The organism is Acidimicrobiia bacterium (assembly GCA_035651955.1).
Lineage (GTDB): Bacteria > Actinomycetota > Acidimicrobiia > IMCC26256 > JAMXLJ01 > JAMXLJ01.
The window spans coordinates 1-115,343 of sequence record DASRES010000001.1 but is presented as its reverse complement, the minus strand read 5'-3'; the positions used below and the strand labels follow the sequence as shown (position 1 = coordinate 115,343).

At 71.5% G+C, this 115,343-nt stretch carries 109 protein-coding genes and 5 tRNA genes (1 of these 114 running past the window's edge); 27 read left to right on the top strand and 87 right to left on the bottom strand.

Annotated elements, in window-relative coordinates:
* A protein-coding gene (locus VFC33_00570; protein HZR11716.1) for an adenylate/guanylate cyclase domain-containing protein crosses the window boundary here: on the top strand, positions 1 to 2,887 show its 3' portion. Its footprint begins 599 nt before the window's first position; 2,887 of the gene's 3,486 nt are visible here — the last part of the coding sequence; its start codon lies off the left edge, out of view; it ends in the stop codon at positions 2,885 to 2,887.
* Between the two features lie 33 nt (positions 2,888 to 2,920).
* Here VFC33_00570 and VFC33_00565 read toward each other — a convergent pair whose 3' ends face one another.
* The 12 genes from VFC33_00565 to VFC33_00510 form a co-directional block, all read right to left on the bottom strand.
* Positions 2,921 to 3,889, bottom strand: a complete 969-nt coding sequence (locus tag VFC33_00565) for a Gfo/Idh/MocA family oxidoreductase (GenBank protein ID HZR11715.1) — start codon at positions 3,887 to 3,889, stop codon at positions 2,921 to 2,923.
* Positions 3,890 to 3,891: 2 nt separating this feature from the next.
* On the bottom strand, positions 3,892 to 4,584 hold the full coding sequence (locus VFC33_00560; GenBank protein HZR11714.1) for a hypothetical protein: 693 nt from the start codon (positions 4,582 to 4,584) through the stop codon (positions 3,892 to 3,894).
* Complete coding sequence (locus tag VFC33_00555) at positions 4,581 to 5,354, bottom strand: glucosamine-6-phosphate deaminase (protein ID HZR11713.1); 774 nt, start codon at positions 5,352 to 5,354, stop codon at positions 4,581 to 4,583. Before VFC33_00555 ends, VFC33_00560 begins: the two co-directional genes overlap by 4 nt.
* 13 nt (positions 5,355 to 5,367) lie before the next feature.
* Positions 5,368 to 6,735, bottom strand: a complete 1,368-nt coding sequence (locus tag VFC33_00550; protein ID HZR11712.1) for a hypothetical protein — start codon at positions 6,733 to 6,735, stop codon at positions 5,368 to 5,370.
* A 52-nt stretch (positions 6,736 to 6,787) separates the two neighbouring features.
* Positions 6,788 to 7,273: a RidA family protein gene (locus tag VFC33_00545; protein HZR11711.1), complete on the bottom strand. Its 486-nt coding sequence runs from the start codon at positions 7,271 to 7,273 to the stop codon at positions 6,788 to 6,790.
* Positions 7,274 to 7,284: 11 nt separating this feature from the next.
* On the bottom strand, positions 7,285 to 8,322 hold the full coding sequence (locus VFC33_00540; protein HZR11710.1) for a dienelactone hydrolase family protein: 1,038 nt from the start codon (positions 8,320 to 8,322) through the stop codon (positions 7,285 to 7,287).
* On the bottom strand, positions 8,319 to 9,023 hold the full coding sequence (locus tag VFC33_00535; protein ID HZR11709.1) for a ThuA domain-containing protein: 705 nt from the start codon (positions 9,021 to 9,023) through the stop codon (positions 8,319 to 8,321). Before VFC33_00535 ends, VFC33_00540 begins: the two co-directional genes overlap by 4 nt.
* A gap of 46 nt (positions 9,024 to 9,069) precedes the next feature.
* Positions 9,070 to 10,029, bottom strand: a complete 960-nt coding sequence (locus VFC33_00530) for a hypothetical protein (GenBank protein ID HZR11708.1) — start codon at positions 10,027 to 10,029, stop codon at positions 9,070 to 9,072.
* A 73-nt stretch (positions 10,030 to 10,102) separates the two neighbouring features.
* A complete protein-coding gene (locus tag VFC33_00525; protein HZR11707.1) occupies positions 10,103 to 12,961 on the bottom strand; it encodes a branched-chain amino acid ABC transporter permease/ATP-binding protein in 2,859 nt (952 codons plus the stop codon).
* On the bottom strand, positions 12,961 to 15,210 hold the full coding sequence (locus VFC33_00520) for an ATP-binding protein (protein ID HZR11706.1): 2,250 nt from the start codon (positions 15,208 to 15,210) through the stop codon (positions 12,961 to 12,963). The genes VFC33_00525 and VFC33_00520 overlap by 1 nt, the downstream gene beginning before the upstream one ends.
* Complete coding sequence (locus VFC33_00515; protein ID HZR11705.1) at positions 15,210 to 16,580, bottom strand: ABC transporter substrate-binding protein; 1,371 nt, start codon at positions 16,578 to 16,580, stop codon at positions 15,210 to 15,212. The genes VFC33_00520 and VFC33_00515 overlap by 1 nt, the downstream gene beginning before the upstream one ends.
* 2 nt (positions 16,581 to 16,582) lie before the next feature.
* Positions 16,583 to 17,923, bottom strand: a complete 1,341-nt coding sequence (locus VFC33_00510) for an ABC transporter substrate-binding protein (GenBank protein ID HZR11704.1) — start codon at positions 17,921 to 17,923, stop codon at positions 16,583 to 16,585.
* A 200-nt stretch (positions 17,924 to 18,123) separates the two neighbouring features.
* Between VFC33_00510 and VFC33_00505 the strand changes: the two genes are divergently transcribed.
* A complete protein-coding gene (locus VFC33_00505) occupies positions 18,124 to 19,011 on the top strand; it encodes an NAD(P)-dependent oxidoreductase (protein HZR11703.1) in 888 nt (295 codons plus the stop codon).
* Positions 19,012 to 19,015: 4 nt separating this feature from the next.
* Complete coding sequence (locus tag VFC33_00500; GenBank protein HZR11702.1) at positions 19,016 to 20,437, top strand: FGGY family carbohydrate kinase; 1,422 nt, start codon at positions 19,016 to 19,018, stop codon at positions 20,435 to 20,437.
* Positions 20,438 to 20,440: 3 nt separating this feature from the next.
* Here VFC33_00500 and VFC33_00495 read toward each other — a convergent pair whose 3' ends face one another.
* On the bottom strand, positions 20,441 to 21,121 hold the full coding sequence (locus VFC33_00495) for a rhodanese-like domain-containing protein (GenBank protein ID HZR11701.1): 681 nt from the start codon (positions 21,119 to 21,121) through the stop codon (positions 20,441 to 20,443).
* A 163-nt stretch (positions 21,122 to 21,284) separates the two neighbouring features.
* On the opposite strand from VFC33_00495, the gene VFC33_00490 reads away from it, so the two are divergent.
* Entirely contained in the window at positions 21,285 to 21,704 is a 420-nt protein-coding gene (locus VFC33_00490) for a CBS domain-containing protein (protein ID HZR11700.1), read from the top strand.
* Positions 21,705 to 21,750: 46 nt separating this feature from the next.
* Here the strand turns inward: VFC33_00490 and VFC33_00485 are convergent, their stop codons facing one another.
* Positions 21,751 to 22,698 carry a Ku protein gene (locus tag VFC33_00485; protein ID HZR11699.1) on the bottom strand — a complete coding sequence of 316 codons (948 nt, stop codon included), beginning with the start codon at positions 22,696 to 22,698 and terminating at the stop codon, positions 21,751 to 21,753.
* 71 nt (positions 22,699 to 22,769) lie between these two features.
* On the opposite strand from VFC33_00485, the gene VFC33_00480 reads away from it, so the two are divergent.
* Entirely contained in the window at positions 22,770 to 23,654 is an 885-nt protein-coding gene (locus VFC33_00480) for a hypothetical protein (protein ID HZR11698.1), read from the top strand.
* 7 nt (positions 23,655 to 23,661) lie between these two features.
* Here VFC33_00480 and VFC33_00475 read toward each other — a convergent pair whose 3' ends face one another.
* A complete protein-coding gene (locus VFC33_00475) occupies positions 23,662 to 24,591 on the bottom strand; it encodes an aldose 1-epimerase family protein (GenBank protein ID HZR11697.1) in 930 nt (309 codons plus the stop codon).
* A 75-nt stretch (positions 24,592 to 24,666) separates the two neighbouring features.
* Between VFC33_00475 and VFC33_00470 the strand changes: the two genes are divergently transcribed.
* Positions 24,667 to 24,739: transfer RNA gene (locus tag VFC33_00470), tRNA-Ile, on the top strand.
* 2 nt (positions 24,740 to 24,741) lie between these two features.
* Positions 24,742 to 25,986: a hypothetical protein gene (locus tag VFC33_00465; GenBank protein ID HZR11696.1), complete on the top strand. Its 1,245-nt coding sequence runs from the start codon at positions 24,742 to 24,744 to the stop codon at positions 25,984 to 25,986.
* Positions 25,987 to 25,991: 5 nt separating this feature from the next.
* Here the strand turns inward: VFC33_00465 and VFC33_00460 are convergent.
* A tRNA-Asn gene (locus tag VFC33_00460) sits at positions 25,992 to 26,064 on the bottom strand.
* Between the two features lie 149 nt (positions 26,065 to 26,213).
* On the opposite strand from VFC33_00460, the gene VFC33_00455 reads away from it, so the two are divergent.
* Positions 26,214 to 26,444: a hypothetical protein gene (locus VFC33_00455; protein ID HZR11695.1), complete on the top strand. Its 231-nt coding sequence runs from the start codon at positions 26,214 to 26,216 to the stop codon at positions 26,442 to 26,444.
* Between the two features lie 63 nt (positions 26,445 to 26,507).
* On the opposite strand, the gene rpoD is transcribed toward VFC33_00455, so the two are convergent.
* The 8 genes from rpoD to VFC33_00415 all read right to left on the bottom strand — a co-directional run bounded on the left by rpoD (position 26,508) and on the right by VFC33_00415 (position 37,575).
* Positions 26,508 to 27,866 carry an RNA polymerase sigma factor RpoD gene (gene rpoD, locus VFC33_00450; GenBank protein ID HZR11694.1) on the bottom strand — a complete coding sequence of 453 codons (1,359 nt, stop codon included), beginning with the start codon at positions 27,864 to 27,866 and terminating at the stop codon, positions 26,508 to 26,510.
* On the bottom strand, positions 27,863 to 29,656 hold the full coding sequence (dnaG, locus tag VFC33_00445; GenBank protein ID HZR11693.1) for a DNA primase: 1,794 nt from the start codon (positions 29,654 to 29,656) through the stop codon (positions 27,863 to 27,865). Before dnaG ends, rpoD begins: the two co-directional genes overlap by 4 nt.
* Before the next feature lie 28 nt (positions 29,657 to 29,684).
* A complete protein-coding gene (locus VFC33_00440; GenBank protein ID HZR11692.1) occupies positions 29,685 to 30,764 on the bottom strand; it encodes an HD domain-containing protein in 1,080 nt (359 codons plus the stop codon).
* Between the two features lie 94 nt (positions 30,765 to 30,858).
* Positions 30,859 to 33,492 (bottom strand): pyruvate, phosphate dikinase, encoded by a 2,634-nt coding sequence (gene ppdK / locus VFC33_00435; GenBank protein HZR11691.1) that lies wholly within the window; start codon positions 33,490 to 33,492, stop codon positions 30,859 to 30,861.
* Between the two features lie 94 nt (positions 33,493 to 33,586).
* Positions 33,587 to 34,441, bottom strand: coding sequence for an RDD family protein (locus VFC33_00430; protein ID HZR11690.1), 855 nt, complete (start codon positions 34,439 to 34,441; stop codon positions 33,587 to 33,589).
* A gap of 52 nt (positions 34,442 to 34,493) precedes the next feature.
* Entirely contained in the window at positions 34,494 to 35,807 is a 1,314-nt protein-coding gene (locus VFC33_00425; protein HZR11689.1) for a glycine--tRNA ligase, read from the bottom strand.
* A gap of 208 nt (positions 35,808 to 36,015) precedes the next feature.
* On the bottom strand, positions 36,016 to 36,735 hold the full coding sequence (gene recO / locus VFC33_00420) for a DNA repair protein RecO (GenBank protein ID HZR11688.1): 720 nt from the start codon (positions 36,733 to 36,735) through the stop codon (positions 36,016 to 36,018).
* 108 nt (positions 36,736 to 36,843) lie between these two features.
* Positions 36,844 to 37,575 (bottom strand): isoprenyl transferase, encoded by a 732-nt coding sequence (locus VFC33_00415; GenBank protein ID HZR11687.1) that lies wholly within the window; start codon positions 37,573 to 37,575, stop codon positions 36,844 to 36,846.
* A 36-nt stretch (positions 37,576 to 37,611) separates the two neighbouring features.
* Here VFC33_00415 and VFC33_00410 point away from each other — a divergent pair, with 36 nt between their 5' ends.
* A complete protein-coding gene (locus VFC33_00410) occupies positions 37,612 to 38,505 on the top strand; it encodes a diacylglycerol kinase family protein (protein HZR11686.1) in 894 nt (297 codons plus the stop codon).
* Here VFC33_00410 and VFC33_00405 read toward each other — a convergent pair.
* The 17 genes from VFC33_00405 to hemW form a co-directional block, all read right to left on the bottom strand.
* Positions 38,498 to 38,887: a plastocyanin/azurin family copper-binding protein gene (locus tag VFC33_00405; GenBank protein HZR11685.1), complete on the bottom strand. Its 390-nt coding sequence runs from the start codon at positions 38,885 to 38,887 to the stop codon at positions 38,498 to 38,500. The genes VFC33_00410 and VFC33_00405 overlap by 8 nt on opposite strands.
* A gap of 1 nt (position 38,888) precedes the next feature.
* A complete protein-coding gene (locus VFC33_00400; protein HZR11684.1) occupies positions 38,889 to 39,728 on the bottom strand; it encodes a hypothetical protein in 840 nt (279 codons plus the stop codon).
* The gene (locus tag VFC33_00395) at positions 39,728 to 40,597 is read right to left on the bottom strand and encodes a cytochrome c oxidase assembly protein (protein ID HZR11683.1); all 870 of its coding nucleotides are present in this window, start codon (positions 40,595 to 40,597) and stop codon (positions 39,728 to 39,730) included. Before VFC33_00395 ends, VFC33_00400 begins: the two co-directional genes overlap by 1 nt.
* 10 nt (positions 40,598 to 40,607) lie before the next feature.
* Positions 40,608 to 41,030 carry a cytochrome C oxidase subunit IV family protein gene (locus tag VFC33_00390; protein HZR11682.1) on the bottom strand — a complete coding sequence of 141 codons (423 nt, stop codon included), beginning with the start codon at positions 41,028 to 41,030 and terminating at the stop codon, positions 40,608 to 40,610.
* Between the two features lie 16 nt (positions 41,031 to 41,046).
* Positions 41,047 to 41,658, bottom strand: a complete 612-nt coding sequence (locus VFC33_00385) for a heme-copper oxidase subunit III (protein HZR11681.1) — start codon at positions 41,656 to 41,658, stop codon at positions 41,047 to 41,049.
* Positions 41,659 to 41,661: 3 nt separating this feature from the next.
* Positions 41,662 to 43,647 carry a cytochrome c oxidase subunit I gene (ctaD, locus tag VFC33_00380; GenBank protein HZR11680.1) on the bottom strand — a complete coding sequence of 662 codons (1,986 nt, stop codon included), beginning with the start codon at positions 43,645 to 43,647 and terminating at the stop codon, positions 41,662 to 41,664.
* A gap of 64 nt (positions 43,648 to 43,711) precedes the next feature.
* Entirely contained in the window at positions 43,712 to 44,851 is a 1,140-nt protein-coding gene (gene coxB / locus VFC33_00375; GenBank protein ID HZR11679.1) for a cytochrome c oxidase subunit II, read from the bottom strand.
* Between the two features lie 295 nt (positions 44,852 to 45,146).
* A complete protein-coding gene (gene era / locus VFC33_00370; GenBank protein ID HZR11678.1) occupies positions 45,147 to 46,049 on the bottom strand; it encodes a GTPase Era in 903 nt (300 codons plus the stop codon).
* Complete coding sequence (locus VFC33_00365) at positions 46,046 to 47,380, bottom strand: hemolysin family protein (GenBank protein ID HZR11677.1); 1,335 nt, start codon at positions 47,378 to 47,380, stop codon at positions 46,046 to 46,048. Before VFC33_00365 ends, era begins: the two co-directional genes overlap by 4 nt.
* 38 nt (positions 47,381 to 47,418) lie before the next feature.
* Positions 47,419 to 47,931, bottom strand: coding sequence for an rRNA maturation RNase YbeY (ybeY, locus tag VFC33_00360; GenBank protein ID HZR11676.1), 513 nt, complete (start codon positions 47,929 to 47,931; stop codon positions 47,419 to 47,421).
* A gap of 130 nt (positions 47,932 to 48,061) precedes the next feature.
* Positions 48,062 to 48,979: a PhoH family protein gene (locus VFC33_00355; GenBank protein ID HZR11675.1), complete on the bottom strand. Its 918-nt coding sequence runs from the start codon at positions 48,977 to 48,979 to the stop codon at positions 48,062 to 48,064.
* A 104-nt stretch (positions 48,980 to 49,083) separates the two neighbouring features.
* Entirely contained in the window at positions 49,084 to 49,425 is a 342-nt protein-coding gene (locus VFC33_00350) for a histidine triad nucleotide-binding protein (protein ID HZR11674.1), read from the bottom strand.
* A gap of 37 nt (positions 49,426 to 49,462) precedes the next feature.
* Positions 49,463 to 49,945, bottom strand: coding sequence for a transcriptional regulator (locus tag VFC33_00345; protein HZR11673.1), 483 nt, complete (start codon positions 49,943 to 49,945; stop codon positions 49,463 to 49,465).
* A gap of 53 nt (positions 49,946 to 49,998) precedes the next feature.
* Complete coding sequence (locus tag VFC33_00340) at positions 49,999 to 50,799, bottom strand: RsmE family RNA methyltransferase (GenBank protein ID HZR11672.1); 801 nt, start codon at positions 50,797 to 50,799, stop codon at positions 49,999 to 50,001.
* A 5-nt stretch (positions 50,800 to 50,804) separates the two neighbouring features.
* Positions 50,805 to 51,923 (bottom strand): molecular chaperone DnaJ, encoded by a 1,119-nt coding sequence (gene dnaJ, locus VFC33_00335; GenBank protein HZR11671.1) that lies wholly within the window; start codon positions 51,921 to 51,923, stop codon positions 50,805 to 50,807.
* 14 nt (positions 51,924 to 51,937) lie between these two features.
* The gene (gene hrcA, locus VFC33_00330; GenBank protein ID HZR11670.1) at positions 51,938 to 52,945 is read right to left on the bottom strand and encodes a heat-inducible transcriptional repressor HrcA; all 1,008 of its coding nucleotides are present in this window, start codon (positions 52,943 to 52,945) and stop codon (positions 51,938 to 51,940) included.
* A gap of 12 nt (positions 52,946 to 52,957) precedes the next feature.
* Positions 52,958 to 54,097, bottom strand: a complete 1,140-nt coding sequence (hemW, locus tag VFC33_00325; protein ID HZR11669.1) for a radical SAM family heme chaperone HemW — start codon at positions 54,095 to 54,097, stop codon at positions 52,958 to 52,960.
* 43 nt (positions 54,098 to 54,140) lie between these two features.
* On the opposite strand from hemW, the gene VFC33_00320 reads away from it, so the two are divergent.
* Positions 54,141 to 55,277 (top strand): acyl-CoA dehydrogenase family protein, encoded by a 1,137-nt coding sequence (locus tag VFC33_00320; GenBank protein ID HZR11668.1) that lies wholly within the window; start codon positions 54,141 to 54,143, stop codon positions 55,275 to 55,277.
* 14 nt (positions 55,278 to 55,291) lie between these two features.
* On the opposite strand, the gene VFC33_00315 is transcribed toward VFC33_00320, so the two are convergent.
* Positions 55,292 to 55,648 (bottom strand): hypothetical protein, encoded by a 357-nt coding sequence (locus VFC33_00315; GenBank protein ID HZR11667.1) that lies wholly within the window; start codon positions 55,646 to 55,648, stop codon positions 55,292 to 55,294.
* Positions 55,648 to 57,432, bottom strand: a complete 1,785-nt coding sequence (lepA, locus tag VFC33_00310) for a translation elongation factor 4 (protein HZR11666.1) — start codon at positions 57,430 to 57,432, stop codon at positions 55,648 to 55,650. Before lepA ends, VFC33_00315 begins: the two co-directional genes overlap by 1 nt.
* A gap of 123 nt (positions 57,433 to 57,555) precedes the next feature.
* Here lepA and rpsT point away from each other — a divergent pair, with 123 nt between their 5' ends.
* Positions 57,556 to 57,825: a 30S ribosomal protein S20 gene (gene rpsT, locus VFC33_00305; GenBank protein HZR11665.1), complete on the top strand. Its 270-nt coding sequence runs from the start codon at positions 57,556 to 57,558 to the stop codon at positions 57,823 to 57,825.
* Here the strand turns inward: rpsT and VFC33_00300 are convergent, their stop codons facing one another.
* The 6 genes from VFC33_00300 to VFC33_00275 form a co-directional block, all read right to left on the bottom strand.
* Entirely contained in the window at positions 57,826 to 58,899 is a 1,074-nt protein-coding gene (locus VFC33_00300) for a hypothetical protein (GenBank protein ID HZR11664.1), read from the bottom strand.
* The gene (gene folP / locus VFC33_00295; protein HZR11663.1) at positions 58,896 to 59,753 is read right to left on the bottom strand and encodes a dihydropteroate synthase; all 858 of its coding nucleotides are present in this window, start codon (positions 59,751 to 59,753) and stop codon (positions 58,896 to 58,898) included. The genes VFC33_00300 and folP overlap by 4 nt, the downstream gene beginning before the upstream one ends.
* Positions 59,650 to 61,227, bottom strand: a complete 1,578-nt coding sequence (locus tag VFC33_00290; GenBank protein ID HZR11662.1) for a ComEC/Rec2 family competence protein — start codon at positions 61,225 to 61,227, stop codon at positions 59,650 to 59,652. Before VFC33_00290 ends, folP begins: the two co-directional genes overlap by 104 nt.
* On the bottom strand, positions 61,224 to 61,982 hold the full coding sequence (locus VFC33_00285) for a ComEA family DNA-binding protein (GenBank protein ID HZR11661.1): 759 nt from the start codon (positions 61,980 to 61,982) through the stop codon (positions 61,224 to 61,226). The genes VFC33_00290 and VFC33_00285 overlap by 4 nt, the downstream gene beginning before the upstream one ends.
* A 106-nt stretch (positions 61,983 to 62,088) precedes the next feature.
* On the bottom strand, positions 62,089 to 62,433 hold the full coding sequence (locus VFC33_00280) for a DUF4157 domain-containing protein (GenBank protein HZR11660.1): 345 nt from the start codon (positions 62,431 to 62,433) through the stop codon (positions 62,089 to 62,091).
* A gap of 7 nt (positions 62,434 to 62,440) precedes the next feature.
* Positions 62,441 to 65,416, bottom strand: coding sequence for a class I tRNA ligase family protein (locus VFC33_00275; GenBank protein ID HZR11659.1), 2,976 nt, complete (start codon positions 65,414 to 65,416; stop codon positions 62,441 to 62,443).
* Positions 65,417 to 65,553: 137 nt separating this feature from the next.
* Here VFC33_00275 and VFC33_00270 point away from each other — a divergent pair.
* A tRNA-Ala gene (locus VFC33_00270) sits at positions 65,554 to 65,626 on the top strand.
* 462 nt (positions 65,627 to 66,088) lie between these two features.
* Positions 66,089 to 66,535, top strand: a complete 447-nt coding sequence (locus VFC33_00265; GenBank protein ID HZR11658.1) for an LAGLIDADG family homing endonuclease — start codon at positions 66,089 to 66,091, stop codon at positions 66,533 to 66,535.
* A gap of 13 nt (positions 66,536 to 66,548) precedes the next feature.
* Here the strand turns inward: VFC33_00265 and VFC33_00260 are convergent, their stop codons facing one another.
* A complete protein-coding gene (locus tag VFC33_00260; protein ID HZR11657.1) occupies positions 66,549 to 66,953 on the bottom strand; it encodes a hypothetical protein in 405 nt (134 codons plus the stop codon).
* Between the two features lie 78 nt (positions 66,954 to 67,031).
* Between VFC33_00260 and hisH the strand changes: the two genes are divergently transcribed.
* Positions 67,032 to 67,646: an imidazole glycerol phosphate synthase subunit HisH gene (gene hisH / locus VFC33_00255; protein ID HZR11656.1), complete on the top strand. Its 615-nt coding sequence runs from the start codon at positions 67,032 to 67,034 to the stop codon at positions 67,644 to 67,646.
* Positions 67,640 to 68,440, top strand: coding sequence for a HisA/HisF-related TIM barrel protein (locus VFC33_00250; protein HZR11655.1), 801 nt, complete (start codon positions 67,640 to 67,642; stop codon positions 68,438 to 68,440). The genes hisH and VFC33_00250 overlap by 7 nt, the downstream gene beginning before the upstream one ends.
* An 11-nt stretch (positions 68,441 to 68,451) precedes the next feature.
* Here the strand turns inward: VFC33_00250 and rsfS are convergent, their stop codons facing one another.
* The 3 genes from rsfS to nadD all read right to left on the bottom strand — a co-directional run bounded on the left by rsfS (position 68,452) and on the right by nadD (position 70,718).
* On the bottom strand, positions 68,452 to 68,817 hold the full coding sequence (rsfS, locus tag VFC33_00245) for a ribosome silencing factor (GenBank protein ID HZR11654.1): 366 nt from the start codon (positions 68,815 to 68,817) through the stop codon (positions 68,452 to 68,454).
* Positions 68,818 to 68,893: 76 nt separating this feature from the next.
* The gene (locus VFC33_00240; GenBank protein ID HZR11653.1) at positions 68,894 to 70,129 is read right to left on the bottom strand and encodes an LCP family protein; all 1,236 of its coding nucleotides are present in this window, start codon (positions 70,127 to 70,129) and stop codon (positions 68,894 to 68,896) included.
* Entirely contained in the window at positions 70,110 to 70,718 is a 609-nt protein-coding gene (gene nadD / locus VFC33_00235; GenBank protein ID HZR11652.1) for a nicotinate-nucleotide adenylyltransferase, read from the bottom strand. Before nadD ends, VFC33_00240 begins: the two co-directional genes overlap by 20 nt.
* Positions 70,719 to 70,801: 83 nt before the next feature.
* Here nadD and VFC33_00230 point away from each other — a divergent pair, with 83 nt between their 5' ends.
* Entirely contained in the window at positions 70,802 to 71,458 is a 657-nt protein-coding gene (locus VFC33_00230) for a hypothetical protein (protein HZR11651.1), read from the top strand.
* 72 nt (positions 71,459 to 71,530) lie between these two features.
* Positions 71,531 to 71,914, top strand: coding sequence for a ChaB family protein (locus VFC33_00225; GenBank protein HZR11650.1), 384 nt, complete (start codon positions 71,531 to 71,533; stop codon positions 71,912 to 71,914).
* Between the two features lie 69 nt (positions 71,915 to 71,983).
* Here VFC33_00225 and VFC33_00220 read toward each other — a convergent pair whose 3' ends face one another.
* The 7 genes from VFC33_00220 to rplU all read right to left on the bottom strand — a co-directional run bounded on the left by VFC33_00220 (position 71,984) and on the right by rplU (position 78,980).
* Complete coding sequence (locus tag VFC33_00220; GenBank protein HZR11649.1) at positions 71,984 to 73,477, bottom strand: VWA domain-containing protein; 1,494 nt, start codon at positions 73,475 to 73,477, stop codon at positions 71,984 to 71,986.
* An 8-nt stretch (positions 73,478 to 73,485) separates the two neighbouring features.
* Positions 73,486 to 74,403: a MoxR family ATPase gene (locus tag VFC33_00215; protein ID HZR11648.1), complete on the bottom strand. Its 918-nt coding sequence runs from the start codon at positions 74,401 to 74,403 to the stop codon at positions 73,486 to 73,488.
* Positions 74,400 to 75,647 (bottom strand): glutamate-5-semialdehyde dehydrogenase, encoded by a 1,248-nt coding sequence (locus VFC33_00210; protein HZR11647.1) that lies wholly within the window; start codon positions 75,645 to 75,647, stop codon positions 74,400 to 74,402. The genes VFC33_00215 and VFC33_00210 overlap by 4 nt, the downstream gene beginning before the upstream one ends.
* Positions 75,648 to 75,918: 271 nt before the next feature.
* Complete coding sequence (gene proB / locus VFC33_00205; protein ID HZR11646.1) at positions 75,919 to 77,007, bottom strand: glutamate 5-kinase; 1,089 nt, start codon at positions 77,005 to 77,007, stop codon at positions 75,919 to 75,921.
* A 130-nt stretch (positions 77,008 to 77,137) separates the two neighbouring features.
* On the bottom strand, positions 77,138 to 78,364 hold the full coding sequence (gene obgE, locus VFC33_00200) for a GTPase ObgE (GenBank protein ID HZR11645.1): 1,227 nt from the start codon (positions 78,362 to 78,364) through the stop codon (positions 77,138 to 77,140).
* 56 nt (positions 78,365 to 78,420) lie between these two features.
* Positions 78,421 to 78,672, bottom strand: a complete 252-nt coding sequence (gene rpmA, locus VFC33_00195; GenBank protein ID HZR11644.1) for a 50S ribosomal protein L27 — start codon at positions 78,670 to 78,672, stop codon at positions 78,421 to 78,423.
* A gap of 2 nt (positions 78,673 to 78,674) precedes the next feature.
* Positions 78,675 to 78,980: a 50S ribosomal protein L21 gene (gene rplU, locus VFC33_00190; protein ID HZR11643.1), complete on the bottom strand. Its 306-nt coding sequence runs from the start codon at positions 78,978 to 78,980 to the stop codon at positions 78,675 to 78,677.
* Between the two features lie 82 nt (positions 78,981 to 79,062).
* Here rplU and VFC33_00185 point away from each other — a divergent pair, with 82 nt between their 5' ends.
* Positions 79,063 to 79,431, top strand: a complete 369-nt coding sequence (locus VFC33_00185) for a VOC family protein (protein ID HZR11642.1) — start codon at positions 79,063 to 79,065, stop codon at positions 79,429 to 79,431.
* On the opposite strand, the gene VFC33_00180 is transcribed toward VFC33_00185, so the two are convergent.
* The 14 genes from VFC33_00180 to tig form a co-directional block, all read right to left on the bottom strand.
* Positions 79,424 to 81,484, bottom strand: coding sequence for an Rne/Rng family ribonuclease (locus VFC33_00180; protein ID HZR11641.1), 2,061 nt, complete (start codon positions 81,482 to 81,484; stop codon positions 79,424 to 79,426). The two genes, VFC33_00185 and VFC33_00180, sit on opposite strands and share 8 nt — an antisense overlap.
* 12 nt (positions 81,485 to 81,496) lie before the next feature.
* Positions 81,497 to 82,228 carry a TIGR03936 family radical SAM-associated protein gene (locus VFC33_00175; protein HZR11640.1) on the bottom strand — a complete coding sequence of 244 codons (732 nt, stop codon included), beginning with the start codon at positions 82,226 to 82,228 and terminating at the stop codon, positions 81,497 to 81,499.
* Positions 82,218 to 84,170: a TIGR03960 family B12-binding radical SAM protein gene (locus VFC33_00170; GenBank protein ID HZR11639.1), complete on the bottom strand. Its 1,953-nt coding sequence runs from the start codon at positions 84,168 to 84,170 to the stop codon at positions 82,218 to 82,220. The genes VFC33_00175 and VFC33_00170 overlap by 11 nt, the downstream gene beginning before the upstream one ends.
* Positions 84,171 to 84,273: 103 nt before the next feature.
* Positions 84,274 to 85,446, bottom strand: coding sequence for a rod shape-determining protein RodA (gene rodA / locus VFC33_00165; protein HZR11638.1), 1,173 nt, complete (start codon positions 85,444 to 85,446; stop codon positions 84,274 to 84,276).
* Between the two features lie 2 nt (positions 85,447 to 85,448).
* Entirely contained in the window at positions 85,449 to 87,395 is a 1,947-nt protein-coding gene (gene mrdA / locus VFC33_00160; GenBank protein HZR11637.1) for a penicillin-binding protein 2, read from the bottom strand.
* A 13-nt stretch (positions 87,396 to 87,408) separates the two neighbouring features.
* A complete protein-coding gene (gene mreD / locus VFC33_00155; GenBank protein ID HZR11636.1) occupies positions 87,409 to 87,933 on the bottom strand; it encodes a rod shape-determining protein MreD in 525 nt (174 codons plus the stop codon).
* Positions 87,930 to 88,736 carry a rod shape-determining protein MreC gene (mreC, locus tag VFC33_00150; protein HZR11635.1) on the bottom strand — a complete coding sequence of 269 codons (807 nt, stop codon included), beginning with the start codon at positions 88,734 to 88,736 and terminating at the stop codon, positions 87,930 to 87,932. Before mreC ends, mreD begins: the two co-directional genes overlap by 4 nt.
* 59 nt (positions 88,737 to 88,795) lie before the next feature.
* On the bottom strand, positions 88,796 to 89,833 hold the full coding sequence (locus tag VFC33_00145; GenBank protein HZR11634.1) for a rod shape-determining protein: 1,038 nt from the start codon (positions 89,831 to 89,833) through the stop codon (positions 88,796 to 88,798).
* A gap of 130 nt (positions 89,834 to 89,963) precedes the next feature.
* Positions 89,964 to 90,374, bottom strand: coding sequence for a nucleoside-diphosphate kinase (gene ndk / locus VFC33_00140; protein HZR11633.1), 411 nt, complete (start codon positions 90,372 to 90,374; stop codon positions 89,964 to 89,966).
* Positions 90,375 to 90,454: 80 nt separating this feature from the next.
* Positions 90,455 to 91,780, bottom strand: coding sequence for a Mur ligase family protein (locus VFC33_00135; GenBank protein HZR11632.1), 1,326 nt, complete (start codon positions 91,778 to 91,780; stop codon positions 90,455 to 90,457).
* A complete protein-coding gene (gene valS, locus VFC33_00130; GenBank protein HZR11631.1) occupies positions 91,777 to 94,356 on the bottom strand; it encodes a valine--tRNA ligase in 2,580 nt (859 codons plus the stop codon). Before valS ends, VFC33_00135 begins: the two co-directional genes overlap by 4 nt.
* A 192-nt stretch (positions 94,357 to 94,548) precedes the next feature.
* Positions 94,549 to 95,811: an ATP-dependent Clp protease ATP-binding subunit ClpX gene (clpX, locus tag VFC33_00125; protein HZR11630.1), complete on the bottom strand. Its 1,263-nt coding sequence runs from the start codon at positions 95,809 to 95,811 to the stop codon at positions 94,549 to 94,551.
* Positions 95,812 to 95,843: 32 nt separating this feature from the next.
* On the bottom strand, positions 95,844 to 96,452 hold the full coding sequence (locus VFC33_00120) for an ATP-dependent Clp protease proteolytic subunit (protein HZR11629.1): 609 nt from the start codon (positions 96,450 to 96,452) through the stop codon (positions 95,844 to 95,846).
* A 20-nt stretch (positions 96,453 to 96,472) separates the two neighbouring features.
* The gene (tig, locus tag VFC33_00115; GenBank protein ID HZR11628.1) at positions 96,473 to 97,867 is read right to left on the bottom strand and encodes a trigger factor; all 1,395 of its coding nucleotides are present in this window, start codon (positions 97,865 to 97,867) and stop codon (positions 96,473 to 96,475) included.
* Positions 97,868 to 97,915: 48 nt separating this feature from the next.
* Between tig and VFC33_00110 the strand changes: the two genes are divergently transcribed.
* The gene (locus VFC33_00110) at positions 97,916 to 98,332 is read left to right on the top strand and encodes a VOC family protein (GenBank protein HZR11627.1); all 417 of its coding nucleotides are present in this window, start codon (positions 97,916 to 97,918) and stop codon (positions 98,330 to 98,332) included.
* On the opposite strand, the gene VFC33_00105 is transcribed toward VFC33_00110, so the two are convergent.
* A complete protein-coding gene (locus tag VFC33_00105) occupies positions 98,318 to 99,058 on the bottom strand; it encodes a winged helix-turn-helix domain-containing protein (protein ID HZR11626.1) in 741 nt (246 codons plus the stop codon). The genes VFC33_00110 and VFC33_00105 overlap by 15 nt on opposite strands.
* 64 nt (positions 99,059 to 99,122) lie before the next feature.
* On the opposite strand from VFC33_00105, the gene VFC33_00100 reads away from it, so the two are divergent.
* Positions 99,123 to 100,529 (top strand): MFS transporter, encoded by a 1,407-nt coding sequence (locus tag VFC33_00100; GenBank protein HZR11625.1) that lies wholly within the window; start codon positions 99,123 to 99,125, stop codon positions 100,527 to 100,529.
* On the opposite strand, the gene VFC33_00095 is transcribed toward VFC33_00100, so the two are convergent.
* Complete coding sequence (locus VFC33_00095; protein HZR11624.1) at positions 100,465 to 101,799, bottom strand: alpha-L-fucosidase; 1,335 nt, start codon at positions 101,797 to 101,799, stop codon at positions 100,465 to 100,467. The two genes, VFC33_00100 and VFC33_00095, sit on opposite strands and share 65 nt — an antisense overlap.
* Positions 101,800 to 101,908: 109 nt before the next feature.
* Between VFC33_00095 and VFC33_00090 the strand changes: the two genes are divergently transcribed.
* Positions 101,909 to 103,081 carry a glycosyltransferase family 4 protein gene (locus VFC33_00090; GenBank protein ID HZR11623.1) on the top strand — a complete coding sequence of 391 codons (1,173 nt, stop codon included), beginning with the start codon at positions 101,909 to 101,911 and terminating at the stop codon, positions 103,079 to 103,081.
* A gap of 49 nt (positions 103,082 to 103,130) precedes the next feature.
* Complete coding sequence (locus VFC33_00085; GenBank protein HZR11622.1) at positions 103,131 to 103,985, top strand: SDR family oxidoreductase; 855 nt, start codon at positions 103,131 to 103,133, stop codon at positions 103,983 to 103,985.
* A 25-nt stretch (positions 103,986 to 104,010) separates the two neighbouring features.
* Here the strand turns inward: VFC33_00085 and VFC33_00080 are convergent, their stop codons facing one another.
* A complete protein-coding gene (locus VFC33_00080) occupies positions 104,011 to 104,229 on the bottom strand; it encodes a hypothetical protein (protein ID HZR11621.1) in 219 nt (72 codons plus the stop codon).
* Positions 104,230 to 104,477: 248 nt separating this feature from the next.
* On the opposite strand from VFC33_00080, the gene VFC33_00075 reads away from it, so the two are divergent.
* Positions 104,478 to 104,549 (top strand) — tRNA-Pro (locus VFC33_00075).
* Positions 104,550 to 104,588: 39 nt separating this feature from the next.
* Here the strand turns inward: VFC33_00075 and VFC33_00070 are convergent.
* On the bottom strand, positions 104,589 to 105,440 hold the full coding sequence (locus tag VFC33_00070; GenBank protein HZR11620.1) for a class I SAM-dependent methyltransferase: 852 nt from the start codon (positions 105,438 to 105,440) through the stop codon (positions 104,589 to 104,591).
* 53 nt (positions 105,441 to 105,493) lie between these two features.
* Between VFC33_00070 and VFC33_00065 the strand changes: the two genes are divergently transcribed.
* Positions 105,494 to 105,564 (top strand) — tRNA-Gly (locus tag VFC33_00065).
* A gap of 26 nt (positions 105,565 to 105,590) precedes the next feature.
* Here the strand turns inward: VFC33_00065 and VFC33_00060 are convergent.
* Complete coding sequence (locus tag VFC33_00060; GenBank protein ID HZR11619.1) at positions 105,591 to 105,956, bottom strand: metalloregulator ArsR/SmtB family transcription factor; 366 nt, start codon at positions 105,954 to 105,956, stop codon at positions 105,591 to 105,593.
* A gap of 98 nt (positions 105,957 to 106,054) precedes the next feature.
* Here VFC33_00060 and VFC33_00055 point away from each other — a divergent pair, with 98 nt between their 5' ends.
* On the top strand, positions 106,055 to 106,525 hold the full coding sequence (locus tag VFC33_00055; GenBank protein HZR11618.1) for an ArsI/CadI family heavy metal resistance metalloenzyme: 471 nt from the start codon (positions 106,055 to 106,057) through the stop codon (positions 106,523 to 106,525).
* A gap of 80 nt (positions 106,526 to 106,605) precedes the next feature.
* Entirely contained in the window at positions 106,606 to 107,739 is a 1,134-nt protein-coding gene (locus VFC33_00050) for a nucleotidyltransferase family protein (GenBank protein ID HZR11617.1), read from the top strand.
* On the opposite strand, the gene VFC33_00045 is transcribed toward VFC33_00050, so the two are convergent.
* The 8 genes from VFC33_00045 to VFC33_00010 form a co-directional block, all read right to left on the bottom strand.
* Positions 107,716 to 108,012, bottom strand: a complete 297-nt coding sequence (locus VFC33_00045; protein ID HZR11616.1) for a PqqD family protein — start codon at positions 108,010 to 108,012, stop codon at positions 107,716 to 107,718. The genes VFC33_00050 and VFC33_00045 overlap by 24 nt on opposite strands.
* Positions 108,009 to 109,277: a hypothetical protein gene (locus tag VFC33_00040; protein ID HZR11615.1), complete on the bottom strand. Its 1,269-nt coding sequence runs from the start codon at positions 109,275 to 109,277 to the stop codon at positions 108,009 to 108,011. The genes VFC33_00045 and VFC33_00040 overlap by 4 nt, the downstream gene beginning before the upstream one ends.
* 181 nt (positions 109,278 to 109,458) lie before the next feature.
* Entirely contained in the window at positions 109,459 to 110,793 is a 1,335-nt protein-coding gene (locus VFC33_00035; protein ID HZR11614.1) for an ABC transporter substrate-binding protein, read from the bottom strand.
* A 100-nt stretch (positions 110,794 to 110,893) separates the two neighbouring features.
* On the bottom strand, positions 110,894 to 111,271 hold the full coding sequence (locus tag VFC33_00030) for a hypothetical protein (protein ID HZR11613.1): 378 nt from the start codon (positions 111,269 to 111,271) through the stop codon (positions 110,894 to 110,896).
* Positions 111,268 to 112,329, bottom strand: coding sequence for a YihY/virulence factor BrkB family protein (locus VFC33_00025; protein HZR11612.1), 1,062 nt, complete (start codon positions 112,327 to 112,329; stop codon positions 111,268 to 111,270). The genes VFC33_00030 and VFC33_00025 overlap by 4 nt, the downstream gene beginning before the upstream one ends.
* Positions 112,326 to 113,018, bottom strand: coding sequence for a DsbA family protein (locus tag VFC33_00020; protein ID HZR11611.1), 693 nt, complete (start codon positions 113,016 to 113,018; stop codon positions 112,326 to 112,328). Before VFC33_00020 ends, VFC33_00025 begins: the two co-directional genes overlap by 4 nt.
* Positions 113,019 to 113,047: 29 nt before the next feature.
* Positions 113,048 to 113,914, bottom strand: a complete 867-nt coding sequence (locus VFC33_00015) for a formate/nitrite transporter family protein (GenBank protein ID HZR11610.1) — start codon at positions 113,912 to 113,914, stop codon at positions 113,048 to 113,050.
* Positions 113,911 to 114,045: a hypothetical protein gene (locus VFC33_00010; GenBank protein HZR11609.1), complete on the bottom strand. Its 135-nt coding sequence runs from the start codon at positions 114,043 to 114,045 to the stop codon at positions 113,911 to 113,913. Before VFC33_00010 ends, VFC33_00015 begins: the two co-directional genes overlap by 4 nt.
* Before the next feature lie 133 nt (positions 114,046 to 114,178).
* Here VFC33_00010 and VFC33_00005 point away from each other — a divergent pair, with 133 nt between their 5' ends.
* Positions 114,179 to 115,207, top strand: coding sequence for a radical SAM protein (locus tag VFC33_00005; GenBank protein ID HZR11608.1), 1,029 nt, complete (start codon positions 114,179 to 114,181; stop codon positions 115,205 to 115,207).
* Positions 115,208 to 115,343: the final 136 nt, after the last annotated feature.

Sequence of the window (115,343 nt, the reverse complement as noted above, 5' to 3'; positions counted from 1 at the left end):
TGTGTGGCGCGCGCTCGAACAGTCCCAGCCGCCCGGTCAGCGGCGCGCACGACCGCCCACGCCGCTCATCGGGCGCGACGTCGAGCTCGACCTCCTCACGAGCGGCATCCGCAAAGCGGTGGCGCGCCGGCGCGCGCAGCTCGTCGTGCTGTCCGGTGAGCCGGGTGTCGGCAAGACGCGCCTCGCGCTCGAGCTGCGCGACGTCGTGACGGAGCACCACCACGCGTGCGTGCTGCTCGGGCACTGCGTGCCGTACGGCGAGGCGAACGTCTGGTTCCCGTTCGCCGAGGCGCTGCGCGAGCTGTTCGGCCTCGACGGCGGCGAGCCGGCGGATGTCGCGACCGCGCAGGTCCGTCGCTGCGTGACCGAGACGACGGGCCTCGACGACGCCGACCCCGAGGTCGTCCGCCTCGTCGAAGGGCTGCGCACGCTGCTCGGCCACGTCGACGACGCCGTCGAACCGGCTCGCGCGCGCGACGAAGCCGTACGTTCGCTGCTCGCATGTCTCGACGAGATGTGCGAACGGCAGCCCGTCGTCCTCGCGCTCGCCGATCTCCACTGGGCCGACGACGCGGTGCTCGAGGTGCTCGAGCAGCTGCTGCGCCGTCTCCGGGGCCGTCCGTTCGTGCTGTTCGCGACGACGCGTCCCGAGCTGACCGAGCGCTGGACACCGAGGCCCACGGGCTACGACGCGCTGCTCCTCGAGCTCGAGCCGCTCGACACCGACGCGAGCACCGCGCTCGGGCGCACGCTGCTCGGCCCCGACGCGACCGACGACGTGGTCCGCCTGCTCGTCGAGCGCAGCGGCGGCAACCCGTTCTTCATGGAGGAGCTCGCGGCCGTCCTCGCCGCGAGCAACGGGGGGCCGCGGACGGGTCCGCGCCCCGGCATCGCGGTGCCCGCCACGCTGCGCGGCCTGGTCGCGTCACGCCTCGATGCCCTCGATCTCGGTGACCGCGCGGTGCTCGACGACTGCGCGGTGGTCGGGGCCAGCGGTCGCGTGGACGTGGTCGACGCGCTCGCGCGCGAGCACGGCATCGCAGACGCACGCGCGCGGCTGGCGCGGCTCGGCGAGGACAACTTCGTGACCGTCGACGGCGACATGTTCGTGTTCCGCAGCCAGCTCGTGCGCGACGTCGCGTACGACATGCTGACGAAGGGCGAGCGCGCCCGCCGTCACCTCGCGGTCGCGCACCACCTCGCGAAGTGGGCCGGCGACACCGATCGGCTCGAGCAGGTGCTCGACGGGCTCGCGCGCCACTACGGCATCGCCGCGAACCTCACCGCGGAGCTCGGCGACGTCGAGGGCGTGCCCGCGAACCTCGAGTCGTCCGCGGTGGAGTTCCTCGAGCGAGCGGCGACGAAGGCGGAGCGGCAGGAGCGGTGGCGGGTCGCCGCGGACCTGCTCGCGATGGCCCTGAAGCTCACGCCCGTCGGCAGCGAGCGTCGGTGCCGGCTGCTCCTCGCCCGCGCGAGAGCGCGCGCCGAGCTGCGCCAGCTCGCGGCCGCGCGCGAGGACGCGCTCGCGGTCTCGCGCGAGGCGCAGGAACGGGCTGACGCCGAGACGCGCGCGGCCGCGCTCGTGGTGCTCGGCGACGTGGAGCACAAGGAAGGTGACCTCGTCGCCGCGGAGAGGACGCTCGACGAAGCGGTGAGCTGCTGGCGGGGTCTCGCACCGCGCGGCGAGCAGGCCGGCCTTGCCGACGCGCTGCGCGCGCAGGGCATGAATCGCATGTTCCTCGGGCGCAACGAGGCGGCCGCGGAGTCGATCGAGGAGGCGTTGGCCGCGTACCGCACCGCCGGCGACGAGCGCGGCGAGGCCTGGGCGCTGCAGAACCTCGCGTGGATCGCGTTCAACACGGGCGACATGGAGGTCGCCGAGCAACGCCTGCACGAGTCGGCGGACACCTTCGCGGCGATCGGCGACTGGGGTGGGCTGGCATGGGCGTTCGGGCTCCTGGCCTGGGTGCGTTGGGGCGAGGGCCGTCTCGACGAGGCCGAGGCGCTCGCGGTCCAGGCGTTCGGCCGCGGTGGCGAGTCGGGAGACCCGTGGGCGTCGTCGATGATGCTGGTGCTGCTCGCGCACGTCGCGGTGTGGCGCGGGAACGTGACGCTCGCGCTGGAGCGGGCGACGAGCGCGCGCGACCGCTTCGTCGAGATCGGCAACGTCTGGGGCGAGATGCAGGCGACCATGCCGCTGTCGCTCGCGCAGCTCGCCGCCGGCCGGATCACCGAGGCCCGTGCACTCGCGGCGCACAGCTCGGAGCTCGCGCAGGGCCTCTCGGACTCCATGCGGGAGGCGCCGGTCGGGCTCGAGGCCGCGATCTCGGTCCGCATCGGCGATGCGGCCGCGGCCCTCGAGTGCGTCGAGCCCGACAGCCCGGGGCCCGGGCACGACGACGCCCGCCTCGCCCACGGCCTCGCGCTCCTGCAGGACGGTCAGGTCGACGCCGCGCTGCGGACGTTGCACGTCGCGCTCGACACCGCGATCCACTCAGGTGTCAGCTCGGCGCTCACCGCCGCGGTCGCGATCGCCGAGACCGCGGCGGGCCGCCCGGCCGACGCGCTCGCCCGCTGCGACCACGCCACCGAACCCGTGACGTTCCTCGACGGCATCCACCTCGCGTTCGCACGTGCGTTCGCGTCGGCGCGCCTCGGTGACGAGGAGCGTGCACGCGCTCAGTGCGATCGCGCCGTGGCGATCGCGGACGGGACGGAGTCACGGCTCGAGCAGGCGGTCACGCGGCTGGCGCGCGCGCACGTCCTCGCGGTCGTCGCGCCCGACGAGGCCGCGAGCGCGGCCGCGGAGGCCGACGCCTACCTCGGGACGCTCGGGATCGCGGCGCGCGGGTGGCGGCGACTGTTCGCGCTCGCGGCGGGCGCCTGACCGCGTCTGACCGTCCGGACGGTCGGGAGCGCGTCAGGTGCGGAGCGCGTCGAGCACGCGCGCGCACGCGAGACCGTCCGCGAACGTCGCCGCGTCGCGAGGAGCGGCACCGTCGCGGACCGCGTCGCGGACGACGGCCGCCCACCGGGCCATCGGCCCCGCGTGACGATCGCCGTGTACGCCGGCGACGTCGGCCGTGAGCTCCTCGACCCGACCGTCGCTCGCACGCAGCACGAGCTTGCGGTCCCCGACGTCCTCGAGGACGCCGTCGGACCCGGTGACGACGATGCGGGGCGTCACGGTCGCGGCCTCGGCGAACCCGGAGTCGATCGTCACCGACACGCCGTCGCCGACGGTCAGCAGCGCAGCCAAGCCGTCCTCGGCGTCGCACTCGCGCAGCACGCCGTCGCCGTCGGGCCGGTGCGCGATCGTCGTGCGGGGCGCCGACGCGACGGCGCGCACGTCCCCGCGGAGGAGGAACCGCAGCGTGTCGACCGCGTGCGACGCCCACGCGCCGATCCAGCCTCCCCCCAGGTCACGCCGGAACAGCCATCCGTACGGGCGCAGCGGGACGCGAGTGCCCGCGCTCAGATGCGTCCACTGCACGTGCTCCACCCGACCGATGCGGCCGTCGGCGATCGCCTGTCGCAGCGCGCGCCGCACCGGGTGGTAGCGGAACTCGAAGTTGACGAGGTTCACCACGCCGCGGTCCCGCGCCTCCTCGTACAGCGACTGCGACGTCGACGCGTTCGTCCCGAACGGCTTGTCGCACAGGACGGCGTGACCGCTCCCGAGTGCGAGACGGACGTCGCGCGCGTGCAGGAAGGGCGGCGAGTGGACGGAGACGAGGTCGACGTCGCGCCTCGTGCAGAGCTCGTGCACCGCGTGCTCGTCGCGCGCGCTCACGACGTCGACGACCTCGCACCCGTCGGTCCCGGCGAACGCCGGCGCGACGACGCGCTCGCCGAACCCGCGACCGATCAGCCCCACCCGGACCGTCACCACTACTCCCCCGTCATCACGTCCGGCTCCGTACGAGTCGGCTCGACGGCGAGGTGGAAGCGGGCCAGGAAGAAGTGGCCGAGCGGCCCGATCCCGAGCGCGAAGACGAGCGTGCCGACCCCCACGTCGCCGCCCAGCACCCAGCCCACCGCGAGTGCGCTCAGCTCCAGCCCCATGCGGACGAGCCACAGCGGATGGCCGCGCGCCGCGAGACCCGTCATCAGCCCGTCGCGCGGGCCGGGCCCGAGGCCGGCACCGATGTAGAGCCCGATCCCGACGCCGACCACGACGACGCCGCCGACGAGCAGCAGGCCGCGCCAGACCAGCTCGCGCGGCTCGGGCAGCAGCGCCAGCGCGCCGTCGGCGATCCACCCGACGACCAGCGTGTTGACGACGGTCCCGATGCCGACCCGTTGGTGCAGCGGGATCCATCCGAGGAGCACGACGAGGCCGACGCCCACCACGACCGTGCCGAAGGAGACGCCGAGATGGTGCGCGATGCCGAGGTGCAAGACGTCCCACGGGCTCACGCCGAGGCGGGCGCGGATCATCATCGCGATGCCGAACCCGAGACCGACCAGACCCAGCGCGAGGCGCGGCGCGCGACGGCGCAGCTCCGCCGGGCTCGGGAACGTCACGACGTCGAGCGCGGGGTTCGCCGCGCCGGGGAGACGCCGCGCGCCCCGGTCGGTCATCGCCCGAGCAGTGACGACGAGCCGGCGTCCAGGTAGAGCGTGGCGTGCGGATGCCGGCGCAGGATCGACGCCGGGCAGTCGGTCGACACGGGTCCGTCGAGCGCGTCGTGCACCGGCTTCGCCTTGCGCGCCTCGGGCACGACGACGACGACCGTTCGCGCGCGGAGAAGCGCGGGGATCGTGACGGTCAGCGCGCGCGGCGGCACGTCGGCGATCGTCGGGAAGTGACCCTCGCCGACCTGCTGGGCGCGGCACCGCTCGTCGAGGTCGACGACCTTGACGTCGACCGGGTCGTCGAAGTCCGCGACGGGCGGGTCGTTGAACGCGAGATGGCCGTTCTCGCCGATGCCGAGGCAGCACACGTCCAGTGGGTGCGCCTCGAGCAGCTTCGTGTATCGCTCGATCTCCGCGTCGACGTCGGGAGCGTCACCACGGAGCTCGTGGAACTCCGCGGGTTGGACGCGCGCCACGACGTGCTCGCGCATGTACCGGCGGAAGCTCGCCGGATGGTCGGGCGCCATGCCGACATACTCGTCCATGTGGAAGCCGGCGACGCGGGTCCAGTCGACGTCCGGACGCGCGACGAGCGCGTCGAGGAACGCGACCTGCGAGAGGCCCGACGCGAACATGACGTTCGCCTCGCCCCGGTCCTCGACCGCCCGGTTGACCGCGCCGGCGACGTCGTACGCGGCGGCGAACGCGAGGTCGTCGACGGTGTCGAACACGCGGACGCGCAGGTCGCCGACCACGAAGTCCGGCGCGGTGCTCATCGCGTCGTGGTCCTCACGCGAACTGCGGGAGCCACGGCTTCGTGGCGTCGATCAGCTCGTCGGTCATGCGCGCGACGGTCTCGTAGTCGGTGCGACCCGCGAGCGGGTCGGCCAGCATCGCCTCGAACGCCGTCTCGCGGCTGCCCGTGAGCGCGGCCTCGACCGTGAGCTCCTGCGACGCCGCGACGCGGCGCAGCACCTCGGCGAGGAACGGCGGCGCGAGCGCGTGGTCGCGGCCACGCACACCGGAACCGTCCGCCACGCCGACGCTCTCGACGACGACGTCGTCGGGCAGGTCCGGGCACTGGCCGACGTTCGGCAGGTTCATCGGGAACTCCCCGTGCTCGCCGGTCAGGAAGCATGCGATCAACGGGGCGACGATCTCACCCGACTGCGCGGTCGGCAGCTCGTCCGCGGCGAGCAGCGCGTCGAGCGCGGCGACGTAGTCGCCCTGCGAGCGTTCCCGGTCCGCGATCGTCGTGAGGTGGACGCCCCACTCGCTGCCCCATCCCGACTCCTCGGTGAGGAACCCGGGGAGGAACTCGGCGAGGTGGCGATCCCCCGCCGCGGGGAGCGCACCGAAGCGTCGCAGCAGCTCGAACTTGATGCGGTGCGACTGCATCACCGAACCGATCGTGAGCTGCGCGCGGAGCGCGGGATCGAGGTCCTCGGGGAGATCGATCGGCAGGGGCTCGTCGGCCCGCTCGTCCGCGTGCTCGGCGAGGTCGCGCAGCTCCGCGAGCGCGTCACGACCGTCGACACGGAGCGCGGTGACCACCGGGAAGTGGTTGACCCCGGTGACGGTGAGATCGAGCTCACGCGCGTCCGCGCCGAGCAGCGACGCGAGCACGTGCCGGGTCACGGTCACCTCGTGACAGAGACCGACGGTGCGGATGCTCGTCTCGCGCGTCACGGCACGGCACAGCGTCGTCATCGGGTTGGTGATGTTGAGCATCCACGCGTCGGGGCAGAGCCGCTCCATGTCGCGCGCGATGGCGACGAGCACCGGGATGTTGCGCAGCGCGCGGCTGACGCCGCCCGGCCCGACGGTGTCGCCGACCGACTGGCGGATGCCGTGACGGGCGGGCACCTCGAGGTCGTGGCGCATGCTCGCGAAGCCACCCGTCGAGATCGTCACGACGACGTAGTCCGCGCCCTCCAGCGCGGCCCGCCGGTCGGTCGTGGACGTCGCGCACAGCCCGATGCCACGCAACTTCGCCACGTGCTCGACGAGCTCGACCATCTTCGGCAGCGGCGCGGGGTCGACGTCCATGAGCACGAGCTCGGCGTCCTGCAGTGCCGGCATGTTCGCGATGTCGAGCACGAGCGTGGGGGCCCACTGGTAGCTGCCGCCGCCGATGATCACGATGCGGGGAGCCATCGACCCTCCTGTGGACCTGCTGCGAGAAACCCTGATGCGCGTGTCAGTGACGCTACACGCGTGGGGTGGTCCGGCCGAGTGCCACCTCGACCTCGATCTCGACCGCACCACCCCGGGGTAGCGCGGCGACACCGATCGCCGAGCGCGTGTGGCGCCCGGCGTCCCCGAACACGTCGTGCAGCAGTCGGCTGGCGCCGTCGACCACGGTCGGCTGCTGCACGAAGCCCGGCGCGGACGCGACGAACCCGAGGACCGTGAGGACGCGCTCGACGCGGTCCAACCCGCCGAGCGCGTCGCGCAGGACCGACAGCGCGTTCAGCGCGCACCACCGCGCCGCTTCCGCGCCCTGCTCGGCCGTCACGTCCGCACCGACGACGCCGGGGTGCACGAGGTTGCCGTCGTGGTCGCGCGGCAACTGGCCCGACGTGCGCGCGACACCGTCGTGCACGACGACCGCGTCGAGCGGGTCGTGTGGCGGATACGGGCCCGGGAGCACGAGGCCGAGCGAGGCGAGGCGGTCGTCGATGCGGTCGGGCACGGGGCGGGAAGCTACCTGCCGCCGGATCCCACCGGCAGGAAGCGGTCGAGGAACCCGGCTACCGCGGCACCGTCGTACTGGTGCTCGCCGTCGAACACGTGGTGCACGACGGTCTCGCGCGGCGCGCCGAGCGCGTCGCACAGCTCGTGGAGCGCGGCGACCGTCTCGCGGGCGGCCTCCAGCGGGAAGATGAGGTCCTCGGCGCCCGTCTCGACGAGGAGCGGCGCGCGTCCTGCGACGCACGCGCCGACGTCGACGTGCTCGACCGCGGCGACCATCCCGTGCGCGATCTGCGACCCGCACAGGTTCCACGGAACCCGGTGCGCGGCCCGCAACGACGACACGTAGCCGGACACGACCGCGGCGCGCACACGGTCGTCCAGCGCGGCGAGGAAGAACGCGAGCGTCCCACCGAACGAGAAGCCGATCACGCCGAGACGATCGCGGTCGACGAGCGGATGGTCACCGAGCACGTCGAGCGCGACCGTGAGGTCCCACAGGTTCTGTGCGAGCGGGTCGTCACCGAACAGGACCGCGCTCACCAGGTTCGTGTCGCACGCGTAGTGGTCGGGCGGGTTCCAGTCGGCGCGCTCGCCGAAGCAGCGGGCGTCGGGCGCGAGCACGACGTAGCCCCGCGTCGCGAGATCGTGCGCGTAGCGACCGCCGGCGTCGTGCCCGTCACCGGGATCGAGCGCGCAGATCGCACCCTTCCCGGGCCCGTGACCGTGGAGCGCGAGCAGCGCGGGACCCGGTCGCGCTCGGCCGTGCGGGACGAGCAGGTACGCGGGGACGGACATCGTCGCGTCCGCGTCGAACACGACCCGTTCCCGGGTGTACGGGCCGCAGTCGACGGCCCCGGTCGCCTCGACGTCCGGCGGCACGCGCGCCGGTCGGTCACCGAGCAGCGCGCGCACACGGTCGCGTGCGCGCGACCGCCACTCGCGCAGCGTCGCGGCATCCGCGCCGGACGGGAACGGGTCGCCGAGCGCGGTCGCCTCGAGCCGCAGCATCCACGACGCCCAGGGCGACAGGTTGCGGGTGCGGCTCACGATCCGCCGAGCGCCCAGCCGAGCCCGCCCGCGAGGTGGCGCAGGTACGGCGGGCTCTCCCAGGCCCCCGGGAAGTGACCGAGGCTGGTCGAGAACACGCGCCCGTCGCCCTCGGTGAAGCACCACGACAGGGGGAACCCGAACGACGGCTGCTTCGCGCCGGGCGCGCCGAGGTCGAGCTGCGCCGGCGGGACACGAAGCAGCACGTGGGCGTCGGGTCGCAGGTCGCGGAACTGGTACACCTCGTCCGTCCACGGCCACGGTGTCGGGAGGTGCGCGGTCGCGGGATGGCCGCGGTCGGTCACCTCCACGTCGACGCGCTGGGTCCACGGATGCCCGTCGAAGCGCGCGCCGACCAGCGTGCCGTAGTCGTCCCAGCCGTAGCACGCGTCCGTCGCGGAGTGGATCGCCACGAGCGCGAGCCGTCCGGACCGCACGCCGGCGACGAGCTGCTCGCGCTGGTCGTCGCTCCACGGTGTCTCGCCGATCGTGAACAGCGCGACGGCGCGCGCCGCCGCGATCGCGCCGGCAGGGAGCGTGCGCACGTCGTCCACGCGCGTCGTCTGCAGCCCGTGCAGCTCCGCGACCTGCGCGACGCCGACCGCGGCCTGGTCGAGCACGCCGTGCACCCCCGCGGGCCCGTCGCGGTACGGCGCGACCTGGGTCACGAACAGCAGCGAGCCCTCGCGTTCGTCGCTCATTGACAGATTCCCGTCGTCATTCGGTACTGAGGTGTCAACGAGCGGGTCATCGCAGCGCCTCGCGCCACGGGCGCAGGTCCAGGTTCGGGTAGCGGCGCGCGGTGGCGTCGAGCAGTGCGGCGTCCCACACGCGATGACCGGGCGGCGGGAAGCCGAGCAGTGCGAGCTCACGCGCGGTCGAGCCCTCGACGAACGCGACCCACTCCGACGAGTTCGCGTGGGACTGCCACGCGTGGTAGCCGATCCAGTCGCGGTCCGCGACCTTGTAGCTCACGTTCAGCAGGAAGCGAGCGCCACCGGGCTCCGTCAGGTCGACCGCGCGGTGGAACACGTCGTTGCGGTACGCGAGGAGCGAGCCGCGCGGGCCGGCCGCCGGACGCTCCGACGCGTACAGCTCCGGGTCCCAGGCGGGCAGCACGAGCGGCTCGCCCGGGTCGTGGCGCACGGAGTCGCGGACCGACACGAGACGGGTCGGCGCGGTGCCGTCGGTGACGTCCGACAGGTACAGGAAGCCCTCGACGTGGTCCCACGGCGGACCGTGCCGCGCGGGGAGCCACGAGTGGTTGCGGTCGGTGTGCAGCGGCTGCTCGTAGTTCGTGAAGCCCGTGTACTTCGCGGTGAGCTGCGCCTGGTACACGACGACGTCGTCCGCGCCGAGCGCGCTCGTCATGAGCTCCACGATCGCCGGGTGCACGAGCAGCCGGTTGAGCGCGCCGCTCCCGGGGAACGGGAAGTCGCGCTTCCACGCGTGCTGCAAGGGACGGAATCCGGGACCGTCGGGCGGCCACACGTACGCCTCGTCCGACGGCGGCGGCGTCCCGAGCCGCCGCCGGCGCTCGCCGTCCGGATCCGCGTGGTACTGCTCGGGCGTCGGGAACACCAACGCAAGGTCGGCGACCGCGGCGTCGATGGTGTCGCGGTCGACGAGCCCCTCGCACAGGACCCAGCCGTGCTCGCGCCACGTCGCGGCGGCACGCTCCACGTCGACAGTGCCGACGTGGTTCACGTCTTCCGCTCTCGGCGACTCCGTCGCCGGGCCGCTCGGGCCACCGCTTCCGCTCGCCTCCCGCCTCGCTCGCTCAGGCATTGCTCCGGTTGATGGCGCGTTCGTCGGTGCCGAGATACGACGCGACCACGCGGGCGTCGTTGCGCACCTCGTCGGGGGTCCCCTCCGCGATCACCGCGCCGGCCTCCATGCAGTACACGCGGTCGGAGATCGCGAGGATCAGCGGCAGGTCGTGCTCGACGACGACGAGCGTCGCGTCCAGCTCCTGCTGCACGCGCTTGATCAACGGCCCGAAAGCCTCGGCCTCGCGTTGCGCGACGCCGGCGGTCGGCTCGTCGAGGCACAGGACGCTCGGTGCGACGGCCAGCACGGACGCGAGCTCGACGATGCGGCGGGTGCCCGTCGACAGCTCGGCGACGAGGCGGTCCGCGTAGCGCCCGAGACCGAGGAAGTCGATCAGCTCCGCGGCGTCGGCCCGCTTCGCGCGCTCGGCCCGCACCGCGGGCGGGAGGCACAGCAGCGACCCCCAGAACCCCGTGCGCTGCCGCGCCTCGAGCGCGAGCTCGACCGTCTCGCGCACGCTCAGCTCCGGGAACAACGTCGCGGCCTGGAATGTGCGTCCGAGCCCCATGCGCGCACGGCGGTGCGCGGCGAATCCGCCCACGTCCTCGCCGAGGAAGCGCACCGCGCCGCTCGCGGGCGCGAAGCCGCCGATCGCGTTGAGCAGCGTCGACTTGCCGGCCCCGTTGGTCCCGATGAGGCCGACGACCTCGCCGGGGTAGGCGCGGAAGTCCACTCCGTCGACCGCGCAGATGCCGCCGTAGCGGACGGTGAGATCGCTCGTCGCCAGCGCGGTGCCGTCCGTGTTCGTCCGCACGTGACCGCGACGGGTGCCGATGCCGGTGATCGACGCGGGTGGCGCGGTGACCGTCTTCACCGGCACCGCGGGCATGCGTTTCTCGAGCCACGAGAGCAGCGACCCGCGGATCCAGTAGCCGATCTGGGTGAACCCGCCCGGGATGTACAGCAGGATGATGAGCAGGCCGATGCTCGACGTGAACAGCGGGACGGTCTGGTTGTGCGGCCAGAACGTCGGGAGCCCGATGACCCACAACGCGCCCGCGACGCCGCCCGCGAGGCTGCCGAGGCCGCCGATCACGACCAGCGACACGAGCGTGAGCGAGTCCTCGACCCGGAAGAAGTGCTCGGTGTAGCCGATCGTCACGACGAGTCCGCCGAGGATGGCGCCGCCGAGACCGGCGACGAACCCCGCGAGCGCGAACGCGGTGAGCTTCGTGCGCGTCGGCGACACCGCGCACGCAGACGCGGCCGGCTCGTTCTCGCGCACGCCGATGATGGCGCGCCCGATCCCCGTTCTCCGGAGGTGCCCGACGGCCGCGAGCACGATCACGAGCGCGGCGAGCGTGAAGTAGTAGTACGCGCGGTTCAGGTGCGCGAGGTCGACGGGGCCGAGGCTTCCTCGGGGCAGCTGCACCGTGAGCGAGTCGGTCGTCCCGGAGAAGATCGGCCGGGCGAAGATGTACGCCTGCGCCGCGATCGCGAACGCCATGGTGCTGATCGCGAGGAGCAGTCCCTTCACCCGCAGCGCGCCGATGCCGACGAGGACCGCGACGATGCACGCGACGAGCGCGCCGAGCAGCAACGCGGGCACGAACGGCACCTTCGGCAGCGAGCCCTGCAGGATCCGCGTCGAACGCCATCCGATGTCGACCGAGACGCCGCGCACGAACGCGGCCGCGCTCAACGCCCCGACGCCCGCGAACGCCATCTGGCCGAGCGACAGCTGGCCGCCCCAGCCGGTCAGGATCGTCACGGAGATCGCGCAGATCGCGAACCCGAGGATCATGGCGTACGTCTGCTGGTGGAACGACTGGCGAATGATCAACGGCACCGCGACCGCGACGAGCAACGCGAGGCCGGCGACGAGCTGCGGCATCCGCCGGACCCACCAGACGTCGCGCAGGCGCTCGGGGACGGGCGGGACGCGCGGTGCGAACGAGAAGCTCTCGGCACCGGTGTCCGCCGTGCGGCTCATGCGCGCGACGAGGACCAGCACGAGGATCAGCAGCAGGAACTGGGTCAGCCCGACCGTGTCCGGGAAGTTGTAGACGACGATCTGGTAGAGGATCCCGACGGCGACCGAGCCCGCGACGGCGCGCGGGAAGGACGTCATCCTCCCGATCAACGCGGCGGTCAGGCCGAGCAGCAGCGTGTCCGGCCCGATCGACACGAGCTGCGAGGAGCCCTGCTCCGTCGCGTAGAGGATCACCGCGATCGCGGACAGGAACCCCGCGATCGTCCAGATCGCGGTCGACATCATCTTCGGGCTGATGCCGGTGAGGCGGGCGAGGTCCGAGTTGGTCGACGACGCGCGCACCGCGACGCCGAAGCGCGTGTGCCCGAGCAGCCACCACAGGGCACCGGCGATGATCGGCACGACGATCAGCGCGAGGAGCTGCGAGCCCTTCACCGTGATGCTGCCGAGGTGCCACTCGCTCGTCATGGGACTCGGGAACGCGGTGACGAGCTCACCGTTGCGGTACGCGGGCAACGTCATCGTCACGGCGCGCGCCAGTTCCGCGACCCCGATCGTCGCGACGAGCACGATCACGCGCGGCGCCCGGAAGAGCCGGCGGATGACGACGAGCTCGACGACCGTCCCGGCCAGCGTGCCGGCGCCGACCGCGAGCAGGAACGCGGGCCAGTACGGCCAGTGCGACTTGCCCGCCATCGACGCGAGCAGCGCCGCCGACGGTACGCCGAGGTCCCCCACCGCGAAGTTGATGACCCGGCTCGACCGGTAGACGAGCACGATGCCCATGGCGATCAACGAGACGATGAGCCCGCGGACGAACCCGATGAACAGGAGGTTCGACGTCCAGATGTGCGGCTGCAGCAGCGACGCGAGCATCAGCCGCCCTCGGTCCCGAAGAACACGGCGCGGGCCAGGTCGTCACGCTCGAGCAGGTCCCGTGCGGAGCCGGTGAACTTGACCTCGCCCTTCTCGAGGAACACGGCGCGGTCGGCGATCTCCAGCGCGACGTTGAGCGACTGCTCGACCACGATCATCGTCTGACCGCGCGACTTGAGCTCGTCCACGACCTCGAGCATGCGCTGCACGACGACGGGTGCGAGGCCGAGCGACAGCTCGTCGATCAGCAAGATCTCGGGCTCGTGGATGAGCACGCGCGCGAGCGCAAGCATCTGCTGCTGACCGCCGGACAGGCTGCCGGCCGGCTGCTCTCGACGCGCCGCCAGCTCCGGGAACATCTCGAGCACGCGGTCGACGCGCGCGTCGACGTCGACACCGCCGCGCGCATCGGCCCGGGTCCGGATCCAGGAGCTGACGGCGAGGTTCTGGTCGACGGTGAGCGCGGGGAACACGCCGTGCCCACCCGGCAGCGACACGATCCCCAGCCGGACCCGCTGCTCCGGCGAGACGTAGGTGATGTTGCGACCGTCGAGGCGCACGACGCCGCGCTCGGGGACCTCCAGGCCGCTGACGACGCGCAGGATCGTCGACTTCCCCGCGCCGTTCGTGCCGAGCAGCGCGACGCACTCGCCGCGGTGGATCTCGAAGTTCACGTCGAACAGGACCTGCACCGAGCCGTACGAGAAGTCGACGTTGGCGACCTGCAGCACCGGTGTCGCGAGCCCGAGCTCGGTGCGCTTGCGCTGCTCCTCCTGCTCCTCGAGCAGCTCCTCGACGACGAGCGAGAGATCGTGGCGCACGAAGCGCGCGCCGTTCATCAGCAGGAGCGCGCCGATCACGCTCGTCGGGACACCGATGACGAGCACCGCGCCGCGCACGCCGATCGCGTTGGTGAAGAAGTCGGCGAGGACGCCACCGGCGAACCCGCCGATCAGGACGACGTACATGACACCCATCGCGATGCCGAGACCGCGCAGCCGGTAGGGGCAGACGGCCTGGAGGACCGGCGTGACCATCGCGAACGCGCACGCGGTGAGCACGGCCTGCGGGATCCCGAAGATGACGAACCACACCGTGCTGTGCGTCGACACCTGCAGCGGCGTGAACAGCGCGGACGGCAGCAGCAGCAGGCCGACCAGCACGAGCGCCTTCGCCGGGTCCTTCCGGTACGTGCGGTCGAAGTACGCGCCGACGGGATAGAGGAACGGGACGGCCGTGTACCCGGCGATGCTCAGGATCACGCCCCGCCGCAGGATGTCGTGGACGTGCAGCGTGTCGTTCAGATAGAGGACCTGCAGGCTGCCGAGCGCGAACACGCCGAACCCGAGCGCGGCGAACGCCGCGATGGACGTCCGCACGGTCGCGATCTTCTTCAGACGCGCGAACGCGGCCTCCATCGACGGATGCGCGGGGTTCTCGTCCTCGATCACCTCGCCGAGCACGTCGTCCTTCTCGAACTGCCCGCGCGGCGGCTCGCGCATGGAGAACGCGGCGAGCCCGAGCACGACGCCCGGGATCGCGAAGACCACGAATGCCCAGCGCCATCCCTCCCGTCCGCCGATCCACACCGCGATCGCGCCGACGAGCACGGGACTGAGGTTCCCCACGATCTGCTGGCCGACGTTCATGACCGCGGCCATCCGGGCCCGGATCCCGATCGGGTAGTTGTCCGCGATCAGCGGTGGGTGCACCGCGAGGCCGCTCGCCTTCGAGATTCCGGTGAAGCAGACCATCCAGAAGAACATGAAGACGTTGACGGCGACACCGGTGAGGAACGTGAACAACGCGGCGACGAGGCTTGCGATGCCGACGATCGGGACGCGCCGGAACCGGTCCGCGAGCCAGCCCATCGGGACGGCACCGAGCGCGTAGAACAGTCCGGACGCGGTGCCGATGAACACGGCCGTCCCGCTGCTGATGTGGAAGGTCGAGCGCAGGTCGGGGGTGATCGCCTGCACCGCGTTCAGCGTGAGCTGGTCGAGCGAGATCATCAGCCCGAGGATCACGAACATGCGCGCGCCGCCGCGCAGCAGCGCGTCGTGCCACGACACGGGCTCCGACTTCACCCCGGGAAGGAGCTCGTCCGGGAAGAGGACCTGCTCCCGTGCGAGCTGCTGGGCGCGCTGACGCTCGGCCTCGTCCTCGAGGACGGCCGTCGCCAGCGCGGCGACGTCGCCCGGCGTCTCCGCGCCCTTTCCGGCCTCCCCGCCCTCGAGGACCCCGGCCACTAGGCGGCTCCCGTGATGTCCTCGAGCGGCGTCAGCGGCTTCCAGTCACCCGACGGCGGGATGGACGAGTCGAACGCGACGAGCCGGAAGCTGTCGTCGATGTCGTACTTGCCCGAGTGCAGCGACGCGTACGGGCCGCCGCCGCGGTTGGTGATCTTGCCGTAGCTGTTGACCGCGGCTGCCCACGTCGTCGCGTTCAGGTTCTTGCCGACGCGCACGGCGATGTCGTGGAAGATGGTCACGACCTGGCACGCGTCGTTGATGCTGCCGTTCGTGTCGAGGATCTTGCCGTCGGACGTCTTGATGATGTGCTCGGCGTCCGGGGCGGGCTTGCCCGTCTCCTTCTCGTAGATCGGCTTGCAGTACGCCCAGTTCGGCCCGGTGTCGTACTCGTGGCTCGTCGGCCCGTTCGCGCTGAGCATGCCCTCGTAGGGGTTCGGCTTGACGCCCTGCGCCGTCAGCTGCTGCCCCTCGCCCTTGATGTCGGTCGTGTCGACCATCAACAGGACCTTGGGCATCGCCTGGCGCAGCTTCGTGACGAACGCGATGGACGACACCTCGTCGCCGGACAGGAAGACCGCGTTCACGCCCTCGGTCTTCCAACGCTCGATGAAGCTGTCGAGCTGCGCCTGCGCGGCGGTCGTGTCGGTCGAGCTGCCCACCGAGAGGATCGCGGTCGTCCCGAGCGGTACGCCGAGCTTCCGCAGGCCGGGGACGATCGTCTTGTTGACGACCTCCGACTCGTTCGTGCCACCGAGGACCGCGGCCTTCTTGCCCTTCAGCGTCTTCTGCTTGTCGAGCAGCTGCAGCAGGATCCGGGCAACACGCTCGTTCGTCGCGCCCGGGTAGACGACGAGTCCGGGTGGCGCGGCCGCGATCTCGGCGTCCGTGAGGTTGAACGTGAGCAACGGCGTATGGTGCTGCTTCGCGACGCAGCTTTGCGCGTCACCCGAGAAGTCGATGAAGGTGCCCAGGACCGCGAAGACCTTGTCGTCCTCGGTGAGCTTCGTGCACACGTTCAGCGGGCCGGAGCTGCCGACCGGGCAGTAGGACTCGAAGAACGGCACGATCTTGCGGCCGTCGATCCCGCCCTTCTGGTTGATGTCGTTGATGTACGCGCTGTACACCTGGTCCTGGTTCTCGCGGATCGTGTCCGTGAAGTTCCGGACGCAGCTGAAGTCGACGAGCGCGACGCCGAGCTTGATCTCCGTCGGCGTGACCCCGACGGCGGGCGCGTTGGACGCCGCGCTGTTGGCCGCGGTCGTGGTCGACGAGCCCGAGGACTTCTTCGACGAGCTGCCGCAGGCGGCGAGCGCCGCTGTCGCGGCGAGCACCGCGACGACGATCGTGAGCGTTCGCGACGGCCGCATGGTCAGCTCCCTCCCGTCACGTCACGCACGGGCGTGAGCGGTCGCCAGTCGCCCTTCGCTCCGATCGACGTGTCGAGCGCGACGAGGGCGAAGCTGTCGTCGATGTCGTACTTGCCCTGGTGCAGCGACGCGTACGGCCCCGATCCCGGGTCGTTGATCTTGCCGTAGGAGTTCTCGGCCGCGGCCCACGAGTCCGCGTTGAGGTTCTTGCCCGCGCGCAGCGCGATGTCGTGGAAGAGCGTCACCAACTGGCACGCGTCCGTGATGTTGCCGTACGTGTCGAGGTTCTTGCCGTCCGGGGTGGTGAGGACCTCCTGGCTGTTCGGCGCGTGCTTGCCGGTCTGCTTCTCGTAGATGCCCTTGCAGTACGCCCAGTTCGGGCCGCTGTCGTACAGCGCGTGCGGGTACGTGGCGGTGAGCATCCCCTCGTACGGGTTCGGCTTGACGCCCTGTGTCTTCAGCGCCGAGGCGTACTGGTCGAGCACGTCGGTCGTGTCCACCATGAGCGTCACCTTCGGCATCGCCTGGCGGAGCTTCGTGACGAACTGGGTCGACGAGGCGACGTCGCCGGAGAGGAACACCGCGTTCACGCCCTCGCCCTTCCAGCGCTCGATGAAGCTGTCGAGCTGCGCCTGCGCGGCCGTCGTGTCCGGGTTGCTGCCGGTTGACAGGATCGCGGTCGATCCGAGCGGGACGTTCGCCTTCTTCAGGGCCGGAACGATCGAGTCGTTCACGATCTTCGTCTGGTCGGTGGCGCCCATCACCGCGACCTTCTTGCCCTTCAGCGCCTTCTCCTGCTCCAGGAGCTGGACGACGATGCGGTCGAGCCGCTCGTTGGTCGTGCCCGGGTAGAGGATGAGCCCGGGCGGGGCGGCGCCGATGATCGCCTGCGTGAGATTGAACGTGAGCAGCGGCGTGTGGTGCTGCTTCGCGACGCAGCTCTGCGCGTCGCCGGAGAAGTCGACGAACGTGCCCATCACCGCGAAGACCTTGTCGTCCTCGGTGAGCTTCGTGCAGACGGCGAGCGGCGCCGCGCTCCCGATCGGGCAGTACGACTCGTACACGGGCACGAGCTTGCGCCCGTTGACACCGCCCTTCGCGTTCACGTCGTTGAAGAACGCGTTGTAGCCGACGTCCTGGTTCTCGCGGATCGACGGCGTGAAGTTCTTGATGCAGTTGAAGTCCACGAGCGCGACGCCGATCTTGATCTCGGTCGGCGTGACGCCGACGCCCGGCGCGCTCGACGCGCCGGCGTTCGACTTCGCGGTCGTCGTCGACGACGACTTCTTCGACGAGCTCCCGCACGCGGCGAGCAGCCCCGCGGCCACGACCGTCGCCAGCACCCCCGCGAAGACGCGAGGCCCCACCCGCGACGCCGACGCTCGGGCCGGGCGTCCTGTCACGCTTCCCCCCACCGTTCCCCCCACCGTCCCGCCCGTGCGGGCGCTGTCGGTCAAAGTACGGACGGGCACTGGTAGCGTCAAGGGTTTCCTGACACGGCAGTCACATTCGTGCGACGGCCGCCGCGTGGCCGGAGGTGCTGATGAGAGTCGGTTTCGTCGGGCTCGGGGCGATGGGTCTCCCGATGACGAGGCACCTCGTCGACGCGGGCCACGAGGTCACCGTCGCGTCACGCAGCCGCGGGCCGATCGACGCCGCGGTCGCGGCCGGCGCGCGCGAGGGCGACGGACCGCGCGGCGTCGCGGAGGCGAGCGAGATCACCCTCCTGTGCGTGCCGAGCTCGCCCGACGTCGCCGGCTGCGTCGACGACGCGCTCCCCGTGCTCGGACCCGGGAAGATCGTCGTCGACACGTCGACGATCGACCCCGACGTCGAGCGCGCGCAACACGATCGAGTCGCGGCGACGGGCGCGCGCTACCTCGAGGCGCCGCTGTCCGGCGGAACGGCAGGCGCGCAGAACGGGACGCTCACCCTCATGGTCGGCGGCGACGCGGCGACGCTCGACGCGGCCCGTCCCGCGCTCGAGCCGTTCGCGGGACTGATCGTGCACGTGGGCGGGCCGGGCATGGGCCAGGTCGTGAAGCTGTGCAACAACATGATCTACGCCGCGCAGATGCTCGCGACCGCGGAGGCGACCGCGATGGCGGCCAAGGCGGGTGCCGACCTCGCGAAGCTCCACGAGGTGCTGACCCACTCGACGGGTGACTGCGTCGCGGTGCGCACCCGCCTCCCCGAGGCCGGCGTCGTTCCCGAGAGCCCCGCGTCGAACGGCTGGAAGCCGGGCTTCATGACCGACCTCATGGCCAAGGACCTCGATCTCGCGATCGCGTACGCGGCGCGGGCCCGGACACCGGCGTTCACGTCCGGGATCGTCCGCCAGATCCTCGGCGCCGCGAGCGCCGCCGGGTACGGCCGGGAGGACTTCTCCGCGCTCGCGAAGGTCGTGCGCGAGCTCGCGCACGTCGAGTGACCGCGTGCGCGTCCTGACGCTCGACCTCGGGACGAGTGCCACGAAGGCGGTCCTGTGGGCGGGGTCGGACGTCGTCGCCCGCGCCCGTGCGCCGATCTCGACGGTCCATCCCCGACCGGGCTGGGCCGAGCAGGACCCGTCCGACTGGTGGCGCTCCGTCGCGGACGTGTGCGCCGAAGTACGCGCTGACGATCCCGAGACGTATGCACGTCTCGACGCGGTCGGCTTCGCCGCCGCGCGCGAGACGTTCGCGCTGTTCGACGACGACCTCGCACCCGTGCGCGCCGGTGTGCTGTGGTCCGATCAGCGGGCCGCCGACGTCGTGGACGAGCTCGGCGACGCAGACGAGACCCGGGCCCGAACCGGCGTCGTCGCGAACAGCGCGTGCTGCGCCGCGAAGATGCTCTGGGTCGCGAAGCACGAGCCGGACGTCGTCGCGAGCGCGCGGTGGCTCCTGTCGCCGCGCGACTGGGTGCTGGCCCAGGTGACCGGCGACGTCGTGACGGAGCCCACGCTCGAGTCGCGGACCGGGCTGTCCTCACTCGAGCGTTGTGAACGCACGGGTCCGGTCGTCGCGCGCGTGGGCGACCGCCTCCCGCGTGTCGTTCCGTCCACCTCGACGTTTCGCGCCGCGGGCGCGGGCGCGCCCGAGCTCGGGCTCCCGCACGACACGGTCGTCGTACCGGGCGCGGGCGACCGGGCCTGCGAGGTGCTCGGGACCGGCGCGACGCCGGACGTCCCTATGGTCTCGTGGGGCACGACCGCGAACGTCTCCGTCCCCCATCCGGGTCCCGTCGACGTGCTTCCCCGTGTCGCCGCGGTGTCGCGCGGTGCGAACGGCGGGTTCGTCGTCGAGGCGGGGCTGTCGGCGAGCGGCGCGGCGTTGGGCTGGCTCGCGAGCTTGACGGGCCGCCCGCACGACGACCTGCTCGCGGCGGCCACGACCGAGTCGCAGCCCGGCGCGCGCGGCGTCGTCGCGCTGCCGTGGCTCAACGGCGCGCGCGGTCCGTTCTGGCAGCCGGACGCGCACGCCGCGTTCGCGGGCGTCACTGCGGCGCACACCGCAGCAGACCTGGCGCGCGCGATCGTCGAAGCCGTCGCGGTCGATGTCGCCCGGTGCGTCGAGCTGCTCGCCCACGATGCGGTCGCGGTCGCGCTCGCCGGTGGCGGTGCGGCCGGCGAGCTGTGGCGCACGACCGTGAGCGCGGCGACCGACCTCCCCGCACGGCGCCGCGTCCACGACGACGCCGCGTCGGTCGGTGCCCGGCTCGTCGTCGCGCACGCGCTCGGCGAGGACGTGACTGTCGGCGAGCTGAACCCGCCACGCGACGAGACGCGCGCCGATCCGCGGGTCGTCGACGCGCTGCGCGAGGTCCGCACGCGCTCGAACCGTCTCGTCCCCGCGATCCTGGACCTCGGGCAGTAGCGGTCAGTGCTCGCGGTCGAGGCGCTCGACGTCGTCACGACGCGCGAGACCGAGCAGGTGGCCGTCGGGGTCGGTCACGAGCACCGATACCGCGTCCTCCTTGCGCATCCGCGCCGCGAGGTCGTGCAGCGGCTCGTCGGCGCGGACGGTGATCGCGGCGTCGTCGAGCTTTTCGCGCACGACGGCGTCGCGCAGCGCCAGGGACTCGCCGGGGAGGAGCCCGAGCACCACACCGCCGTCGTCGACGACGACGACCGCGTCGGTCCGGTACGGGCCCACCCGGTCCGCAACGTCGGCGATCTGCTCGCCGACCCGCGCGGTCGGCACGTCGCGACGGGCGACGGTACCTGCGCGCGGCGAGTCGGTGTCCCGACCCTCCACGGGGAGGCCGGCGGCGCGCCAGTCCGAACGTCCGCCGTCGTACCGGTAGACGCGCTCGATGCCGGCGTCGCGCAGGCGGGCGACGGCGCGGGCGCTGAGGTCGGAGTGCGCGTCGGAGCAGTAGACGACGACCGGCCGGGTCGGGTCGAGCTGCTCGAACGCGTCGATCAGGTGCTCGAGCGGGAGGTTCACGGCACCGGGAAGATGCGAGCGGGCGTACTCGTCCGCGGGGAGCACGTCGACGAGCTGGGCGTGCTCCTCGTCCAGAAGCCTCAGGAGCTGCTCACGGTCGACGCGTTGCACGGCCACTCACTGTCCCTGCCGGTGGTGGGGCAAACGCTAGGCGACGGCGAAGCACCGGGGCCACCACCGCGGACAGATGTTCGAACGGCACCGGGCAAGCCTGCATGCCGCACGGCGGGCGGCGGGTACCACGCGACGAGCATCCGACGCCGAAGGAGGACCGATGGCCCACACGCTGAAGGACGTCATGACCAGCAACGTCGTGTCGTTGCCCGCGGGGTCGAGCGTCACCGAGGCGGCACGCGCGATGCGCGACTCGGGGATCGGGGACGTCGTCGTCACCGACGACAACAAGATCGCAGGGATCGTCACCGACCGCGACATCACGGTCCGCACTGTCGCCGAGGGAAAGAACCCCGACCAGGTGCATCTCTCGGACATCTGCAGCGGGAACCTGACGACGCTCTCGCCGAGCGACGACATCTCGAAGGCCGTCCAGGTGATGCGGGACAAGGCGCTGCGGCGCCTCCCGGTCGTCGACAACGGCAAGGCCGTAGGGATCGTGTCGATCGGCGACCTCGCGATGGAGCGCGACTCCGAGTCGGCGCTCGCGGACATCAGCGCGGCGAAGCCGAACGCGTGAGCGCGTGACGGGCGGGCGGGGACGGGGGTCGGCCCGTCCCCGTCGCTCACGACGCGCGCCGGAGCGCGTCGACGAGCTCGTCCTTGTTCATCTTCGACCGACCGGGGATGTCGCGCTTGCGCGCCTCGTCCTCGAGCTGCGCGCGTGACCAGCCGTCGTAGTCGGTCTTCTTGCCGCGGCTCCCGTTCGAGGCGGCCCCCTCCTTCGTCTTCTTGCCCTCGCGAGCGGCGTCCAGGCTCTGCTCGAGCGCGGCCATGAGGTCGAGGACGGGCGCGCGCTGCTCCGGCTCGCTGACGACGATCTCCTCACCCTTCGCCTTGCGCTCGATCAGGTCGAGCACGCGCTCGCGGTAGGTGTCGGCGTAGCGCGTCGGATCCCACTCGGTCGCCATCGAGTCGATCAGCTGCCGCGCGATGCGGAGCTCGCGGTCGCCGACCTTGGCGCGCTTCACCGCGCCGACGGCGTCGCGCGCGTCACGGATCTCGTCCGCGAAGAACAGTGTCTCGAGCACGAGCAACCCGCCGTCGGCACGCAGTGCCGCGAGGTACTCCTTCGTGCGCATGACGAAGCGACCGATCGCCGCTTTGCCGGTATCCGCCATCGCGTCGACGAGCAGCCGGTACGTGCGCGCCGCGGCGTCGTTCGCGGGGCCGACGTAGTACGTGCGCTCGTAGTAGATGGGGTCGATGTCCGTGAGATCGACGAAGTCCTCGATGTCGATCGTCGAGCTGCGGCCCGGGGCGACGGCCTCGAGCTCGTCGGGCGTGACGATGACGAACTCGCCCTTGTGGACCTCGTAGCCCTTGACGATGTCGTCGTAGGCGACCTCCTTGTCCGTCCCTTCGGCGACGCGCTTGTTGTGGACGCGCTTGCCCGACCCCTTCTCGAACTGGTGGAACCGGACGTCCTTCGGCTGCGTCGCGGTGTACAGCTTCACGGGCACGTTCACGAGGCCGAACGTGATCGAACCGCTCCAGATCGCCCGGGATGCCATCGCACTCACCTCCTGGCGGCTGTGTTACCCAGACCGGACCCTCGTGACGCCGGCACCGCTACCGTGCGCGCGTGGCCCCGACACCGGCCGAGGACGCCGACGAGCGCGTCTCGGACCTCTACGCGCTCCCACCCGAGCAGTTCGTCGACGCGCGCAACGCGCTCGCCAAGGACCTGCGCGCGCACGGCGACACCGAGGGCGCGAAAGAGGTCCGCGGGCTCCGCAAGCCCACGGTCGCGGCATGGGCCCTCAACCAGGTCGCACGATCGCATCCCGACGTGCTGGGGGAGATCGCCGACGTCGCCGAGGAGCTCCGCCGCGCGCAACGGCGCGCGCTGTCCGGAGTCGGCGCCGAGGAGCTACGTCAGGCGGGCGCCCGCCGGCGCAAGGTGATCGAGCGCGTGGCGAGCCGGACCAAGGACGTCCTCCGGGACGCAGGCCGCACCGTAAGCGCGGCCGTGCACCAGCAGGTGACCGAGACGCTCGAGGCCGCGACGACGTCCGAGGACGTCGCCGGCGCGTTGCTCCGCGGACGGCTCGAGCACGAGGTCGCGCCCGGGAGCGGCTTCGGCGACATCGGCGCGCTGTCGATCGTCCCCGACCGCGCACCACCCGCGAAGAAGGCGGCCAAGCCACCCGCGCGCCGCGCGTCGCGTGAGCGCGACGCAGCACGCGAGCGCGTGGAAGCCGCGGTGGCGGCGACGCGGCGGGCCGAGCGCGACGAGGACGACGCGGCCGCCGAGCTCGCGGCGGCCGAGCACGACGCCGACGACGCGGCGGGCCACGTGCAACAGCTCGAGCGTGCCCTCCACGACGCGCGTGTCGAGCTCGACGCGGCGCGCGACCGCGTCCGTGACGCGAAGCGCGAACGCGACGCGGCGCAGCGGGCGACGGTCAAGGCGCGGCGAGCGGAGGACGACGCGCGCGCGAAGGCGGACGCGCTCGACGCCGAGTAGCCCGCGGTCAGCGCCGCGCCACGATCCCCCACGTATTCGTGACGCGCCGCCCCGGCTCGAGCGTGATCAACGACTCACCCGTCACGTACGCGTTCGGCGGGCACGTCATCGGCTCCAGGCCGAGCCCGGTGCGTCGCTTCTCAGGGCGCGGGAGATGGTCGCCGGTGAACACCTCGAGGCAGGGATAGGTGTCGTCGACCCAGAGGGAGACCGTCGTGCCGCCGGGGTTGGTCAGGTGCGCCCACGCGCGCCCGTCGCCATCCCGCACGAGGTCCGTGAACGCCTCGTCGAGCTTTGCGTCACCGAGCGGCCGCGGGTCGCGGTAGTCGTAGCGAGTGCCGTCGACTCGCTCGCGCCCGGTCGGGATGCCGCGATCGTCGTGCGTGTAGCGAGTCCCGCCGGGAAGCTGCATCGTGCACGCGTCGATCGTCGGCGTCCCCGCGGTCACATACGGATGCGCCCCGTTGCCGTACGGCGCGGGCGTCGCGCCGACGTTGGTCGCCGTGATCGTGACCGTGAGGCCGTCGGCCGCGTCGAGCACGTAGCGCGCCTCGAGGTCGAGAACGTGCGGCCAGCCGGGATGCGCGTGCAGCCGCAGGCTCATCGTCACAGCCGCGTCACCGTCGCGTGCGGCGTCCCAGTTCTGCCAGCGTGCGAGACCGTGGATCGCGCAGTCGCGGTCGGGCTCGGTGATGTCGAGCTGACGCTCCTCGCCGGCGAAGCGATAGGTGCCGTGGTCGACGCGGTTCGGCCACGGGATCAGGAGCTGCCCGCGCGCGCCGTCGCACATCTCGTCCTCGCCGTACCCGTCGAGCACCGGCATGCCGTCGAGCTCGATCGCGCGGAGCCCACCGCCGACCTCCACGACCGTCGCCCGATATCCGCCGGCGGTGATCGTGTGCTGCGCGCCCGAGGGCGCCGCGTGTTCGTCCGTCACGACGGTCGACACTACGCGCCGTCACCGTCACCGTCGCCGGCGGTCCCGCGGGACCGGCGTACGCGAGGATGCTGCGGGGCCGTAGCTCAGTGGTCAGAGCGTGGGACTCATAATCCCTAGGTCGCAGGTTCGATCCCTGCCGGCCCCACGATGACAGACAGCGGGTACTGGCCCAGCCCGTGGCCCGGTGAGGACGGCGGGCCGCGGCGGTTGCAGACACCGCAGGGGATCGCGGGTCCGCGCCTGCAGTGCGGTGAGGCGCTCGACGTCACGTCACGCGAGCTGCTCGGCACAACGATGGTGGTGCTGCGCGATCCCGGCGAGGTGTACGTCCATGCGTTCGCGCCCGGCAGCCCGACGAGCGTCGTCGAACGGGTCGACCCGATCTCACTCACGACGTTGCACGCGTCGCCCGAGCTCCCCGCGGGACCGTGGTGGCCCGGAGGCGTCGCCGTGCACGCGAACGGCGACCTCTACGTCACCGCGGGACGGTGGTGCCACCGGCTCGATCCCGACTGCGCGCTCGTCGCGTCGCGCGAGCTGCCGCGCGACCGTCCGTACAACTCGCTCGTGATCCTTCCCGACGGTCACGTCGTGATGAAGGACCTCGTGATGGACGGGTCCGACCGGTCGCGGCTCGTCGTCCTCGAACCGGACCGCCTCCGTCCCGCGGGTCCCGAGGTCGACGTGCCGGAGGACTCGATCGCGCGGATCAGCGCGGACGGCTCGACGGTGTACGTCGTCGGCACGACCGGAGTGCACCGGTTCGACTGGGACGGGACGCGGCTCGTCCACGACGAGCAGTGGCGCGCTCCGTACGTGCGCTTCGACGGACAGCACTACGGCTGGGATCCGGTGCTCGCGTCCGGGAGCGCATGGTTCCTCGACAACGGCGCGGGCAGCGACCGCTTCGCCGGCAGCTTCCGCGGCCGCGGCATCGCGACCGCGCCCCTCCACCTCGTACGCGCAGCGGTCGACGGTCACGGCGGCGACGTCGAGCTCGTCGAGATCTGCGGGAAGCCCGGTGGGATCGTCGTGAACCCGCCGCTCGTCGATCCCGTCCGCCGGATCGCGGTCGGCTTCGACAGCGGCAACGGCGTGCTCGCCGCGTTCGCGTACGACCGGCACGACATCGCGCCGCGATGGCGGCGCGATCAGGACCACGGCGGTCACATGCTGCTGTGGCCCGACACCGGCGAGCTGGTCACGTACGACCATCACGACGGACATGACGACGTCGTCATCGTGGACGTCGCGACCGGTGACGAGCTCGCGAGAGCCGGGACGGGGAGCCCGATCCAGTCGGTCGTCTTCCCCGCGCCGGGCTGGGACCGCGACCTGTACTACTGCTCGCTCACGACGGTCGCTCGCGTGCGACCGGCCGGCGAGGCGTGATCCTGCTCCGGGGGAGAGACTCGAACTCTCAACCTAGCGGTTAACAGCCGCTTGCTCTGCCGGTTGAGCTACCCCGGACCGGTGGACGAGCCACGTTACCAGCGCGGTCATCGGCCTCCCCCCGGCCGACTTGAGCGGTTCGAGCAGGCGGCCGGGCCACGACGGCCGGTGGCCGGACGATCGGACCGGCGTGCAGCGCGTCACCGACGTCGGGTATGACAAGCGCCATGAGATTCCGTATGGGCGTCGCCGTCGGGTTCGCAGCCGGGTACTACCTCGGCGCGAAGGCCGGCCGCGAGCGCTACGACCAGATGCGCCGCATGATGGGCCGGGCGCGCGACAGCCGCGCGTTCGAGAAGGCACGGGCGGCGGTCGACCTCGGCATGGAACGCATCCGTCCCCGCGACACGACGATCGACATCACCGGTGTCGTCGTCGAGGAGCTCGCGACCCGTTAGCGCTACGGCTCCTCTCGATTGGTCGCCACCGCTCCGGCGTCCCGGCCTCTGGCCACGCCTCCGCTATGGCTCCTCGAGGTAGTCGCGCAGGCGCTTCGAGCGCGTCGGGTGGCGCAGCTTCGCGAGCGTCTTCGACTCGATCTGCCGAATGCGCTCGCGGGTGACACCGAACTCCTTGCCGACCTCTTCGAGCGTGCGTACCTGGCCGTCGTCGAGACCGAACCTCAGACGCACGACAGCGCGCTCGCGCTCGTTGAGCTCCTCGAGTGCCTCCTCGATCGCCTCGGTGAGCAACGCGCGCGCTGCCGCGGTCGCCGGCGCGATCGCGGTCGGGTCCTCGACGAAGTCGCCGAGGAAGCTGTCGTCCTCCTCGCCGACGGGCGTCTCGAGCGAGACCGGCTCCTGACCGAGACGCTGGATCTCGCGCACACGGTCGGGCGTCATCTCCACCTTGACCGCGATCTCCTCGACCGTCGGCTCGCGGCCCAGCTCCTGCAGGAGCTGGCGTTGCACGCGCAGCACCTTGTTCATCGTCTCGACCATGTGCACCGGGATGCGGATCGTGCGCGCCTGATCGGCGATGGCGCGCGTGATCGCCTGGCGGATCCACCACGTCGCGTAGGTCGAGAACTTGAAGCCCTTCGTGTAGTCGAACTTCTCGACCGCGCGGATCAGGCCGAGGTTCCCCTCCTGGATGAGGTCGAGCAGCACCATGCCGCGGCCGACATATCGCTTCGCGATCGACACGACGAGCCGCAGGTTCGCCTCGATGAGCTGACGCTTGGCCAGGATCCCGTCGGCCTGGACCGCCTCGAGCCCCGAGCGCTCGGCCTCCGACAGCAGCCCGTCGGCCTGCTCGAGCTGGTCGGCCGCATGCAGGCCGGCCTCGATGCGCTGGGCCAGCGTCACCTCCTGGGGACCGGTGAGGAGCGGGACCTTGCCGATCTCCTTCAGGTACATCCGGACGGGGTCGAAGCTCGCGCTCTCCGCCCGGTACACGCGAGGCGGCGCGGGTGCGGCCGGTGGCGTCTGCGGACGGGCGGCCGGCTCCCCGCGATCCCGGTGCGGCTCCGGCGCAGGGTGGTGCGGCGAGACGCGCGCGCCGGTCGCGCCGTTGCGTTCGGTGGTGTCCCGTGCCGACGGCGCACCGCTGGCGCGGCGCTGGTCCTCGCGCTCGAGCTCGTCGACGATCTCGTCGACGACCTCGATTCCCATCGCGCCGATGCGCGCGTAGATCGCCTGCAGCTCCGCGGTCTCCGGCTCGAGATCCGGCAACGCGGCGAAGATCTCGCCCGTCGTGACGAAGCCGCGCTCGCGGACGCGTCGCACGAGCAGCTCGACGTCGTTCGCAGGCGCGGTGTCGCGCGCGCGCGTCACGTCTGCATCGCCGCCGTTCGCGTCGCGCTCTTCGTCGTCGGTCACTCGGACTCCGCTTCCTCTTGACCGCGGACCCAGGGTACCAACTCCTCCGCGCATCGTTGCGCCGCGAGCCAGTCACCACGATCACGCTCGCAGACGAGCTGGTCGAGCACACGCTTCACGATGATCGAGCGTTCGTCGCCGCGCGCGACGAGCTCCTGCAGACGGCGTTGCGCGGCGACCTCGACGAGGTTCGCGAGCACCTCGGCTGCGTAGACCTGCGCGTGCTCGCCGACGTCGAGATCCTCCACCGTGAGCCGCTCCAGCAGTCCACGCGCGCGCGGGCCTGCGGCCTCGATCGCGTCGTGCATCGAGTGCGACGACGCGAGCGCGGCGAACGCGTCCTGCGTCGTCGGCGACGCGAACAACGACGCGTCGAGCAAGGTCACGACGAGCTCCGGCTCGTGGACCGCGATGCGCAGCGCCTCCAGCTCTCGGCGGTCGAGCCCCTCGACGTCGCGTGCCGCGGCGTCGCCGTCGCGTGCCGGTGCGGTCGCGTGCCGTCGACCCGTCGATCGACGCGCGAGCGCGTCCTTGAACCACGTGTGCGGGAGGTCGAGCGCGCCCGCGACCTGCCCGATGTAGCCCTCGCGCACGAGCTCGTTGGGATGATCGGCGAGCACGGGCACGATGGCCTCCGCGGCCCGGGCGCGTCCCTCGGGCGTGCCGAGCTGCGCGTGCTCGAGGACCTGGTCGATCCGGAACTGCATGAAGGGCTTCGCACCGTCGAGCGCGGCAAGGAGCGCCTTCGGGTCGCCGTGCCACACGTCGGCCGGATCGCGCCCACGCGGGAGCGCGGCGACGCGCACCTCGACGTCGAATTGCTGCTCCCACTGGTACCAGCGCTCCGCGGCCGAGCGGCCCGCGGCGTCGGCGTCGTACGCGAGCGTGATGCGCCGGGTCAGGTTCTTCAGCATCGCGAAGTGCTCGTCCGCGAGCGCGGTGCCACACGTCGCGACGGCGTTCGGCGCTCCCGCGAGCGCGAACGCCATCACGTCCGTGTACCCCTCGCAGATGACGACCTCGTCGCGCGCCACCACTTCACCCTTCGCCCAGTTCAGGCCGTACAGGAGACGGCTCTTGTGGTAGATCGGCGTCTCGGGCGAGTTCTTGTACTTCGGGCCGTCGCCGGCGAGCGTGCGGCCGCCGAAGCCGACCGGGTCGCCGCGGACGTCGAAGATCGGGAACAGCAAGCGGGCACGGAACTGGTCCTGCAACCGGTTCGCCCGGTTCACGAACGCGAGGCCGGCGTCGACGACGTCCTGCCGCCCGAAGCGCGCCTGCTGCAGGTGGTGGCTCAACGTGTCGAACCCGTCGGGCGCCCACCCGAGCGAGAAGCGCCGCGCCGCGTCGCCGTCGAAGCCGCGGCTGCGGAGGTAGCCGCGGGCGTTCCCGGCGTCGGGCGACTCGAGCAGCAGCCGGTGGTAGAACGCGACCGCCGCCGCGACGACGTCCACGAGCCGGTTGCGCCGCTGCCGGTCCTTCGAGACGTTGCTGTTGTCGTAGTGCAGCTCGATGCCCGCGCGTGCGGCGAGCCGCTCGACCGCGTCGACGAAGTCGAGATGCTCCACCTCGCGCACGAACGTGATCGCGTCGCCGCGCGCGCCGCACCCGAAGCAGTAGTAGAGGCCCTGCTCCGGGTTGATCGAGAACGACGGTGTCTTCTCGGCGTGGAACGGACACAGACCCGTGTAGCGCTTGCCCACGCGCTTGAGCGCGAGGTGCTCGCCGGCTACGGCGACGAGGTCGGTCATCTCGCGGACACGCGCGATGTCCTCGTCGAGAATGCCCACGGCGGCTCAGGCTACGCGCGCACGGCCGTCACACCCCGCGGGGCAGGTCCTCGGGACGCCAGCCGAGGAGCTCGACACCGAGGCGCAACGCGTACCGGTCGGTCATGCCGCTGACGTAGTGCACCGCGCGCGCCGCGGCCTCGGGCGAGCCGGCCGGCGGCGTCGGGACCTGCCCCGACGCGACGTCGGGGATCCGGGCCGGGACGTCGGTGAAGTGCTCGACGAGCCCGCGCAGCAGCGACACCACACGTTCCGCCTGCCGGCGCGCCGCGGGGCGCAGGTAGATGCGCTCGAAGTTGAACGCGCGGAACGCGGCGAGCGCGTCGGCCGCAGGCTGGGTCATCCCGACTCTGCCCGTCCGCTCGATCGCGTCGAGCGTGGCGACCACGAAGGTGCCGATCTGCTCCGACCGCCGCGTCCCGACGACGTCGCGGACCTCGGCCGGCAGGTCGCCGGGCGCGAGGATCCCGGCGCGACACGCGTCCTCGAAGTCGTGGCAGACGTATGCGATGCGGTCGGCCCACGCCACGACCTCGCCTTCGGGCGTGCAGGGCGCGGGCCGTCGCCACGAGTGGTTGCGCACGCCGTCGAGCGTCTCGGCACAGAGGTTGAGCGGCGCGAGCGTGACGTCCGCGCCGTACACCGCGTGGTCGTAGCCCGTCGCCGGCAGGTAGGGCGTGAACGCCTCCTCCGACGCGTGGCCCGCCGGGCCGTGACCGCAGTCGTGCGCGAGCGCGATCGCCTCGACGAGCGGGAGACACAGGTTCGCGGCCCGCGCGATCCCCGTCGCGACCTGTGCGACCTCGACGGCGTGCGTGAGGCGGGTGCGGAGGTGGTCGTCCTCGGGTGCGACGAACACCTGGCACTTGCCCGCGAGGCGCCGCCACGGCCGCGAGTGCTTCACCCGGTCGAGGTCGCGCTCGAAGCAGAGGCGAAACGGGTCGGGCTCCTCCGCCTCGGCCCTCGTCCCGGCGCCGACCGGACGGGTGGCGCCGGGCGCGAGCCTGACGTCGAGCGCGGCCTCCCGCTCCTCGCGCGACAGCACCGGCCCGCCGACGTACGCACCGACGTGCGCATGCCGGACGTCGACGTCAGTGATGGTCTCCATGCCGCCGACCATACCGGCGGGGTACGACACCCATGCGTCCATGCGTCGCTGAACGTCGTCCTGCGACGACGAGCGACGCATGAACGATCCTGGGTCAGGCGGTTCCCGACGACCCGTCCGACGCACCGATGGCGGCGTGGGCGGCCGCGAGCCGGGCGAGCGGGACCCGGAACGGCGAGCACGAGACGTAGTCGAGCCCGACGTCGTGGCAGAACCGCACGGACTCCGGGTCGCCACCGTGCTCGCCGCAGATCCCGAGCTTCAGGTCGGGACGAGTCGCGCGCCCGCGCTCGACGGCCCACTCCACGAGCTTCCCGACGCCGCCGACGTCGATCGTCTCGAACGGGTTCGCCGGCAGCAGGTGCAGGTCGAGGTAGCGCGGCATGAACCGGCCCTCGACGTCGTCGCGCGAGAACCCGAACGTCATCTGCGTCAGGTCGTTGGTGCCGAACGAGAAGAACTCCGCGACGTGCGCGATCTCGTCGGCGACGATCGCGGCGCGCGGCGTCTCGACCATCGTCCCGACGAGGTAGTCGACGTCGACGCCCTCCTCGCGTCCGACCGCGGCCACCTCGTCGCGCGTCCAGTCGACGAGCAGCGCGAGCTCCGGTTCGGTGACCGCGAGCGGGATCATGATCTCGACCCGCGGGTCGCCCCCCGCACGCTTCCGCTCGATCGCGGCCTGCACGATCGCGCGCACCTGCATGCGGTACAGCCCGGGCTTGATGATCCCGAGCCGGCAACCACGCGTGCCGAGCATCGGATTCGCCTCCTGCCACTGGCGCGCGGCCTCGAGCAGGTGACGACCCTGCTCGTCGAGCTCGCCCTTGGCCTGACGCACGAGGAGGTCCTCGACGTCGGGCAGGAACTCATGCAACGGCGGGTCGAGCAGGCGGATGGTCACGGGCAGGCCGTCCATCGCCTCGAGGATCCCGACGAAGTCGGCCTTCTGGCGCTCGCGCAGCGCCTCGAGCGCGGCGTTCTCCTCGTCGTCGCTGCTGGCGAGGATCATGCGCTGCACGATGGGCAGCCGCTCGCCGAGGAACATGTGCTCGGTGCGGCACAGACCGATGCCCTCGGCGCCGAACGCCCGTGCGCGCGCAGCGTCCTCGGGAAGATCCGCGTTGGTCCGCACACCGAGCCGCCGGAACTCGTCCGCCCACTGCAGCAGCGTGTTGAACGGCCCCGTCGGCTCGGGCACGACCACCGGCACCTCGCCGATCACGACCTCGCCGGTCGTGCCGTTGATCGAGATGACGTCGCCCTCGCTCACCACGGTCGACCCGACCTCGAAGCGCTTCGCCGCGAGGTCGATGCGCACCGCCTCCGCGCCGCACACCGCGGGCGTGCCCATCCCGCGGGCGACCACCGCGGCGTGGCTGACGAGACCGCCGCGGGACGTGAGGATCCCCTCGGCGGCGATCATCCCGTGCAGGTCGTCGGGTGACGTCTCGGGCCGGACGAGGATCACGCGCTCCCCCGCCTCGTGACGCGCCTCGGCCTCGTCGGCGGTGAAGTACACCTTGCCGACGGCCGCACCGGGCGACGCGTTCAGCCCCTTCGTGACCGCCGTGTAGCGCGCCGACGGGTCGAACTGCGGGTGAAGGAGCTGGTCGAGCTGCCCGGGCTGCACGCGCAGCACCGCCTCGCGCTTGTCGATGAGACCCTCGTCCGCCATCTCGGTGGCCATGCGCAGCGCCGCGGCCGCGGTGCGCTTCCCCACACGCGTCTGCAGGATGAACAGGCGTCCCTGCTCGATCGTGAACTCGATGTCGCACATGTCGCGGTAGTGCTGCTCGAGCCGGTCCATGATCTCGAGGAGCTCGCGCTGCGGCTGCGGGAAGTGCGTGCCCATCGCGTCGAGATGCTCGGTGACCCGGATCCCGGCCACGACGTCCTCGCCCTGCGCGTTCGCGAGGAAGTCGCCGTAGCGGACGTTCTCGCCCGTGGCGGGATCGCGCGTGAACGCGACACCCGTCCCCGAGTCGTCGCCCTTGTTGCCGAACACCATCGTCTGCACGTTGACGGCGGTGCCCAGGTCGTCGGGGATGTTCTCCATGCGCCGGTAGTCCTGCGCGCGCTTGCCGTTCCACGACCGGAACACGGCCTCGATGGCGTGCCGCAGCTGCACACGCGGGTCCTGCGGGAAGTCTTCGCCCGTCTTGTCGCGCACGATGCCCTTGAACGTGTCGACGAGACCGCGCAGGTCGTCGGCGTCGAGGTCGGTGTCGGACGCCGCGCCGCGCTCTTGGCGGAGCTTCGTGAGCGCGTGCTCGAAGACGTCGCCGTCGATGTCGAGCACGATGCGGCCGAACATCTGCACGAACCGGCGGTACGAGTCGAGCGCGAACCGCTCGTTGCCCGTCTGCTTCGCGAGACCTCCGACGGAGACGTCGTTGAGCCCCAGGTTGAGGACGGTGTCCATCATCCCGGGCATCGAGAACGGCGCGCCCGAACGGACCGAGACGAGCAGCGGGTCGACATCGTCGCCGAGGCGCTTGCCCATCTTGTCCTCGAGGGCACGCAGCGCGGTCTCGACCTCACCCATCAGCCCGTCGGGGAGGCGGTTGCCCGCCGCGAGGTACGCCTTGCACGCGTCGGTGCTGATCGTGAAGCCGGGCGGGACGGGCAGGCCGAGGTTCGTCATCTCGGCCAGGTTGGCTCCCTTGCCCCCGAGCAGGAACTTCTGCTCCTTGGAACCCTCCTCGAAGGCGTAGACGTACTTCATCGTTCCTCCCGATCAGCGATCACTCTCAGCCTACGCACGACGCCGCGCGCCACCCGCGCACAAACGCTCTCCGTGAGCGGCGGGGCCGCTCGCCTCACGCGTCGACGACGACCGTGCGGGCGAACTTGTCGAGCAGGCTCCGGTGGTTCGGGTCGCTCAGGAACGTGAACCCGAGGAACAGCGCGACGAACCCGCCGAAGTTCGGGATCGCGACCGTGATCAGGATCGGCGCGCCGTAGCGGCGCAGCGAACCGACCCACCCGGGCGCGCCACCCGTCGTGACGTCCGCGACGCGCAGGTGGATGATCCGCTTGCCGGGCGTCTGCCCGCTCCGGGCGACGGGTGCGAGCGCGTAGAAGACGATCAGCGCGGCGAGCCCGCCGTAGAACACGGCAAGAGCGGCGGCACCGGGCAGGTTCGCGAAGTAGAGGACGAACTCCAGCGCGATGTAGGCAACGAGCGCGGTGACGAGATCGATCGCGGTCGCCGCGATCCGGCGGCCGCGCGGCGCGACCGTCAAGCCACGCGGGAGGACGATCGGCTCGACCTTCTTCCTCTCGCTCTGACCGCGAGAGCCCTGCTTCAGCGCCCCGAGGATCGTGCGGGGCGGCGCGGGCTCGGCCGCTTCGGCGGCCTCGTCGGTCGCCGGCGCGGATTTCGCGACCGGCGGTCGCCTGCCCTTCGTGCGTGCCGGTGGCGCGGGGGGCGCCGCCTCGGGGTCGGCCTCACGCTGCTCGGTCCGGAGCTGCTCGTCGTAGCGGCGGCGCTGGAATGGGTCGGCGAGGACGTTCCACGCCTGGTTGAGCTCGGCGGGGTCGGCCGTGACCGCGACCGGCTTCTTGCCGGTGGTCCCGTTGCGCGCCTGGTCGATCAGCGCCCGGTACGCGTCCTTGATCTCGCTCGTCGGCGCGTCGCGCGAGACGCCGAGGAGCTCGTAGTAGTCGGGCACCGCACCAGGATCGCGCGGCCGCTCGTCGGCATGCACCGCGGGATCGACGTGATCAGTCCGGGAGGCGCTCCCGGAGGTAGCCGAGGAGCCGGTCGATCGAGACCCGGTCCTGGTCCATCGAGTCCCGGTCCCGCACGGTGACCGCGTGGTCGTCGAGCGTGTCGAAGTCGACCGTCACGCAGTACGGCGTGCCGACCTCGTCCTGGCGGCGGTAGCGCCGCCCGATCGACCCCGTCACGTCGACGTCGATCATGAAGTGCGGCCGCAGCGAACCTGCGACCTCCTCCGCCACCGGGTTGAGCTTCTCGTTCTTGGACAGCGGCAGCACCGCGACGGCGATCGGGGCGAGCCGCCGGTCGAGCCGGAGCACCGTGCGCTTCTCGCCCCGCACCTCTTCCTCGGCGTACGCCGCGAGCAGGAACGCGAGCGTCGCGCGGTCAGCACCCGCGGCCGGCTCGATGACGTACGGCACGTAGCGGCGATCGGCCTCCTGGTCGTAGTAGGTGAGGTCCTGGCCGCTGAACTTCGCGTGCTGCGTGAGGTCGTAGTCCGTACGGTTCGCGATCCCCTCGAGCTCGCCCCAGCCCCACGGGTACTCGAACTCCACGTCGGACGTCGCCGCGGAGTAGTGGCTGAGCTCGTCCTGCTCGTGCTCACGCAGGCGGAGCATCGCTTCGGGGATGCCGTGCTCGACGTACCAACGGAACCGCTCGGTGCGCCAGTACTCGTACCACTCGTCGGCCTGCTCGGGCGGCACGAAGAACTCCATCTCCATCTGCTCGAACTCACGAGTGCGGAAGACGAAGTTGCCCGGTGTGATCTCGTTGCGGAACGACTTGCCGATCTGCGCGATCCCGAACGGCGGCTTCTTGCGCGCGGTCGTCTGCACGTTCAGGAAGTTGACGAAGATGCCCTGCGCGGTCTCGGGACGCAGGAACGCGACCGACGCGTCGTCCTCCACCGGGCCGACGTAGGTCTTGAACATCAGGTTGAACTGCCGCGCCTCCGTGAAGCTGTCCTTGGCGCCGCAGTTGGGACACGCGCCCGACTCGGGAAGCTGGTCCGCGCGGAACCGCTCACGACAATTGCGGCAGTCGACGAGCGGGTCGGTGAACGTCGCGACGTGACCACTCGCCTCCCACACACGCGGCGACATGAGGATCGCGGCGTCCAGGCCGACGACGTCGTCGCGCAGCTGCACCATCGAGCGCCACCACGCGTTCTTCACGTTGCGCTTCAGCAGCACGCCGAGCGGCCCGTAGTCCCACGTCGACCGGAAACCGCCGTAGATCTCGCTCGACGGGAACACGAGCCCGCGCCGCTTCGCGAGGTTGACGACGCGCTCCATCAGGTCGTTGCGGGGCATGACGGGCGATGCTACCGGAGGGGCGCGCGAAGCCCGTCGCCCGCGCCGGTGCGCGCGTGCGCTGACGGGCGTCGATCGCGTCGCGCTGACGTCCGCGTGGCACGATCTGTTCCCGTACCGCGACGCGCCACGTGATCGCGTAGGTTCGAACGTCCATGCGTCGCTGAACGTCGTAGAGCAACAGCGAGCGACGCATGAACGAATCGGGCTAGAGCAGCGCGGCGCTCCGGAGGCGGCGTTCGAGCTGGAACTCGAGGGATGTCACTGCGAGGCGCTCGACGTGCGCGATCACGTCGGGTCGAGGCGGTTCCGCGAGCGCGCCGCGCACGTCGCCGCCGACGATGCGGGCGAGGAACGCGAGCTCGTCGTCGCTCACGACGCGACCGCCCGCGAGCCGGCCGCACGACTCGCACAGGACACCGCCCTCGGCGACGTCGAACACCGCGAACGGCCCACTCTCGCCGCAGCGCGCGCACACGTCGAGCGCGGGGTGGAAGCCCTCGAGGCTGAGCAGCTTCCAGAAGAACGCGGGCGTGACGACCGGCGACGGCGTCGACGCGAGCGTGCGCAGCGCGCCGACGAGCAGCCGGTACAGCGCCGGGTTCCGCTCGCGCTCCGGGGCCACCTGGTCGACGGCCTCGAGCATGGACAGCGCGTGCGTCAGGAGCCCGTAGCCCTCGCGCAGCGGGCGCAGCACGTCGAGGGTCTCGACCTGCGTGACGACGTCGAGCTCGCGCCCCTGGTAGCACTGCAGCGCGACGTGGCTCGTCGGCTCGAGCCGCGACCCGAACCGGCTCCCGGGCTTGCGCACGCCCTTCGCGACGGCCCGCACCTTGCCGTGCCCCTGGGTGAAGACCGTGACGATGCGGTCCGTCTCGCCGAGCTTGATCGTGCGCAGGACGACGCCCTGATCCCGGTACAGCGGCACGACACCAGTGTAGTTACGCCCCTGTGATCCCGCGTTGGGACACAAGTCGCGCCTCTGACCGCGAGTTGTGTACCAACCGGGCCGGCGGTGGCCGCGGTCGAGGCGGCGCTACCCCCCCTCGTCCACGGCGCCGAAGCGGCGCTCGCGGCGCTGGTACTCGCGGATCGCCTCGAACAGGTGCTCGCGCCGGAAGTCGGGCCACAGCACGTCGGTGAAGTACAGCTCCGAGTACGCGAGCTCCCACAGCAGGTAGTTCGAGATGCGGTACTCGCCCGACGTGCGCACGAGCAGATCGGGATCGGGCATGTCGGGCGCGTAGAGATGACGCGCGATGATCCGCTCGTCGACCTTGTCGGCACGGACGCGCCCCGACGCGGCGTCGGTCGCGATCGCGCGGACCGCGTCGACGAGCTCGGCCCGCCCGCCGTAGTTGAACGCGAACGTGAGCGTCATGCGCCGGTTGCGGTGTGTGAGCTCCTCGGCGTCGCTGATCTGCCGGCGGAGCCGGGCCGGCACCCGCCCGCCGCGACGCCCGATGAACCGCACCCGCACGCCGCGCTCGTTCAGGTCGTCACGACGGCGAAGCAGCAGGCTCTCGTTGAAGTGCATGAGGAAGCGCACCTCGTCGATCGGCCGGCGCCAGTTCTCGGTCGAGAACGCGTAGACGGTCATCCACTGGAGCCCGATCTCGAGTGCGCCCTCGACGGTGTCGAAGAGCGCCTCCTCACCGGCCGCGTGACCGTCGGTGCGCTTGAGGCCCCGGCGCTTGGCCCAACGGCCGTTGCCGTCCATCACGATCGCGACGTGTCGGGGCATGCGGCTGGCGTCGAGATCGTGCACGGCGCTCAACCTACAAGCAGATATCGTCCCGGCCGCATGCGCTGGACCGCGGTCGTGAACCCCTCCGCCGGCCGCGGCCGCACGCGCCGGATGCTGCCGACGCTGACGTCGGAGCTCACGGGGACGGGCGCGGACGTCGACGTACGGGTCGCCGCGGACGTCGACGAGACGGCGTCGATCGCCCGCGAGGCGTTCGCGCAGGATCGCGGCGTGCTCGTGTGCGGTGGTGACGGGACGGTCGCGCTCGTCGCCGGCATCGCCGCCGAGTGCGGCGGTCTCGTCGGGATCGTCCCGACGGGCGCGGGGAACGACTTCGCGCGCACGCTCGGCATCCGTCGTCGGAACCTGACCGGCGCGGTGCGGACGTTGTCGGACGGTCACGAGATCACGGTCGACCTCGGCCGTGTCGACGGCCGCTGGTTCTGCTCGGTCGCGAACACCGGGTTCGACGCCGAGGTCAACCGGTGGGCCAACGAGGTGCGCCGGCTCAGCGGTACGGCTCTGTACCTCGCGGGTGTGGCACGCACGCTCGCGGTGTACCGCCCGCGCCGCTTCCGGGTCCGCGTCGACGACGGCGAGCCGCGTGATGTCGACGCGTGGTTGCTCGCGGTCGGCAACGGCCCGGTCTACGGCGGCGGGATGCAGATCGCGCCGGACGCGCGGCTCGACGACGGCGTCTTCGACGTGTGCGTCATCGGGCGGATCAGCGTGCCGGGCTTCGTCGTGAACTTCCCGCGCGTCTTCGCGGGTACGCACACGAAGCACCCCGCGGTCTCGGTGCTCCGAGGCGCGACGGTCACGATCGAGTCGCTCGACGGCGGCATCGACCTCTACGCGAGCGGCGAGCGCGTCGGTCCGCTGCCGGCGCGGCTCGAGACCGTCCCGCGTGCGTTGCGCGTGATGGTGCCGCGCGACTCGGCGATCACCTGACGGTCAACGTTCCCTTCATCCCCGCGGCGGCGTGGCCCGGGATCGTGCAGTGGAACTTGTGTGTCCCCGCGGTCAGGTCGACCTTCTTCGCGTCGGTGCTGCCGTCGCCCGTGACCTCGAGCTCGAAGCCCTTCACGTCGTCGAACACGAGCGTGTGCGCGCCGCTCTGGGTGTTCTTGAGCTCGACGTCGTAGATGCCCGGGCGGTCGACGGTCAGCTTGTCCGGCTTGAAGAAGAGGTTGCCGGCCTGGATCGTGATCGTCCCGATCGCGGCACCGGCCGGCTGCTGGTAGCTCGACCCCTTGCCCCCGCCGCACGCGCCGAGCACCCACGCGCACAGCGGCACGAGCACGACCGCGCCCACGCGGAGCCGCACGCGCACGTCAGCTGCTCGGCGTCGTGCCGTTGCGCGTGGTGCCGCCGCTCGGCTGCCCGCCGCCCGTGTTCCCGCTGGACGGCAGCGGGTTGCTCGACGGGGTCGGCGTGCCGGGCGCCGGTCCGTTCGTCCCGGCCGCCTGCGTCGTCGCGGTCGTGTTGGCCGGCGTCTGCGTGCCCGGCTGCGTCGCGGGCGGCGCGCCGGCCGTGACGGTCACAGTCGCGAACATGCCCGCCTCGCGGTGGCCCGGGATCGAGCAGTAGATGGTGTACGAGCCCGGCTGCACCTCGACCTTGCCCTCGGTCGGCCCGCCGGGGACCTTGAGCTCGAAGTAGCTCAGCTTCGGGTCGTCCCACACGAGCGTGTGCGTCCCGCCCTTGTCGACGTAGATCACGTTGATGATCCCGGCCGGGATCGTGAACTCCTTCGACTGGAACGACAGCGTCGGCAGCGCGTCCACCGTCAACGTCGCGACCGCGGGTCCGGTCGGCGCGGACGGACCGGCCGCCGCCTTCTTCTCCTCGGAGTGACCGAGGACGATCGAGCCACCCCCGAGGACGACGAGCAACGCGAACGAGATGATGAGCACGAGCGACGAGGTCCGCAGCCGGGGACGGGCCGCGATCAGCGTGGCACCCCCGAGGATCAGGACGGTGACGATCGCGGCGACGACGACGGCAGGGTTGCCCGTGCCCGCGAGCAACACGCGCGAGAAGTTGATGACGTAGAAGATGACCGCGAGCACGACGACGACGGGGATGACGAGCGCGAGCAGCATGCGGTGCTTGATCTCACGCCGTTCCCGCTCGATCGGATCCTCGCCCTGGGGCAGTTCGGCCGTGGCCATCAGGTCGCCATCCCTATCTCTTGCAGCTCACGCAGCTCGCGGTCCGCGGCGCGCCCGCGCCGCGGCGTGTTCCCACCCTCTTCCTCCGCGAACCAGCGGAAGAACACGATCGTGATCAGCATCCAGAGCACGAGCCCGCCACCGAGCTTCATGATCAGGCCCGCGAGGCGCTGGTCGTCGAGCGTGCTGAACCCGAACAGCTGGTGCACGTGCTCGTAGTAGTGGTACAGGGGCGCGCTACCGAACGTCAGGAACGACGCCGGGATCGTCGGCACCACGGACTGCAGGAACAGGTAGACCATCTGCATCGGTGGTGAGTAGCGCGGGATCTCGGGGATCGGGCTCAGCACCGGGAGCCACACGATCAGCGCGGTCACGAAGATCACGCAGTGCGCGAGGAAGTGGTAGAAGCCGTTGTGCAGCGTGAGGTCGACCACGGTCGGCCAGTGCGCGACGACGAGCACGACGTTGTAGAGGATCACCGCCGGGAAGAACCGCGCGAGCGCGCGAACCGTCCGGAAGAGCCACTCGGGACCGAGCACCCAGCGCGCCAGCCAGCCCGGTGTACCGAGCAGGATCAGCGGCGCGGCGATCAACGAGAACGTCAGGTGCTGCATCATGTGCACGCTGTAGTTCGCCTTCTCGGCGATGTCGTGCACGGGCCAGTCCGACACCATCCACGTCGCGAGCAAGCCCGCCGAGAAGCACGCGACCTGCCTGCGCGTCACGACGCGTCCCGGGGGCGCGACCCGCGGTCCGACGCGCACGATCGCGAGGGCGTACCCGGTCCCGAGCAGCGCGATCAGCAACCAGACGTCCGGGTGGGGCTGCCACGCTGGGAACCGGGCCGCGGCCGCGAGAACGGTCACCGGCATCGGCTCATGCGTGGTGCTGCCAGACGTGCAGCGTCGACAGCACCACGCCGTACAGCACGATCGCGGCGACGATGCCGACCGCGAACATCCGGCGGAAGATCGGACGATCCGTCTTCAGGTGCATGAACCACGCCGCGACGAGCGCGAACTTCGTCACCATGAACACGAGCAGCATCAGCAGGATCAGTCCGTTCGGGATGTCGCCCGTCAGGTAGGAGACGGTCACCTCGAGCGCGGTGAGGACGACGAGCACGACGCCGACCATCACGTACTGGAACGGCGTGGGGTGCGGCCGCACCTCGCCCGGCAGCATCGGGAGCGCCTGTGGGGGGACGTCGCCCAGGTGCTCCGGTTCCTCGCCCGGCGCGAACTCGAGCCCGCCCGGTACGACCTCGGCGTCTCCGGCCGGCGTGTGCCTCTCGGTCACGACGCGTCTCCCACTTCTACTTCGGGACCAGGTAGACGACGGTGAAGATGACGATCCACACGACGTCGACGAAGTGCCAGTAGAGACCGGCGATCTCGACCTTCTCGGAGTCCGCGGTGCTCAGCCGTCCCTGCGTCGACAGACCGAACAGGGAAAGCAGCCAGATGATCCCGCCCGTGACGTGCACGCCGTGCAGGCCGGTCAGGACGAAGAACGTCGTGCCGAGCAGGTTCGTGTGCAGCGAGAGGTGGTGCTCGCGGAAGAAGTTCGTGAACTCGTAGACCTGACCACCGATGAACGTCAGCCCGAACAGCGCGGTCGCGACGATCCACACCCGGAAGCGACGGTGGTCGCCGCGCTGGATCGCGGCGAGCGCGAGCACCATCGTGAGACTGCTCATCAGCAGGATGAACGACGTCGTCGACGTGAAGGGGATGTCGAACACCTGCGACGCCTTCACACCGTGGGTCCGCCCCTTGTAGAGCAGGTACGCGGAGATGAAGGCACCGAAGAGCAGGCACTCCGACGACAGGAACAGCCACATCGCGAGCTTGGCGTTCGTGACGCCGGTCGCGGTGCCGTGCGTGTCGTACGCCTCGTGCGGCGGGGCGAGCGCGGTCTCCTGCATCGTCTACTCCGTCGCCGGTTCCTGCGCCCAGCCGAACAGCCCGAAGAACACGAGCAACAGACCGAACGGCACGAACCACACGTTCTGGAAGACGGCCCCGTAGGCGAGGATCGGAAGGCCGAGACCCATCACGAGGGGCCAGTACGACGGGGTCGGCATGTGGATGGCGTGCCCCGCGCCGTGCGTCACGGCGGGCTCGACCGGGCCGCGCGGCGTCGTCGCGACGGTGCCCTGCGCGCCGGGGACGTCACCCGGGATGCCGTGCTCGCTGGGGACGTCGTCGTCCGCGCCGCCGCGCGGCAGACGGACGAGCCGGCCCTCGTCGTCCTCGGTGTACTTGCGGTGCCACCAGTCGTCACGTGAGTGGACGACGGGGATCTCCGCGAAGTTGTACTCGGGGGGCGGCGACGGGATGGACCACTCCAACGTGCGGCCGTCCCACGCGTCGGACGGCGCGGGCTCGCCGTGCTTGCGGCTGACCCAGAGGTTGATCACCAGCAGCAGCACGCCGATGGCGATGATGAACGAGCCTGCGGACTCGAGGCGGTTGAGGAACGTCCATCCCATGTTCGACGGATAGGTGTACGTGCGGCGCGGCATGCCCTGGAGACCGACGAGGTGCATCGGGAAGAACGTCAGGTTGAACCCGACGAGGACCGTCCAGAACGTCCACTTGCCGAGCTTCTCGTTCAGGTAGCGGCCGTACAGCTTGGGGAACCAGTAGAAGAGGCCGCCGAAGAACGCGAACACCAGACCGCCGAACAACACGTAGTGGAAGTGCGCGATCACGAAGTAGGTGTCGTGCTGCTGCGTGTCGGAGGGGACGACCGCGTGGAGCACACCCGAGAGCCCACCGATCGTGAACTGCGCGATGAACCCGAGCGCGAAGAGCATCGCGGTGTTCAGGCGTAACGACCCGCCCCAGATCGTCCCGAGCCAGTTGAAGATCTTCACCCCGGTCGGGATCGCGATGAGCATCGTCGAGATGCCGAACGCCGAGACCGCGACCGGGCCGAGTCCGGTCGTGAACATGTGGTGCGCCCACACGCCCCAGCCGAGGAACCCGATCGCGACGCCGGAGAACACGACGACCGCGTACCCGAACAGCGGCTTGCGCGACATGACCGGGAGGATCTCCGAGACCATGCCGAAGCCCGGCAGGATCAGGATGTAGACCTCCGGGTGGCCGAACATCCAGAACAGGTTCTGGTACAGCAGCGGGTCGCCGCCGGCGTACGCGTTGAAGAAGTTCGTGCCGAAGTTCCGGTCGAAGAAGACCATGAACAGCGCTGCGGTGACGAGCGGCATCGCGAACAGCGTCAGGAACGCCGTCACGAGCATCATCCACACGAACGGCGGCATCCGCAGCAGCGTCATGCCCGGCGCGCGCATGTTCAGGATCGTGACGATGAAGTTCAGCGACGCGGTGATCGACCCGATGCCGAGCATCACGATGCCGACGGCCCAGAAGTCAGGGCCGTGTCCGGGCAGGTACCCGGCCGACATCGGCGTGCTCGTGAGCGGCGTGTACCCGAACCAGCCGCCGTTCGGCGCGCCGCCGAGCACGAAGCTCGAGTACAGGAAGATCCCACCGAAGAGGAACACCCAGTAGCCGAAGCAGTTCAGCCGCGGGAACGCGACGTCGCGCGCGCCGATCATGAGCGGCACGAGGTAGTTCGCGAACGCGATCGCGAGCGGCATCCCCATGAGGAAGATCATGGTGGTGCCGTGCATCGTGAACATCTCGTTGTACTGCGCCGCGGTCAGGACCTTGCCGTTCGGCTGCGCGAGCTGCAGGCGGATGAGCAGCGCCTCGATCCCGCCGACGAGCAGGAAGACCATGGCGGTGACGCCGTACATGATCCCGATCTTCTTGTGGTCGACGGTCGTCAACCAGCTCCAGAAGCCGGTCGTGGCGCGGGGCCGCCGGAAGACGTCGACTCGCCGAGTCGGAACCGTCGTCGTCGCCGCGTCCGAAACGGTCGTCATCGGTTCACCCCCTCGTGCATGAAGCGAACGGTCGCGTGCACGGTCATCCCGTCGGGTCCCGGCGTCACTTCTGGCCGAGCAGGTAGTCGGCGATCGTCTCGGCGTCCTGCTGCGTCATCGCCTGCTGCCCCTTCGGGAGATGGTTGACGAACGACGGCATGCCGACACACGCGGCCGGTGGCGGCTGGAGGCACTTCTGCGACTGCATCGGCAGCATCGACGGCGCGTTGCGGACCCACGTCACGAGGTTGTCGCGCGTGAGTGCGTAGGAACCGGACGCGAACACGCTGCGCGACCCGAGGTGGGTGAGGTTCGGGCCGAAGCTCGCCTTCGACGAGTCGTCGACGGTGTGACAGTTGGTGCAGTGGTACGTGCTCGCCATGAGCGTCGGCGCGCCGGACGCCGGCTGGTTGTCCGGGCCCGTGAACGCCTGCCTCGGCCCCTGTTGCTGGTCGCGGACCCAGCTCTGGTAGTCGGCCTTCGACATGACGACGACGCGCATGCGCATGTCCGCGTGCGCGAGCCCGCAGTACTGCGCGCACTGCCCGAGGTACGTCCCGATCTTGTTCGCCTGGATGTTCAGGTGGTTCGTCCGCCCGGGGACGACGTCCATCTTCCCAGCGAGCTGGGGCACCCAGAAGCTGTGGATGACGCTGCAGCCGGTGTAGCCCGTCCCGAGGGTGGGGTCGCACGCGCGCAAGGACAGGCGAACCGGCGTGTCGACTGGGATCGCGAGCTCGTTCGCGGTGACGACGTTCTCCTTGGGGTACTGGAACTGCCACCACCACTGCTTGCCGACGACGTTGACGCTGATCGTGTCGGCGGCGGCGGGCGCGCGTGCGACGTCGAAGATCGTGGCGATCGTCGGCACCGCGATCACCGCGAGGATCACCGCGGGGATGATCGTCCACGTGATCTCGAGCGGCGTGTTGCCGTGCACCTGCTTCACGCTGCGCGGATGACCGGGACGCTCGCGGAACTTGAACACCGCGACGAGCAGGAGCGCGAAGACGAGGATGCCGACGCCGCACGCGACGAACGCGATCGGTCGGAAGAGGTTGTCGATCTTGTGGGCGTAGGGGCCGCTCGGGTGGAAGGAGTTCTGGCCGTTCTTGGGTCCGCTGCACGCACCGAGCACGACGGCTGCGCCGCCGAGCAGCGCGAGGACCGCCAAGCGCCTCGGACGCGTGGAGCGACGCTTCATGTCCCCTTCCCGGTGAACGGTTCCCCCGCCTCGTCGTGCCCGCCGCACGGCCCGACCCGACTCCGGCGCACTCTATAGCGGCCCGATTCTGCTGCTACAAACCCGGTCCGACTGTTCCGTCTCGCTCGTTCGCTGCGGCGCTCGGGATACCCGAGCCGCGGGCGCTCACTCGCCGGCGAGCTCGCTCCGCACCTCCGTCGCTCCGCTCGCCGCGCTTGCCAACATTGCGCGCGGAACATAGTCACCGCGGTGGGTGAAGTGGTGGCACGGACGGACGCCCTGCGCGCGGTGCGCGTCAGAGGCCGAGGCGGTCGAGCGCGTGCGCACGGCGCTGCCAATCGCGGTCGACGCGCACGACGGTGTCGAGGTGCACGCGCGTGCCGAGCAGCGACTCGAGCTCGAGCCGCGCCTGCGTGCCGGTGTCCCGCAGGACGCTCCCCCGCCGTCCGATCACGATCCCCTTCTGCGAGTCACGCTCCACGCGGATGACGACCCGGAAGCGCGCGATCTCGGCGTCGCCCGCGGCGTCGGCGTCGTCCGGGACCTCGGCGGTCACCGCGATCGAGTGCGGCAGCTCGTCGCGTGCCACCGCGAGCAGCTTCTCGCGAACGATCTCGGCGACGAGGAACGTCTCGGGCTGGTCGGTGACCACACCGTCGGGGTAGTACCGCGGTCCTTCCGGCAGGCGCTCGGCCAGCTCGTCGAGGAGCGCGTCGACACCGTCGCCCGTGCGCGCCGAGACCGGTACGTACGCGGCGAACTCGCCCAGCTCGCCCGCGCCGGCGAGCCGCCGCGCCACCTCGGCACGCGGCGCCACGTCGACCTTGTTGACGACGAGGACGACGGGCGTCTCGACTTCGCGGAGACGCGAGGCGACGAAGCGGTCGCCGGGCCCCGTCGGCGCGGACGCGTCGACGACGAAGCACACCACGTCGACCTCCGCCAACGTGGTCAGTGATCGCTCGTTCGCGCGCTCGCCGAGCAGCGTGCGCGGCTTGTGGACGCCCGGGGTGTCCAGGAACACCATCTGCGAGGTCGGCGTCGTGCGTACGCCGCGCACCTGCGTGCGCGTCGTCTGCGGCCGGTCGGACACGATGGACACCTTCGTGCCGACGAGCCGGTTCAGCAACGTCGACTTGCCGACGTTCGGACGGCCGACGAGGGAGACGAACCCGCTGCGGAAGGGGCGCTCCGTCACGTGCCCGGCGTCGGGCTGGACGCGGGGGGCTCCGCGGCGTTGGGTGTCTCGCGGTCCGGCCCGTGCTCGGCGGTCTCGCTCGGCTCCAGCCGGCGGACGCGCACGGTCACGATGCGGTGGCCCTGCAGGCGCTCGGCGCGGAACTCGAGACCGTCGAAGCGCACCGTCTCACCCTCGTCGGGAACATGGCCGAGCAGGTTGAAGACGAGACCGCCGACGGTGTCCCACTCGTCGTCGGGAAGCTCGACGTCGAGCTCCTCGTTCACGTCGTCGATCGGCGTGCGGCCGGGGACACGCAACGACCCGTCGGCGAGATGCTCGAGGTGCGGCTCGGCGCGGTCGTACTCGTCGGCGATCTCGCCGACGATCTCCTCGAGGAGGTCCTCCATCGTGACGAGCCCCGCCGTGCCGCCGTACTCGTCGACGACGATCGCCATGTGGAAGTGCTCCTGTTGCATCTCGCGCAGGAGCTCGGCGACGCGCTTCTGCTCGGGAACGAACACGGCTGGCCGCGCGGCGTCGCGGACGCGTTGCCCGCCCTTCCCGGCCCGCTCGAGCGTGACGAGGTCGCGTAGATAGACGAGCCCGACGATGTTGTCCGTGCTGTCCTCGTATGCGGGCAGGCGCGAGAAGCCGTGCTCGATCGCCTGCTGCATCGCCGCGACGACCGTGCAGTCGGCCTCCACGCCGATCATGTCGGGGCGTGGAGTCATGACCTCGCGCACGAGCGTGTCGCCGAACTCGAAGATCGAGTGGATGAGCCGCCGCTCCTGGCTCTCGATCGACTGCTCCTCGGCCGCGACGTCGGCCATCGTGCGGATCTCCTCCTCCGTGACGAACGGCCCTTCGCGCAGGCCGCGGCCCGGGAGCACGACGTTGGCGAGCCCGATGAGGCCGCGAGACACGAGCCGCAACGGCGGGAACGTCGTGAGGAAGTGCAGCAGCGGCGTGACGCGCAACGCGGCGCGCTCGGTGTGCTGGATCGCGTATGTCTTCGGTGCGACCTCGCCGATGACGAAGAACAGCACCACCTCGACGACGGTGCCGACCGCGACGCCGATCGCGCCCAGCAGCCCCTCGACGAGCACACCGATGAGCGTCGCGGACGCGAGCTGGCACGCGAGCACGACGAGCAGGACCGCGTTGAGCGTCCTCACGGGCGACTCGAGCAGCGCGGCGAGCCGCCCCGCGTTCTTCACGCCCTCCTCCTCGAGCGCGAGCGCGCGGATCCGGCTCATGCGTGTGAACGCGGTCTCCGAGAGCGCGAGCGCGATCGACGCGAGGAAGAGGACGACGATCGCGACGAGCATGAGCCACTGGCCGCCGCTCATCGCGCGCCCGATGCTCTCGGTGGAGGTCGCCGCACGCGTCAGCCCCTCTGCTCGAGCCTGCGGAACCGCTCGAGGAGCTCGCGCTCGCGTCGTTGCATCGCCTCGGACTCCTGCTCCTCGGCGTGGTCGTAGCTCAACAAGTGCAGCACGCCGTGCACGACGAGCAGCGCCAGCTCGTCATCGAGCGAACGCCGGCGGGTCTCGGCCTCGCGGCGGGCGTATGTCGGGCAGACGACGACGTCGCCGATCATCGCGGGCGGCTCACCGGGCTCGCTCGGCGACCCCGGGCCCCGGCCGCCCTGGTCGGGCTGGCGACCGGGCGGCACGACGTCGTCGTCCATCGGGAACGCGAGGACGTCGGTCGGGCCCGTGCCCCCGAGGAACCGCTCGTTGAGGTCGGCCATGGCGCGCTCGTCCACGAAGATGAGCGACAGCTCCGCGCCGCCCGGTACCTGCTCCTCGTCGAGGACCATGCGCGCGAGCCGTACCCACCGCATGACGTCGACGGGCACGTCCTGCTGCTCGTCCGCCGCGAAGACGTCGACGCTCATGTATCCGCTCTTGGCGCCTTTGGCGCCGGGTAACGCCCGTGGTCACGCTCGCTGCTCGCGCGGGATACCCGGCTCGCCCACGCTCGCCGCTCCCGTGGCCACGCTTCCGCTCGCCCTTCGGCTCGCTCGCTCATGTCCTCGACGGCCCGCGATCCGTGCGCGCGTAGGCGTCGACGATGTCCTGCACGATCCGGTGGCGAACGACGTCACGCGAGCCGAGATGCACGAACACGAGGCCGGGGATGCCGTCCAGCACCTGCTCGAGCTCGCGCAGTCCGCTGCGATCCGGACCGTCGGGCAGGTCGATCTGGGTCACGTCGCCGGTGACGACGACCTTCGACCCGAAGCCGAGTCGGGTCAGGAACATCTTCATCTGCTCGGGCGTCGTGTTCTGCGCCTCGTCGAGGATGATGAACGAGTCGTTGAGCGTGCGGCCGCGCATGTACGCGAGCGGCGCGACCTCGATCACGCCGCGCTCCATCAGGCGCGCGACGGCCTCGGGATCGAGCATGTCGTAGAGCGCGTCGTAGAGCGGCCGGAGGTACGGATCGACCTTCGCCAGCACGTCGCCGGGAAGGAAGCCGAGCCGCTCACCCGCTTCGACCGCGGGGCGCGTGAGGATGATCCGGTTCACCTGCTTGCCCTGCAGCGCCTGCACGGCGAGCGCGACCGCGAGATAGCTCTTGCCGGTGCCCGCGGGGCCGATCGCGAACGTCACGGTGTTGTCGCGCACCGCGTCGACGAAGCGCTTCTGGCCCGCCGTCTTCGGCCGGATCGACTTCCGGCCGCGCAGCACCTCGGTCGCCATCACCTCGGTCGGCCGCTGGTCGGCCTTCAGCATCTCGATGCTGCGGCCGACCCCGTCGCGGTCCAGGTGGTGGCCCTGCTCGAGGAGCATGACCATCTCCTCGAACAGCTGCGCGACGCGTTCCGCCTCGTCCTGATCGCCGGTGACGGTGATCTCGTTCCCGCGGACGTGGATCGACACCGGGAACGCGCGCTCGACCAGGCGGAGCAGCTCGTCCCGCTGGCCGAGGAGACCGACCATGAGATGGTTCCCCGGGACGAGCACCTTGACCTGGGTTGCGGACACGTCGGGACCAGCGTAGCGGTCGCCACGAGCGGACCGAAGGCCCGTCGCACGCACGCTCGTCAGCCGGGCGGCCAGGCCATCCGCCGGCCGCCGAGCACGTGGAGATGGAGGTGCGGGACGCTCATGCCGGCGTCGGGCCCGACGTTCGCGACGACGCGGTAGCCGCCCGCGGCGATCCCCGCCTGCTCCGCGACCTGCTGCGCGGCGCGCACGAGCTCGCCGAGGATCGGGTCGTCGGCCGCGAGCGAGTGGAGGTCCTCGACGTGCCGGCGCGGGACGACGAGGACGTGGACAGGCGCCTGCGGGTTGACGTCGCGGAACGCGACGACGTCGTCGGTCTCGAGCACGCGCTCGGACGGGATGTCACCCGCGGCGATCGAGCAGAAGAGGCAGTCGGGCATCAGCCGTGGCGCGGCACTCGGCCGCCGGCGCGCGCGCTCAGGCCCGCGCGCGCAGGCCGAGCTGCTCGAGCCGGGTGCCGAGCTCCTCGGGGCGCCGGCCGAGCACGGCGGCGAGCACGCGGATGTCGTCGCTGCGGATCGTCAGCAGCCGGCCGTTGAAGTCCTGGCGTTGGAGCTGGATCGTCGCGGCGTAGCGCGACAGGACAGCGGCGTCGGGGTCGTCGAGCGCGTGCAGCGCGACGAGGTCGATCGTGAACCCGTTGTCGATCGAGGTGGAGCCACCGTCCGTGAGGTTGATCTCCATCTCGAGCTCGCGCGGCAGGAGCTGGTCGCCGGGGACCTCGTAGATCTCGGCCAGACGGAGGAGCCTCGGCACCGAGATCGCGCGCTCACCGCGTTCGTACGCGCCGAGCACCGAGGCCTTGAACTCCTGTTGGGAGCGCGCCTCGACGTCGTGGAGCGACAGGCCCTTCTGTCGTCGGATCGCCCGCAGCCGTTCGCCGACGCGAGTTCCACTCATGTTTCGACCGCCCCCATGGCCCGGACCCGCCCGGAGGCAGGATACCAGCGAGTTCAACGAAATGGGGTGTTCTCGCGCTCGGCGCGCGATCGCGACTGTGATTCGCGCGAGAACATACCCCGATCGCGACGCGAAGTGAACAACCCGCACACGACGGGCGCCGCCGTGGCCGCACGGAGCACATGGGGCCCAACGGCCACACGAGGCGCACCGGCCGTCAGGCGCCGCTCCGCGTCGTCGAACCCGCCCTCGGGGCCGACCACGATCAGCCATCCCGCGGCGGGTGGGTCCGGGAGGTCGGCGAGCGGCACCCCGCCGCGGTCGGCGACGACGAGGCCCGGGTGGCCCGCCACCGCTCCGAGCGAAGCCGCCTGGTCGACCGCGGGGAGCACGGCGCGCCGGCACTGCATCCCGGCCTCGCGGGCGGCGCGGCGGAGTCGTTCGAGGGCGCGAGCGCTCGCCTCGTCGTCGCGGCGCACGACGGAGCGCGCCATCGTGACGGCGACGATCCGGTCGGCGCCGAGCTCGGTGAGCTGCGCGACGACCTGCTCGGGCTTCGCGCCCTTCGTCACGCCGAACGCGACCGCGAGGGGCGGGAGCAGCGGTGGCTCCTCGCGCTCGTCGCCGCACGCGGCCAACGTCACTCGGCCGGGCGACGTCGCGGTGACGTCGTACGGGCGCCACCGACCGGTGCCGTTCGCCGCGGTGACGCGTTCGCCGGTACGGATGCGACGGACGCGTTGCAGGTGGTGCCCGTCGTCGCCCGCGACCGTCAGGCTGTCGGCGAGGTCGTCGACGTAGACGTGCGCCGCCGCGCCGTCGTCAGCCGCGAAGGCGGGCGGTACGCGCGCCACCCGCGCTACTGGAACGCGGACCGGATCCGGGAGAAGAGGCCGTGCTCCGCGTCCGCGACCTCCTCGCCGCGCAGTGCGGCGAACTGGCGCAGCAGCTCGGCCTCCTCGGGCCGCAGGCGCTCGGGGACCTCGACGCGCACCTCGACGAGGAGATCGCCGCGCCGGCTGCCGTGCGTCGTCGGCATCCCCCGACCCTTCAGCCGGAAGACCCGACCCGTCTGCGTGCCGGGCGGGACGGCGAGCTCCTCGTCGCCGTCGAGCGTCTCGATCACGAGCTGCGCGCCGAGCGCGGCCTGCGTCATCGGGACGCGCCGGACGTGGAGCAGGTCGTCGCCCTGACGCTCGAAGCGCGGGTCCGGCTCGACGTGCACGCCGACGTACAGGTCGCCGGGAACGCCACCGCGCGGCGCGGCCGGACCTTGACCGCGCAGCAGCAGGCGCTGACCGTCGTGGATGCCGGCGGGCACCTGCACCTCGATCTCGCGCGCACCGGCGACGCGCCCGTCCCCGCGGCACTGGTGACACGGCGACGGGATGCGCGAACCGGTCCCGCCGCACGTGTGGCACGGCGCGGCGGTGACGACCTGACCGAGCAACGAGCGCCGCACCTGGCGGAGCTCGCCCGTGCCGCCGCACGTGTCGCATCGCTCGGGGTGCGTACCTGGCTCACAGCCCGAACCCTGACAGCGGTCGCACGCGACCGGCATCCGCACCTCGACCGTGCGCGTCGCGCCGAAGGCGGCGTCGCTGAGCGTCAGGTCGACCCACGTCTCGAAGTCCGGAGCGCGTGCCGGACCGGCCGGCCCGCGGCGGGTGCCGAAGACGTCACCGCCGAAGAACGCGTCGAAGAGGTCGTTGAGGCCGAACCCCTCGGGGCCCATGCCTCCCATGCCGCCGGGTCCGGCGCCGACGCCCGCCTCGCCGAACATGTCGTAGCGGCGCCGGCGCTCGGGATCGCGCAACGTCTCGTATGCGACGGCGATCTCCTTGAAGCGCACCTCGGCCTCGGGATCCCCCGGGTTCGCGTCGGGATGGTGCTGGCGCGCGAGGCGACGGTACGCGCGCTTGATCTCGTCGTCGGTCGCGGTGCGGTCGACACCGAGCACGTCGTAGTAGTCGGGCACGGGCTACGCCCCTGTCATCCTGAGAGCAGGCGACCGAGCTGTTCGGAGACGGCCGCGACCGCGGCCAGTGCCTGCTGGTAGTCCATGCGTGTCGGACCGAGCACTCCGACGGTACCCGCGACGTCGCCCTCGATCGTGTACGGCGCGAGGACGAGCGAGCACTCGCGAAGCTCGGCGACGTCGTTCTCGGCACCGATGCGGACGGTGACGCCGTTGTCGAGCACGTTGCGCACGAGCGAGACCACGACGACCTGGTGCTCGAGGAGCTCGAGCAAGCGCGCCGCGCTCTCGTGCGTGGTGAACGCGCGCTGCTCGGCCGCGATGCGGCTCGCGCCGCCGACGTACAGCGGCTCGAACGCCTCGCTCGCGCGCGCGGTGATCGCGTCGCGCATCTTCGTCGCGACGTGGTCGATGCGGGCGTCGCCGGACGGGGTCACGGCGGTCGACGCGCCGAGCTTCTCGCCCTCCATGACCGCACGGACCGACGCCGTGACCAGCGCGACGTCGTCCTCGTCGAGCGAGATGTCGGGGTCGAGCTCGACGATCGCCTTCTCGACGTTGCCGTTCGACAGGACCGCGACGCCGACCAGGACGCTCGGCTGCAAGGCGACGACCTGCACGCTCCGCACGATCGCGGTCTCGGGCTGCGGTCCGACGACGACGGCGGCGTGCTCGGTGATGTCGGAGAGGAAGTGGCTCGTCTCGTCGAGCAGGTCCTCGAGCGCGCGGTGCGCACGCGTGAAGAAGTCCGCGACCGCCCGCCGCTGCCCGACCGGCAGGCCGGGGCGCGTGAAGTGGTCGACGAAGAACCGGTACCCGAGGTCGGTCGGGATCCGGCCCGCCGAGGTGTGCGGCTGGACCAGGTACCCCTCACGCTCCAGGACGGTCATGTCGTTGCGGACCGTGGCGCTCGACACGCCGAGGCCGCGGGACCGCGCGATCGTGCCCGAGCCGACCGGCTGGGCGGTCTCGATGTACTCCTCGACGATCGCCCGGAGGATGGCGGCCTTCCGCTCGTCCATTAGCACTCGATTCTACCGAGTGCCAGCCGTCGCGACACCGGGCGCGGCCGCCGCCCCGGCGGCGAGGAGATCCACCGTGACCGCGCTGGCCAGGAGCCGGCCCCGCGTGGTGAGCCGGATTCGCCCGTCGTCCACGACGACCAGCCCGTCGGCCGCGAGCGCGTGAACCCGCTCGCGCGCCCGATGAGCGACCGGGAGTGGCGCGCCGCACCGGGTGCGGAGCGCGAGCGCGAACACCTCGTCGGCACGCGTGGCGGGATCCAGGAACTCCCCGCCGGCCTCGACCAACTCCTCCCGGGAGACGAGGTCGATGTAGCGGTCGGGAGTCCGGACGTTCCACCACCGGCGCCCGGCCGTGTGGCCGTGCGCGGCGCACCCGATCCCGACGTACTCGCCGCCGTCCCAGTACAGCCGGTTGTGCCGGCACTCCTGGCCGGGACGGGCCCAGTTGGAGATCTCGTACCAGGCGAACCCGGCCGACGCGAGGAGGTCGTCGGCGAGGAGGTACTTGTCGGCCTGGTCGTCGTCGTCCGGCGCGGGGCGCTCCCCTGCCGCGACCATCCGCCCGAGCGGCGTGCCCGGCTCCACGGTGAGCGCGTACGCGCTCACGTGGTCCGGACCGAGCGCGAGCGCGTCGAGAACGGTCGCGCGCCAGTCGTCGAGCGTCTCACCCGGCACCCCGTAGATCAGGTCGACGCTCACGCGCGCGAACCCGGCGTCGCGCGCCGCCGCGATCGCCCGCGCGACGTTGGCGGGGTCGTGCGTCCGGCCGAGCGCGCGCAACACGTGCGATCGCATCGACTGCACACCGAGAGACACGCGATCGACGCCGCCGGCGCGGTAGACCGCGAGCTTGTCGCCGTCGACCGAGTCGGGGTTGCACTCGACGGTGACCTCCGCGCCCGGAGCGCGTGGAATCGCGTCGAGGATCCGCACGAGCCGGTCAGCCGGGAGCAGCGAGGGCGTCCCGCCGCCGAAGAACACCGACGTCGCGTCGGGGAGATCGCCGCGCGCCCGGCGTCGCTCGACGTCCGCGACGCATGCGTCGACGTACGCGTCGACGAGGTGGGCGCGGTCCGTCCACGTCGCGAAGTCGCAGTAGTCGCACCGCGACGCGCAGAACGGGACGTGCACGTAGACGCCGAACGCCATCACCCGATGATCGCGCCGGTGCGGGCACATAGCCTCGCGCTCGATGCAGCCCACGCTCCCGCTGCCTCCCGAGGCGGACCGGTACCGCGCGGACGTCCGCGCGTTCCTGGCCGAGCACGCACCGGACGGCCGCTACCCCGCCGACTTCGTCCGCGCGCTCGCGCGGGCGGGCTTCGTCGCACCGCACTGGCCCCGACCGTGGGGGCTCGACGCCGGTCCGCTGCAGCAGCTCGCGATCGACGACGAGCTGCGGCGCGCGCACGCGCCCCGACCCTTGAACCCGATCGGCATCGGATGGGCGGGACCCGCGCTGCTCGTCGCCGGCACGCCCGCCCAGCACGCGCACTGGCTCCCGGGCATCCTCGACGGATCCGAGTTCTGGTGCCAGCTCTTCAGCGAGCCCGGCGCGGGGAGCGACCTGGCGTCGCTGACGACACGCGCGAACCGGGACGGCGACGAGTGGGTCGTGCAGGGGCAGAAGATCTGGACGACGGCCGCACAGCACGCGCGCTGGGGGATCCTGCTCGCGCGCACGAATCCGGACGCCGAGGCGCACCAGGGCATCTCGTACTTCGTCCTCGACATGCGCGCGCCCGGGATCGAGGTGCGACCGATCCGGCAGATGGACGGATCGTCCGGGTTCAACGAGGTGTTCCTCGACGACGTCCGCATCCCGGCCGACCATCTCGTCGGCGAGGAGCACGACGGCTGGCGGCTCGCACGCGTCACGCTCGGGAACGAGCGCGTGTCGCTCTCCGGCGAGGGCGCGCTGTGGGGCATGGGACCCACCGCGCACGACCTCGTCGCGATCGTGCGCGAGCACGGTGGCGTGCGCGACCCGGTCGTGCGCCAGCGCGTCGCCGCGGTCTACGCGGAGGCCGAGGTGCTCCGGCTCATCCGCATGCGCACGCTTGCCGCGCGGCTGCGCGGCCTCGAGCCCGGACCGGAGGCGTCGGTGCGCAAGGCGATCGCGGACGAGCACGGTCAGCGCGTCATGGCGCTCGCCGTCGAGCTCGCCGGCGCGCACGGCCTGCTCGCGGACCGAGGCCCGTTCGGGACGGAGACGGCGACATGGGCGAACGGCTACCTGTTCTCGCGGGCGCTGACGATCGGCGGCGGGACCGCTGAGGTGCAGCGCAACATCATCGCCGAGAAGGGCCTCGGGCTCCCGCGCGACTGACGGCGCCCGCCGGGTCAGCGCAGCGCGTTCCGCACGGCGGCGACGATCTCGTCGAAGGAGTGCTCGTAGCGCTCGCGCATCGACGCGATCGTGCCGAACCCGAACGTGTCCTCGACCGTGATCGTCACGTCCACGCGCGAGTCGTCCTCGGGTCGGAGCACGACGGTCGCCTTCGTCGGCAGCCACGCCGGTCGCGTGAAGGACGCGCCGAGCAGGCGCGTCACGAGCTGCGACCCGCGCTTGGCCACGATCCGATCGGTGCCGACCTCCCGCACACGCGCGAGCAGCGAGAGCCCGGCGACCGCGCGCTCGCGCGCGTCGCCGACGCGGTCGTGGACCGTGAAGGTGACCGTCCGCGACCAGTTCGCCATCAGTCCTCGAGCCGCAACGCCGCGACGAAGGCCTCCTGCGGCACCTCGACCCTGCCGATCTGCTTCATCTTGCGCTTGCCCTCCTTCTGCCGCTCGAGGAGCTTGCGCTTGCGCGTGATGTCGCCGCCGTAGCACTTCGCGAGCACGTCCTTCCGGCGCGCCTTGACCGTCTCGCGGGCGATGATGCGGCCGCCGATCGCGGCCTGGATCGGGACGTCGAAGAGCTGGCGCGGGATGAGCTCGCGCAGCTTGACCGTCATGCGACGCCCGTACTCGTACGCGCGGTCACGGTGGACGATCGCCGAGAACGCGTCGACGGGCACGTTGTTCAGCAGCACGTCCACCTTCACGAGGTCGGCGCGCCGGTACCCGGCCGGCTCGTAGTCGAGGCTCGCATACCCGCGCGTGCGCGACTTCAGCTGGTCGAAGAAGTCGAGCACGATCTCGGCGAGCGGCATCGCGTAGACGAGCTCGACGCGCTCCTCCGAGAGGTACTCGAGCTTGCTCATCTCACCGCGGCGCTGCTGGCACAGCTCCATGAGCGTGCCGACGTACTCGCTCGGCGTGAGGACCGTGATGGTGACGTACGGCTCCTCGACCCAGTCGATCGCGTTCGAGGGTGGCATCGCGGACGGGTTGTCGACGACCTCGACGCGCCCGTCGGTCGTGTGGACCTCGTACTCGACGTTCGGCGCGGTGGCGACGAGCGCGAGGTCGTACTCGCGCTCCAGCCGCTCGCGCACGATCTCCATGTGCAGCAGGCCGAGGAAGCCGCACCGGAACCCGAACCCGAGCGCGCCCGAGGTCTCGGGCTCGTACGTGAACGAGGAGTCGTTGAGGCGCAGCTTCTCGAGCGCCTCGCGCAGGTCGGCGTACTCGTCGCCCTCGACGGGATAGAGCCCGCAGAACACCATGGGCTTCGGGTCGCGGTACCCGGGCAGCGCCTCGCCGGCGCGCGACGCGTTCGTCACCGTCTCGCCGACGCGCGCCTCGCCGACGTCTTTGATCCCCGCGATGAGGTACCCGACCTCGCCGGGGCCGAGCGTCGCGACGGGTGTCGGCGCCGGGAGGCGGACGCCGATCTCCTCGGCGTCGTGGACCGCGCGCGCCTGAACGAAGCGCAGGCGCGCGCCGGCGTCGAGCGTCCCGTTGAAGACCCGGACCGCGCTGACGACGCCGCGGTACGCGTCGTAGTACGAGTCGAAGATCAGCGCCTGGAGGGGCGCGTCGTCGGCGCCTCGCGGTGCGGGGATGTGCTCGACGATCGCGTCGAGGAGCTCGGGGACGCCCTCGCCCGTCTTCGCCGAGACGCGCAGGATCTCGTCGGCGGGGATGCCGAGCACGCGGTCGATCTCGCCCGCGACGCGGTCGGGCTCCGCGGCGGGAAGGTCGATCTTGTTGAGCGCGGCGACGATCGCGAGGTCGTGCTCGAGCGCGAGGTAGCAGTTCGCCAGCGTCTGCGCCTCGATCCCCTGCGACGCGTCGACGAGCAGCACGACGCCCTCGCACGCGGCGAGACTCCGCGACACCTCGTAGCCGAAGTCGACGTGGCCGGGCGTGTCGATCAGGTGCAGCACGTGGTCGGCCCACTCGAGCCGGACGTTCTGCGCCTTGATCGTGATGCCGCGCTCGCGCTCGAGCTCCATCGAGTCGAGGTACTGCGCCCGCATGTCGCGCGGGTCGACCGCCCGGCACAGCTCGAGCACGCGGTCGGCGAGCGTCGACTTGCCGTGGTCGATGTGGGCGATGATCGCGAAGTTCCGGATGCGCTCGAGCGAGGTCATGGGCGGTACCCATTCTCGCCGAGCACCCGCCGCCGGCCGGGATGGCGAAGCCGAGAGCGGCGAGACACGACCACGCTGCTACCCTGTCCGGGTTCCACGACGAGTCCCGGAGCCCTCACGCGCATGGCGAACATCAAGAGCCAGAAGAAGCGGATCCTCACGAACGAGAAGCGGCGCCGCCGCAACCTCGCTGTCCGCTCGGAGCTCAAGACCCGCGTGAAGCGCGCCCGCGAGGCGGCCGAGAGCGGCGGCGAGGACGCCGCGGAGCGGTTGCGGATGGCCCAGAAGCGGCTCGCGATGGCGGGTGAGAAGGGCATCATCCACAAGCGGCAGGCTGCCCGCCGCACCTCGCGCCTGATGCGTCAGGCGGCCCGCGCGCTCGCCGGCGACTAGCTACCGCGAGCGCGACCGCGCTGCGGCCGCGCTCTTCCGTCCCGGTCCCCCGCGACGTGCGCCCGAGCGCGCCGAGAGCGCGGCGAGCCGCGACACGAGCACCTCGAGCACGACGTCCTCGGGGATCGCGCGCGCACCCTTGAGATCGATGTCGGCCTGGTGCAGCCGTGCGAACGCCTCGCGCAGCCCGTCGCTCCCGAGGCGGCGCGACGCCTCCAGCGCCTTGCGCGCGGGATAGGGCTTCACCTTCCCGCCCAACGCGGCGACGGCGGCGCGCTCGTCCGTCACGTCGGGGTCGTCGAGACGGGCCAACCGCCGGTAGTGGCTGTGCAGGAGCCCGGTCACCTGGAGCGGGTGCATCGGCTTCGGCTGGCGGGGGCTCGTCACGGTGAGCATGCGGTGGAGCGTCTCGAGCGCGGCCGCGACGTCTCCCGCGTCGATCGCGTTCGCGAGCTGGTAGACGGGCACCGCGCCCGCCTCCCCGAGGTACGGCTCGATGTCGTCGGCGTCGAGCGCGGCGCCGGCACCGTAGGTCGACGACAGCACGTCGACGAACGCGCCGACGCGACCGGCATCGTCACCCAGCCGCTCGACGACGGCGCGCCTCGCCTTCGGGTGCAGGTGCACGTCTGCTCGCGCGAGAACGTCCTCGAGCACGTCGTCCGTCTTCTCGGAGCGTGGACCGATCTCCTGCGCGCCCGCGGCGCTCAACGCCTTCGCGAGTGGCGTGCTGATGCGCCCGCCGGTGTTGACGAGGACGAGCGCGGTCGTGTCGAGCGGGTCCGCGAGATACGCGACGAGTGGCTTCGCGTCGTCCGCGGTCAGCTCGTCGGCGTTGCGCACCACGACGACGCGCCGCTGCGTCATGAACGGCGGGCTCGACGCGGCGTTCACGACGGCCGCGACGACCGCGGCCCGACCCTCGGCCGTCGCGTCGCCGTCACCGCGCGTGGGAACCGTCGCGTCCTCGAGCGCGAGCGTGCGGTCGTCGTCGCCGAGCAGCTCGTCGACGAGGCGCTCGAGGACCTGCGCACGCAGGACCGGATCGCCCCCGCGGACGACGTGAACGGTCACGCTCCTGCTCCCGGCCGCCCGCGATCGACGTCGAGGAGCGCCTCGACCACACGGCACACCTGGACCGAGCCCGCGACGTCGTGCACGCGCACGATGCGGCACCCGCGCGCGACGCCGTACGCCACACACGCCAACGATGCATCGCGGCGCTCGTCGACGGCGAGGTCCATCAGCTCGCCGAGGAAGCGCTTGTTCGACGCCGACAACAGCAGCGTGTAGCCGGATGCAGCGAACGTCTCGCTCTCGCGCAGCAGCACCGCGCTCATCGCCGGTGTCTTGCCGAGGTCGAGGCCGGCGTCGATCGCGATCTGCTCGCGCGCGAGACCCGCCTGCTCCGCCGCTCGTGCACGGGCCAGGAGGAACTCGTTGACGTCGGCGACGAGGTCGTCGTAGACGGGCTCGGGATCGGGCACCCGGGGACGGAGACGGATGTGCGTCGCGATGACGGACGCGTCGGCCTTCGCCGCGACCGCGAGATAGTCGGGATCGGCGAAGCCGCTGATGTCGTTCCCGACGACCGCACCCGCCTCGCACGCCGCCGCGAGCACGCTCGCGCGCCAGGTGTCCACCGAGATCGGGACCGCGACGCGCGTGTGCAACGCCTCGATCGCCGGGATCACGCGGTCGAGCTCCTCGGACTCGCCGACCTCGGGGCCCGGGCCGGCCTTCACGCCCCCGACGTCGAGCACGTCCGCGCCGTCACGGACGAGCTGCTCGGCCCGCTCGAGCAGCCGGTCCAGCGCGAACGTCTCACCGCGGTCGTAGAACGAGTCCGGCGTCCGGTTGAGGATGCCCATCACGAGCGTGCGAGTCGTCAGGTCGTGGGTGTGCTCGCCGAGACGGAACGCGGGCATCGGGGCGGACACTACCGGGCCGTCGCATGGCGACCACGACCGCGGTGAGCACGAACGCGACGGCGGCGAGCAGCGCAGCGCCGCGCGGGTCGAGCGCGACGGGAACCCGCGCGCCGACGTGCGCGACGAGCGCGACGTAGCCCGAGAGCAGACGGGCAGGTTGCTGCGCGAGCCACGCGAACGCGGGAGCGTGACGCGCGGCCAGCCCGCCGAGGACGCCGCCGGCGAGCCCGAACGTCGTCAGCGGGCCGACCGCGACGGCGGCCGCGACGTTCGCCGGCAGCGCGACGAGCGGCATCGACCCGAACACGCCGAGCTCGATCGGCAGGACACCGAGCTGCGCGGCGGCAGTCACCGCGAACGGCTCGCACACGACCGACGGACCGGGGAGGCGGCGCGCGAGCGCGGTGGCGAGCAACGCGATGCCGCAGCACGCGCCGCACGAGAGCGCGAACCCGACCGAGTGGAGCAGGAACGGATCAGCCAGGAGCAGCACGGTCGCCGCGATCGCGAGCACGCGCAGCGTCGCGATCGGCCGTCCGAGATGGACCGCGAGCATCGAGACGGCAGTCATCGCGATCGCGCGGAGCACGGACGGTTCCCAGCGCGTCATCGCGCCGAACGTCACGACCACCGCGAGCGCCACGACGAGCCGGGGCCACCGCCCGACCCGGCGGAGCAACGGGCCGGCGAGCGCGAGCACGAACGCGACGTTCTCGCCCGACACGGCGACGAGATGGCTGAGCCCCGATGCTCGGAACTCGTCGACGACGGTCGCGGGGACGTTGCGGGTGTCGCCCAACAGGAACCCCGCGACGAGGCCGCGCTGCGTCAGCGGGAGGAACCGCGTCCCGCCGAGCACGGCGTGCCGGGCCGTGTTCGCGAGCCGCGCGAGGGGCGAGGTCGGGCGGCGGGCGTCGAGGACGTCGGTGACAGTCAGGCGAGCGACCGCGTGACGCCAGGTGAACCGCGCGTCGTAGCCGGTGAGCGGGACGAGGCGGCCGCGCACCACCACTCGGTCACCGGCCTCGAGGATCGACATCCGCGCACCGACGTCGCGCGACGCGCGCGCGAGCACGATCCGGCCGCCCGCACGGCGCGCGGACACGCCGTCGTCCACGTCCCGCAACCGGACCAGCACCGACGCACCGAACCGGTTCGGGACGGGGTCCTCGGCGAGAGTGCCGTGGACGACGGCCGTGGCACGGTCGTCGACGAGACGCGTGATCGGCGAGTGCACGAGGCCGTCGAGGGCCCGGCACGTCGACGCGCTCGCGAGCAGCGCGCACGCGACCACTGCGACGGCGAGTGTCACCGGTGGTCGTCGCACGACGACGCACGCCGCGAGCGCGACGAAGCCCGCGACCAGCGCGCCGGTCGCGGGCGCCGGACCCGCGCGCTCGCCCACGACGATCCCGACGACCGTTCCCGCGAGCGCGGCGCCCGGACCCGCGGCCGAGCGGAGCGTGGTCACACGCGCACGAGCGGCTCGAGCTGCGCGAACCGGGCGTCGCCGATGCCGCGCACGCGACGCAGGTCGGACACCGAGCGGAACCCGCCCGACCGCGTCCGTTCCGCGATGATCGCCTGCGCGAGCGCGGGACCGATGCCGGGCAGCGCCTCCAGCTGAGCCTGCGTGGCCGTGTTCAGGTCGAGCGGCGCGTCGGGCGTCGGCTCGCCCGCGCTGCCCCCGGCGCCGCCTCCGCCGGTCGACCCGTCGCTCCCCGCGACGACGGGCGCGGGCTCACCGACCTTCGCGACGGCGATGTGCTGCCCGTCCACGAGCTTCGCCGCGAGGTTCAGGCGAGCGAGGTCCGCACCGGGGACCGCGTCTCCGGCGGCCGCGATCGCGTCGACGACGCGTGAACCCGCGGGCAGGCGGACGACCCCGGGCCGCGCGACCGCGCCCGCGACGTCGACGACGACCTCGCTCGCCGCGCTCTGGCCCGTCGTGGACGTCGTCGCCCGTGCGCGCGTCGTGGGCGTCGCGCGGTCGCGGGCCGGGCCGGTGGCCGCCCGGGGCGCGCCGGCGTCACTCGCCGAGGCGCCGCTCGCGACGCCGAGCCGGTACCACACGACGCCGGCCACGACCGCGGCGACGAGCAAGACCGCGACCGCGACGCGCGTGTCGGAGCGCCAGACGCGCACGCGATCCGCGAGCGCGGCCCACGGGCCGTCGGGCAGCGACGGGCGCGGAGGATCCGGACGAGCGAACGGGGTGGACGGCATCACGACCTCCGGAGGCGCGAGACGACGCGAGGAGGAAGTGATGCGGGGGAAGGGGCCCGACCGGCGGGAGCTCCGGCGGAAGGGATCGGGACCGTACCAGGCCCGGTCAGCGTCCCGCCACGCCGCGGGCCTCGACCTCGAGCGGGATCGCCTCGTACGCGGCCTGGTGCGCGAGACCGTCGCGACGACCGCGTGCATACGCGCCGAGGTAGCGCGCGAGGAAGTGCACGACACCGAGCTCACGCCACTGCCGCACGTGGACGAGCTCGTGCGCGAGGAGCGCGCGGTCGCGCTCGAGGCCTCGCCGCACGACGACGAAGCGGCCGAGCGTGATCGCGTCGATCGCGTGCGGGAGCCACGGGACCACGACGACGCGCGCACGGGACCGGTCCTCGGGCGGGACGCGATCGAACCGCCCGAGCTCGACGGGCGACAGCCGGCCCACGATCATCGCCGCGCTACCCGACGACGACGTTGACGAGCCGTCCCGGCACGACGATCACCTTGCGGACGTTCCTCCCCGCGAGGAGCTCCCCCACGTGCGCGTCGTCGAGCGCCGCGGCCTTCGTCGTCGCCTCGTCGGCATCCGGCGCGACGAGGACGCGCGCGCGGACCTTGCCGTTGACCTGTACGGGGATCTCGACCTGCTCGACGACGAGCAGCGAGGGGTCGGGCTCGGGGAACCGCTCGTACGCGAGGGACTCGGTGTGGCCCATGCGCTCCCACAGCTCCTCCGCGACGTGCGGCGCGAGGGGCGCGACCATGAGCACCAACGCGTGTGCGACCTCTGCCGGGACGGCGGCTTGCTCGCCGTATACCCGCCAGACGTGGTTGTTGAGCTCGAACAACCGCGCGATCGCAGTGTTGAACGACAGGGTCGACATGTCGTCGCGCACGGCGGCGATCGTGCGGTGCAGGAGTCGACGCGTCTCGTCGTCGGCGGTGTCGGCAGTCACGCGCGTCGCCTCGGTCGACTCGTCGATCAGGTTCCGCCACAGCTTCTGGAGGAAGCGGTGCACGCCGACGATGTCGTTCGTGTTCCACGGGCGGCTCTGGTCGAGCGGTCCCATGAACATCTCGTAGAGGCGCAACGTGTCCGCGCCGTAGTCGCGGTACATGTCGTCGGGCGTGACGACGTTCTTGAGGCTCTTGCCCATCTTCCCGTACTGGCGCTCGACGGGCGCGTCACCGAGGAAGTACGCGCCGTCGCGCTCCACGACATCCGACGCCTCGACGTACACGCCGCGCTCGTCGACGTACGCGTACGCCTGGATGTAGCCCTGGTTGAAGAGGCGCTGGAAGGGCTCGGGCGTCGTCACGTGACCGAGGTCGTACAGCACCTTGTGCCAGAACCGCGCGTAGAGCAGGTGCAGCACGGCGTGCTCGACGCCGCCGACATAGAGATCGACGCCGCCGATCGCGGCGGTACCGTCCGCGCGCACACCGTGCATCCAGTACTGCTCGACCTCGGGATCGACGAGCGCGACGTCGTTCGTCGGATCGAGGTAGCGCAGGTAGTACCAGCACGAACCGGCCCACTGCGGCATGGTGTTCAGCTCACGCGTGTAGCGGCGAGGGCCGTCGCCGAGATCGAGCTCGACGGTCTTCCAGTCCTCGGCGCGCGAGAGGGGCGGCTCGGGAAGGGTGTCGTCGTCGCCCACGATCCGGGGCTCGAAATCGGAGATCTCCGGGAGCTCGACGGGCAGCGCGTCGTCGGGCAGCGCGACGGGCAGGCCGTCCTCGTCGTAGACGATCGGGAACGGCTCACCCCAGTAGCGCTGGCGCGAGAAGAGCCAGTCGCGCAGCTTGTAGTTGACCGTCGGCTCGCCGAAGCCGCTCGCGAGGAGCCAGTCGCCGATCACGCGCTTCGCCTCGGGCGTCGGCAGCCCGTCGAGCGACACCTCGTTGTTCGTCGACGCCATGCCGACGCCGTCACCGCTGTACGCCTCGGGCCACCCCTCGGCCGGCGTGTCCGGACCCACGTTGCGTTGGTCGAGCCACGCGTCGGGAGGACGGACGACGCCGACGATCGGGAGCTCGAACTCCTTCGCGAACTCGAAGTCGCGCTCGTCGTGCGCGGGCACGGCCATGATCGCCCCCGTGCCGTAGCCCATCAGCACGTAGTCGGCGATGAAGATCGGGATCGGCTGGTCGTTCGTCGGGTTGAACGCGAACGCGCCGGTGAACACGCCCGTCTTCTCGCGCGTCTCGGCCTGGCGCTCGACGTCACTCTTGGACGCGGCGAACCGCCGGTAGCGCGCCACGGCGTCGGCCGGCGACTCGTCGGCGCCGAACACCCCGCGCCACGCGTTCGGCGTGACCTGCCAGGCGTCGAGCTGCACACCACCGGGCCAGTCGACGGGGACGATCTCGTCGACGAGGGGGTGCTCCGGCGCGAGCACTATGTACGTCGCGCCGAACAGCGTGTCGGGACGGGTCGTGAACACCTCGATGTCCAGGTCGTCGTGGTTCACGACCGGGAACGCGACGCGCGCGCCGACGCTCCGACCGATCCAGTTGCGCTGCATCTGCTTGATCGAGTCGGTCCAGTCGAGCGCGTCGAGATCGGCGAGCAGGCGCTCCGCGTACGCGGTGATGCGCAGCATCCACTGCTTCATCGGCCGCCGGTAGACGGGGTGGTTGCCGCGCTCGCTGCGGCCCTCCGCGGTCACCTCCTCGTTGGCCAGGACGGTCCCGAGCGCGGGGCACCAGTTCACGGGCGCCTCCGCGAGGTACGCGAGCCGGTAGGAGTCGACCAGCGCGCGCCGTTCACGCGCGTCGAGGTCCTTCCACGCACGGCCGTCCGCGGTGTCGCGGGACGCGTCACGCGCGCCGGACTCGAACTCCGCGACCAGCTCGTCGATCGGGCGCGCGCGGTTCTGCTCGGTGTCGTACCAGGAGCCGTAGATGCGCAGGAAGATCCACTGGGTCCACCGGTAGTACTCCGGGTCCGTGGTCGCGATCGACCGGCGCGGGTCGTGGCCGAGCCCGAGCGCGCGCAGCTGCCGGCGCATGTTGGCGACGTTCGCGGCGGTGGTGACGCGGGGATGCTGGCCCGTCTGCACGGCGTACTGCTCGGCCGGGAGGCCGAACGCGTCGTAGCCCATGGCGTGGAGCACGTTGCGGCCGTTCATGCGCTCGAAGCGCGCGAACACGTCGGTCGCGATGTAGCCGAGCGGGTGGCCCACGTGAAGGCCCGACCCGCTCGGGTAGGGGAACATGTCGAGGACGTAGAGCTTCGAGCGATCCGCCATGCGCTCGAAGCCCTCGCTGAGCGCGCCGGTCGCGCTCGGCGGGTTCGGCGTCCAGAACGTGTGGTCGGCGTCCCAGCGGTCGTGCCACTTCGCCTCGATCGCGTTCGCGAGCGCGGCGTCGTAGCGGAAGCGAGGGGCGTCGGCGCCGGCCGGCGAGGCGGAACGGCGGGTGGCGGTCACGTTCCGGAGGCTATCGGCCGGGTCCGCGCAGGCCGGTCCACGTTTTCGCTGTCAGACCCCCGTCGTATGCTCCGAACATGTGTTCGACGTGCGAGGCATTCGAGGCGCGGTTGATGGCTGGTACCGTTGCGCCCTCCGGGGCTGTAGCTCAGTTGGTAGAGCGCATCCATGGCATGGATGAGGTCACGGGTCCGATTCCCGTCAGCTCCACCTCTTTCGGACATACCGGGCGGTCGCTCGGGTTCCTGCTCGGCGGGTTCGTCGCCGGGGAAGGCTCCTTCTTCACGTCTCGCCTCCCGCCCCGCCGGGACGGCCGCACGCGGACGCGGTTCGTGTTCCAGGTTGCGGTCGCGACGCGAGATCGCCCCGTCCTCGAGGCGCTCCGCGAGTTCCTCGGCTTCGGGAGCGTGACCGACCACCGACCTGCCCGCGCGCACTGGCAGCCGATGAGCTCGTTCACGATCGCGTCGTTTCGCGGCCACTACGCCGCGACCATTCCGTTTGCGGAGCGGTACTTGCTCCCGTCCGCCAAGCGGGCGCAGTACGAGCGGTGGCGCGATGCGTTCCTCGCGTACGACGAGACGCGAGCGCGTCGCACGCGGTCCGTGTGCTCGGAACCTGGATGCGAGGGGTGCGTGCGCGGCCGCGGACTGTGCCGGTCTCACTACTATCGTGCGACCGGTTACTGACGCGATCGCGGCGTTCGCCGCCGCGTTCGTACTCGCCGAAGGATGCTTCACCGGCACCAACGACGGGCGGCGATACTCGTTCAGTGTCGGACTTGGTGCGGCAGATGCCGGGATGTGCGGTCTGCTCTCCGCGTTCTTCGCGGTCGGATCCATCACGCGCTCGCCGCGACGAAAGTCCCACTACGACGACGAGGTCGCGTTCGTCGTCGGATCGGCGCGCGAGCTCGTCGAGGTGATCGTGCCGTTCATGGACGAGCACCTGCCTCCGTCGCACAAGCGCGTCCAGTACCTCGCGTGGCGTGAGCGCCTGCTCGACCACTGGGAGCGCCGCGCGAAGCGGGTTCGACCGTGCACCGTCGACGGGTGCGACGCCCCGCGGCGCGCGTACGGGCTCTGCCGGCGCCACCTCTACGAGGCGCGCGGCATCTGAGAACGGCCGACCGTCAGTCGCCGAGCGCGTCGATGAGCAGCGACAGCCCGATGCCGAGCATCCACGTGTCCTTCGCCAGCGGGGTCCCGTCCTGCGTCGGGCGGAGGCTGCCCTCGCGCCGCATCCCGGGCGTGCGGAGGTACAGGCCCACGAGCCCGGCCGAGAACGCCGTCAGCGCGAGCCCGGCGAGCTTCGACGAGACGAACGGCGTCAGCAGCGCGGCACCGAGTGCCATCTCCGAGACGGACAGTCCCCTCGTGAACTGCTCCGGTCGCACCTGCTTCACCTGCGGGTACGCACCGGACGCGAACCCGTGGAGCCCCGCCGCCTGCTCGTCGTCCGCGTTCCACTTCGACACACCGGAGTTGAGGATGTACGCGCCGGTGGCGAGGCGCAGGGGTGCGCGGCGGAGCTTCATCGTTGCCCTCCTTGCTCGACGGCCACGCGCGAATACCCACGCGGCCTGTCGGCGACCCCTTCGCTACCCTCACCAGCGATGATCGACGTCATCGACTACCGGGCGGGCAACGCGCCGAGCGTCCTGTATGCGCTGATGCATCTCGGCCTCGACGCGAGGCTCGTGTCGGCACCGGCGGACGTCGCCCGCGCCGAGCGGCTCGTCCTCCCGGGTGTCGGCTCCGCCGGTGCGACGATGGCGTCGCTGCGCGACCTCGAGCTGCTGGACGCCCTGACCGCCCGGGTCGTCGACGACGGCGCACCGTTCCTCGGGATCTGCATCGGCCTCCAGGTGCTCTTCGAGCGGAGCGAGGAGGGGGACACGAAGACGCTCGGGTGGCTGCCCGGCGAGGTGCGCCGGTTCCCCGACACGCTGCGCGTCCCGCAGATCGGCTGGAACGGCGTCACGCCCCGTCGCCCCCATCCGCTGTGGGCCGGGCTGCCGCCCGTCGCGCACTGCTACTTCGTGAACTCGTACCACGCGATCCCCGCCGATCCCGCCGACGTGCTCGCCACGACCGACTACGGCGGCGAGTTCTGCTCCGTCGTCGCGCACGACAACGTTGCCGCGACCCAGTTCCACGCGGAGAAGAGCGGGCACCTCGGCCTCACGCTCCTCGCGAACTTCGCGCGCTGGGACGGATCGCCGTGCTGACGAAGCGCGTCGTCGCGTGCTTCGACGTCATCCAGGGACGCGTCACGAAGGCCCAGCAGTTCCAGGACAACATCGACGTCGCGCCCGCCGCCGACCTCGCCCGTCGCCTGTACGCCGACCAGATCGACGAGATCATCTTCTACGACATCACCGCGAGCGCCGAGAAGCGCCGCATCGACGTCGACACGGTGCGCGACGTCGCGCAGCACGTCTTCGTGCCGTTCACGGTCGGCGGAGGGATTCGTTCGCTCGCCGACATGTACGAGGTGCTCAAGGCCGGTGCCGAGAAGATCAGCATCGACTCGATGGCGGTCCGCGACCCCGACATCATCGGCAAGGGCGCCGACGCGTTCGGTCGCCAGTGCATCGTGCTGAGCACGCAGGTGAAGCACGTCGGCGTGCGAGACGGCATCCCGAGCGGGTACGAGGTCTTCATCGACGGCGCCCGACTCGCGACCGGACTCGACGCCATCGAGTGGGTGCGGCGCGGTGAGCAACTCGGCGCGGGCGAGATCTGCGTGAACAGCATCGACCGCGACGGCACACACCGCGGCTACGACGTCGCCATCACACGCGCGGTCGCCGACGCGGTCAACGTGCCCGTCATCGCGTCGGGTGGCGCGGGCACCGTCGACCACATCGCGCAAGGGCTGACCCACGGCGGCGCGTCCGCCGCCATCATCAGCTCGATCCTCTACTCCCCGCGGCTCGAGCGGAACCTCGGCGTCCGGGAGATCAAGGACGGGCTCGCGGCACGCGGCGTGCCCGTCCGCCCGTGGCTCGACGTCGCCTGAGCCGCGACCCGCTACGAGACCGCCTCGTCGTCCGCTTCACGCTCCCACTCGACGCGCGGCGCATCCGACCAGAGCCGTTCCAGGTCGTAGTACGTGCGCGTCTCGTCCAGGAAGACGTGCACGACGAGGTCGCCGTAGTCGAGGAGCACCCAGGACGCGTCGTCGAGCCCTTCGACGCTCACCGGCTTCACGCCGGCGCGGTCGGTCAGCTGCTGCTCGACCTCCTCGACGATCGTGCGTACCTGCCTGCGGTTGCCACCACTGGCGATGACGAACGCGTCGGTGATGGCGATGATGTCGCCGACGTCGAGCACCACGATGTCGTCGGCCTTCTTGGAGGCGGCGGCGTTGGCGGCGACGGCGGCCCGCTGCTGGATGTCCGTGGAGGCTCCTCGACCGGTGGACAGGACGCACCCCGTGGGGGTGTCACCAGCCTACGCGCCACCTCCGCGCTCACGTGCCCGGCGGCGCCTTGAAGTCCGACCCGACGATGATCGTGACGTCGAACACCTGGATGTCCTTCTGTTCGCGCGCGAGCTGGCCCGTTCGCAATGCGCGTAGTAGCGCGGTCGCCGCGGCACGTTGCGAGTCGCGGTAGTAGACGACCCGCGTCACCGTCTGCCCGAACCCCGTGTAGTTGCCGGTCTGCACGACGTCCCCGCCCGCGGGCACCACGACGCCTGCGACCTGCTGCACGAGCCCGACGACACCCGTCCCGTTCAGGATCTCGACGCGCGGGCGCTCGCCGCCGATGCCGAGGAGCGCGTCGGGGAACGCGCCTTTCGCGGCCGGGCCGATCGCGTCCTCGCGCACCTGGTACCGCTCACCCGCGCCCGCCGACACGCCGTCGACCGGCAACGTCGCGTAGTCGGTCGAGGCATGGGCTGCCGCGACGAGCGTCGAGAACGCGGGAACGCGCGCAGTCGTCGCGGTCGCGACCGACGGGGTTCGCAGCGCGTGCATCCACCCTTCGAGCACGGCCTGGACGGTCACGAGGTGCTCGAGCTCACCCGCGCTGCCGGGGTTCGTGAGCAGTGCTGCCGCGTCGGCCGGCGCGAAGGACTGCGTGCCCGCCTCGATCGTGCGCGGCTCGGTCCCACCCGCGAGGTTGACGGGATCGCGCAGGTCGACGGTGAGGGACCCGGCGGGCGCGAGCGCGTCGACGAGCTGCGCGTCGTCGAGCACGACGGTCTGGTCGATGCGCACGCCGAGCACGTTCGAGATCGTGGTCTGGAGCAGCGACGGCGGACCGAGGTTCAGCAGGTCGGCGACAAGCTGCAGCTCGAAGGACGGCACCTCGAGCGCCGTCAGCGTGGGGACGAGGAGCACGGATCCGTCGTGCCCGCCGCGCTGCACGCCGACCAACGCGGCGAGGTCGACGCGCCCATCTGCCGCGCGGTGCGCGAGCAGCATCGTCGGCGCGCCGCGCACGGGCGGCACGTTCGTGGCCGCCGGGGCGGCACGCGTCGGGCGACCGGTGGTCCCCGAGCGGAGCTGCGCGCCGATCACGGTCAGCACGATCAGGACGACGAACACCGACGGAACGATGACGACCCAACGCCGGCGCGCGCGCCGCTGCCGACGCCGCTGACGTCGCGAACCTGCGCGTGTCTCGTCGGGCGCGGGATCGTCGAGCGCGCGTCCGCCGGGTGTCACGTCGAGGCGAGGTTCATCCGTCACCGTCGCCATCGGAGGGAGTGTAGAGGTGCCGCGCGCGGATCTCGCGCACCACTGCGGGTGGTACGAGACCGTCGATCGGCCGACCGTTCGCGAGGCGGTCGCGCAGCTCGGTCGACGACACGTCGAGACGCGGGATCGTCACGTGCTCCACCCGCCAGCCTCGACCCGGCGCCTCCGCGCGCTCACCTGCGCGCGTCACCACGACGAGCGTGCACAGGTCGCGCGTCTCGTCGAGCCTTCGCCACGTCGGCATGTTCGCGACCGCGTCCGCGCCGAGAAGGAGGAACAGCTCGCGTCCCGGCGCGGCGAGCGCCTCCAGCGTGTCCGCGGTGACCGACGCACGGCCGTGATCGATCTCGACCGTCGACACCTCGACGCCCTCGAGCCCGTCGACCGCGGCGCGCGCCATGGCGACGCGGTCGCGCGGCGACGCCACGACACGCCCGCGCTTCTGCCACGGGTCGCCGGCGACCACGAGCAGCACGCGGTCGAGACCGAGCGCGCAGCGGCTCTCGACCGCGACGACCACGTGCCCGACGTGGATCGGGTCGAACGTCCCGCCGAGGACCCCGACGCGCTCCTTCGGCGGCTCGGCCACGCACCGCAGTCTACGGACCGGCGACACACGCCCGACGCGAGGCCGAAACGCGCGCGCCATCCCGACGCCGTATCGTCGTCACCGTGACGGCCCCGACCGGCTCGGTGTACGCGGTCGTGCGCGTGTGGCTGCCGGACCGACCCGGCGCCCTCGGCCTGGTCGCGTCGCGCATCGGCGCGATCCGCGGCGACATCGTCGCGGTCGACGTGCTCGAACGCAGCGGCGCGATCGCGGTCGACGAGTTCGCTGTCGAGCTCGCCGACCGGGACCTCCTCCCGCTGCTCGTACGCGAGATCGAGGAGGTCGACGGCGCGTCGGTCGAGCAGGTCGAGCTCGTCGAGCGCTTCCCCGACGCGCGGCTCGACGCGCTGCTGCTCGTCGAGCGACTCGGGGCGGCGACGTCGCCCGCCGACGTCATCGACCTCCTCACGAACGAGTGCCGCGTCGAGCTGATGGCCGAGTGGGCCGCGGTCCTGCGCGACGACGAGGTCCTGGCCGTCCACGGCGACGCTCCGACGCCCGAGAAGCTCGTCGCGCTCGCGACCGGCACGGCGGCGTCACCGCTCGTCGCCTCGGGCGAGACCGGACCGGACGAGCTCGCGATCGCGCCGCTCCCGTGCAACGCCGCGCTCCTCCTCGTCGAGCGGGCACGACCCCGCTTCCGCGGCAGCGAGCGCGCCCAGCTCCTCGCGGTCGCCCGGGTCGCCGATCGCGTGTGGTCGCTCGTCGAGCGCCCCTGACCGCGCCACGGCGCATCGCTGCCGGTCGGAACGGGTATCCCTCCCCCGAACGTCTCGACGAAGGGAGTGACGATGCCCGGTCGGCGCAACCTACCGAGCACGATCAAGCGATCGTCGAAGAAGGCGCAGGACACGTACGCCAAGACCCTCGAGCACGCCGAGGAGGAGTACGGCGACGGCCGCCGCGCGCACCAGACCGCGTACGCCGCGCTGAAGCACTCCTTCGAGAAGAAGGGCGACCGCTGGGTCGAGAAGTCGAAGAGGGGCCCGTCCGACAGCCGCGCGGCGAAGTCGCCGGCTCGTGGCGAGACCGGCGGTCGGACCGCACGCGGCGTCGACGTGCGCGGCAGCACGAAGCAGGACCTGTACGAGCGCGCGAAGAAGCTGAACGTCAAGGGCCGCTCGCACATGACGAAGCAGGAGCTCGCCGAGGCCGTCGGCCGCAAGCAGCGCTGAGCCCAGCGTCCGTGCGTCGCTCATCGTTGCTGTACGACGCTGAGCGACGCATGGACGTTCCTCGGGTGGTCAGCCCTCGACGACCTCGGTGACGAAGCGTTCGAGCTGCCGCAGGTTCCGGCACTCGTAGACGCCGTCGCACAGCGTCCCGTATTCGCCGACGATCGAGTCGCCACTGTCCCAGTAGCTGCGCGGCTCGGGGTTCAGCCAGTACAGGTGACGGGCGCGGTCGCGCAGCTCCTTCAGCACCCACGCCTGCGACGCGTGGTAGTTGTTGCGCGCGTCGCCGAGCAGGATGATCGACGTCTTCGGCGTCACCTCGAGCAGGTGGCGTTTGTGGAAGACCTCGAACGCGTGCCCGTAGTCGGAGTGACCGTCGACCCAGACGACGTCCGCCTCGGTGTTCACACGCTGGATCGCCTCGCCGATGTCGTCCGCCTCGGTGAAGAACCGCGTCACCTCGTCGATGCCGTCGATGAACACCCACGAGCGCACCTTCGAGAACTGACTCGCCATCGCGTACACGAACTGCAGCGTGAAGCGGGCGAAGCTCGCGACGGAACCGGAGATGTCGGCGACCACCATGATCTCGGGCCGTGACGGCCGCGGGTTGCGGAACTTCGGTTCGGCAGGCACGCCGCCGTACGACAGCGAGTGACGCACCGTCGCGCGGAAGTCGAGGTGCCCGCGGTTGCGACGCTTCCGGCGTTGCGCCAGACGGGCCGCGAGCGCCCGCGTCAGCGGGTAGATCGCGCGCTGCAGCGCCTGCATCTCCTCGCGTGACGCGTGCATGAAGTCGACGTCCTCGGGCAGCGGCTTGCGCAACGTGCGGGCCATCGCGTCGACGCCGCGGTCCTCCACGAGCCTGCGGCGAACCTCGGCCTCCACGAGATCACGCAGCTCGCGCAGCCGCGCCTCGAACTCCTCGCGCTGCAGGCGGTCGGCGAGCTCCGGGGCGAGACCCTGCTGGTCGCGGCCGTCGCCCTCCGTCTGGGCCCGCGCGAGCAGCTTCGCGACCAGGTTCTCGAAGTCGAGCCGCCGCAGCGTGCGGTACACGTAGTACGTGCCGCCGACCGGACGGCCCGGCTCCATCCCGGCGTAGCGCGTCACGGCCACCGACGCGAGCCGGCGGAGCTCGTCGCGGTCCATCGACATCAGCGCGGCCATGAGCATCTCGGCGAGCTCCTCGGGCGACACGTCGCCCTGCCCGCCGCCGTCGCCCGCCGCGCGCTGCTGCCAGTCGTCGCCCAGCTCGCCCGCGAGCTCGCTGACGTCCTCACCCGCCGTACCGGGCGCGAACAGCGAGAAGTACACGTCGAAGACGGTCTCGAACGCCTTCCAGTGATGATGGTGCTTCACCAACGTCGCGCCGAGCGCGGCCTTGAACGTCGCACGGTCGCGGAGGTCGAGATGCTCGACCGCGCGCATCGCGTCGAGGTTCTCGGTCATCGACACGGGCAGCCCCGCCGCGCGCAGCTCGTGCACGAACCCCTGCAACACGTCGAGCAGCTGCCCCCCGCCCGCGTTGCTCCGCACGGTCGCCGCTGCGTCGGCGCGGCTCATGGCGTCGGTCAGCTTCGCCCAGTGGATGGCACACGCCCCGGTGCGCCGGCCGTCGCGCCGTCGAGGTCGAGCTCCTTGCGCGCCTTGGCGATGTCGGACTGGTACTTGAGCAGGACCTGCAACGTCTCCGCGATCACCTCGGGCTCGACCGACGCCTTGCCGAGGTAGAGCAGCGTGCGCGCCCAGTCGATCGTCTCGGAGATCGACGGTGCCTTCTTCAGCTCGAGCTGGCGGATCGAGCGCACGACCGCGGCGATCTGACCGGCGAGCTCGTCGTCGATCTCCGGCACGCGGACGCGCACGATGTCCTTCTCGCGCTCGAGGTCGGGGTAGTCGACGTGCAGGTACAGGCAGCGCCGCTTGAGCGCCTCGGAGAGCTCACGTGTGTTGTTCGACGTGAGGATCACGATCGGCCGCTGCCTGCCCTGGATCGTGCCGAGCTCGGGGATCGAGACCTGGAAGTCGGACAGCACCTCGAGCAGCAGGGCCTCGGTCTCGATCTCGACGCGGTCGACCTCGTCGATCAGGAGGACGACGGGCTCCTCCGACCGGATCGCCTCCAGCAACGGACGCGTGAGGAGGAACGGCTCGGAGAAGATGTCGGCCTCGACCTCGGCCCAGCTCGTCTCGTGCTCGCGGTCGGCCTGGATGCGCAGGAGCTGCTTCTTGTAGTTCCACTCGTACAGCGCCTTCGACTCGTCGAGGCCCTCGTAGCACTGCAGGCGGATGAGGCGCGCGTCGGTGACCGCCGCGATCGCCTTGGCGAGCTCGGTCTTGCCCACCCCCGCCGGGCCCTCGACCAGCACCGGCTTCTCGAGACGGTCGGCGAGGTAGACGACGCCGGCGATGTTCGCGTCGGCGAGGTAGTCGACGCCGCGCAGCCGGTCCACGACGTCGTCGACCGACTCGAAACGAGGCTCGCTCACTCGACCACCTGCCCGTCCCCCCAGACCACGTACTTGTACGTCGTGAGCTCGCGCAACCCCATCGGGCCGCGCGCGTGGAGCTTCTGCGTGCTGATGCCGATCTCGGCACCGAACCCGAACCGTTCGCCGTCGGTGAAGCGCGTCGACGCGTTGACCATCACGACTGCGGCGTCGACCTCGTGGGTGAAGCGCTGCGCGGCCTGCAGGTCGCGCGTGACGATCGCCTCCGTGTGCCCGGTGCCGTTGTGGTTGACGTGCGCGATCGCGGCGTCGAGATCGGGCGCGACGGCGACGGTCATCCGGAGGCCGAGAAACTCGCGCGCGAAGTCGGCGTCGGTCGCGACGCCCATCGACGGCCAGCGCGCACGCGCGCCGTCGTCACCCAGGAGCTCGACACCGGCTTCGGTGAGTGCTGCGCACGCACGCGGCAGGAACGAGTCGGCGACGGCGTCGTGCACGACGAGCGACTCGGCTGCGTTGCAGACGCTCGGCCGGTTGCACTTCGCGTTCACGACGATGTCGAGCGCCTCGTCGAGATCTGCGGCCGCGTCGACGTAGACGTGACAGTTCCCGTCGCCGTCGATGACGACGGGAACGGTCGCGTTCCTGCGGATGCTGTCGATCAGCGCCGGACCGCCGCGCGGGATCAGACAGTCGACGTACTCGGTGAGCCGCATGACCTCGGTCGCCGTCTCGTGCGCGACGTCTTCCACGAGGATCACCGCGTCCTCCGGCAGACCGGCCTTCGCGACGGCCTCGCGCAGGATTGTCGCGATCGCGACGTTCGACCGCAGCGCGCTGCCCGAGCCGCGCAACAGGGCCGCGTTGCCCGACTTGAGGCAGATGCCGGCGGCGTCGCTCGTCACGTTCGGGCGGTTCTCGTAGATGATCGCGACGACACCGAGGGGGACCCGAACCTTCTGGATCTCGAGACCGTTCGGCCGCCGCCAGCCGTCGAGGACCTCGCCGACCGGGTCCGCGAGCCCGGCGACGTTGCGCAGGCCGTCGGCCATGCCGCGCACACGGGCCTCGGTGAGGCGGAGGCGATCGAGGGGTCCGGGGTCCATCCCCGCCTCGGACGCGGCGTCGAGATCCGCACGGTTCGCGTCGAGGATCTCGCCGGTGCGGCGTTCGAGGAGATCGGCCGCCGCGAGCAGGGCGTCGTCCTTCGCCGCGGTCGCCGCCGTCGCGAGCGTGCGCGCCGCCGCGGCCGCGCGCCGCCCGAGCTCCGGGACCGGGGTCATGACGGCATGGTACCGGTTGACCGAGCGGTCAAGTCCGGCCGATTCGGCGCGGTGGGAACGGCTGGGGCGGGCCCGAGAGCCCGCCCCAGCACATCCCCTTCGTCTCGCGCCAGCTGCTGGGGCCCGGCGTCGACGGCTGGGCCCTCCCCCCGTGAGCGCCGGCAGCGACACGAACGACGGGGAGCGCAGTGTGGCCGACGGCACGCCCGATCGCAAGAGCTGCGCCAGATTCCTGACCGCTCAACGGTTGCCGGGACGTGAACGGTGCACGTCAGGGCAGGACGACCAGGTCGTCGCGGTGGACGACCTCCGGCGGGGCGCCGTCGGGGAGATCGGCGCTGCGCAGCCCCGCGACGCGCCGCAACGCGGGCGCGTCGTAGCGCACGAGACCCTTCGCGAACGGGCGGCCGTCCGGCCCGGCGATCTCCACCGCGTCCTCCACACTGAACGCGCCGTCGACGCCGCGCACGCCCGCGGCGAGCAGCGATCGGTTCGCGCGCACGAGCGCGTCGCGCGCGCCCGCGTCCACCTCGACCCGACCCGCCGCGGCCCGTGCGAACGCGATCCACAGCTTCCGGCTCGACAAGCGGGTCGCGCGCGGGCGCACGACCGTCCCGACCGGTTGGCCGTCGAGCGCGCGCACGACGACACCCGGCTCGTCTGTCGCGGCGATCACCGCGCGGACACCCGACCACGACGCCATCTTCGCCGCCGCGAGCTTGCTCGCCATGCCGCCGCTCCCCCGCTCGGTGCCCCGTCCGCCCGCGACCGCTTCGAGCGCGTGGTCGACCTCGACGATCTCCTCGATGAGCGACGCGCCTTCGTCGAGGCGCGGGTCGGCCGTGAACAGCCCCGCGGTGTCCGTCAGCAGGAGGAGCACGTCGGCGCGCACGAGGTTCGCGACGAGCGCGGCGATACGGTCGTTGTCGCCGTAGCGGATCTCGTCGTCCGCCACCGTGTCGTTCTCGTTGACGACGGGCAGCACACCGAGGTCGAGCAGTCGTCGAAGCGTCGCGCGTGCGTGCAGGTACTGCGATCGGTGCCCGAAGTCGAACGGTGTGACGAGCACCTGGCCCGCGACGATGCCGTGCGGCACGAGCTCGTCGCGCAGACGCTCCATCAGGCGCGGCTGCCCGACCGCGGCGACGGCCTGCAACGTGCCGATGTCGCGTGGCCGGCGGGACAGACCCAGCTTGAGCAGCCCGACCGCGATCGCCCCCGAGCTGACGAGCACGACGTCGTGACCGGCCGCGCGGGCGTCCGCGAGATCTGCGCAGAGCTTGGCCAGCGCGGCGTCGTCGAGCGCGCCGGACGGCTGCGTGATCGACGACGTCCCGACCTTCACCACAACAAGGCTCACGGGACGATGTCCATTGCTCTGCTCCCGCTTCGCTGCTTCGGCTCGCTGGCGCTCGCCTCATTCGCTCTGCTCGCTCCGCGGTGCTCGCTCGACTTCGCTCGCTCGCATCCGGGTCGCTCGGGTCGATTCCTCACGGGACGTACTCGAGCTCGATGCCGGCGACGCGCACGACGTCACCTTCCTGCGCGCCGGCGCGTTCGAGCGCGCGCTCGACACCCATGCGACGGAACCGATCGTGCACGTACATGACCGCTTCCGGGTTCGTCAGGTCCGCCATCGCGACGACGCGCTCCGCGACGCGGCCCGTCACCCGCCACGCGCCGTCGTGGTCGCGCACGACCGAGAAGCCGGTCTCCGCCGGGCGGTGCACGACGAACGCCTCGGGCTCCGGCTCGGTCGCGCGCGCCTCGTCGACGAGGTTGCCGACTGCGCCCAGGAACCGCTCCAGTCCCGCGCGCGTCACCGCCGAGACCGTCATGCCGTCGAAGTCCTGCTGCGCGACGTCGGCCTTCGTGCCGACGACGAGGCGGGGCCGCGCGAGCAGCGCCGGCTCGTACCGCCGGAGCTCGTCGAGCAGCACCTGCTCCTGCTCCGCGGGCGCCCGCTCGTCGGCCGGCGCGAGGTCGACGAGCACCACGAGCACCCGCGCGCGCTCCACGTGCCGCAGGAAGCGGTGGCCGAGACCACGCCCCTCGGCGGCGCCCTCGATCAGGCCGGGGATGTCGGCGAGGACGAACTCGTGGTCCCGGAAGCGCACGACACCGAGGTGCGGCTCGAGCGTCGTGAACGGGTAGTCGGCGATCTTCGGCTTCGCCGCGCTGACCGCGGAGATCAGCGTCGACTTCCCCGCGTTCGGGAAGCCGACGAGCGCGGCGTCGGCCATGAGCCGGAGCTCGAGCCGCAGCCACCGTTCCTCGCCGTACTCGCCCTGCTCCGCGAATCCCGGCGCGCGCCGCGCGTTGGTCAGGAAGCGCGCGTTGCCGCGACCGCCGCGGCCACCTCGCGCCGCGCACCACCGGTCGCCGTGGTTGACGAGATCGGCGAGCACCGAACCGTCACGGTCCCGCACCACCGTGCCCTCGGGGACGGCCACGACGAGGTCGCGACCACGGTGTCCGTGACGCTTCGCGCCTTCGCCGTGCCGCCCTGACTGCGCCTTCCGGTGCGGGTGGTCGCGGAACGCGAGGAGCGACGCGACGTTGCGGTCCGCTTCGAGCCACACGTCGCCGCCGCTGCCGCCGTCGCCGCCGTCGGGGCCGCCGCGCGCGACGTGCGCCTCACGGCGGAACGAGATCGCACCCGCGCCGCCGTCACCGCCGCGCACGTTGAGCTGCGCCTCGTCGACGAAGTTCGACACGCGACCAGGATAGGGAGGGATGCCGGCGCACCCCTCGACAGTTGTCGCGAGGCGTTCTACGACGGGACGACGTCGACGAGCTTGCGGCCCTTGCGCTCTGCGAAGCGCACCGTCCCGTCCTTCGTCGCGAAGAGCGTGTCGTCACCGCCACGCCCGACGTTCTCGCCGGGGTGGAACCTCGTGCCGCGCTGGCGCACGATGATCGTGCCCGCAGTGACGTCGGTACCGCTGTAGACCTTCACGCCGAGCCGCTGCGCCGCGGAGTCGCGCCCGTTGCGGGACGAGGAAGCGCCCTTCTTCTTCGACACGGTCAGCCCCTTGTGATGGACGTGATCTCGATCGTGGCGTAGCGCTGCCGGTGGCCCCACCGGCGCCGCTGGTTGGCCTTCGCCTTGTACGTGAAGCCCTCGATCTTCGGGCCCCGCGACTCGCCGACGACCCGGGCGCGGACCGCCGCGCCGCCGAGCTGGGCCGGGGTCGCGAGCACGTCGTCGCCGTCGACGAGCAGGACGGGCTGCAGGTCGACATCACCGTCGGAGCCCAGGAGCTCCACGTCGAGCTGCTGGCCCTCCTCGACTCGGTACTGCTTGCCGCCGGCCTTGACCACTGCGTACATGGCGCGCTGAACCCCTCGGACGTTCGCCGGGAAACCGGGTCAGTGTAGCGGAGCCCGTGCCCTCACCTGGAAGGATGCCGGCATGCCGCAGGAGCCGCGCGTCCTGGCCGCCCGCCCGAACCTCGAGGTTCGCGAGGTCGCACCACTGCTGGCGTTCGTGACGGCCGTGCTCGGCTTCACGACGCTCGCCACGATGGGCGACGGTCCGGACTTCGCGCTCGTCGAGCGCGACGGCGTGTCGCTCGCGCTCGTCGCGTCGGACACGCCCGGCATCCCGTCGACCACGACGTGCTACGTCGACGTCGACGACGTGGAGGCGATGCACGCGCGATGCGCCGCGAAGGGCGCGGACATCGTCGCGGCGCTCGAGACGCATCCGTGGGGCATGCGCGACTTCGTGGTCGCGCTACCGGGCGGCCACCGGATCGCGGTCGGGCAGCGAATCAGTTGAGCAGCGACTCGTCGACGACGAAGCCGCGGCCGTGACAGACCTCGCAGTGCTCGCTGAACGCCTCGACGAGCCCTTCGGAGATGCGCTTGCGCGTCATCTCGACGAGGCCGAGCTCCGAGATGTCGAACACCTGGGTGCGGGTCTTGTCGCGGGCGAGGGCGTCCTTGAACGCTCGCAGCACCTCGTCGCGGTTCTGCTTGATCTCCATGTCGATGAAGTCGATGACGATGATCCCGCCGATGTCGCGCAACCGCAGCTGCCGCGCGACCTCCTCCGCGGCCTCGAGGTTGTTCTTGAAGACGGTCTCCTCGAGATTGGACTTCCCGACGTTCTTGCCGGTGTTGACGTCGATGACCGTGAGCGCCTCGGTCCGCTCGATGATGAGCGAGCCGCCCGACGGCAGCCACACCTTCCGGTCGAGCGCCTTCACGAGCTGCTCGTGCACGTGGTACCGCTCGAACAGCGGGAGCTGCTCGTCGGCCTCGTCGTAGTACTCGATGCGCTCCGACAGCTCGGGCGCGATCGCGTCGACGTACGCCTTCACGTCCTCGTACAGGTCGCGGTCGTCGATGACGACGCCGCGGTATTCCTTCGTGAACTCCTCGCGGATCACGCGCACCGCCATCGGCGGCTCCTTGTACAGCAGCGTCGGCGGCTTGGCGCGCTGCGCCGCCGCGGAGATCTGGTCCCACTGCCCCTTGAGCCGGCGCATGTCGCGCTCGAGCTCGTCCGCGCTCGCGCCCTCTGCCGCGGTGCGGACGATCAGACCCGCGTCCGGCGGCCGCAGACCCTCGAGGATGCGCCGGAGCCGCTTGCGCTCGTCGTCGGGCAGACGCTTGGAGATCCCGTACGTGTCCGGATGGCCGGGGACCATCACGACGAAGCGACCGGCGAGGCTGACCTCCTGCGTGAGACGCGCGCCCTTCGCGCCGATCGGGTTCTTGGTGACCTGCACGAGGACGGACTGGCCGTTCTTCAGCAGCCGCTCGATGCGCGGCTGTTTCTCCTCGACCTCGGACTCGTCGTACGCGACGTCGCTGCGGTAGATGACCCCGTTCTTCGGTGTCCCGATGTCGACGAACGCGGCCTCCATCCCCGGCAGCACGTTCTGGACGCGCCCGAGGTAGATGTTCCCGTCGATCGAGGTGTCGTCGTCCTCGGGACGGCTCACGTAGTGCTCGACGAGATGACGGCCCTCGAGGACCGCGATCTGCGTCGCCTGCCCCCGTCGCACGTGGACGCACATCATGTAGCGACCGGTCGGGCGACCCTTGCGCGTGCGACCACGCCGGCGCTCGAGGACGGCGTCGTCGAGCGCGTCGAGGTCCACACCACCCTCGGTGATGCCGAGGTCGGCGACGACCGGCTCGGTGACCGCGGACGCCGGACGCGGCCCACCGCTGTTCCCGTTCCCGGAACCGCCCCGGCCGCGACCGCGCCCACCGCGACGGCGCCGGCGCGTCGTGCTCGTCGCCTCGGCACTGCCGTTGGCTTCACCGCTCCCGCGCTCGGCATCCACACGGTCCGCGCTGCCCTGCTGTCGCGCGGGCTTGGGTGCGGAGGGCGGTGCCGGACGCGTGTCACCGATCTTGGGTCGCGAGGCCGTCGCGGCGGGACCGCCGCGCGCGGTGTCGTGCGGGACCTCACCCTCGGGTGGGCGGCGCAGACCGGCGTCCTCGAGCGCGTCGGCTGCGACGTCCTCGGTGGTCAGCCCACGATCGGCCGCGGCATCGTGCGAGTCGTCGCCGCGCGTCGCCGGCGACGTCGCAGGCTTGCGACGGTTGCGACCACCGCGCGAGCCGCGGCGGCGGCGCTTGCGCGCGGGCGACTCCGCCGAGCCGCCGCCCTCGCCACCCGTCGCGGGACTGTCGCCGTTGGCGCTCGGGGTCAGGCGCTGGACGTCGGCCGCGCTCCCCTCGTCGGTCCCGATCGTCGCGTCAGCCGCGTTCTCCTCGGTCCGTGAGCGTTGGGTCTGCGATCGCTGCGGTGCGTCGCGCACCGCGCCATCGCGCTCGGCGGAGTCCGGACCGGCCTCCTGCACGTCGTCCGACATCGGGTCCTTCTCTCATGACGCGCGCGCGTTCGCCGCGCACGGGCGCGAATCGGCTTCGAGCGGCTCGTGCCGCGCGCCGTCGCGCTCGATCCATTGCCTGGTGCGCAGCACCCGGACGTCGGTGAGGTCGCCCACTGCGGCGACGACCTCCCCGGGCCGGACGCTGCTCGGTCGGGTGGCGAGCTCGAGGTGCAGGAGCACGCCGTGCTCGGACGTCCCGAGGACGTCCGCCGAGCGCACGAGACCCCGTACGTCCTCGACGACCTCACGCCCCTTCCGCCGTCGCCGGGCTGCGAGCGTGTCGCTCGCGAGCGCGGCGCCGACGGCCCGGCGCACGTCGTCGGTGGTCGTGGGGGTCCCGGTGGTCGATGCGACACTCACGTCGTATTCGACCGCGGTGACCGACTCCTGGAGCGCGACCGCGCGATCGACCAGCGCGGCAGCTCCGGTGACGTCGATCCCTTCGGGGAGCGCGGCCGACAGCGAGGCCGGCAGCGCGGACACGTCGAGCTCCTCGGCCAGCTCGACGTCGAGGTACTCGGCCTCGCTCTCGTGACCGACCGAGAGCGCGAGGCCGAAGCTCACCTTCGGGCGGGGCGAGAACCCCTGGGTGAACGCGAGCGGGAGGCGCTCCACGCGGAACGCCCGCTCGAACGCACGCGCGACGTCGCGGTGCGAGACGAAGCGGACCTTGCCCCGCTTCGCGAACCGGAGCCGCACGGGGAAGCCGGCGTCACCGCGCACCGGCACGCTCCGGCGGCTTGGCGAGGATCCGGACCGGGACCTCACCGCCGGTGGCGAGGTCCTGACCGGTCCCCTGGCTGCCGCCCGCCGGCGGGACCGGCGAGGCGACGACGTGCTCGAGCGCGTAGTCGGTGCAGACGCCGCAGTCGTAGCACGGGGTCCACCGGCAGTCGGGCAGGCCGTGCGCGCGGAGCGCGTCCTGCCATTCCTGCCACAGGAAGTCGCGGTGCAGCCCGGCCGAGATGTGGTCCCACGGGAGCACCTCGTCCTCGGTGCGGTGCCGAGTCACGTACCAGTCGGGGTCGAGCCCCTCGGCGGCCATGGCGTCGAGCCAGCGACCGAGGTCGAAGTGCTCGCTCCACTCCTGGAACGTGCCGCCCGCGCGCCAGACGCGCTCGATGACCGCGCCGATGCGGCGGTCGCCGCGGCTGACGATCCCCTCGGCGAACGTCGCCTCGGGGTCGTGCCATCGCACCTGCGCGCGCGAGCCCCTGAGCTCGTCACGCAGCAACCCGATCTTGCGACCGAGCTCGTCGACCCCGTTCTGCCCGAACCACTGGAACGGCGTGTGCGCCTTCGGCACGAACCCGCCGACGGACGCGGTCGCGCTCGCCTGCTTCGTGTGCCGCCGTCCGATCTCGACGACGTTGCGCGCGAGGTGCGCGATGCCGAGCGTGTCGTCGTCCATCTCGGTCGGGAGCCCCACGAGGAAGTAGAGCTTCACGCGCCGCCACCCCTGTGAGTACGCGGCGTCGACCGCGGCGTACAGGTCCTCCTCGCGCACGAGCTTGTTGATGACCTGACGCATGCGCCACGTGCCGGCCTCGGGCGCGAACGTGAGCCCGGTGCGCCGCACCTTCTGGATCTCGCTCGCGATGCCGACCGTGAACGCGTCGACCCGCAACGACGGCAGCGAGACGCTGACGTTGCCGCACCCGGCCTGGTCGTTCACGAGGTCGGCGACGACGCCGTCGATGCCCGAGAAGTCCGCGCTCGACAGCGACGTGAGCGCGAGCTCGTCGTACCCGGTGCGTGCGAGCCCGTCGCGAACCATCGTGCGCACCTGGTCGGCGGGACGCTCGCGCACAGGACGCGTGATCATCCCCGCCTGGCAGAACCGGCAGCCGCGCGTGCAGCCGCGGAACACCTCGACGTTCAACCGGTCGTGCACGACCTCGATCAGCGGGACGAGCTGGTTCTTCGGATACGGCCACTCGCCGAGATCCGCGATCGTGCGCTTGTCGACGCGCTCGGGCACGTCGGGGAAGCGCGGGCGGACCTCGGCGAGGAACGGACCGTCGTACTCGACGTCGTACATCGACGGGACGTAGACGCCCGGGATCGTCGCCAGCTCGCGCAGCACCCCTTCGCGCGTCGTGCGGCCGGCGCGCTTCCACTCGCCGACGATCTCGGTGATCTCGCCGACGACCTCCTCGCCGTCGCCGATGACGAACGCGTCGACGAAGTCCGCGAACGGCTCCGGGTTGAACGTGCAGTGCCCGCCCGCCACGACGACCGGGTGCTCGGGACCTCGCCGCTCGGCGCGAACCGGCACGCCGGCCAGGTCGATCAGGTTGAGCACGTTCGTGCAGACGAGCTCGGCCGAGACGTTGAACGCGAGGACGTCGAACTCGCCGGCATCGCGGTGCGTGTCGACGGAGAACAGCGGGACGCCCGCGGCCCGCAGCTCCGCCTCGAGGTCGCTCCACGGGGCGTACGACCGCTCCGCGACCGCGTCGTCACGCTCGTTGAGGATCTCGTAGAGGATCTGGAGCCCCTGGTTGGGCAGCCCGATCTCGTAGGTGTCGGGGTAGACGAGGAGCCACGAGACGAGCCCGGCCCGGTGGACCGGCTGCACGCTCCCCCGCTCCATCCCGATGTAGCGAGCGGGCTTGTCGACCCCGGCCAGGAGCGGTTCGATCCGCGGCCAGAGGCTGGGCATCACCGGCCAGTGTACCGGCGGCCCCCCACCCCGCTGCGTTGGGACAGAAAGTCGGCCATATGCCGAGAAACCGTCCCAACGGGGCGTGGGGGTGGCGCGGGTGTCAGGTGAAGCGGCGCATGTGGACGTTGAGGACGAGGCCGATGCACAGGAAGTAGGCCATCACCGCCGAGCCGCCGTAGCTCATGAACGGCAGCGGGATGCCCGTGACCGGCATGATGCCCATCGTCATCCCGACGTTCTCGAAGATCTGGAACGTCAGCATCGCGGTGACGCCCACGCACACGAGCGTGCCGAAGAAGTCGCCCGCGAGCATGGCTGATCGCCACGTCCGCCAGACCATGAGGCCGAACAGCGCGAGCAGCGTCGCGGCACCGGCGAACCCGAGCTCCTCGCCGACGACCGTGAAGATGAAGTCGGTGTGCTGCTCGGGGACGAACCCGAGCCGGGTCTGCGTCCCGCGGTGGAACCCCTTGCCCGTCAGGTGACCGTTGCTGATCGCGATCTTCGACTGGTTGACGTTGTAGGTCGCACCCTGCACGTTCTTCCCCTGGTGCAGGAAGCTCGTCAGGCGGTCGACCTGGTAGCGCTTCAGGATCCCGAGCTGCACGACCGCGCCCACCGCCGTCGCGGCGAGCAGCAGCAGCACGAGCAGGTGGCGCGCCTTGACGCCCGCGACGGTCAACAGCCCGAGGATGATGACCACGAGCACGAGGTCGGTGCCGAGGTCCGGTTGCAACAGGATCAGCCCGATGGGCACGACCGCGAGCACGACGGTCACCGCCACACGCCACGCGTCGAGCTGCCCGCGGTAGTGGTGGAGGTACCCGGCGAGCGCGACGATCAGCGCGAACTTCGCGAACTCCGACGGCTGGAGCTCGAACCCGCCGGCGAGCGGGAAACGGGCCTGCGCGCCCTTCGTCGCGGTGCCGAGCGGCGACAGCACCGCGAGCAGCGCGAACACCGTCGCGCCGTACAGCAGCACGGACGTGTCGCGCAGCTTGCGGTAGTCGATCGCCATCACGCCGAGCATCAGCACGAGGCCGATCAGGATCGACACGACCTGACGCTTGACGTAGTACAGCTGGTCGAGGTGCGCGTCCGCGAGCTGTGGCTGCGTGGACGAGTAGATCATCAGCACGCCGAGCACCGAGACCGCGAGCACCGAGCCGAGCAGGAACAGGTCGACGTGCCGGAACGGCGTCGAGAGCAGTCGCGCCTTGCGGTCGGTGAGGACGGCGGGGCTGCGACGCGGCGCGCGCGTGATCGTCGCCATCGTCAGTTCCCGCTCGCGGTGTTGGCCGGCGGGATGACCTGGACCGGCGGAAGCGGTTGCGGGGCGGTGTGGTAGACGCCGTCGAGCACGCGCCGCACGATCGGAGCCGACACCGCGGCGCCGTAGCCGGCCTCCTCGACGAACGAGACCGCGACGAACTGCGGCGTGTCGGGCAGTGTGATCGCGGCGAACACGGACGTCGTCGACTTCCCGTTGACCTGCGCGGTCCCGGTCTTGCCGGCGACGGGGTACTGCGCGAGCGGGAACCCCTGGAACGCGCTGTACGCGGTGCCCTTCGGGTCGCTCACGACGCCCGTGAGCCCCTGCATGATCGCGTCGTGCGCGCCGGGCGGGAGCGCGACCGGCTGCTTCTGCTCCGGCGCGAACGTCTTCACGACGTGGCCCTGCGGGTCCGTCACCTTCGCGACGACCTGCGGCACGAAGCGCGTCCCGTTGTCCGCGACGGTGGCGTACGCCGACGCGAGCTGGAGCGGCGTGACGAGCAGGTCGCCCTGCCCGACGGCGAGCAGGATGTCGTCACCCGGGTTCCACACCGAGTTCTGCGCCTTCGAGACCGGGTCGGGGTTGCTCGCGTTGAACGCCTTCTTCCACGCCGCGTCCGGGACACGACCCCTCGCTTCCCCGCCCAGTGCGACGCCGGTCGGCGACCCGAACCCATACGCGCGCGCCACCTGCTGTAGGACGCTGCCCTCGGGACTGCCCGCGTGGAACAGCTGCCAGAAGTGCAGCCCGACGGTGTAGAAGTACACGTCGCTCGACACGGTCAGCGCGCGCGGCAGCGTGACGGTGCCGTAGCGCGCGTGCTGGTCGTTGAAGAACGTGCGGTCCGGGAGCTTCAACGACCCGGTGTCGTCGAACGGCGTGTCGGGCGAACGGAAGCCGTCCTGCAGCATCGCGGTCGCGGTGATCGGCTTGAACGTCGAGCCGGGTGCGTACAGGCCCTGGATCGCGCGGTTGGTCAGCGGGTAGTGGTTCGCCGGGTCGTTCAGCCACTGCCACGTCGCGGTCGGGATGCCGTTGACGAACGCGTTCGGGTCGTACGTCGGCAGTGACGCCATCGCGACGACGGAGCCGTTCGTCGCGTCGAGCATGACGAACGAGCCCGCCGGGGCCGCGAACGTCCTGAACCCCTGGGTCTTGAACGCGGGGTCCTGGAACGCGCGGTCCGCGACCATCGCCTGGTTGAGCGACTCCTCCGCGAGCGCCTGCACGTTCGCGTCGATGGTCAGCCACACGTCGTCGCCGGGCACCGGGTCCTTGTGCGCGATGACCCGTTGCACGCGGCCGCGGTTGTCCACCTCGAGCTTCTCGTAGCCCGGCGTGCCGCGCAGGTACGGCTCGAACGCCTGTTCGACACCGGACTTCCCGATCGTGTCGCCGAGCGTGTAGCCCTGACCCTTGTGCGCCTTCAGCTCGTCGCCGTTGATCTCGCCGACGTAGCCGAGCAGCTGCGCCGCGATCGGCTTGTAGCGGCGCACCGCGAGCGGCACGGCGTCGACACCAGGGAAGTCGTGCTGGTGCTCCTTCACGTACGCGAGCTGGTCGAAGGGGACATTCGTGGCGACCGGCACGGGCGTGTAGGGCGACACGCGCGGGTCGTCGAGCCGCTTCTCGATCGTCGCCGCGGGCGTCTGCAGCACCTCCGCGAGCCGGCCGACCACGAGCGTGCGCTGCGCGGGCGTGATGTTGCGCCGAACCGTGATCGCGTTCACGACGTCGTTGTCCGCGAGCACCACGCCGTTGCGGTCCAGGATCCGGCCGCGCGGCGCGGGCAGCACGACCGTGCGCACCGAGTTCGTCTGCACGGCCGCGGCGACGTCGCTCGTCTGCACGACCTGGAGGAACCAGAGCCGCGTGAAGAGCGCGCTGAAGAGCGCGACGACGACCACCGCGACGATGCCGAGACGGACGCGGCTCCCGTCGGTCACGCCGGCCCCTCGCTCATGCGGACCATCCTGACCGGGTCACGCCGCTCACAGACGTCGGGCTCTCGCGCGTCGCCCACGTCGCGAGCGGGAAGAGGAACGGGCCGAGGATCGCGTCGTAGAGCACCGCGAGCCCGACCATCTGCATGGCGTGCGCGGACCGCAGCTGGTCCTGCCCGATGAGGATGCCGACGCCGACGAACAGCAGGTTGCCGAGCGCGCCCGCGAGGGCACCGAGGAGCGGCCCGAGCCACCGGCCCGGTCGCAGCAGCCCGGCCTGCGCGACGCCGATCGCCGCGCCCGTCAGCGCGAACGCGAGCGCCGACAGCCCGAGCGGCGTCTCGAGGAACAGGTCGACGCACAGGCCCGTGAAGAACCCGAGGATGGCGCCCGTCTCGGGGCCCTCGAGCGCGGCGACGACGCCGACGAGCACGAGCCCGACGTCGGGCACCGCGCCCGCCAGCCGGAGGTGCGGGAACAGCGCCACCTGGAGAAGGACCGCGAGCGCGACGAGCAGCGCGAGCCGCAGCCGCCTGATCACCCCGCGCTCCCCGGCCCGGTCCAGCGCAGCACCTGCACGAACTCGAGCCGGGTCAGGTCGACGGCCGGCCGGACCTCGATGTCGTACTGCAGCGCGCCCGTCGTCTTCGTCGCGCTGGTGACGGTTCCGATCGGCAGGTCGGCGGGAAACAGGCCGTTCTGCTGACCGGCCGTGAACACGGTGTCGCCCTTGCGGACGTCCTTGTCCGGGCTGACGAAGCTCACCGACAAGAGGTTGGTGCCCGCGTGGCCGCTCGCGACACCGGTCGCCTGGCTCTTCGGCAGGCGGACCGCGACGTTCGACGACGGGTCGGTGATCAGCATGACGGTCGCGCTGGTGCGCGACACCTCGACGACGCGGCCGACCAGCCCGGCGTCGGACACGACCGGCATCCCCTTCTGCACGCCGTGCGCGGACCCGGCGTCGATTTGCACGGTCGTGTCGAAGTTCCCGGTCGCACCGCTGATGACCTGCGCGGCGATCGTCTTGATGTCGCCGACGAACGGCAGACCGAGTTGACGGCGGAGGTCGGCGTTCTGCTGCTCGAGCGCACGCGCACGCGCGATCTGGTTGTGCAGCGACTCCACCTCGTGACGGAGCTTGCGGTTGTCGCTCGCGAGCGAGCCGCGGCTCGTGAGGCCGTCGAACCAGTCCGTCACCGGACGGACGACGTCCTGTGCGCCGCGCTGGAGCGGGGCCACGACGTCGTGCGCGCCCGACCGGATCGACCCGAAGACGCCGCTCCCGCTCCCGCGCTCGTCGAGCGTGATGAGCGTGACGGACGTGATGATCAGCAGGATCACCACGTAACGACGTCGCGCGCTCCGCCGATAGACCACCAAAGCGAGCTGTGCTTCCTGGATCAGTTGTTCTGCGACGAGATGAGGACCTGCTTGAGGGCGTCGAACTCCTCGAGGCACTGCCCCGAGCCGACGACGACCGACGTGAGCGGGTTGTTCGCCACACGGATCGGCATGCCCGTCTCGGACGCGAGCCGGTTGTCGAGCCCGTGGAGCAACGCGCCCCCGCCGGTGATGACGATCCCCTTCTCCATGATGTCCGCCGCGAGCTCCGGCGGCGTCTTGTCGAGGGTGACCTTCACGGCGTCGACGATCGCGGACACGGGCTCCTCGATCGATTCGCGGATCTCCTGTGTCGAGACGACGATCGTCTTCGGCAGGCCCGTGACGAGATCACGTCCGCGGATCTCCGCGTACAGCTCCTCTTCGAGCGGGTACGCGCTCGCGAGCGCCATCTTGATCTCCTCGGCGGTGCGTTCGCCGAGCGCGAGCGAGTACTCCTTCTTCACGAAGTTGATGATCGCCTCGTCGAGCTCGTCACCGCCGATGCGGATGGACTCGCTCGCGACGATGCCACCGAGCGAGATCACCGCGACCTCGGTCGTGCCGCCGCCGATGTCGACGACCATGTTGCCGGTCGGCTCGTGCACGGGAAGCCCCGCGCCGATCGCGGCGGCCATCGGCTCCTCGATGATGAAGGCCGGCTTGCGCGCGCCTGCGTACTCCGCGGCTTCCTGCACAGCGCGCTGCTCGACGCCGGTGATCCCCGACGGCACGCAGATCACCATGCGCGGCTTCGCCCAGCGCCGCTGGTGCACACGCTGGATGAAGTAGCGCAGCATCTTCTCGCAGATGTCGAAGTCCGCGATGACGCCGTCCTTCAGCGGACGGATCGCCTGGATGTGACCGGGCGTGCGCCCGATCATGCGCTTCGCCTCGAGCCCGACCGCGAGCGGGCGCCCGTCCTTCACGTTGATCGCGACGACGGACGGCTCGTCGAGGACGATGCCCTTGCCGCGCACGTAGACGAGCGTGTTCGCGGTGCCGAGATCCACGGCCATGTCGCGGCCCACGATCGAGGAGTACCAGGGTTCGGACACGGCACAGGCCTCCCGGGGCGAGGCTCGACGCGAGCGGACCGCGTCGAGCCGACGAGGCGTCGGCGGAACACACCAGGCTAAGAGTTGGGCACCCGGTGGTCCAGCCGTCCCCGGGCCCGTGACGCGCGCGTCAGACGAGGTCCGGGAAGAAGATCGAGATCTCGCGCACGGCCGACTCGGGCGAGTCCGATCCGTGGACGAGGTTCTCGGTCAGCTCGATCGCCAGGTCACCGCGGATCGTACCCGGCGCCGCCTCGCGCGGGTTCGTCGCGCCCATCAGCGTCCGCACCACCTTGAACGCGTCGGGACCCTCCACGACCAGGAGCAGCGCCGGGCCGCGCGTGATGAACGTCACGAGATCGTCGTAGAACGGCTTGCCCTCGTGCTCCGCATAGTGACGGGCGGCAGTCCGCGCGTCGATCGTGCGCAGGTCGGCGGCGACGAGCTCCAGCCCCTTGCGCTCCAGCCGTCCCACGATCTCGCCGACGAGCCCGCGCTCGACGGCGTCCGGCTTGCAGATGACGAGGGTCCGGTCGCTCATGACCGGCGGACGCTACCGGCCGTGCCGCGTTGGTACACAACTCGCGCCCCTGACCGCGACTTGTGTACCAACCGGGCGGGTCAGGGGTGGTCGACGAGCGCGTGCCGCGCCGCGCCGACGACGTAGAGCGTGCCGGCCACCACGACTTGCGCGTCGGGTGGTGTCACGTCGCGCGCGTACGCGACCGCGGCGGCGACGTCGTCGACGACGTCCACCCGGTCGATCGGCACACCGAGCTCGACGGCCGCGGCCGCGACGGCATCGGCGTCGAGCGCGCGCGGGTTCGCGGGGCTGCAGCACACGACACGCGACGCGTCGGCGACGCCGAGCGCGTCGAGCATCTCGTGCGGCTCCTTCTCGCGCAGCAGCCCGACGACGAGCGTGCGCGGCCCGGGCGGGAACTCCTCGGCGAGCGCGGCGTGCAGCGCGTGCGCGCCGGCCACGTTGTGCGCGCCGTCGAGCAGCACGAGCGGCTGGTGCGCGACGACCTCGAGCCGGCCCGGTGACCGCACGTTGAGGAACGCCTCGCGCACGATGTCAGGCGGCAGCGGCGCGTCGAGGAACGCCTCCGCGGCCGCCAGCGCGATCGCCGCGTTCTCGGCCTGGTACGCGCCGTGCAGCGGGAGGAGCACGTCGCGGTGCTCCCCGCCGCGCGTGAACAGGTCGAGCAGCCGGCCGCCGTGCGCGAGTCGCTCCGACCGGATGCCGAAGTCGACGTCACGCAGCCACACGTCGCCGGGGCTGCGGTCGACGAACAGCGGCCGCAGGTCGGGATCGCGCTCGCCGAGGACGAGCGTCGCCCCCGGCTTCACGATGCCGGCCTTCTCCCGCGCGATGTCGGCGCGCGTCGGCCCCAGATACTGCACGTGGTCGATCTCGACGTTGGTGACGACCGCGACGCGCCCGTCGACGACGTTCGTCGCGTCCCACGTGCCGCCCACGCCGACCTCGATCGCGGCAGCGTCGACGGCGACGTCCGCGAACCAGCGCAGCGCCGCCGCCGTCACGAGCTCGAACCACGTCGGGACGTCGGTCATCGTCGCCTCGATCGTCGCGAGGACGTCGAGGATCGGGACGAGCTCGTCGTCCTCGACCGGACGGCCGTTCCAGGTCATCCGCTCGTTCATGCGCTCGAGGTGCGGGCTGGTGTACGCGCCGATCGACAAGCCCACCGTGGTGAGCAGCTCGGCGACCATCCGTGTCGCGGAGGTCTTGCCGTTCGTGCCGGTCAGGTGCACCGCGGGGTACTCGAGCTGGGGTGAGCCGAGGAGCTCGACGAGGGTGCGGATGCGGTCGAGCGTCGGGTGCTCGATGCGCCGCCGGCTCGGGCCGACGCCCGTCTCGAGGTTGACGTGCGCGTCGAGCCACGCGAACGCCTCGCGGACGTCGGTCGGCGGGATCGTCACGACGCGTCGTCGGGCGGCGCGAGCTCGACGTCGACCGTGAGCTCGTCCGCCTCCTCGGTGACGAGCTCTCGCACGTTGCCTGCTTCGCACACGTCCGCGCGCGCCGCGCCGAGCGCGCGCAGCCGCTCGGCGGTGTCGCGCACGACCGCACGCGTCACCTGCGTGCGCAGCGAGCGGCGCGCGTCGGACTTCGCCTTGCGGATCGCGCCGAGCACGTCCCCGCCGACGTCGAACACCGACCCGTCGCCGTCGCGCGACGGCGCGTCGAGCTCGTCGACCGTGGGCCAGGGCGCGCGGTGCACAGACCCGGGCTGCCACCACGACCACACCTCTTCCGTCACGAACGGCAGATGCGGCGCGAACAACCGCAACAGGATCGACAGGCCCCGCGCGAGCGCGGCACGCGCGGACGCGACGGCGCGCTCGTCGCCGCTGCCGTACGCGCGGCCCTTGACGAGCTCGAGGTAGTCGTCGCAGAAGCGCCAGAAGAAGCGCTCCGTCCGTTCGAGCGCCCGCGCGTAGTCGTACCCGTCGAAGGCCTCGGTCGCGTCGGCGACGAGCGCGCGGAGCTGCGCGAGCATCGACCGGTCGAGCGCCTCCGTGACCTCGCCGTTCGCGGCGGCCGCCGCGTCACCCGCGACGCCGAGCGCGAACTTCGACGCGTTGAGGACCTTGATCGCGAGGCGGCGGCCCACCTTCATCTGGCCCTCGTCGAGCGCGGTGTCGACGCCGGGCCGCCCGTTGAGCGCCCAGTAGCGCACCGCGTCGGAGCCGTACCTCTCGAGCACCGCGACGGGCGTCACGACGTTCCCGCGCGACTTCGACATCTTCTTGCGATCGGGGTCGAGGATCCAGCCGTTGATCATCGTGTCGGACCACGGCGGCGTGCCGTGCTCGAGCAGCGAGCGCAGCAACGTCGCGAACAGCCAGGTGCGGATGATCTCGGGACCCTGCGGCCGCAGGTCCATCGGGAACGCGCGGGCGAAGAGATCGGGATCGGCCTCCCAGCCCGTCGCGACCTGCGGCGTGAGCGACGAGGTCGCCCACGTGTCCATGATGTCGGGGTCGCCGACGAACCCCCCGGGCTTGCCCCGTTGGTCCTCGGTGTAGCCGTCGGGCGCGTCGCTCGACGGGTCGACGGGCAGGCGCGACTCGTCCGGCACGAGCGGGTCCGCATAGTCGATCGCGCCGTCGTCGCCGACGCGGTACCACAGGGGGAACGGCACGCCGAAGAACCGCTGCCGGCTGATCAACCAGTCCGAGTTCAGGCCCTCGACCCACGACTCGTAGCGGCTCGCCATGTGCGGCGGGTGCCACACGAGCTCGCGGCCGCGCTTGAGGAGCGTCTCGCGCAGCTCGTCGTCGCGCGCGCCGTTGCGGATGTACCACTGGCGGCTCGTCACGATCTCGAGCGGTCGGTCGCCCTTCTCGTAGAACTTGACCGGGTGGGTGATCGGCTTCGGATCGCCGACGAGGTCGCCCGACTCCTGCAGGAGCTCGACGATGCGGCGTTGCGCCTGCTTCGTCGTGCGCCCGGCGAGCTCGTCGTACGCGCGTTGCGCGCTCGGCGGGTCGTCGGAGGGCCAGCCTTCACTCCCCCACGTCACGTCGCGCAGCCGCCCGTCGCGCTGCACGACCGCGCGCACCGGGAGGCGCAGCTCGCGCCACCACGTGACGTCGGTGACGTCGCCGAAGGTGCAGATCATCGCGATCCCGGAGCCCTTCTCGGGATCCGCGAGCGCGTGCGCCACGACGGGGACGCGCACGCCGAACAGCGGCGTACGCACCTCGGTGCCGAAGCGCGACTTGTACCGGTCGTCGTCGGGATGGGCGACGAGCGCGACGCACGCGGGGACGAGCTCGGGGCGCGTCGTCTCGATGACGACGTCGTCGCCGCCGTCGACACCGTGGAAGCGCAGCGCGTGGTACGCACCCGGCATCTCGCGGTCCTCGAGCTCGGCCTGCGCGACCGCCGTCCGGAAGTCGACGTCCCACAGCGTCGGGGCCTCGGACTGGTACGCCTCACCGCGGGCGAGGTTGCGCAGGAAGGCGCGCTGCGACACGCGCTGCGCCTCGGGACCGATCGTCGTGTACGTGAGCGTCCAGTCGACGGACAGCCCGACCCGTCGCCACAGCTGCTCGAACGCGACCTCGTCCTCGGCGGTCAGCCGGAGACAGAGCTCGACGAAGTTGCGTCGCGCGATGTGGAGCGCCTCCTTGCCCGGCTTCGCGGGCGGCTGGAACGACGGGTCGTACGGCAGCGACGGGTCGCACGCGACGCCGAAGTGGTTCTGCACCCGTCGTTCGGTCGGCAGCCCGTTGTCGTCCCAGCCCATCGGGTAGAAGACCGCATGGCCGCGCGCGCGCCGGTAGCGCGCGACGGAGTCGGTGTGCACGTAGCCGAACAGGGAGCCCATGTGGAGCGCTCCGCTGACCGTCGGCGGCGGCGTGTCGATCGCGTAGATCGCGTCACGCGGCGCGGCGCGTTCGAAGCGGTACGTGCCGTCGGCATCCCAGCGCTCCGACCACTTCGCCTCGAGGCCGTCGAGCGACGGCTTGTCGGGCACGCTCGTCATGACCGACGAGCGTAGCGGGAGGGTCGATCTCGTTCGTGCGTCGCCTGCCCGGCTCAGGGCCAGACGAGCGACGCATGAACGCTACGCGCTCGCGTGCTACGCGCTCCGGCGATATCTCTGGTCGCACTCGCTCGGGCGCAGGGTACCTGCGCCCGCCCTTCGGGACGCTCGCCGCTCCGTGTCGCCTCCGCGCTACGCGCTCCGGCGACGGCCCTCGGTGTCGTCCTCGGTGACGAGCGTGGGGGTGACGCGCTCGAGCACGACGTTGCGGTCGATCACGCACTTCACGACGTCGGACCGGCTCGGCAGGTCGTACATCACCTCGAGGAGCACCTCCTCGAGGATGGCGCGCAGACCGCGCGCGCCGGTGCCGCGCTTGAGTGCCTCGTCACCGACCGCGTCGAGCGCGTCGTCGGTGAAGTCGAGCTCGACGTTGTCGAACTGGAAGAACTTCTGGAACTGCTTGAGCAGCGCGTTCTTCGGCTCGACGAGGATGCGGATCAGCGCGTCCTTGTCGAGGTTGTGCACCGCGCCGATGACGGGGAGGCGGCCGACGAACTCCGGGATGAGCCCGAACTTCAGGAGGTCCTCGGGCAGCACCGACGACAGGATCGCACCGAGGTCCTTCTCCTCCGAGCGGCGGATGTCGGCACCGAAGCCGACGCCGCGGTTGCCGACCCGGCTCTCGATGATCCGGTCGATGCCGGCGAACGCGCCGCCGCAGATGAACAGGATGTTCGTCGTGTCGATCTGGATGAATTCCTGGTGCGGGTGCTTGCGGCCGCCCTGCGGGGGCACCGACGCCGTCGTGCCCTCCAGGATCTTCAGCAGTGCCTGCTGGACGCCCTCGCCCGACACGTCGCGCGTGATGGACGGGTTCTCGGCCTTCCGCGCGATCTTGTCGATCTCGTCGATGTAGATGATCCCGGTCTCGGCCTTCTTGACGTCGTAGTCGGCGGCCTGGATCAGCTTGAGGAGGATGTTCTCGACGTCCTCGCCGACGTAGCCGGCCTCGGTGAGCGCGGTCGCGTCCGCGATCGCGAACGGCACCTTGAGGAGACGGGCGAGCGTCTGCGCGAGGAGCGTCTTCCCGCAACCGGTCGGGCCGATCAGCAGGATGTTCGACTTCTGCAGCTCGACGTCGGGGTCGCCGTACGCGCCGGCCTGCACGCGCTTGTAGTGGTTGTAGACCGCGACCGACAGGATCTTCTTCGCCTGCTCCTGTCCGATCACGTAGTCGTTCAGGTACTCGTAGATCTCACGCGGCTTGGGGAGGTCGTCGAAGCGGACCTCGCTGCTCTGCGAGAGCTCCTCCTCGATGATCTCGTTGCACAGGTCGATGCACTCGTCGCAGATGTAGACGCCGGGTCCGGCGATGAGCTTCTTGACCTGCTTCTGGCTCTTCCCGCAGAACGAGCACTTCAGCAGGTCGCCACCGTCACCGAACTTCGCCACGGACGCCTCCCCCGGGTGTCGTTGGTCTCGGCTCAGCTGACGCCGGCCGGCACGGCCACGGCGGCGAGCTCTCGGTTCGAGATGACCTCGTCGATCATCCCGTAGTCCTTCGCTTCCAACGCGCTCATGATGAAGTCGCGGTCCGTGTCGTGACGGACGCGGTCGACGTCCTGCCCGGTGTGGTGGGCGAGCAGCTCGTCGAGCGTGTTGCGCATCCGGGCGATCTCCTTCGCCTGGATCTCGATGTCGACAGCCTGGCCGGACGCACCACCGTGGGGCTGGTGAATGAGCACCCGGGCGTGGGGCAGGGCGTAGCGCTTGCCCGTCGCGCCCGCCGCGAGCAGCACCGCCGCGGCGGACGCGGCCTGGCCGACGCAGATCGTCTGCACGTCGGGCTTGATGTACTGCATCGTGTCGTAGATCGCGAACAGCCCGGTGATCTCGCCGCCCGGCGAGTTGATGTAGATCGAGATGTCCTTGTCCGGGTCCTCGCTCTCGAGGTGAAGGAGCTGGGCGATCATCAGGTTCGACACCCAGTCGTCGATCGGCGTGCCGAGGAAGATGATCCGCTCCTTGAGCAGCCGGGAGTAGACGTCGAAGGCGCGCTCGCCGCGGTTCGTCTGCTCGATGACGGTCGGCATGTAGTTGCGGATCGGCTGGATCACGCCTCGTGCTCCTCGTGGGCCTCGTGGGGGGTGTCTTCGGCGGTGAGATCGGTCGTCTCGCTGTCGGACGCGGCGTCCGGAAGGGTGAGATCGAGCGGGCGTCCCTCCTCATCGACCGCGGTGGCGTGGTCGATGAGGAACTGGAGCGCCTTTCCTCGGGTGATCTCCGAGCGTAGTGCCTCCAAGGCCCCCCTGCGGTCGAGATCGCGCCGGACCTTGTCCGGTTTCTGGCCCATCTGGCCGGCGATCGTGGTGATCTCGGCGTCGACCTCGTCGTCGCTCGCCTCGATGCCCTCCCGGGCGACGACGGCACGCAGCGCGAGGTCGGCCTTGACGGCGCGCGTCGAGCCGTCGCGCAACCCGGCGATGAACGTCTCCTGCGCCTGACCGGTCGCTTCGAGGTACTGCGGGATCGTCAGGCCCTGGTGCTCGAGCCGGTGCATGAAGTCGTGGAGCCGGCGCTCCATCTCCTCGCGCACGAGCACGTCCGGCACCTCGATGTCGACCTTGTCGGCGACCGCGTCGAGCACCTTCTCGCGCACCGCGGCGCGCGCCTGCACACGGCCGAACAGCTCGAGGCGCTTGCGGATGTCGTCGCGGAGCTCGGCGATCGTGTCGAACTCGCTCGCCTCGGACGCCCACTCGTCGTCGGCGTCGGGGAGGACCTTCTGCTTGGTCTCCTTCACGAGGACCTGGAACGCGACCTCCTCACCGGCGCGCTCGCCGAAGCGCTCGGGCAGCGCGGCGGTGAACTTCAGGATGTCGCCGGGACGCTTGCCGCGCAGCTCGGCATCGAGCTCGTCGACGACGAGCCGGGAACCGACCTCGTACAGCAGGTCCGTCGCGGACAGCGCGTCGATGACCTCGTCGTGCACGTAGCCCTTGATGTCGATCGACGCGAAGTCGCCGTCCTGCAGCGGTCGCGCGGAGTCCTCGAGATCGGCGAAGCGCTCGCGCAGCGAGTCGACCTGCGCCTCGACGGCGTCGTCCGACACGTCGGGCGCGGGGACCTCGACGCGCAAGGCGTCGTAGTCCTTCAGCTCGACGGTCGGACGGACCTCGACCACGGCGTCGAACTCGACGGGGCCCGACTCGGCACCGGCGGTGATGTCGATCTCCGGCGGCGCGATCGTGTCGAGCCCACGCGTCTCGACGGCCTCCGCGTAGTAGCCCGGCAGCGCGTCCTGCAGCGCCTGCTCGCGCGCGACGTCGGAGCCGAGCCGCGCCTCGAGGATGCGGCGGGGCGCCTTGCCGGGACGGAAGCCGGGGATCTTGACCTGACGCGCGAGCTTGCGGAAGGCGGAGTCGATCGCCTGGTCGAACTCCTCGTCGGTGACCGCGACGTGCAGGCGGACCTTGTTGCCCTCCAGGGGCTCGACGGTCGTCTCCATGGGAAGCGGCAGTGTACCGAACAAGAGTCGGCGCGAAGCTTCCTGGCGATGGACGTGGGACTGACGCACGTCGCGCTGCCGGTGGCGGACGCCGCTGCCAGCATCCGGTTCTACGAGCGGTACGCCTCGATGCGCGTCGTGCACCAGCGCAGTGACGAGCCCGGCTCACGGGTCGTGTGGTTGAGCGATCTCACCCGACCGTTCGTGATCGTCCTGATCGAGCACGCGGGCGACCCCGCGCGGTTGTCCGGCTGGTCGCACCTGGGTGTCGCGTGCGCGTCGCGCGACGACGTCGACCGGTTGTGCGCGGACGCGCGCGACGAGGGGCTCGCCGTGGCGGGGCCGTTCGACGCCGGACCACCCGTCGGCTACTGGGCGATCATCCCCGACCCCGACGGCCACAACCTCGAGCTGTCGTTCGGTCAGGACGTCGGGACGACGGTCGAGACGTCACGCACCGGCTGAGATGCCGACGCCGAACGCGTCGGCGAAGCCCGCAACGCCCGCGCGCGTGACGACGAGCGCGCGACCGGCGCGTGGCCGCGTGACCCACCCGAGCTCCTCGACACGCCGCGCGATGCGGCGACCGACGTCACCCGCGAGGTGGTGTCGCTGCTCCGTCCAGTCGACGCAGTGACGGACGGGCGTCTCGGTGGACCAGCCGTCGACGTCGATCCCGATGCGCGCGAGCTCGTCGATGCCGCGCGGTGTGAGCCGGTAGACGACGTCGCGTCCGGGCGCGGACAGACGGTCGACCCCGGGACGGTACGAGCCGTCGTGACCGCTGACGTACCCGCGTCGCGCGCATCCCATGAGCACGTCGACGCCCAGACGTCCGGCCAGATGGTCGTAGCAGGTGCGGGCGCGTCGCAGCGCGGCGCGGCGACGGTCGTCGGTGAGGTTGCGGACCGGTGACGGCGGCGCGACGCGGGCGATCGCCTCGACGAGCTCCGCGACGTGCGAACCGGCGAACCGGTAGTAGCGGTGGCGACCGTGCTGCTCGACGTCGAGGAAGCCCGCGTCGAGCAGTCGCGCAAGATGCCCGCTCGCGGTCGACGACGCAACGCGCGCCTCGCGTGCGAGCGCCGACGCGGGCAGCGCGCGGCCGTCGGCGAGTGCGAGCAGGATGCGACAACGCGCCGGCTCCGCGAGCAGCGCGCCGACGTGCGCGAGATCGGCGTCGCCGGACATGCGTCCATCGTAAGACGCGCACGTTTCGGCGGAGCCCGAAGCGTCCGCTCCATACGGTCGAACCATGCATCGCGGACCCGCCCGGCGCGGGCTCGTCCTCACGACGATGTGCGTCGGCATGTTCCTCGTGCTGCTCGACGTGACCATCGTGAACGTCGCGCTGGCCGACATCCGCCGTGACCTCGCGGTGCACGCCGCGGGGCTCGAGTGGGTCGTCGACGCCGACACGCTCGGGTTCGCGACGTTGATGCTGACCGCCGGGGCGCTCGGCGACGCGTTCGGGCGACGGCGTCTCGCGGTGAGCGGGCTGCTGGTGTTCGGGGCCGGGTCGGTCGTGTGCGGGGCGGCACTGGGACTCTCGATGCTGCTGACCGGGCGCGCGCTGCAGGGGATCGGCGGCGCGTTGCTGCTGCCGCAGACGCTCGCGGTCATCGCCCGCGAGTATCCGGAGCCGGCCGAGCAGGCGCGCGCGTTCGGGATCTGGGCGGGGGTGTCGAGCCTGGCGCTGCCGGCCGGGCCGCTCCTCGGTGGTGTCCTGGTCGACCGGTTCGGTTGGCCGTCGGTGTTCCTCGTGAACGTTCCGGTCGTCGCGGTCGCCGCGGCAGCGACGCTGTGGCTCGTCCACGACGACCGGCGACGCGCGCGACACGGCCTCGACGCGCGCGGTCAGGTGCTCGCGATCGTCACGGTCGGCGGGTGGACCGTGGGTGTCGTCGAGGCGGCTCGGCTCGGCTGGTCGTCGCCGGTCGTGATCGGCGCGCTCGTGATCGGCGCGCTCGCACTCGTGGTGTTCGTCCACGTCGAGCGACACGCACGCGACCCGATGCTGCCGTTGCACTGGTTCCGCCGACGTGCCTTCGCCGCGCCGAACGCCGTCGGGTTGCTCATGAACTTCGGCGGCGTCGGGATGCTCTATCTCGTCACGTTGCTCCTCCAGGTCGTGGAACGGCGCTCGGCGCTCGCGGCCGGCGTGTGGCTGGTCGCGTTCACTGCGCCGCTCGCACTCCTCGCGCCGGTGGCCGGGCGGGTGTCCGCGCGCTTCGGGACGCGCCTGCCGATGGTGGCCGGCATGACGCTCGCGGCGGCCGGCGTGTGTCTCTTCCTGCCTGCGGGCGGACACGGTCGCGGCGACGGCCTCCTGCTGACCGGGATGGCGCTCGCCGGTACGGGGCTCGCGCTGAACACCGCGCCGATGGTCGCCGCGGTCATGCGGGCGTTGCCCGAGGAGCGCGGCGCGTTCGCGTCGGCCGTGAACAACACGGCCCGCCAGGTCGGCGCCGCGCTCGGCGTCGCGGCGCTCGGCGGCATCGCGGGTGACCCCGGCGCGCCGTCGTTCGTGCGCGGTGTGCACGTCGCCGCGGGCGTGACGGCGTTGGCCTGGGTCGGCGCGGCGGCGGTCGCGGCCGTCAGCGTCGACCCGCGACGCGCAGCGCCAGCGCGGGCGTCGGAGCGGGTGCGATCGGCAGCGTGACGACGATCCCGTCATCCGCGGTCTCGTACGGCAGCTCGCACCCGTCGTCGACGCGTGTGACCGCGAGCGCGCCGGATGCGTCGACGCCGGGGAGGTGGACGTCGCGCCGGGCCGGCGGGTCGAGCACGATCGCGTACCTCGTGTCCGCGTCGCGCGCGCTCGTGAAGCGGACTGGATCGCCCGCCGCGTTCGTGGTCACGCCACCGTCGCACGGGACGGTCCCGTAGATCGCCTCACCGTTGGCGTGGAGCCAGTGGCCGAGCGCGAGCAGACGTGTCGCCTGGTCCCACACGACGGTCCCGTCCGCGTTCGGGCCGACGTTCAGCAGCAGGTTCCCACCTGACGCGACCACGTCGACGAGGAGGTGCACGAGAGCGCGGGAGGACAGGTAGTCGTCCTCACGCTCTTCGCGGTTGAACCCGAACGACGTCCCGATGCCGCGCGTCGTCTCCCACTTCGGCCCGCGCGCGTCGGTCGCGGTCGTGTACTCGGGCGTGACGAAGTCGGCGTGCACGGTCCCGGCCGCGACGCCGAGCATGTCGAAGCGGTTGTTCACGACGCCGTCCGGCACCCGGCCGTAGTAGTGGGCGAACAATGCTTCGAGATCGAGCGCGGCGGGCGAGCCGATGTCGTTCCACAGCACGGACGGCTCGACGCGCGCGATCAGCTCGCGCCAGTGGGCGTCGACGTAGCGGACGTAGTCCTCGTCTTGCGGGATGGCCGCGAGCATGGACGGCAGGTCGGTGATCGGGAGGCCGCCGAACGTCCAGTCGAGACCGCCCGAGTAGTACACGCCGAAGCGCATGCCCCGCGCCCGCACCGCGTCCGCGAGCTCGGTGACGACGTCGCGTCGGGCGTGCCAGTCTGCGCGGACGGGCGGTGTCGCGCTCGGCCACTGCAGATACCCGTCGTGATGCTTCGTGACGAGCACGACGTAGCGCGCGCCGGCCGCGGCGAACAGGTCGGCCCAGGCATCGGCGTGCCAGCACGCCTGCGCGTCCGCGAACTCGTGCACGAACGTCGCGTAGTCGGTGTCGCCGTACGTGGCTCGGTGGTGGCGCTGGACAGGACTGCCCTCGATCGCGAGCGAGTTCTGGTACCACTCGACGTACGGGTTCTCGCGCATCGCCCGTTCCCACCCGTCGCGCGCGGCGACGGTGAACGGGTCGGGCCCGACCGGCGCGTACGCGGGAACGCTGGCCGGCGTCCAGTGCACGAAGATGCCGAGCTTCGCGTCGTCGAACCACTGCGGCAGCGCGCGTCCCGACACGCGGCGATCCAAGCAGGTCGGGCGCGCGTGGGCAACCGCACGGGCCCGGTCGGCTCCGGTCGCTCGGGTTCCTCGTCTGGGGCCCCTGACGTGCCGATAGAGGTCCCAGATGGAGAGCGCCACCGACCTCCGCTCCGCACGCGCGCCCGGCGACCGGCCGCTGCGCGTGCTGTTCCTGAACGAGAACATCGGTGGCCACACGACGATGCACCTCGCGCTGCGCTCGGCGCTCACCGCCTACGGCGACGTCGACCCGACGTTCCTCGACGTGCCGTCGCCGGGGTTGCTCCGGAAGCTCGCGGGTGCACCGGTCCCGGGGCTCGCGCGCCACGACCTCGACCTGCAGGCGCTGCGGAGCCAGCTCGCGTCGAGTGCGACGGCGCGCCGGTTGCTCGCTCGGTACGCGGGGACCTACGACGTGCTGCACGTCTACACACAGCATGCGGCGCTCCTGAGCGTCGGGCTCGTCGCGCAGGCGCCTGCGATCGTCTCGACCGACGCGACGGGCGCGCAGGTCGCGCGCCTGCTCCCCTACCGCGCGCCGACCCGTTGGACTGATCTGCAGCGGTACGTGCGCCGGCCTCTCGAGCGCCGCGTGTTCGACGCCGCGACCTTCGTGGTCGGCAAGTCGCGCTGGTGCGCCGCCTCGCTGTGCGACGCGTACGGAGTGCCGGACGAGAAGGTGCGGGTCATCCCGTTCGGCATCGTCGTCCCGCGCCGCGTCGCGCGACCGAGACGGGACAACCCGATCGTCACCTTCATCGGCAGGTCGCTCACGCGCAAGGGCGGCGACCGCGTGCTGCGCGTCTACGCGGACCGCCTTCGCGGACGCTGCGAGCTCCATCTCGTCACCCGTGAACCGGTGCCGGAGGGAGACGGTGTCCGCGTCCACCGGGACGTCCGCCCCGGCGACCCGCGCCTCGGCGCGCTGCTGGCGCGCACGACAGTGCTCGCGTTCCCGACCGAGATGGACACGTTCGGCTATGCCGCGCTCGAGGCGATGGCGAGCGGTGTCCCGGTCGTCGCGACGCGCGTGAACGCGCTGCCGGAGCTCGTCGACGACGGCGTGACCGGGATCCTCGTCGACGGCGACGACCGGCACCTGGGTGACGCGCTGACCCGGATCGTCGAGGACCATGCGCTGCACGACCGCATGGCGGTCGCGGCGCGGGAGCGCGTCATGCGCCTGTTCGACGCGCGCGTGACGACGGACCGGCTCGTCGACCTGCTCTTCGAGACCGTCGAGCGACACCACACGCCCCGCTTGCGTGTCGCGGGCTGAATCGGTCGTCGCGTTTCGCCGCCCGCAGGGCGCGGGTAGCGCATCGCGCATGGCCGAGCAGCAGTTTCCCGCCCAACAGCAGGACTATCCGGGCGACACGGGAGCGATGCAGCCGCACCCGCAGGACGAGATGGCCGGCTACGAAGGCCGTGGCCTGTTGCGCGGGAAGCGTGCACTCGTGACCGGTGGGGACTCCGGGATCGGTCGTGCCGTCGCGGTCGCGTTCGCGAAGGAGGGCGCCGACGTCGCGATCGCGTACCTCGAGGAGCACGACGACGCCAAGCACACTGCGACGCTCGTCGAGCAGGCGGGTCGTCGCGCGGTGCTCGTCCCCGGTGACCTCTCACGTGAAGACGCGTGCGTGCGCGCGGTCGAGCAGACCGTGTCGGAGCTCGACGGCCTCGACGTCGTCGTGAACAACGTCGCGTACCAGTCGCCCGTCCAGGACCTCACCGAGCTGACCACGGAGCAGTGGGACCACACGTTTCGGACGAACATCTACAGCTACTTCTGGGTGACGAAGGCCGCCCTCCCGCACCTTCCCGACGGCGGCTCCATCGTGAACACGAGCTCGATCAACGGGCTGCGCGGGAACAAGTCGTTGATCGACTACGCCGCGACCAAGGGCGCGATCCTGGCGTTCACGTACTCGATGGCGCAGTCGCTCGTGGAACGGCGGATCCGCGTGAACTGCGTCGCGCCGGGTCCGGTGTGGACGCCGTTGATCCCGTCCACGTTCGGGCCGGACAAGACGTCGCAGTTCGGCAACCAGGTGCCGATGCAGCGCGCGGCACAGCCGGACGAGATCGCGCCGTCGTTCGTGTTCTTCGCGTCGAACGAGCTGTCGAGCTACTACACGGGTGAGGTGCTCGCGCCGGTCGGCGGCGAGACGATGCCCGGTTGAGTCCCGACGCTTCGGATGTCGCCGGTCAGGCCGGCGCGGGGCGCCGCGGCACCGAGACGGCGACGTCGTCGAGCGCGCCGATCACACCGTGGTCCGCGGCCCACTCGACGACCGCGGTCGCCGGATGCGCGTGGGCACGGTCCCGGCAGGTCGCGCACGTACAGCCGGCATCGCGGGGATCGTGACGGGCGCGCAGGACGAGCTCGATCCCGTCCATCCACGTGGCGAAGCAGCCGCCCGTCACGCACCACTCCTCTTTGTCTCCCGGCCCGAACACCTCGACGTAGGCGTGCCGCCGCCGTTGCCATCGATTGCACCGAGCGCACCGTCCCACGTCGTACGGATCGTCCATCGTCGGCTCCCGGTCGTGGGTCGCGTTCTCGGATCGCACCGTTCCCAGGGCTTGTCACGTCCGTCCGGCGGTCGCGTCAACGTTCCGACAACGACGCGGAGCAGCCGCTGCCCGACGCCGTCGGTATCGTGGCCGGGCACCGGGGAGTGGCGCAGCGGTAGCGCACCTGCTTTGGGGGCAGGCGGTCGGCGGTTCGAATCCGCCCTCCCCGACTCGCTACGCGCGCGGGGCGCAGTGAGCACCGGCGACCGTCAGGCGGTCGCGCGAACGAGCCACGCCGCGGAGCCCAGCCGCACGCCGTCCGCGGTCACGTATGGTCCGAGCGCGTCCCGTATCGCGTCGAGGGCGCGCGCGACGACGTCGTCCGGCGCGTCGCTGAGCATGAGGCGTGCCATGCCCGTCCTGCGCACGAACGTGACGGCATCGTCGACCGTCCCGCCACCGGCGAGGAGAACGGGCTGGTCGATCGGCTCGATCGCGGCGTCGCGGAAGCCGGCTCCCTCGAGCACCGTCATGATGCGGTCGCGCTCACCGAGCGAGAACGGCCCGGGCGTGCCGGGCGCGGGCGGTTGCGGGAGCGGCACGTGCTGTGCGACGGCCGCGATCGGGACGACCATCCACTCGTTCTCGAGGACAGGCTGCCAGCAGACGAACACGAACCGCCCGGCGCCGGGCTTCAGCGCGGCGCGGAGGTTCGCGAACGCGCCGATCGGGTCGTCGAAGAACATGACACCGAACCTGCTGATCGCGACGTCGAAGTCCGGGTCGAAGGCGTGCGTCTGCGCGTCCGCGACGTCGAAGTCGACGTTCGTCAGCCCTTCTCGTCTCGCGCGCTCGCGTGCGGCCTCGACCATCGAGCGCGAGATGTCCACGCCGTGCGCGTGACCGCGTGCCGCGGTGCGCGCCGCGTCGCAGGTCGTCGCGCCGGTCCCGCACCCGACGTCGAGCACGCGGCCATCCGGGGCGACCGCGGCCGTCTCGAGGAGCCGCGCGCCGAACGGAGCCAGCATCCGGTCGTAGCGGTCCTGTTCGACGACCCAGTGGCGCGCCTCGTCGGCGTTCCAGTACTCCGCCTGCGCCGCGTTCGCCGTCGTGTCCGTCATGCCTGTCCGCTCCCCCGGTCCGCCGTCGGGCACGCGGTAGCGTGACCGTTCCCGCGGGTGTAGCTCAATGGCAGAGCCCCAGCCTTCCAAGCTGGTCATGCGGGTTCGATTCCCGTCACCCGCTCCGGCTCGAAGACGAGGCGCCCGTCGCTACGCAGTGTTCGCGCGGCGCGCAGGTCGCCGCTTCCGCGACGTGTCGAGGACGTCGCGCAGTTCGGCGAGTGCGTCGGGAACGGCGCGGTACCAGACCCACGTGCCACGCCGCTCCCCTTCGACGAGGCCCGCTTCGCGCAGGACCTTGAGGTGGTGACTCACCGTCGGCTGGGAGCGGCCGACGGGTTCGACGAGCTCGCACGCGCACACCTCGCCGTCGTCGTGTGCCGCGATGAGCGACAGGAGCCGCAGCCGGGCGGGATCGGCGAGCGCGGCGAAGCGCTTGGCCAGTGCGCGCGCGTCCCGCTCGGTGAGCGCGACGTCGCCGAGGGACGGACAACACGCCTGCGATCGCCTCGCCATCACCACCTCCTTGGTCGTCGGTCGTCTCCACAATCATATTGACATGTGTCGATACTGGTCCATGATATCGACAGTCGTCTATGTCAGTGGAGGTTCCGGTGGCCCGTGTGCAGCTCGCGCTCAACGTCTCGCTGCTCGACGAGGCGATCGCCTTCTACTCGAAGCTGTTCGGGACCCGACCCACGAAGGTGCGCCCCGGCTACGCGAACTTCGCCGTCGCCGACCCGCCGCTCAAGCGCGTGCTGATCGAGGGTGACGACGGCGGCACCGTCAACCACCTCGGCGTCGAGGTCGCGTCGAGCGACGACGTGTACGCGACGCGGACCCGGCTCGCGCGCGAGGGCCTGAGCACCGCGACGGAGGACGAGGTCGTCTGCTGCTACGCCGTGCAGGACAAGGTGTGGGTCGACGGGCCCGACGGAGAGCCGTGGGAGGTGTACACGGTCCGGTCGGACCTCGAGATGCACAGGGACCGGCTCCGCACCGTCGACCCGAACACCGGCACCGCATGCTGCGCGACGGCCGGCGGTGGCGCCGACACGACCGCGTGCTCGTCGCGGTCAGGGTGAGCCCGCAATTGTGGAATCCGGCTGCATGAGCGCGCCGAACCACAATTGTGGCGGCGGGCTGCGCTGTACGGTGCCGCCTGGTGGGGACCCAGCGGGACGCGCGGGCGGCGCCGGACGTCGTGCGTGCCGTCGCCGCGTACGGGCTGCCGGGTGTCGACGCCGCGCTCCCCTGCGACCCGGTCGACGACGCGACGTTCGGCGAGGTCCTCGCTCACGTGCGCGACGGTCGGGTCGTCGCGCTGCTCGCGCGTGCGGCCGCCGACGGGGCGTTCCCGCTGACCGACGCGCAACAGGAGGACGTCGACGCGCTGCGCGGCGCGGCACATGCATTCGTCGCGGTGCTCGAACAGACGGTGGTGGACGTCACCACGCTGCTCGACACGGCGGGCATCGAGACCCGGGTCCTGAAGGGCGCGGCACTGGCGCACCTCGACTATCCCGATCCGTCGTGGCGCACGTACGGCGACGTCGACGTGCTCGTGCGCGGCGCCGACCTCGACCGCGCGGTCGCCGCCCTGCGCGACATGGGGTACGGGCGACGGCTCCCGCCGCTGCGACCGGGGTTCGACGCCCGTTTCGCGAAGGGTGTCCTGCTCACGAACGAGACCGCGCGCGCGATCGAGATCGACCTCCACCGGACGTTCGCCGACGGCCCGTTCGGCGCGACCAGCCGGCCCGACGAGCTGTTCACGGGATCGCAGCCGTTCGTGCTGCGCGACCATGCCGTCCAGGCCCTCGCGCCTGCGGATCGGCTGCTGCACGCGTGCTACCACGTCGCCTCGAGCGCGCACGTGCGCCTGTCGTCGGTGCGCGACCTGGCGCAGCTCGCGCTCGTGACCCGGCCGGATCCCGACGCCGTCCTCGGACGGGCACGCGGCTGGAACGCGGAGGCCGTCGTCGCCCGCGCCGTTGGGTTGACGTGGCGCGTGCTCGGACTGAACGACACGACAGGGGCCAGCCCCCTCCTCGACTGGTCGCGGTCGTACGTCGTCGACCGGGCCGGCGGCCGCGCGATCGCCGTCTCGGTGGGGCCCCGCGCGGGGTGGCCGGCCATGGCGCTCGCGACGATCCGCACCCTCCGGCCCCTCGACCGCGTCACCTACACGGGCGCACTCCTGTGGCCCACACGCGAGTTCCTCGACGCGCGCGGGACGACCCGCCGTGAGCGCTGGCGTCGGGCTTGGGGCGCGCTACGCGGACGCGAGCGGCGCTGACACCGGCGCGGCGTCCACGACGACGAGCTCGCGCGACGCGAGGAGTGCGACGAGCGCGTCCACGTAGACGCGCACCTCGGCAGGATCACCGCCGAGGACGGCCGTGATGTCGTGGACGAGCTCGTCGATGCTCGTCTCGCCGTCCAGGCAGTGCCACACGAGCGCGGCCGTCGCGTCGAGGACGTGGAGGCGCGCGTTCGTCGAGTCGAGGAGGACGACCTCGTCCGCGCAACGCGCGGCGCGCACGCCCGGTGCCGGCGCCGCGAACGTCACGCGCCGAGCGCGTGGCGCACGAGCGCGCACGCGGTGTCGAGATCGCCGAACGACAGGCGGAACGCCGGTGCGTCACGCACGATGGTGGACGCGGTGTCGAACGCGACGTCGTCGAGGCGGTCGCCGTTGAAGGAGTTCGCGACGAGCAGCGTGAGCGCGTCGCTCTCGCTCATGGGATCGATCGTCGTCGCGCTCCCGGCACGGTGCCGCACCGAGAACACGGCACGGACGGGCGACGACCGGGCGAGCGGGTCGCCGCGCAGCATCGCGGGCGCTACGTGCCAGCGCGCCGCCGCGCGGCCGGGTGCCAGCACGGCGACGTCGCGGAGGTCACCCGAGAGGAACCGCGCCGGACCTTCCAGGGAGATCGGCTTCTGGTAGCACGCCGCCGCGGTGGAGCCCGGCGCGAACGCGACGATCTCGTCCGCGACGTAGCCGAGCCCGGAGCGAACGAGCGCGGTGACCAGCGTCGTCTTGCCGGCCCCGGACGGCCCGACGAGAAGCGCGCAGCCTGCGTGGGTTCCCGCGGCCGCGCCGTGCACGAGCAGATGGGTCGACGCGGCCGCCTCGACCGCGCCGCGGTCGATCGCGGACAGCAGCGCGGCCAGGACGAGCGAGGCGTCGGCATCCGCGGCGACGAGACGATCGTCGACGTACGACGCGAACCGCGGCTGGATCGCGGCGCCGCGATCACGCAACGACAGCACGTGCGGCTCGGCGCCGGTCGAGGGTGCCGCGCCCGAGGCCGAGCGGAACGCGGCGAGCAGCTGCTCGACGTGACGACCGAGCCGCGCATCCGAGGTCCGTACCGTGAACGCGTATCCGAAGGCGCCGAGCACGGGCGTCTCGTACGCCCAGAGGACGTCGTCGAGCCGCTCGAGCGGCGCGCGCTTCGCGGGCTCGGCGTCGTGGCCGACGCCCGCCGCCCTCGCGCGCCGCCGCGATCGGAGGAGCGCGGCGCCGGCACCGGCGGTCGCGGCACCGACCGTGCCGAGCGCGACCGGGTTCCCGCCGGTGAACGGCAGCGAGCCCGGGTCGAACGTGCCGCTCGATCCACCGACGGTGGCGCCCGAGCCGCCCGCGGGCTTCGCAGCCGGGCTCTGCTCAGCGGCCAGGACCTGCGGGCCCGGGGACGTCGGCGTGCTGGTCGGGGTCGTCGCGGGGGTGACGGGTGTCGAGCCGGCCTGTCCGAACGCGGCGACGTCGAACGTCCGGACGATCGGGACGCCTGCGACGACGACGCCGGCGACGGCGCCGCGGCGCAAGAACTCCCGACGTGTGTGCCGATCCATCCTGCCCGCCCCCAGGCCCCGAGCCGGGGAAAGTACCAGAAAGTCGCCGAAATGGACAGACCGCCGACGCGGCACGCGGTGTCGTGACCGCGGTACGGGCGTTGTACCCGCCGTGGCTCGCGGTCACGCAATGTCGCCCCGCGACGCATCGCGGCTACTGCCTCGTGAACGAGCTCGTCCTCGTGACGTCCGTGACGACGCCGCGGGTGCAGACGAACGGCTTGCCCGGGTCGCCGAGGACGGGCACGAACTTCCCGTCGTGCACCTTCAGGAACGCGCCGCAGCCGAGCGGGTAGTTCTTGTCGGTGTGCTGACGGGTCCAGTCGATCGGACCGATCAGCCCACCGGCGTCGTAGCTGGTCAGCTGGTTGAGCGCGTCGACGACCTTCTGGCGGGTGAAGCTCGGTCCTGCGCCGCGCAGGCCGGTCACGAACTCGTCGGCGTTGACCCAGCCGATCAGCGAGTTCTCGTTCTTCGCGTAGCCGCGCTCGTCCATCCACTTGACGAAGCTCTTCAACGCGGCGAACTGCGGGCGGGTCTCGAGCGGGGCCTCCTGGACGAGGACGATCGCGCCCTCGAAGAACCCCGCGTTGCGGGCCATGAACTCGGGGTCGTACGCGTTCGCGAGGAACATCTGCGCGTTCAGGCCCTGCTGGCGCATCTCACGGGCGAGCGTCAGCATGCCGTTCGCGTCCATGCACGTCGTGACGAGGTCGACCTTCGCGTCGCGCATCTTCTTCACGTCCGTGCTGAGGTCCGTGACGCCGAACGAGAGGCTCTTGTCGGCGAAGACGACCTTCGCCGGGCTCTTGTACCGCTTGAAGCTCGTCTCGACCATGTCGAGGCAGTTCGCGGACTGCGCCACGCTGTAGGCGAGGACGGCGACGCGCGTCTTGTGGAAGCGGTACGCGATCGACGGCCACGCCGCGCTCGCGCAGTCGACGCTGAGGCAGAGCGCACCCGTGTGGCCGAAGAAGTTGGGGGGACCGGCCCACTCGTCCTGGATGTTCCAGCCGAACGTCGGCACACCGGCCTTCGCGAGCAGGTCGGCCCCCGTGAACAGCACCGTCGCGACCGGCAGGACGGCGAAGGGATGGTCCTGGTCGAGGATCGCCTCGACCTCGCGGCGGTTCGCGACCAGTTGGTCGTCGTGGCGGTTCGCGAGCACGAGCTTGCGGCCGTAGATCCCGCCTTCGCTGTTGACCATGTCGAAGTAGGCCTGCACGCCGTCGAACGCCGACGCGTACTTGACCCCGAGCGGGTTGGTGACCGCGGCGACGCCGCTGACGCGGATCTCCGTCGGCGTGACGCCCGGCTGGTCGACGGGCGGGAACCTGCCGTTCGACGCGACGTTCGGCGTGCCCGGCGCGTCGGTCGCCGTCGTCGACGTCTGCTTCGACGACCGGCCTCCCCCGGTGCTCGCGTTCGAGCACGCGGCCAGCGTCAGCGCGACGAGCGCGACCACCGCTCCCGACAGCGTCACGCGCATCGGCCCTCCCCCAAGGTCCATACGTCGCTGCAGGGCGGGACCGTAACACCGTGACAGAGACTTGTATACGGCGCGCCGGGGCGCGCGTCAGTTGCGCGCGTCAGTCGACGGACGTCGAGAGGATCCGGGCCGACGCCATCGCGGCCGCGGACGTCGCGAGGACGAGCCAGCGCCGGGCTCTCGGCAGCGCGCGGAACGCGAGGAGCGTGCCGACGGTGTCGGCGGCGTCGGCCAGCCCGCCGCCCTCGACCCAGCCGCGGACGGGCGCGTCGTGACGCAACGCGAGGACCGCGCCGAGCCCGAGCGCGACGTCGCGCGCGCCGAGCGATCGGACCATGACGCGTGTGAGCGGGCCGCGATCGTCCTCGCCCGTCCAGAGGCGCGCCGCGGTCACGGGGGCAGCCATCGCCGCGACACCGAATGCGACGCGCGACCACGCGATCGCGCTCACCGCACGCCGCGCGTCGTCCTTCGTCACCGTCGGCTGCGCGAGCCGTACGGCAGGCGCGTGTCGCGCGGAGTCCCGTCGCGCGCGGGCGACGGCTCGCCGTCACGTTCGGCCGCTTCCTGCTGCTCGCGCCGCTCGTCGAACGTGACGTCGATGTCCTCGCTCGGCCGGCGCTGCTGGACCTGGGCGTACTCGTCGTAGGCCCGCCGGTCGGCCTCGGTCGTGGGCGGCGGGAACATCGCGCGCGGATACAGCTTGTGCGCGCGCACGACGTTGACCTCGGCCGCGTACAGGACGATCTGCGCCTCGAGGTAGATCCATGCGAGCAGACCGATGACGATGCCGAAGAACCCGTACACCTGGCTCGCGTTCTTGAGCGTGTGGGTGACGTAGTAGCCGCCGACCATCTGCAGGATCTGCCACGCGACCGCGGCGATGATGGCGCCCGGCACGAGGTCCCGGATCGCGACGTCGCGCACCGTGAGGACCCGGAACGCGAGCACGAACAACCCGAAGTTCGCGACGAGCGACACCACGATCGCGGCGATGCGCAGGCCGATGCCGATCGTCCCCTTGCCGGACCCGAAGCCGCTGACGGCGGTCGTCACGAGGATCCCGCCGCCGACGACGACGAGCAGGAGCAGGCTGCGCAACGTGCGGGGCAGGAACCCGGGTCGCTCGGTCATGGGCACCTGCCACACCTGGTTCAACGCGTTCTGCGCCGCGTTGCAGATGCCGAGACCCCCGTACAGCGTCCCGATGATGCCGATGACGAGCGCGATGCCGCTGCCGTTGAGCGAGTGGATGTTGGTCCGGAGCTGGTCCCCGATGATCGGGAACTGCGAGAACGTCGAGTTGAGGATGTCGTGCTGGAGGTGCGGGTTGCCGGAGAGCACGAACCCGAGCACGGTGACGAGCACCAGCAGAAGTGGGAACAGCGAGAAGAAGCCGTAGTACGCGATGAGCGCCGCGAGGTTGCCGGCCTGGTCGTCGCCGAACTTCTTCACGACGGCGAGCGGGAACCCGAGCGCGAGGTGCGCCTGCTGGTAGTCGTCCGCGCGCCCGAGCAGGCGCTTGATGCGGTTCACGGCCGGTCTCCGGGCTCGGTCGCCGCCGCGCGCTTGACGAGGGCGTCGTAGACGGACGGGTCGTCGGCGTCGACGCGCGGGAAGCCGTGCCCGTGGCGCCCCTCCCAGTGCATCTCGACGCCGGGGTTCGCGGCGTCCGTCCCGTCCGCGAGGAACACATGGGGACTGCCCTTCGCGACTTCGCGCGCGCTCGCGAACTCGCGCATGAGGACGGCTCGGGCCGACCCGTCGTCGAGCGCTCGTGCGACGACGTCGCCGTCGACGCCGTCGGCCTCGCGCGCGACGTCGACGACGACGTGACGCAGGCTGATGCACCGGCCGTCGCGGAAGAACGCGACCCGCAGCGCGCGGTCGAGCGTCTCCGACGCGCGCAGCCCCTGGGCCTTCGCGGCCTGCACGGCTTCCATCGCCGGGAGCGTCGTCACCGGCCACTCGTACGGCGAACGCGGCCACACCTGCCAACCGGCGTCGGGCTCGAGGTTCGCGAGGACGGGGATCTCGGCTTCGAGGACACGGCGCGGAGTCGCCTGGCGGTTGACCTCCTCGAGCAGGAACGGCCGGTGGTCGAGCGTGACCGCGTCGTCGAGGCCCGCGGTGTGGCGTGCCCGGAGGAGCCGGAAGACCGCGACGTGCGACCACGGGCAGCCGACGTCCGAGTAGACGGCGATGGTCCCCGGCCGCACGTCCATGGGGAGCAGGTGCCCGCGGGGCGTCGCGACTAAACGTCGTCGTGGTGCTCCCGAGGCTGGCCCGGTGCGCGTCGACGCTCCTCGGCGACGGGGTCGCGGCCGATCTGGATCAGGCGCAACACCGTGACGAGACCCACCCCACCGACGATGTTCGCGAGCGCGGCCCACGACGCGGACGCGGCCCAGTCGAGGTAACCGAACGGCGCGTGCGCGTGGATCGCCGCGAACATGAGGAGTGACGCGACGATCGCGTGGTTCAGCGGACCCGCCGCGAGGATGAAGGCGATCGACACCGCGGCCGCGAGCTTGCCGACCATCGACTCCGTGCCGCGCTCCATCCACGTCATGAGCGTGATCGCGCCGCCGCCGAGGATCCCCGACGCGAACGACCGCCACCCGATGCCCATCGCGGTGTAGTGGGTGCCCGCGGCGATCGCCGTCGCGCGCAGGTGCGGGAGCGCGGCAATCGTGAGCCCGGTGGCTATCCAGCCGCCGAGCAGGTTCGTGGCGGCGGTCCCGCTCCACAGGCGGATCACCTCGCGCACGCGCGCCTGGCGCGCGACGACCGCGACGACCGGCATCATGAAGTCCTCGGTGAAGAGCTCGCTGTGCGCAAGCGTCAGCGCAACGAACCCGATCGTGAACGCGACCGCGCCGAGCATCTCGTCGTGCGTCTGGTGCTCGACGACGAGCAGCGCGCGCACGCCGGCGCCGACGTCGAGACCACCGACGACGCCGGTCGCGAACAACGACGGCCACGACCGACCCAGTCGACGGGCCCCTTCGTCGACCGAGCGCTCGAACCGCTCGCGCAGCTCCACGTCGGGACCCTCGGTCTCGCGCGCCGACGGAACGGGCCCCGTCCCGGCCGGCAGGCCCGGGATGTGCGCGGTCACGGGCGCAGCACGACCTTGATGCAGCCGTCGAGCGTCTTCTGGAAGATGTCGTACCCCTCGGGTGCCTGGTCGAGCGCGGTGAGGACGCTCGTCCCGACGTTGCCCGTCGCCCCGGTCACCACGACTCGCATCGCGCCCGCCTACCCCGCTCGACATCCGTGCATGCACACGGCGACACGGCTCCTGCACGGTTGCGAGGTGCCGACCTCCGGGTAGGCGGTGCACCGATCCCGTCGCACCCGTCCGTCGACGGAGGAGACGCCATTGCCGACCGCCCCCGAGACCGACGTCGGCACGCTCACGCCGTCGACACCGCGAGAGCTGCAGCTCGAGGTGACCGCGGCGTGCAACCTCCGATGCCGGATGTGCCTCGTGCGCTACCGGCCGCCCGTCAACCGCGTCGCAGGGAGCATGTCGTTCGACACGTTCCGCGTGCTCGTCGACGACCTCCCCGACCTCGAGAAGCTCACGCTCCAGGGCCTCGGCGAGCCGCTCCTGAACCCCGACCTGCTCGCGATGGTGCGCTACGCGTCGGCGCGCGGCGTGCGCGTCGGGTTCAACAGCAACGGCACGCTGCTCACCGAGCGCAAGGCGCAGCAGCTCATCGAGGCGGGGATCGACTGGCTGCATGTGTCGGTCGACGGCGCGCGTCGCGAGACGTACGCGTACGTGCGGGGTCGCGACGAGTTCGATCGCGTCGCGCGTCACGCCGCCGGGCTCGCGCGCGTGAAGGAGCGGCTCGGTGGCGACCGGCCCACGCTGTCGGTCGTGTTCGTCGCGATGCGCACGAACGTCGCCGAGCTCCCCGACCTCGTCCGGTTGACGGCGTCGTGGGGCATCCCGACGCTGCGGGTCCAGAACCTGTCTCACGACTTCTCCGACACGCAGTGCGACACCGGGTTCGACGACATCCGCGCGTTCACGTCCACGCAGGCGCTGTGGGCCGGTGATCGCGGCGCGCGGGATGTGTTCGACGAGGCGCGCCGCGTCGCGCACGAGACGGGCGTCGACCTGCGCCTGCCGGAGCTCGAGGAACGGCCCGTGTCACGGGCTGCGGGGACGCCCGGATGCACGTGGCCGTGGGACTCCGCGTACGTGACGCACGACGCGCGGGTGCAGCCGTGCTGCATGGTGATGGGCGCGGACCGAGTCGTGCTCGGGCGGGTGGACCGGCCCGGGGCGTTCGGCGCCGTGTGGCGGTCCGAGCCCTACCGCGAGTTCCGGGCGGCGTTGCTCACCGACACACCACCCGAAGTGTGCCGGGGCTGCTCCATGTACCGCGGCGTCTTCTAGCTCCAGCGCAGCACGGCGCCGACGTTGCCGGTCGCGCCGCCGTGCGCGGGGATGACCCGGACGCTCGCACCGGTGCCGAGCGCGGCGCGCACGAACACGTCGACGAGTCGCGCCTCGCGCACGTGGTCGCGCCCGA

What these genes read in the sequence shown, in the direction of transcription:
- VFC33_00170 (HZR11639.1), bottom strand. Translation starts at nt 84,170, where the DNA reads ATGCCCAGCCTCTGGCCGCGGATCGAACCGCTCCTGGCCGGGGTCGAC.
- coxB (HZR11679.1), bottom strand. Translation starts at nt 44,851, where the DNA reads ATGAAGCGTCGCTCCACGCGTCCGAGGCGCTTGGCGGTCCTCGCGCTG.
- ybeY (HZR11676.1), bottom strand. Translation starts at nt 47,931, where the DNA reads ATGAGCGTCGACGTCTTCGCGGCGGACGAGCAGCAGGACGTGCCCGTC.
- rpsT (HZR11665.1), top strand. Translation starts at nt 57,556, where the DNA reads ATGGCGAACATCAAGAGCCAGAAGAAGCGGATCCTCACGAACGAGAAG.
- VFC33_00105 (HZR11626.1), bottom strand. Translation starts at nt 99,058, where the DNA reads ATGTCCGGCGACGCCGATCTCGCGCACGTCGGCGCGCTGCTCGCGGAG.
- VFC33_00280 (HZR11660.1), bottom strand. Translation starts at nt 62,433, where the DNA reads ATGATCGTGGGCCGGCTGTCGCCCGTCGAGCTCGGGCGGTTCGATCGC.
- VFC33_00350 (HZR11674.1), bottom strand. Translation starts at nt 49,425, where the DNA reads ATGCCCGACTGCCTCTTCTGCTCGATCGCCGCGGGTGACATCCCGTCC.
- VFC33_00220 (HZR11649.1), bottom strand. Translation starts at nt 73,477, where the DNA reads ATGAGCCGCGCCGACGCAGCGGCGACCGTGCGGAGCAACGCGGGCGGG.
- ppdK (HZR11691.1), bottom strand. Translation starts at nt 33,492, where the DNA reads ATGAAGTACGTCTACGCCTTCGAGGAGGGTTCCAAGGAGCAGAAGTTC.
- VFC33_00440 (HZR11692.1), bottom strand. Translation starts at nt 30,764, where the DNA reads ATGGAGACCATCACTGACGTCGACGTCCGGCATGCGCACGTCGGTGCG.
- rodA (HZR11638.1), bottom strand. Translation starts at nt 85,446, where the DNA reads ATGGCGACGATCACGCGCGCGCCGCGTCGCAGCCCCGCCGTCCTCACC.
- VFC33_00320 (HZR11668.1), top strand. Translation starts at nt 54,141, where the DNA reads ATGCAGCCCACGCTCCCGCTGCCTCCCGAGGCGGACCGGTACCGCGCG.
- hisH (HZR11656.1), top strand. Translation starts at nt 67,032, where the DNA reads ATGATCGACGTCATCGACTACCGGGCGGGCAACGCGCCGAGCGTCCTG.
- VFC33_00365 (HZR11677.1), bottom strand. Translation starts at nt 47,380, where the DNA reads ATGAGCGGCGGCCAGTGGCTCATGCTCGTCGCGATCGTCGTCCTCTTC.
- VFC33_00110 (HZR11627.1), top strand. Translation starts at nt 97,916, where the DNA reads ATGGACGTGGGACTGACGCACGTCGCGCTGCCGGTGGCGGACGCCGCT.
- VFC33_00400 (HZR11684.1), bottom strand. Translation starts at nt 39,728, where the DNA reads ATGGCCACGGCCGAACTGCCCCAGGGCGAGGATCCGATCGAGCGGGAA.
- VFC33_00485 (HZR11699.1), bottom strand. Translation starts at nt 22,698, where the DNA reads ATGGCATCCCGGGCGATCTGGAGCGGTTCGATCACGTTCGGCCTCGTG.
- hemW (HZR11669.1), bottom strand. Translation starts at nt 54,097, where the DNA reads ATGGCGTTCGGCGTCTACGTGCACGTCCCGTTCTGCGCGTCGCGGTGC.
- VFC33_00260 (HZR11657.1), bottom strand. Translation starts at nt 66,953, where the DNA reads ATGAAGCTCCGCCGCGCACCCCTGCGCCTCGCCACCGGCGCGTACATC.
- VFC33_00355 (HZR11675.1), bottom strand. Translation starts at nt 48,979, where the DNA reads ATGGTCGGTCTCCTCGGCCAGCGGGACGAGCTGCTCCGCCTGGTCGAG.
- VFC33_00425 (HZR11689.1), bottom strand. Translation starts at nt 35,807, where the DNA reads ATGCCCCGCAACGACCTGATGGAGCGCGTCGTCAACCTCGCGAAGCGG.
- tig (HZR11628.1), bottom strand. Translation starts at nt 97,867, where the DNA reads ATGGAGACGACCGTCGAGCCCCTGGAGGGCAACAAGGTCCGCCTGCAC.
- VFC33_00100 (HZR11625.1), top strand. Translation starts at nt 99,123, where the DNA reads ATGCATCGCGGACCCGCCCGGCGCGGGCTCGTCCTCACGACGATGTGC.
- VFC33_00185 (HZR11642.1), top strand. Translation starts at nt 79,063, where the DNA reads ATGCCGCAGGAGCCGCGCGTCCTGGCCGCCCGCCCGAACCTCGAGGTT.
- VFC33_00410 (HZR11686.1), top strand. Translation starts at nt 37,612, where the DNA reads ATGCGCTGGACCGCGGTCGTGAACCCCTCCGCCGGCCGCGGCCGCACG.
- VFC33_00225 (HZR11650.1), top strand. Translation starts at nt 71,531, where the DNA reads ATGCCCGGTCGGCGCAACCTACCGAGCACGATCAAGCGATCGTCGAAG.
- folP (HZR11663.1), bottom strand. Translation starts at nt 59,753, where the DNA reads ATGCCCGCGTTCCGTCTCGGCGAGCACACCCACGACCTGACGACTCGC.
- VFC33_00490 (HZR11700.1), top strand. Translation starts at nt 21,285, where the DNA reads ATGGCCCACACGCTGAAGGACGTCATGACCAGCAACGTCGTGTCGTTG.
- VFC33_00180 (HZR11641.1), bottom strand. Translation starts at nt 81,484, where the DNA reads ATGTCGGACGACGTGCAGGAGGCCGGTCCGGACTCCGCCGAGCGCGAT.
- VFC33_00060 (HZR11619.1), bottom strand. Translation starts at nt 105,956, where the DNA reads ATGGCGAGGCGATCGCAGGCGTGTTGTCCGTCCCTCGGCGACGTCGCG.
- VFC33_00085 (HZR11622.1), top strand. Translation starts at nt 103,131, where the DNA reads ATGGCCGAGCAGCAGTTTCCCGCCCAACAGCAGGACTATCCGGGCGAC.
- VFC33_00285 (HZR11661.1), bottom strand. Translation starts at nt 61,982, where the DNA reads ATGCCGTCCACCCCGTTCGCTCGTCCGGATCCTCCGCGCCCGTCGCTG.
- VFC33_00120 (HZR11629.1), bottom strand. Translation starts at nt 96,452, where the DNA reads ATGCCGACCGTCATCGAGCAGACGAACCGCGGCGAGCGCGCCTTCGAC.
- VFC33_00070 (HZR11620.1), bottom strand. Translation starts at nt 105,440, where the DNA reads ATGACGGACACGACGGCGAACGCGGCGCAGGCGGAGTACTGGAACGCC.
- VFC33_00535 (HZR11709.1), bottom strand. Translation starts at nt 9,023, where the DNA reads ATGAGCGACGAACGCGAGGGCTCGCTGCTGTTCGTGACCCAGGTCGCG.
- VFC33_00240 (HZR11653.1), bottom strand. Translation starts at nt 70,129, where the DNA reads ATGGCGACGGTGACGGATGAACCTCGCCTCGACGTGACACCCGGCGGA.
- VFC33_00210 (HZR11647.1), bottom strand. Translation starts at nt 75,647, where the DNA reads ATGACCCCGGTCCCGGAGCTCGGGCGGCGCGCGGCCGCGGCGGCGCGC.
- VFC33_00020 (HZR11611.1), bottom strand. Translation starts at nt 113,018, where the DNA reads ATGGACGTGCGGCCGGGGACCATCGCCGTCTACTCGGACGTCGGCTGC.
- hrcA (HZR11670.1), bottom strand. Translation starts at nt 52,945, where the DNA reads ATGGACGAGCGGAAGGCCGCCATCCTCCGGGCGATCGTCGAGGAGTAC.
- VFC33_00555 (HZR11713.1), bottom strand. Translation starts at nt 5,354, where the DNA reads ATGAGCACCGCGCCGGACTTCGTGGTCGGCGACCTGCGCGTCCGCGTG.
- VFC33_00090 (HZR11623.1), top strand. Translation starts at nt 101,909, where the DNA reads ATGGAGAGCGCCACCGACCTCCGCTCCGCACGCGCGCCCGGCGACCGG.
- VFC33_00010 (HZR11609.1), bottom strand. Translation starts at nt 114,045, where the DNA reads ATGCGAGTCGTGGTGACCGGGGCGACGGGCAACGTCGGGACGAGCGTC.
- VFC33_00455 (HZR11695.1), top strand. Translation starts at nt 26,214, where the DNA reads ATGAGATTCCGTATGGGCGTCGCCGTCGGGTTCGCAGCCGGGTACTAC.
- VFC33_00515 (HZR11705.1), bottom strand. Translation starts at nt 16,580, where the DNA reads ATGCGGCCGTCGCGAACGCTCACGATCGTCGTCGCGGTGCTCGCCGCG.
- VFC33_00345 (HZR11673.1), bottom strand. Translation starts at nt 49,945, where the DNA reads ATGAGTGGAACTCGCGTCGGCGAACGGCTGCGGGCGATCCGACGACAG.
- VFC33_00385 (HZR11681.1), bottom strand. Translation starts at nt 41,658, where the DNA reads ATGCAGGAGACCGCGCTCGCCCCGCCGCACGAGGCGTACGACACGCAC.
- VFC33_00315 (HZR11667.1), bottom strand. Translation starts at nt 55,648, where the DNA reads ATGGCGAACTGGTCGCGGACGGTCACCTTCACGGTCCACGACCGCGTC.
- valS (HZR11631.1), bottom strand. Translation starts at nt 94,356, where the DNA reads ATGACGAGCGTGCCCGACAAGCCGTCGCTCGACGGCCTCGAGGCGAAG.
- lepA (HZR11666.1), bottom strand. Translation starts at nt 57,432, where the DNA reads ATGACCTCGCTCGAGCGCATCCGGAACTTCGCGATCATCGCCCACATC.
- ctaD (HZR11680.1), bottom strand. Translation starts at nt 43,647, where the DNA reads ATGACGACCGTTTCGGACGCGGCGACGACGACGGTTCCGACTCGGCGA.
- VFC33_00560 (HZR11714.1), bottom strand. Translation starts at nt 4,584, where the DNA reads ATGACCGACCGGGGCGCGCGGCGTCTCCCCGGCGCGGCGAACCCCGCG.
- VFC33_00525 (HZR11707.1), bottom strand. Translation starts at nt 12,961, where the DNA reads ATGCTCGCGTCGCTGCTGCAGCCGCACATCTGGACGTCGAACCTCCTG.
- ndk (HZR11633.1), bottom strand. Translation starts at nt 90,374, where the DNA reads ATGAGCGACCGGACCCTCGTCATCTGCAAGCCGGACGCCGTCGAGCGC.
- VFC33_00505 (HZR11703.1), top strand. Translation starts at nt 18,124, where the DNA reads ATGAGAGTCGGTTTCGTCGGGCTCGGGGCGATGGGTCTCCCGATGACG.
- VFC33_00550 (HZR11712.1), bottom strand. Translation starts at nt 6,735, where the DNA reads ATGGCTCCCCGCATCGTGATCATCGGCGGCGGCAGCTACCAGTGGGCC.
- VFC33_00465 (HZR11696.1), top strand. Translation starts at nt 24,742, where the DNA reads ATGACAGACAGCGGGTACTGGCCCAGCCCGTGGCCCGGTGAGGACGGC.
- VFC33_00035 (HZR11614.1), bottom strand. Translation starts at nt 110,793, where the DNA reads ATGCGCGTGACGCTGTCGGGAGCGGTGGTCGCGCTCGTCGCGCTGACG.
- rplU (HZR11643.1), bottom strand. Translation starts at nt 78,980, where the DNA reads ATGTACGCAGTGGTCAAGGCCGGCGGCAAGCAGTACCGAGTCGAGGAG.